The 115,343-nt window shown below is 44.8% G+C and carries 122 protein-coding genes, 2 tRNA genes, 2 pseudogenes and 2 riboswitches (2 of these 128 running past the window's edge); of the genes and pseudogenes, 110 read left to right on the top strand and 16 right to left on the bottom strand.

Annotation, left to right across the window (positions count from 1 at the left end; translation table 11 throughout):
* Positions 1-922, top strand: partial view of a replicative DNA helicase gene (gene dnaB, locus NST40_RS09160; protein ID WP_341120767.1) — the 3' portion only. Its footprint begins 428 nt before the window's first position; the window shows 922 of its 1,350 coding nt (coding positions 429-1,350); its start codon lies off the left edge, out of view; it ends in the stop codon at positions 920-922.
* Positions 923-1,011: 89 nt separating this feature from the next.
* Here dnaB and NST40_RS09165 read toward each other — a convergent pair whose 3' ends face one another.
* Positions 1,012-1,485: a hypothetical protein gene (locus tag NST40_RS09165; protein WP_341120769.1), complete on the bottom strand. Its 474-nt coding sequence runs from the start codon at positions 1,483-1,485 to the stop codon at positions 1,012-1,014.
* Between the two features lie 110 nt (positions 1,486-1,595).
* Here NST40_RS09165 and NST40_RS09170 point away from each other — a divergent pair, with 110 nt between their 5' ends.
* The 5 genes from NST40_RS09170 to NST40_RS09190 all read left to right on the top strand — a co-directional run bounded on the left by NST40_RS09170 (position 1,596) and on the right by NST40_RS09190 (position 3,322).
* Entirely contained in the window at positions 1,596-1,784 is a 189-nt protein-coding gene (locus tag NST40_RS09170) for a hypothetical protein (RefSeq protein WP_341120771.1), read from the top strand.
* Between the two features lie 58 nt (positions 1,785-1,842).
* Complete coding sequence (locus NST40_RS09175) at positions 1,843-2,184, top strand: hypothetical protein (RefSeq protein WP_341120773.1); 342 nt, start codon at positions 1,843-1,845, stop codon at positions 2,182-2,184.
* Between the two features lie 35 nt (positions 2,185-2,219).
* Positions 2,220-2,522, top strand: a complete 303-nt coding sequence (locus tag NST40_RS09180; RefSeq protein WP_341120775.1) for a hypothetical protein — start codon at positions 2,220-2,222, stop codon at positions 2,520-2,522.
* Positions 2,523-2,524: 2 nt separating this feature from the next.
* A complete protein-coding gene (locus NST40_RS09185) occupies positions 2,525-2,734 on the top strand; it encodes a hypothetical protein (protein WP_341120777.1) in 210 nt (69 codons plus the stop codon).
* Between the two features lie 96 nt (positions 2,735-2,830).
* Positions 2,831-3,322: a hypothetical protein gene (locus tag NST40_RS09190; RefSeq protein WP_341120779.1), complete on the top strand. Its 492-nt coding sequence runs from the start codon at positions 2,831-2,833 to the stop codon at positions 3,320-3,322.
* Between the two features lie 234 nt (positions 3,323-3,556).
* Here NST40_RS09190 and NST40_RS09195 read toward each other — a convergent pair whose 3' ends face one another.
* Positions 3,557-4,612, bottom strand: coding sequence for a hypothetical protein (locus tag NST40_RS09195; protein WP_341120781.1), 1,056 nt, complete (start codon positions 4,610-4,612; stop codon positions 3,557-3,559).
* A 462-nt stretch (positions 4,613-5,074) separates the two neighbouring features.
* On the opposite strand from NST40_RS09195, the pseudogene NST40_RS09200 reads away from it, so the two are divergent.
* The 38 genes and pseudogenes from NST40_RS09200 (at position 5,075) to NST40_RS09385 (ending at position 33,961) form a co-directional block, all read left to right on the top strand.
* Positions 5,075-5,621, top strand: a pseudogene (locus tag NST40_RS09200) (site-specific integrase).
* 163 nt (positions 5,622-5,784) lie between these two features.
* Positions 5,785-6,153, top strand: a complete 369-nt coding sequence (locus tag NST40_RS09205; RefSeq protein WP_342410607.1) for an HNH endonuclease — start codon at positions 5,785-5,787, stop codon at positions 6,151-6,153.
* 62 nt (positions 6,154-6,215) lie between these two features.
* A complete protein-coding gene (locus NST40_RS09210) occupies positions 6,216-7,544 on the top strand; it encodes a hypothetical protein (RefSeq protein WP_342410609.1) in 1,329 nt (442 codons plus the stop codon).
* A 524-nt stretch (positions 7,545-8,068) separates the two neighbouring features.
* On the top strand, positions 8,069-8,614 hold the full coding sequence (locus NST40_RS09215) for a site-specific integrase (RefSeq protein ID WP_341120787.1): 546 nt from the start codon (positions 8,069-8,071) through the stop codon (positions 8,612-8,614).
* Between the two features lie 451 nt (positions 8,615-9,065).
* Complete coding sequence (locus NST40_RS09220) at positions 9,066-9,380, top strand: hypothetical protein (protein ID WP_341120789.1); 315 nt, start codon at positions 9,066-9,068, stop codon at positions 9,378-9,380.
* Complete coding sequence (locus NST40_RS09225; protein ID WP_341120791.1) at positions 9,364-9,717, top strand: HNH endonuclease signature motif containing protein; 354 nt, start codon at positions 9,364-9,366, stop codon at positions 9,715-9,717. Before NST40_RS09220 ends, NST40_RS09225 begins: the two co-directional genes overlap by 17 nt.
* On the top strand, positions 9,710-9,853 hold the full coding sequence (locus NST40_RS09230; protein WP_341120793.1) for a hypothetical protein: 144 nt from the start codon (positions 9,710-9,712) through the stop codon (positions 9,851-9,853). The genes NST40_RS09225 and NST40_RS09230 overlap by 8 nt, the downstream gene beginning before the upstream one ends.
* A gap of 110 nt (positions 9,854-9,963) precedes the next feature.
* On the top strand, positions 9,964-10,578 hold the full coding sequence (locus NST40_RS09235) for a terminase (protein ID WP_341109799.1): 615 nt from the start codon (positions 9,964-9,966) through the stop codon (positions 10,576-10,578).
* Positions 10,568-12,160: a terminase TerL endonuclease subunit gene (locus tag NST40_RS09240; RefSeq protein WP_342410610.1), complete on the top strand. Its 1,593-nt coding sequence runs from the start codon at positions 10,568-10,570 to the stop codon at positions 12,158-12,160. The genes NST40_RS09235 and NST40_RS09240 overlap by 11 nt, the downstream gene beginning before the upstream one ends.
* A gap of 48 nt (positions 12,161-12,208) precedes the next feature.
* On the top strand, positions 12,209-13,573 hold the full coding sequence (locus NST40_RS09245) for a phage portal protein (protein ID WP_341109916.1): 1,365 nt from the start codon (positions 12,209-12,211) through the stop codon (positions 13,571-13,573).
* Complete coding sequence (locus NST40_RS09250) at positions 13,524-14,108, top strand: HK97 family phage prohead protease (protein ID WP_341120798.1); 585 nt, start codon at positions 13,524-13,526, stop codon at positions 14,106-14,108. Before NST40_RS09245 ends, NST40_RS09250 begins: the two co-directional genes overlap by 50 nt.
* Positions 14,109-14,154: 46 nt before the next feature.
* Positions 14,155-15,354 carry a phage major capsid protein gene (locus NST40_RS09255; RefSeq protein WP_342410611.1) on the top strand — a complete coding sequence of 400 codons (1,200 nt, stop codon included), beginning with the start codon at positions 14,155-14,157 and terminating at the stop codon, positions 15,352-15,354.
* A gap of 40 nt (positions 15,355-15,394) precedes the next feature.
* Positions 15,395-15,583 (top strand): hypothetical protein, encoded by a 189-nt coding sequence (locus NST40_RS09260; protein ID WP_341109803.1) that lies wholly within the window; start codon positions 15,395-15,397, stop codon positions 15,581-15,583.
* A complete protein-coding gene (locus NST40_RS09265; RefSeq protein WP_342410612.1) occupies positions 15,583-16,131 on the top strand; it encodes a phage gp6-like head-tail connector protein in 549 nt (182 codons plus the stop codon). Before NST40_RS09260 ends, NST40_RS09265 begins: the two co-directional genes overlap by 1 nt.
* A gap of 9 nt (positions 16,132-16,140) precedes the next feature.
* Entirely contained in the window at positions 16,141-16,617 is a 477-nt protein-coding gene (locus NST40_RS09270; RefSeq protein WP_341109805.1) for a hypothetical protein, read from the top strand.
* Between the two features lie 2 nt (positions 16,618-16,619).
* Positions 16,620-16,964, top strand: a complete 345-nt coding sequence (locus NST40_RS09275; protein WP_341086039.1) for a hypothetical protein — start codon at positions 16,620-16,622, stop codon at positions 16,962-16,964.
* Complete coding sequence (locus NST40_RS09280; RefSeq protein ID WP_341120806.1) at positions 16,951-17,442, top strand: hypothetical protein; 492 nt, start codon at positions 16,951-16,953, stop codon at positions 17,440-17,442. Before NST40_RS09275 ends, NST40_RS09280 begins: the two co-directional genes overlap by 14 nt.
* A complete protein-coding gene (locus tag NST40_RS09285) occupies positions 17,439-18,467 on the top strand; it encodes a DUF3383 family protein (protein ID WP_341120808.1) in 1,029 nt (342 codons plus the stop codon). Before NST40_RS09280 ends, NST40_RS09285 begins: the two co-directional genes overlap by 4 nt.
* 11 nt (positions 18,468-18,478) lie before the next feature.
* A complete protein-coding gene (locus NST40_RS09290) occupies positions 18,479-18,877 on the top strand; it encodes a phage protein (protein ID WP_340395296.1) in 399 nt (132 codons plus the stop codon).
* A 28-nt stretch (positions 18,878-18,905) separates the two neighbouring features.
* On the top strand, positions 18,906-19,208 hold the full coding sequence (locus tag NST40_RS09295) for a hypothetical protein (RefSeq protein ID WP_340395297.1): 303 nt from the start codon (positions 18,906-18,908) through the stop codon (positions 19,206-19,208).
* On the top strand, positions 19,183-19,371 hold the full coding sequence (locus NST40_RS09300; protein WP_280787001.1) for a hypothetical protein: 189 nt from the start codon (positions 19,183-19,185) through the stop codon (positions 19,369-19,371). Before NST40_RS09295 ends, NST40_RS09300 begins: the two co-directional genes overlap by 26 nt.
* A 45-nt stretch (positions 19,372-19,416) precedes the next feature.
* On the top strand, positions 19,417-22,143 hold the full coding sequence (locus tag NST40_RS09305; RefSeq protein WP_340395298.1) for a phage tail tape measure protein: 2,727 nt from the start codon (positions 19,417-19,419) through the stop codon (positions 22,141-22,143).
* Entirely contained in the window at positions 22,144-22,689 is a 546-nt protein-coding gene (locus NST40_RS09310; RefSeq protein WP_341086045.1) for a phage baseplate protein, read from the top strand.
* Between the two features lie 11 nt (positions 22,690-22,700).
* Positions 22,701-23,027: a hypothetical protein gene (locus NST40_RS09315; RefSeq protein WP_341120811.1), complete on the top strand. Its 327-nt coding sequence runs from the start codon at positions 22,701-22,703 to the stop codon at positions 23,025-23,027.
* On the top strand, positions 23,017-23,811 hold the full coding sequence (locus tag NST40_RS09320; RefSeq protein ID WP_342410613.1) for a hypothetical protein: 795 nt from the start codon (positions 23,017-23,019) through the stop codon (positions 23,809-23,811). The genes NST40_RS09315 and NST40_RS09320 overlap by 11 nt, the downstream gene beginning before the upstream one ends.
* Positions 23,808-24,221 carry a Gp138 family membrane-puncturing spike protein gene (locus NST40_RS09325; protein WP_341120813.1) on the top strand — a complete coding sequence of 138 codons (414 nt, stop codon included), beginning with the start codon at positions 23,808-23,810 and terminating at the stop codon, positions 24,219-24,221. Before NST40_RS09320 ends, NST40_RS09325 begins: the two co-directional genes overlap by 4 nt.
* The gene (locus NST40_RS09330; protein WP_341120815.1) at positions 24,209-24,574 is read left to right on the top strand and encodes a DUF2634 domain-containing protein; all 366 of its coding nucleotides are present in this window, start codon (positions 24,209-24,211) and stop codon (positions 24,572-24,574) included. The genes NST40_RS09325 and NST40_RS09330 overlap by 13 nt, the downstream gene beginning before the upstream one ends.
* On the top strand, positions 24,564-25,739 hold the full coding sequence (locus NST40_RS09335) for a baseplate J/gp47 family protein (protein ID WP_341109813.1): 1,176 nt from the start codon (positions 24,564-24,566) through the stop codon (positions 25,737-25,739). The genes NST40_RS09330 and NST40_RS09335 overlap by 11 nt, the downstream gene beginning before the upstream one ends.
* Positions 25,732-26,373 (top strand): hypothetical protein, encoded by a 642-nt coding sequence (locus NST40_RS09340; protein ID WP_076316786.1) that lies wholly within the window; start codon positions 25,732-25,734, stop codon positions 26,371-26,373. Before NST40_RS09335 ends, NST40_RS09340 begins: the two co-directional genes overlap by 8 nt.
* An 18-nt stretch (positions 26,374-26,391) precedes the next feature.
* A complete protein-coding gene (locus NST40_RS09345; RefSeq protein ID WP_342410614.1) occupies positions 26,392-30,315 on the top strand; it encodes a pyocin knob domain-containing protein in 3,924 nt (1,307 codons plus the stop codon).
* Positions 30,316-30,328: 13 nt separating this feature from the next.
* The gene (locus NST40_RS09350; protein ID WP_342410615.1) at positions 30,329-30,946 is read left to right on the top strand and encodes a hypothetical protein; all 618 of its coding nucleotides are present in this window, start codon (positions 30,329-30,331) and stop codon (positions 30,944-30,946) included.
* Positions 30,939-31,040 carry a CD1375 family protein gene (locus NST40_RS09355; protein ID WP_340395306.1) on the top strand — a complete coding sequence of 34 codons (102 nt, stop codon included), beginning with the start codon at positions 30,939-30,941 and terminating at the stop codon, positions 31,038-31,040. The genes NST40_RS09350 and NST40_RS09355 overlap by 8 nt, the downstream gene beginning before the upstream one ends.
* A 77-nt stretch (positions 31,041-31,117) precedes the next feature.
* Entirely contained in the window at positions 31,118-31,339 is a 222-nt protein-coding gene (locus NST40_RS09360; RefSeq protein WP_051491604.1) for a BhlA/UviB family holin-like peptide, read from the top strand.
* Between the two features lie 23 nt (positions 31,340-31,362).
* Entirely contained in the window at positions 31,363-31,629 is a 267-nt protein-coding gene (locus tag NST40_RS09365) for a phage holin family protein (protein WP_341120820.1), read from the top strand.
* The gene (locus NST40_RS09370; RefSeq protein WP_076098421.1) at positions 31,629-32,342 is read left to right on the top strand and encodes an N-acetylmuramoyl-L-alanine amidase; all 714 of its coding nucleotides are present in this window, start codon (positions 31,629-31,631) and stop codon (positions 32,340-32,342) included. The genes NST40_RS09365 and NST40_RS09370 overlap by 1 nt, the downstream gene beginning before the upstream one ends.
* A 662-nt stretch (positions 32,343-33,004) precedes the next feature.
* Entirely contained in the window at positions 33,005-33,211 is a 207-nt protein-coding gene (locus NST40_RS09375; RefSeq protein WP_341120822.1) for a transcriptional regulator, read from the top strand.
* 209 nt (positions 33,212-33,420) lie between these two features.
* Complete coding sequence (locus tag NST40_RS09380; RefSeq protein WP_342410616.1) at positions 33,421-33,615, top strand: hypothetical protein; 195 nt, start codon at positions 33,421-33,423, stop codon at positions 33,613-33,615.
* Between the two features lie 10 nt (positions 33,616-33,625).
* A complete protein-coding gene (locus NST40_RS09385) occupies positions 33,626-33,961 on the top strand; it encodes a YolD-like family protein (RefSeq protein WP_341120827.1) in 336 nt (111 codons plus the stop codon).
* 216 nt (positions 33,962-34,177) lie between these two features.
* Here the strand turns inward: NST40_RS09385 and NST40_RS09390 are convergent.
* Positions 34,178-34,360 (bottom strand): annotated as a pseudogene (locus tag NST40_RS09390) (DUF4236 domain-containing protein); the annotation flags it as partial.
* A gap of 306 nt (positions 34,361-34,666) precedes the next feature.
* Here NST40_RS09390 and NST40_RS09395 point away from each other — a divergent pair.
* Complete coding sequence (locus tag NST40_RS09395; RefSeq protein ID WP_076124897.1) at positions 34,667-36,001, top strand: DRTGG domain-containing protein; 1,335 nt, start codon at positions 34,667-34,669, stop codon at positions 35,999-36,001.
* A 134-nt stretch (positions 36,002-36,135) separates the two neighbouring features.
* Here NST40_RS09395 and NST40_RS09400 read toward each other — a convergent pair whose 3' ends face one another.
* From NST40_RS09400 to NST40_RS09410, 3 genes are all read right to left on the bottom strand, one after another.
* Positions 36,136-36,444 (bottom strand): YtpI family protein, encoded by a 309-nt coding sequence (locus NST40_RS09400; protein WP_076218922.1) that lies wholly within the window; start codon positions 36,442-36,444, stop codon positions 36,136-36,138.
* Between the two features lie 83 nt (positions 36,445-36,527).
* Positions 36,528-37,028 carry a DUF4044 domain-containing protein gene (locus NST40_RS09405; RefSeq protein ID WP_038569663.1) on the bottom strand — a complete coding sequence of 167 codons (501 nt, stop codon included), beginning with the start codon at positions 37,026-37,028 and terminating at the stop codon, positions 36,528-36,530.
* A gap of 5 nt (positions 37,029-37,033) precedes the next feature.
* Positions 37,034-37,357: a YtrH family sporulation protein gene (locus NST40_RS09410; protein WP_036678886.1), complete on the bottom strand. Its 324-nt coding sequence runs from the start codon at positions 37,355-37,357 to the stop codon at positions 37,034-37,036.
* 141 nt (positions 37,358-37,498) lie between these two features.
* Here NST40_RS09410 and NST40_RS09415 point away from each other — a divergent pair, with 141 nt between their 5' ends.
* The 6 genes from NST40_RS09415 (at position 37,499) to pyk (ending at position 45,768) form a co-directional block, all read left to right on the top strand.
* Positions 37,499-41,140, top strand: a complete 3,642-nt coding sequence (locus tag NST40_RS09415) for a DNA polymerase III subunit alpha (protein ID WP_076218923.1) — start codon at positions 37,499-37,501, stop codon at positions 41,138-41,140.
* 74 nt (positions 41,141-41,214) lie between these two features.
* The gene (locus NST40_RS09420; protein ID WP_036678892.1) at positions 41,215-41,715 is read left to right on the top strand and encodes a phosphatidylglycerophosphatase A; all 501 of its coding nucleotides are present in this window, start codon (positions 41,215-41,217) and stop codon (positions 41,713-41,715) included.
* Positions 41,716-41,861: 146 nt separating this feature from the next.
* A complete protein-coding gene (locus tag NST40_RS09425) occupies positions 41,862-42,050 on the top strand; it encodes a hypothetical protein (RefSeq protein ID WP_036678895.1) in 189 nt (62 codons plus the stop codon).
* A gap of 72 nt (positions 42,051-42,122) precedes the next feature.
* Positions 42,123-43,016 (top strand): acetyl-CoA carboxylase, carboxyltransferase subunit beta, encoded by an 894-nt coding sequence (gene accD, locus NST40_RS09430; RefSeq protein WP_076124903.1) that lies wholly within the window; start codon positions 42,123-42,125, stop codon positions 43,014-43,016.
* 1 nt (position 43,017) lies between these two features.
* Positions 43,018-44,019: an acetyl-CoA carboxylase carboxyltransferase subunit alpha gene (locus NST40_RS09435; protein WP_076276419.1), complete on the top strand. Its 1,002-nt coding sequence runs from the start codon at positions 43,018-43,020 to the stop codon at positions 44,017-44,019.
* Positions 44,020-44,349: 330 nt separating this feature from the next.
* Positions 44,350-45,768, top strand: coding sequence for a pyruvate kinase (gene pyk, locus NST40_RS09440; protein ID WP_038569666.1), 1,419 nt, complete (start codon positions 44,350-44,352; stop codon positions 45,766-45,768).
* A gap of 186 nt (positions 45,769-45,954) precedes the next feature.
* Here pyk and NST40_RS09445 read toward each other — a convergent pair whose 3' ends face one another.
* The gene (locus NST40_RS09445) at positions 45,955-46,656 is read right to left on the bottom strand and encodes a G1 family glutamic endopeptidase (RefSeq protein ID WP_076124905.1); all 702 of its coding nucleotides are present in this window, start codon (positions 46,654-46,656) and stop codon (positions 45,955-45,957) included.
* Positions 46,657-46,783: 127 nt separating this feature from the next.
* On the opposite strand from NST40_RS09445, the gene NST40_RS09450 reads away from it, so the two are divergent.
* Genes NST40_RS09450 through NST40_RS09460 form a run of 3 tightly spaced genes read left to right on the top strand, consistent with a single transcriptional unit; the run spans position 46,784 to position 48,930 of the window.
* On the top strand, positions 46,784-47,968 hold the full coding sequence (locus NST40_RS09450) for an MFS transporter (RefSeq protein WP_036678905.1): 1,185 nt from the start codon (positions 46,784-46,786) through the stop codon (positions 47,966-47,968).
* Positions 47,969-48,007: 39 nt separating this feature from the next.
* Positions 48,008-48,535 (top strand): thioesterase family protein, encoded by a 528-nt coding sequence (locus NST40_RS09455; RefSeq protein ID WP_038569667.1) that lies wholly within the window; start codon positions 48,008-48,010, stop codon positions 48,533-48,535.
* Complete coding sequence (locus NST40_RS09460) at positions 48,532-48,930, top strand: FxsA family protein (protein WP_076124906.1); 399 nt, start codon at positions 48,532-48,534, stop codon at positions 48,928-48,930. The genes NST40_RS09455 and NST40_RS09460 overlap by 4 nt, the downstream gene beginning before the upstream one ends.
* Positions 48,931-49,018: 88 nt before the next feature.
* Here NST40_RS09460 and ytvI read toward each other — a convergent pair whose 3' ends face one another.
* Positions 49,019-50,134, bottom strand: coding sequence for a sporulation integral membrane protein YtvI (ytvI, locus tag NST40_RS09465; RefSeq protein WP_076124908.1), 1,116 nt, complete (start codon positions 50,132-50,134; stop codon positions 49,019-49,021).
* 397 nt (positions 50,135-50,531) lie between these two features.
* On the opposite strand from ytvI, the gene citZ reads away from it, so the two are divergent.
* From citZ to NST40_RS09490, 5 genes are all read left to right on the top strand, one after another.
* Positions 50,532-51,644: a citrate synthase gene (gene citZ / locus NST40_RS09470; RefSeq protein ID WP_036678915.1), complete on the top strand. Its 1,113-nt coding sequence runs from the start codon at positions 50,532-50,534 to the stop codon at positions 51,642-51,644.
* Between the two features lie 147 nt (positions 51,645-51,791).
* Entirely contained in the window at positions 51,792-53,087 is a 1,296-nt protein-coding gene (icd, locus tag NST40_RS09475) for an NADP-dependent isocitrate dehydrogenase (protein WP_036678918.1), read from the top strand.
* An 80-nt stretch (positions 53,088-53,167) separates the two neighbouring features.
* Complete coding sequence (gene mdh / locus NST40_RS09480) at positions 53,168-54,109, top strand: malate dehydrogenase (RefSeq protein ID WP_076276417.1); 942 nt, start codon at positions 53,168-53,170, stop codon at positions 54,107-54,109.
* A gap of 127 nt (positions 54,110-54,236) precedes the next feature.
* Entirely contained in the window at positions 54,237-54,665 is a 429-nt protein-coding gene (locus NST40_RS09485; RefSeq protein ID WP_036678923.1) for a hypothetical protein, read from the top strand.
* A 186-nt stretch (positions 54,666-54,851) separates the two neighbouring features.
* Positions 54,852-55,991 (top strand): S-layer homology domain-containing protein, encoded by a 1,140-nt coding sequence (locus NST40_RS09490; RefSeq protein ID WP_342410619.1) that lies wholly within the window; start codon positions 54,852-54,854, stop codon positions 55,989-55,991.
* 286 nt (positions 55,992-56,277) lie between these two features.
* Here the strand turns inward: NST40_RS09490 and NST40_RS09495 are convergent, their stop codons facing one another.
* Entirely contained in the window at positions 56,278-57,219 is a 942-nt protein-coding gene (locus tag NST40_RS09495) for an AraC family transcriptional regulator (protein ID WP_076276415.1), read from the bottom strand.
* Positions 57,220-57,413: 194 nt separating this feature from the next.
* Between NST40_RS09495 and NST40_RS09500 the strand changes: the two genes are divergently transcribed.
* The 6 genes from NST40_RS09500 (at position 57,414) to thiH (ending at position 63,755) form a co-directional block, all read left to right on the top strand.
* Positions 57,414-59,525, top strand: a complete 2,112-nt coding sequence (locus tag NST40_RS09500) for a GDSL-type esterase/lipase family protein (RefSeq protein WP_342410620.1) — start codon at positions 57,414-57,416, stop codon at positions 59,523-59,525.
* A 237-nt stretch (positions 59,526-59,762) separates the two neighbouring features.
* Positions 59,763-60,635 carry an SDR family oxidoreductase gene (locus NST40_RS09505; RefSeq protein WP_038569678.1) on the top strand — a complete coding sequence of 291 codons (873 nt, stop codon included), beginning with the start codon at positions 59,763-59,765 and terminating at the stop codon, positions 60,633-60,635.
* Between the two features lie 86 nt (positions 60,636-60,721).
* Positions 60,722-60,823, top strand: a riboswitch (TPP riboswitch).
* A gap of 112 nt (positions 60,824-60,935) precedes the next feature.
* The gene (locus NST40_RS09510; protein WP_081392472.1) at positions 60,936-61,541 is read left to right on the top strand and encodes a thiamine phosphate synthase; all 606 of its coding nucleotides are present in this window, start codon (positions 60,936-60,938) and stop codon (positions 61,539-61,541) included.
* Between the two features lie 38 nt (positions 61,542-61,579).
* Positions 61,580-61,783: a sulfur carrier protein ThiS gene (gene thiS, locus NST40_RS09515; protein ID WP_038569682.1), complete on the top strand. Its 204-nt coding sequence runs from the start codon at positions 61,580-61,582 to the stop codon at positions 61,781-61,783.
* 55 nt (positions 61,784-61,838) lie between these two features.
* Positions 61,839-62,606, top strand: coding sequence for a thiazole synthase (locus NST40_RS09520; protein ID WP_038569684.1), 768 nt, complete (start codon positions 61,839-61,841; stop codon positions 62,604-62,606).
* A 33-nt stretch (positions 62,607-62,639) separates the two neighbouring features.
* On the top strand, positions 62,640-63,755 hold the full coding sequence (thiH, locus tag NST40_RS09525) for a 2-iminoacetate synthase ThiH (RefSeq protein ID WP_076309831.1): 1,116 nt from the start codon (positions 62,640-62,642) through the stop codon (positions 63,753-63,755).
* Between the two features lie 78 nt (positions 63,756-63,833).
* On the opposite strand, the gene yfbR is transcribed toward thiH, so the two are convergent.
* Complete coding sequence (gene yfbR, locus NST40_RS09530; protein WP_139330047.1) at positions 63,834-64,439, bottom strand: 5'-deoxynucleotidase; 606 nt, start codon at positions 64,437-64,439, stop codon at positions 63,834-63,836.
* Positions 64,440-64,541: 102 nt separating this feature from the next.
* On the opposite strand from yfbR, the gene NST40_RS09535 reads away from it, so the two are divergent.
* The 11 genes from NST40_RS09535 (at position 64,542) to NST40_RS09585 (ending at position 76,937) form a co-directional block, all read left to right on the top strand.
* Entirely contained in the window at positions 64,542-66,101 is a 1,560-nt protein-coding gene (locus NST40_RS09535) for a fumarate hydratase (RefSeq protein ID WP_076125145.1), read from the top strand.
* A 158-nt stretch (positions 66,102-66,259) separates the two neighbouring features.
* Complete coding sequence (locus NST40_RS09540) at positions 66,260-66,646, top strand: VOC family protein (RefSeq protein ID WP_076124919.1); 387 nt, start codon at positions 66,260-66,262, stop codon at positions 66,644-66,646.
* Positions 66,647-66,824: 178 nt separating this feature from the next.
* Positions 66,825-68,621, top strand: coding sequence for an ATP-binding protein (locus NST40_RS09545; RefSeq protein WP_076124920.1), 1,797 nt, complete (start codon positions 66,825-66,827; stop codon positions 68,619-68,621).
* 109 nt (positions 68,622-68,730) lie between these two features.
* Positions 68,731-69,459, top strand: a complete 729-nt coding sequence (locus NST40_RS09550; protein ID WP_036678951.1) for a response regulator transcription factor — start codon at positions 68,731-68,733, stop codon at positions 69,457-69,459.
* A gap of 198 nt (positions 69,460-69,657) precedes the next feature.
* Positions 69,658-70,413, top strand: coding sequence for a phosphate ABC transporter ATP-binding protein PstB (gene pstB, locus NST40_RS09555; RefSeq protein WP_036678954.1), 756 nt, complete (start codon positions 69,658-69,660; stop codon positions 70,411-70,413).
* 73 nt (positions 70,414-70,486) lie between these two features.
* Positions 70,487-71,146, top strand: a complete 660-nt coding sequence (phoU, locus tag NST40_RS09560; protein WP_036678957.1) for a phosphate signaling complex protein PhoU — start codon at positions 70,487-70,489, stop codon at positions 71,144-71,146.
* A 188-nt stretch (positions 71,147-71,334) separates the two neighbouring features.
* On the top strand, positions 71,335-74,004 hold the full coding sequence (gene polA / locus NST40_RS09565) for a DNA polymerase I (RefSeq protein ID WP_076276412.1): 2,670 nt from the start codon (positions 71,335-71,337) through the stop codon (positions 74,002-74,004).
* Positions 74,005-74,056: 52 nt separating this feature from the next.
* A complete protein-coding gene (gene mutM, locus NST40_RS09570) occupies positions 74,057-74,893 on the top strand; it encodes a DNA-formamidopyrimidine glycosylase (RefSeq protein ID WP_076124923.1) in 837 nt (278 codons plus the stop codon).
* 131 nt (positions 74,894-75,024) lie between these two features.
* Positions 75,025-75,771 (top strand): manganese efflux pump, encoded by a 747-nt coding sequence (locus tag NST40_RS09575; RefSeq protein ID WP_076124925.1) that lies wholly within the window; start codon positions 75,025-75,027, stop codon positions 75,769-75,771.
* 9 nt (positions 75,772-75,780) lie between these two features.
* On the top strand, positions 75,781-76,377 hold the full coding sequence (coaE, locus tag NST40_RS09580) for a dephospho-CoA kinase (RefSeq protein ID WP_076220141.1): 597 nt from the start codon (positions 75,781-75,783) through the stop codon (positions 76,375-76,377).
* Positions 76,374-76,937, top strand: coding sequence for a lytic transglycosylase domain-containing protein (locus NST40_RS09585; RefSeq protein WP_076124928.1), 564 nt, complete (start codon positions 76,374-76,376; stop codon positions 76,935-76,937). Before coaE ends, NST40_RS09585 begins: the two co-directional genes overlap by 4 nt.
* 84 nt (positions 76,938-77,021) lie before the next feature.
* On the opposite strand, the gene NST40_RS09590 is transcribed toward NST40_RS09585, so the two are convergent.
* Complete coding sequence (locus NST40_RS09590; protein WP_036678974.1) at positions 77,022-77,240, bottom strand: alpha/beta-type small acid-soluble spore protein; 219 nt, start codon at positions 77,238-77,240, stop codon at positions 77,022-77,024.
* A 164-nt stretch (positions 77,241-77,404) separates the two neighbouring features.
* Between NST40_RS09590 and nrdR the strand changes: the two genes are divergently transcribed.
* Entirely contained in the window at positions 77,405-77,881 is a 477-nt protein-coding gene (gene nrdR, locus NST40_RS09595) for a transcriptional regulator NrdR (protein WP_036678976.1), read from the top strand.
* Between the two features lie 445 nt (positions 77,882-78,326).
* Positions 78,327-79,370, top strand: a complete 1,044-nt coding sequence (locus NST40_RS09600; RefSeq protein WP_342410621.1) for a tyrosine-type recombinase/integrase — start codon at positions 78,327-78,329, stop codon at positions 79,368-79,370.
* A 323-nt stretch (positions 79,371-79,693) separates the two neighbouring features.
* A riboswitch (cobalamin riboswitch) is annotated at positions 79,694-79,912 on the bottom strand.
* A 207-nt stretch (positions 79,913-80,119) separates the two neighbouring features.
* On the opposite strand, the gene NST40_RS09605 is transcribed toward NST40_RS09600, so the two are convergent.
* Positions 80,120-80,350, bottom strand: coding sequence for a helix-turn-helix transcriptional regulator (locus NST40_RS09605; protein WP_341001913.1), 231 nt, complete (start codon positions 80,348-80,350; stop codon positions 80,120-80,122).
* A gap of 255 nt (positions 80,351-80,605) precedes the next feature.
* Here NST40_RS09605 and NST40_RS09610 point away from each other — a divergent pair, with 255 nt between their 5' ends.
* From NST40_RS09610 to NST40_RS09680, 15 genes are all read left to right on the top strand, one after another.
* A complete protein-coding gene (locus NST40_RS09610) occupies positions 80,606-80,824 on the top strand; it encodes a hypothetical protein (protein WP_341001914.1) in 219 nt (72 codons plus the stop codon).
* A 3-nt stretch (positions 80,825-80,827) separates the two neighbouring features.
* Positions 80,828-81,115 (top strand): hypothetical protein, encoded by a 288-nt coding sequence (locus NST40_RS09615; RefSeq protein WP_341001915.1) that lies wholly within the window; start codon positions 80,828-80,830, stop codon positions 81,113-81,115.
* A gap of 831 nt (positions 81,116-81,946) precedes the next feature.
* Complete coding sequence (locus NST40_RS09620) at positions 81,947-82,426, top strand: hypothetical protein (RefSeq protein WP_341001916.1); 480 nt, start codon at positions 81,947-81,949, stop codon at positions 82,424-82,426.
* A 13-nt stretch (positions 82,427-82,439) separates the two neighbouring features.
* On the top strand, positions 82,440-83,423 hold the full coding sequence (locus NST40_RS09625; protein WP_341001917.1) for a hypothetical protein: 984 nt from the start codon (positions 82,440-82,442) through the stop codon (positions 83,421-83,423).
* A 78-nt stretch (positions 83,424-83,501) separates the two neighbouring features.
* The gene (locus NST40_RS09630; protein WP_341001918.1) at positions 83,502-83,726 is read left to right on the top strand and encodes a helix-turn-helix transcriptional regulator; all 225 of its coding nucleotides are present in this window, start codon (positions 83,502-83,504) and stop codon (positions 83,724-83,726) included.
* A 59-nt stretch (positions 83,727-83,785) separates the two neighbouring features.
* On the top strand, positions 83,786-84,055 hold the full coding sequence (locus NST40_RS09635) for a hypothetical protein (protein WP_341001919.1): 270 nt from the start codon (positions 83,786-83,788) through the stop codon (positions 84,053-84,055).
* Between the two features lie 177 nt (positions 84,056-84,232).
* Positions 84,233-84,412, top strand: a complete 180-nt coding sequence (locus NST40_RS09640; protein WP_341001920.1) for a hypothetical protein — start codon at positions 84,233-84,235, stop codon at positions 84,410-84,412.
* A 14-nt stretch (positions 84,413-84,426) separates the two neighbouring features.
* The gene (locus tag NST40_RS09645; RefSeq protein ID WP_341001921.1) at positions 84,427-84,882 is read left to right on the top strand and encodes a hypothetical protein; all 456 of its coding nucleotides are present in this window, start codon (positions 84,427-84,429) and stop codon (positions 84,880-84,882) included.
* Positions 84,869-85,477 carry a hypothetical protein gene (locus NST40_RS09650; RefSeq protein WP_341001922.1) on the top strand — a complete coding sequence of 203 codons (609 nt, stop codon included), beginning with the start codon at positions 84,869-84,871 and terminating at the stop codon, positions 85,475-85,477. The genes NST40_RS09645 and NST40_RS09650 overlap by 14 nt, the downstream gene beginning before the upstream one ends.
* A 597-nt stretch (positions 85,478-86,074) precedes the next feature.
* Entirely contained in the window at positions 86,075-86,557 is a 483-nt protein-coding gene (locus NST40_RS09655) for a hypothetical protein (protein ID WP_341001925.1), read from the top strand.
* A gap of 10 nt (positions 86,558-86,567) precedes the next feature.
* Positions 86,568-87,227 (top strand): hypothetical protein, encoded by a 660-nt coding sequence (locus NST40_RS09660; protein WP_341001927.1) that lies wholly within the window; start codon positions 86,568-86,570, stop codon positions 87,225-87,227.
* 65 nt (positions 87,228-87,292) lie between these two features.
* Positions 87,293-87,526 carry a hypothetical protein gene (locus NST40_RS09665; protein WP_341001928.1) on the top strand — a complete coding sequence of 78 codons (234 nt, stop codon included), beginning with the start codon at positions 87,293-87,295 and terminating at the stop codon, positions 87,524-87,526.
* A complete protein-coding gene (locus NST40_RS09670; protein ID WP_342410623.1) occupies positions 87,526-91,317 on the top strand; it encodes a hypothetical protein in 3,792 nt (1,263 codons plus the stop codon). Before NST40_RS09665 ends, NST40_RS09670 begins: the two co-directional genes overlap by 1 nt.
* Positions 91,314-93,356, top strand: a complete 2,043-nt coding sequence (locus tag NST40_RS09675; protein WP_341001931.1) for a phage tail spike protein — start codon at positions 91,314-91,316, stop codon at positions 93,354-93,356. The genes NST40_RS09670 and NST40_RS09675 overlap by 4 nt, the downstream gene beginning before the upstream one ends.
* Positions 93,357-93,424: 68 nt before the next feature.
* Positions 93,425-93,958, top strand: coding sequence for a hypothetical protein (locus tag NST40_RS09680; protein ID WP_341001932.1), 534 nt, complete (start codon positions 93,425-93,427; stop codon positions 93,956-93,958).
* 182 nt (positions 93,959-94,140) lie between these two features.
* Here NST40_RS09680 and NST40_RS09685 read toward each other — a convergent pair whose 3' ends face one another.
* Positions 94,141-94,494: a hypothetical protein gene (locus NST40_RS09685; protein WP_341001933.1), complete on the bottom strand. Its 354-nt coding sequence runs from the start codon at positions 94,492-94,494 to the stop codon at positions 94,141-94,143.
* Positions 94,495-94,642: 148 nt separating this feature from the next.
* Between NST40_RS09685 and NST40_RS09690 the strand changes: the two genes are divergently transcribed.
* From NST40_RS09690 to NST40_RS09700, 3 genes are all read left to right on the top strand, one after another.
* A complete protein-coding gene (locus NST40_RS09690; protein WP_341001934.1) occupies positions 94,643-94,924 on the top strand; it encodes a hypothetical protein in 282 nt (93 codons plus the stop codon).
* 930 nt (positions 94,925-95,854) lie between these two features.
* Positions 95,855-95,930: transfer RNA gene (locus tag NST40_RS09695), tRNA-Ala, on the top strand.
* Between the two features lie 10 nt (positions 95,931-95,940).
* A tRNA-Lys gene (locus NST40_RS09700) sits at positions 95,941-96,013 on the top strand.
* Between the two features lie 354 nt (positions 96,014-96,367).
* Here the strand turns inward: NST40_RS09700 and NST40_RS09705 are convergent.
* On the bottom strand, positions 96,368-96,826 hold the full coding sequence (locus tag NST40_RS09705) for a MarR family transcriptional regulator (protein WP_076191189.1): 459 nt from the start codon (positions 96,824-96,826) through the stop codon (positions 96,368-96,370).
* A gap of 165 nt (positions 96,827-96,991) precedes the next feature.
* Here NST40_RS09705 and NST40_RS09710 point away from each other — a divergent pair, with 165 nt between their 5' ends.
* Positions 96,992-97,870 carry an SDR family NAD(P)-dependent oxidoreductase gene (locus NST40_RS09710; RefSeq protein ID WP_076276411.1) on the top strand — a complete coding sequence of 293 codons (879 nt, stop codon included), beginning with the start codon at positions 96,992-96,994 and terminating at the stop codon, positions 97,868-97,870.
* A 333-nt stretch (positions 97,871-98,203) separates the two neighbouring features.
* Here NST40_RS09710 and NST40_RS09715 read toward each other — a convergent pair whose 3' ends face one another.
* Entirely contained in the window at positions 98,204-98,776 is a 573-nt protein-coding gene (locus NST40_RS09715) for a TetR/AcrR family transcriptional regulator (RefSeq protein WP_076184291.1), read from the bottom strand.
* Positions 98,777-98,968: 192 nt separating this feature from the next.
* Between NST40_RS09715 and NST40_RS09720 the strand changes: the two genes are divergently transcribed.
* The gene (locus tag NST40_RS09720; protein ID WP_076276408.1) at positions 98,969-100,174 is read left to right on the top strand and encodes an MFS transporter; all 1,206 of its coding nucleotides are present in this window, start codon (positions 98,969-98,971) and stop codon (positions 100,172-100,174) included.
* 101 nt (positions 100,175-100,275) lie between these two features.
* Here the strand turns inward: NST40_RS09720 and NST40_RS09725 are convergent, their stop codons facing one another.
* The gene (locus tag NST40_RS09725; protein ID WP_051491055.1) at positions 100,276-100,641 is read right to left on the bottom strand and encodes a VOC family protein; all 366 of its coding nucleotides are present in this window, start codon (positions 100,639-100,641) and stop codon (positions 100,276-100,278) included.
* A 208-nt stretch (positions 100,642-100,849) separates the two neighbouring features.
* Here NST40_RS09725 and NST40_RS09730 point away from each other — a divergent pair, with 208 nt between their 5' ends.
* The 12 genes from NST40_RS09730 to NST40_RS09785 all read left to right on the top strand — a co-directional run.
* Positions 100,850-101,632, top strand: coding sequence for a helix-turn-helix transcriptional regulator (locus NST40_RS09730; protein ID WP_036679206.1), 783 nt, complete (start codon positions 100,850-100,852; stop codon positions 101,630-101,632).
* Between the two features lie 209 nt (positions 101,633-101,841).
* Positions 101,842-103,623 carry a histidine kinase gene (locus NST40_RS09735; protein WP_342410625.1) on the top strand — a complete coding sequence of 594 codons (1,782 nt, stop codon included), beginning with the start codon at positions 101,842-101,844 and terminating at the stop codon, positions 103,621-103,623.
* A gap of 5 nt (positions 103,624-103,628) precedes the next feature.
* Positions 103,629-104,825, top strand: coding sequence for a helix-turn-helix domain-containing protein (locus NST40_RS09740; RefSeq protein ID WP_076219905.1), 1,197 nt, complete (start codon positions 103,629-103,631; stop codon positions 104,823-104,825).
* A 29-nt stretch (positions 104,826-104,854) separates the two neighbouring features.
* Complete coding sequence (locus NST40_RS09745) at positions 104,855-106,132, top strand: ABC transporter substrate-binding protein (protein ID WP_342410626.1); 1,278 nt, start codon at positions 104,855-104,857, stop codon at positions 106,130-106,132.
* A gap of 138 nt (positions 106,133-106,270) precedes the next feature.
* Positions 106,271-107,755: a glycoside hydrolase family 68 protein gene (locus NST40_RS09750; protein WP_076219908.1), complete on the top strand. Its 1,485-nt coding sequence runs from the start codon at positions 106,271-106,273 to the stop codon at positions 107,753-107,755.
* Between the two features lie 103 nt (positions 107,756-107,858).
* Complete coding sequence (locus tag NST40_RS09755; RefSeq protein ID WP_342410893.1) at positions 107,859-109,400, top strand: glycoside hydrolase family 32 protein; 1,542 nt, start codon at positions 107,859-107,861, stop codon at positions 109,398-109,400.
* Positions 109,401-109,599: 199 nt separating this feature from the next.
* Positions 109,600-111,681: a prolyl oligopeptidase family serine peptidase gene (locus NST40_RS09760; RefSeq protein WP_342410627.1), complete on the top strand. Its 2,082-nt coding sequence runs from the start codon at positions 109,600-109,602 to the stop codon at positions 111,679-111,681.
* Between the two features lie 66 nt (positions 111,682-111,747).
* A complete protein-coding gene (locus NST40_RS09765) occupies positions 111,748-112,326 on the top strand; it encodes a TetR/AcrR family transcriptional regulator (protein WP_076184298.1) in 579 nt (192 codons plus the stop codon).
* 90 nt (positions 112,327-112,416) lie between these two features.
* Complete coding sequence (locus tag NST40_RS09770) at positions 112,417-112,878, top strand: FMN-binding protein (RefSeq protein ID WP_342410628.1); 462 nt, start codon at positions 112,417-112,419, stop codon at positions 112,876-112,878.
* Positions 112,879-112,899: 21 nt separating this feature from the next.
* Complete coding sequence (locus NST40_RS09775) at positions 112,900-113,421, top strand: hypothetical protein (protein WP_342410629.1); 522 nt, start codon at positions 112,900-112,902, stop codon at positions 113,419-113,421.
* Positions 113,422-113,564: 143 nt separating this feature from the next.
* Complete coding sequence (locus tag NST40_RS09780; protein ID WP_076107537.1) at positions 113,565-114,209, top strand: hypothetical protein; 645 nt, start codon at positions 113,565-113,567, stop codon at positions 114,207-114,209.
* Between the two features lie 507 nt (positions 114,210-114,716).
* A protein-coding gene (locus NST40_RS09785) for a hypothetical protein (RefSeq protein ID WP_076219168.1) crosses the window boundary here: on the top strand, positions 114,717-115,343 show its 5' portion. It continues 72 nt past the right edge of the window; 627 of the gene's 699 nt are visible here — the first part of the coding sequence; the start codon lies at positions 114,717-114,719; its stop codon lies beyond the right edge, outside the window.

Consider the following 115,343-nt stretch of genomic DNA (forward strand, 5'->3'; position numbering starts at 1 on the left):
GAATGAAGCAGCTGCTCTATCGGATCAAGCTTCCTCAGATGATGATTTCCAACCAATAAAAGAAGTGCTATTCAAGGTAATCGAAACAACAGAGGAACGTTGTGAAAATGTTAAGAACGGCATCACAACGGGGCTTTACACTGGATACACGGATTTAGACGGTATGCTGGCTGGTCTACATAAAGGTGATCTAATTATAGTCGCTGCCCGTCCATCCGTAGGCAAGACCGCATTTGCTCTGAACATAGCACAGAACGTGGCTGTGAAAACCAAGGAAACCGTAGCAGTGTTTAGTTTGGAAATGTCTGCACCGCAGCTAGTGCAGCGCATGGTTAGCGCAGAAGTTAATCTGGATGCTAATACGATGCGGACCGGAGAAATGAAAGCACATGATTGGGACAAAATGGCTGGGGCTGCTTCCATTCTCGGTGATGCTAATATCTTCATTGCCGATCCAGGCGTAATCACTGTTCAGGAGATCCGCACGCGCTGCCGCCGATTGAAGAAGAGTCAAGGTCTCGGGCTGATTGTCATTGATTATCTACAGTTGATTCAAGGCAGGGGGAAAGGCGGTGAAAACCGCCAGCAGGAAGTATCAGAGATTTCACGGACGCTTAAGCAGATTGCCCGTGAACTAGATGTGCCGGTGATTGCACTTTCACAGCTCAGTCGGGGAGTCGAGCAACGCCAGGACAAACGCCCAATGATGAGCGACCTTCGAGAGTCTGGTGCTATTGAGCAGGATGCGGATGTAGTGGCCTTCCTTTACCGGGATGACTACTATCATGCTGATTCAGAGAAAAAGAACATCATCGAAATTATCATTGCCAAACAGCGCAATGGCCCGGTGGGAACTGTGGAACTAATATTCCTCAAGCAATTTAATAAATTCGTAAATTACGAACGGGCGCATGCGTCATGATCTGCCCGAAGTGCTGCAAGGTAGACGCATACTGCGCACTAAAAAGGCACCTAAAAGTGCAGTGCCCAATCATTCATTTCTCTTTAATATTATTTTGCTGGTGTGAAAGTAAAGGTTTCCTTGTATTTTCTATCATGGGATTCGTTGTTTGAAGGTTTTCCGTACCAGCTAATTTCAATTTGAAGCTCCTTTGAATTAATAGAAATAGGGAAATTAGAAAAATCGACTATTTCTCCATGTTTAAAATTTTTGCGATGATCGTCTGAAATGCTTAATCCATATTTTGTTTGGGTATTTGGTTCATCTCTGTAGGAGTTAAACACGACATTTTTTAATCCAACTCCGATATTGGTGATGATAATGTTGTACATTTCACTTTCATTTTCACGAGGTTTTGACATCTTAGAGTCATATTTCTCAACTTTTTTGATTTCAACTTTCCACTGATCAGATTGTTTTGATGTGGGTGTTTTGAAAAGATCATTCGATGCTACAGCAGCATATGGAGAAATTCCAACAGCTATAAAACAAAAAGCAAAAATAATTATTAGTTTTTTCAGCATTGTTGCCTCCCAGTGAAATAATTAAATTTTTGATTAGTATCTCTTTAAGAAGAAAAAATATTCTATTGCACAGTCCGAAGTTACGGCGTATCAGAAAGGATGAATTGGAAATGAAAAAAGAAATGGATGCAAGGCAGATCGGCTTTACTCAAGGCGTAGCTTATGCAGGAGGGCTTGTCAGACGTTTCGGAAGTGATTCAGAGCAGATTCTTAAAGAGTCGGGCATTACTGAGGAAGAATTGAGAAAACATGTGGACGATTATGACTTGGAGAACCTTGGGCTGATTAGTCAAGAATGACGCATATAGCGAAGGAGGAAGGGCATGAAGAAACTTCTAACCAGAAAGGCTAAATGATATGCAAACCGTGATGAAATGGGGAGCAATGTATGGTCAGCTCGATGAAGGAGATAAGATCAATCCTAGCATGATTCAACTTGGCGAATATCTGATTATTCCAGGTGATAAGATCACGAAAATCGGCAATAAAAAGCGTTCTATGTTTGAAATGCTGGATGGATATTATCTTGTATATCAAGGTGTATGTGATGGACATTTAATGTTTACGTCAGAGCCAACCGGATGCAACGGAGATCCATGGTATTACGCTTTCGCTTATATAGACTCAACGACACTTATCGTTGGTGGAGTTAAGGGATGCATGGATATCAATGTTGATGATCTACAACGGATAATTTAATAGTTCGAAGATTTGTTGAAGGAGCGTTGTCCTTTATGAGTGTATTATCATCAATCCATCCGCAGGCTGTTAATATGATAAACATTGCTCTGAACCAGGTAAGCCGCAGAGGTAGAAAAATCGAGCGAATGCAGCTTTATGTATGCCCGCGGTCAGAACTAGCTCAGCATCAGGTTATTCAGACAGCTTTCGGTGACTTGCGGATTCATTTAAATGATTTTGTTCCTAAAGGATATTCTTATGTACTAGAAGATCCAGGCGGAGATAAGAGAGGATTTGCTTGGGTATCAATACCTAAAAATGCGAGGATAACAGAAAATCGGCAAAAGGAGGCGTAGAAGTGATCATCAAAACAGTCAAAAATATTAATTCGCCAGTTGGAAGTATTGTTTCAGGAGTGTCATTCCGGGCGCAGCGTGAAAAGAATGGGTACAGCATAACATTTGGAGAATTCAAAGGTCAGTATATCCCAGCATCATCAGCAATTATACTCAGTGATATTGTTCACGACGAAGATGGGAAAATGCCTCGTGGATCCAGATATGCATAATGGACAAAGAAAAGACCCCTAATCCTTGGCCGGGCGGGGTCAATAAACGGTAAATAATACCTCAAACCCATTATAACACAAAGGGGAATGAGGGGAATGGCATTGGTGTGGGAACAAGGGGAGCTTTTTCCTAAAGCAAGTGATTTAGAGAGTCAACGAACAAAATTTCTTCTAGGCAAATATAAAAGTATGAAACTATTAATGGACGATTATGAGAAAAACACCAAAGCTATGCAGATGATCGGGATTGATGGAGAAGTAGCTCGTCGGATTGATTCTGATGAGTTACATGCGGATAAGACGGTCAATGCTGTTATCTTAATGGATAAACAGCGTTGGGTGTACGAACAGTACCAACTTTTCACGAGTGCTATCCAACGGGCTGTATTATTGATTCAAGACGACGAAGCTAAGCAGGCTATAAGATTTCGTTACGTTGAGGGTCATTCCTTTAAGGAAACAATTTTATTTTTTAAGCATGGGTTGAGTGAGAGTACGATTCGCCGGAAGCTTAGAGAGGGATTTGAAAGTGTGGCCAACACTCTGAAATTAATGGGATTCTTTGAGCAATATAATTTGGAGCTTTGATCGTAAAATTTCTAAAAACTATGAATTTAGTGAAGTGAAGGTTGAAGAGAAATATTATTTTTAGAAGAAATACTCTTGGATAAATTTACATCTGAAATTTCATGAAACGCTATTCCCCTTGGATAGTTCTTATCTAAGGGGAATTCGTTGTGTTTTGCTTGAATTTTTTCATAGAATCTTTCTTACACTAAATGGACCGGGTTCTGTGTTACAAGATGAAGATGACAATATTGTTTAGCTTTCTACTTCTATCTTTGTGTTATCAATTGTCTCATGATCAAATCTTTTCATATATTGATCAAAAGTATCATCTCCAAATTGAACTCTTAATGATATTCTTATCAAACCAGTAGGAGTGTAAAAATGTCCTGCCTTTAAACGAGTTACTTCTCCTTCGTCGTCTTGGTAATATGAAATTCCATTAGCTACTTTGACAAGTTCTTCTTCAGCTCTTTTTTTCTCTCTTAAGAAGACTTCGGGCGCATTATTAGTAATTAATTCTTCAAATTGTTCTATAGTATTGATATCAAAAAAGTTGAGATCATCAATAATTTCTGCATAGTGTTTATCGTTTTCTTCAAACTTAGTTTGGTTCTTAGGTAAGAGAGTTTGAATCAACGAACTTAAAATATCAACATTTAAAATATTTTTCTTCTCTAAATTATCTATATTATTTATATATGTATCTCTTTGCTCTAATAAGCGGTCAAACTCTATATCAACTAATTCTAGAATTGCAGCAATTCTATTCAATGATCTTCTTAGGGGGATGGGTACATGTTCTTCATTTTTATATTGAAGTAAATGAGAGGATGCTGCCCAAATGTGCTGTGATGCAGTTCGTACCTGTACTTCCGCTCTTAAGCCCGCTAATCTTTTTAGAGTAGGTAAAGTAGTCCATTCATTCAGAGGTGTTACTTCAAAATGTATTGATCCGTAGCCAAATTGATTGTCTCCTAACCTCTCTCCAGTATCTTCCCTTCTCATTATTGTGAAATTTTTTTCTATAATATCACATACTTTCAAAATATCTTTTTTATAGAGTAACATTATTCTTAAACCTGCTATATCATTTATATCCCCAACAATTTCAGGAGTTAAATTGTATTTTTGACATTTATCAACTATTGAATTCCATGTTTTAACTCGATATTGTATTGGAGCTACAAGTGAAATATTGTGTTCATTAAAAAGTGCATTAAGTTGAGTAATAAATTCATTACATAAACTATTGTATAACTGTTGCTTTAAATCATAATCATTTTTCAGTGTCTCTAATTCTGCGATCATGTAATTTCCTCCTATTTTACAAATCAACATTTTCTAATAATTAGTCAAAACTAGTATAAAATTATATTAGTGGAGTATTCGTGATTTTATTATACAATCCTGCCAAATAATCAAATATCTTAAATATCCTAACTGCAATATACCTAATCGAATAGTTGTTAATTAAATATGACCGTTACTTGACTGTAGGTTGAACACCATATGACAGGTCTTCCATGATACATTGGTAATGTAGAAATTTGAAGGGGAAAACATAATTATCTGAAGGTCGCTCATAGAGGGTGACTTTTTTTTGTTTTCCTATGGAGAAATAGTAATGAAAAGGATAAAGAGTTTAAAGGAACCACCGATTTCTAAGCAGCTATTTACGTGCAAAGGTTGTATATGGGGAGCATGGAAGGCACCTGTTCAATTCTGTTCTAAGCCTATTGGTTGTGTATGGGCAGGTGGTGGTGAAGTTGAATGAACTTTGTTCAGCCGACGTGACCCGGAAACAATCCAGGACATAAAAGACTATCTCATGGACAAGAACCCTAGAGATTACATAATGTTCCTGATAGGTATTTACACAGGGCTTCGGATCAGCGATATTTTGAGATTACGAGTAAAGGATGTTACCGGCTCTCATATCTCAATTCGTGAAAAGAAGACGAATAAGCAGAAACGAATTCTTATGGCTCCTGAACTCAAGAAAGCGCTGTTGACTTACATCGAAGGCAAGCCGCTGAATGAATTCTTGATTAAGAGTAGGGAAGCTATTAACAGACCTATCACCCGTGAAATGGCCTATAAGGTTATGCGGGACATCGGGGATGAGTTCGGTCTTTCTGACATGAGTTGTCACACGCTGCGGAAAACATTCGGTTATATATTTTATAACGAGACCACAGACAAGGACATTGGCATGTTGATGGATTTCTTTAATCATGCTTCACCAAAGATTACGCTGCGTTATATAGGCATGGCTCAAGACAGCATGGATATGGCCTTGAGACGCCACAAAGCATGATCAGTTACACATATTAAGGACAGGTGAAACTCGTTTTCTGGACAGGCTGAGAGGGCTTATAGAGTATGGGTTTGAGGCGGGTGCATGGGTTTAACACAATGTAAGATATGTGTAATTAGATCGCTCAGGATTTACCAGTTATTCAGCAGCAACGGAGGGGTTAATGTTGGCGGAATCACCACTTAAACCATGCAGTCGTGTGGGCTGTAGGAACCTCACTAGAGAGCGTTATTGTGCCGACCATACACAAGAGAAACATAGCTATGATAGATACCGTGGCACGGCCTCACAGCGCGGATATGACAGTAAATGGCGAAAGGCTAGGCTGGAATTCTTGCGGAAGCATCCGTTGTGTGTGGATTGCCTGAAGGTCGATAAGGTAGAGGCCGCTACGGCGGTTGATCATATTGAGCCGCATAAGGGTGACAAGGAATTGTTCTGGAATCGAAACAACTGGCAGGCGCTCTGCAAGGCTTGTCACGATGCCAAGACAGTGCGTGAGGATGGAGGGTTTGGATTTAATAGGAAATGAATAGAGAAAATTATCCAATGATGTGATAAAATAAATGAATTAATTATGATGGGGGATAAAGCATGTTTGAACAAGAAGATCCAATAGGAAAAAATCCATATTATCATTTTCTTGATTCATTTCTTTTAAATTTATACTCTTTGAAATCATTCGCAAATAACGTAAGACCAGTGCTTGTAAATGAAATTATTCGTAAGAGAAAATTCGGAAAAGTAGAAGAAATGCCTGTTGAGTTGCTTATAGAATTATTACAACAAAGGAAATACGGGTTACTTGAAGATCCCAATTTAGAAGAGCTAGGAATAGAAAATCTCGAAAAAATACTTGATGAAAAACATGGTGTAATATTACTTGATAAATCTCGATTTAAGATTTACGGACCACATAAATCGACCACAAGTAAAGCGATTAATGATTATAGGTCAAGACATAATCAATTAGGTATTTTATATCAGAGTACTCTTATAAGCCTAGTTATATATTTTGAAATGCTTATAGGTACAATTATTAAGCACAGATTAGTAAAACATCCTAAGGCATCAGATATTGACAATAAAGTTCTAACTATTGAAGAAATAAGGAAGTTAGGTTCTTTTGAAAATGCAGAGCAATATTTAATTGAGCAAGATGTAGAAACTTTAATTCGTAAAAAGTATCTCGATTGGATTGATTATTTTAAGACAAATATGAAGTTGAAATTAGATAACATCGCACCGTTAAATGACAAGGTAATAGAAATAATTCAACGAAGAAATTTGTTTGTTCATAATGAAGGAATTGTAAATAATATATATCTGAGTAATATCAACACCCAAGTATTTAGTGAGGGAGCACTAGGGGAGAAACTTTCAATTTCTCTTCAGTATATAGATGAAAGTATAGATACAATTCGACACATTGGTGTTCTTATAGGATTAGAGTATTGGCGTATGATGGAAAAGGAATCCAGCGAACGAATACGCTTTATCAATAATAAGGGTATGGATTTTATGTTAGGAAATGAATGGGAACTTACTAGAGATATATATCGTTTTAACCTTTTTGAAAAATCAATTAATAGTAAGAGTAAAACTGTTGCGCAAATAAATTACTGGCTTAGTATGAAAAGACTTGGGAAATTCAGCGAAATAGAAAAAGAGCTTAAAAGTAGTGATTTTTCAGATAAGACTAGAGAATTCCAAATTTGTTACTATGCAATACTAGGAAACACTGAAGAAATGTTTCGAATAATTCCAAAAGGGCTTGAGTTTAATGAAATTACAATTGATGACTTAATAGATTGGCCTGTTTTTGACGAATATAGAGATGATGAACGATTCTTAGCTCTAGTTGATGTTGAGAAAGAAAACGATGAAGAAAAGATCACAAAGTTAGATGTTATTGAAATTTAGATTTATGTTAATGTGAGTTTGTATTAAGCATCCTATCATTGGATGCTTTTTTTATGCCCCCTAGGGTCAGAAAAAACATTTAGCTTGCTAGAGACCGCATCGGACTCAAGTGCGTAAAAGTATCCCCAAGAAAAGTTTAATGGCTACGGGGTTTTTGCTGGAATTGAAAAGTTTGATCATATTTGCTGAGAACATAAAGGCGTGGGAAACCCCGGACGTTGAACATATTATGACCGTATATTGACCGTAAGTTGAACAACATATGACTGGCTTTCCATGATACATTGGTAATGTAGAAATTTGAAGGGGAAAAACATAATTATCTGAGGGTCGCTCATACCAGGGCGGCCTTTTTGTTTTTCCTATGGAGGAATAGTAATGAAAAGGATAAAGAATTTGAAGGAACCGCCGATTTCTAAGCAGCTATTTATGTGCAAAGGTTGCATATGGGGAGTATGGAAGGCACCTGTTCAATTCTGTTCAAAGCCTATTGGCTGTGTAAGGGCAGACGTTGGTGAGGGCAAATGAACTTTGTCCAGCCCATACGTGATCAAGAGACGATCGACGAGATCAAGGAGTTCCTTAAGGGGCAATCTGATCGGAATCATCTGATGTTTGTTTTTGGCATTAACACTGGACTAAGGATTCAGGACATATTGAAGCTTCGAGTCAGGGATGTTAGTGGTGAACAAATTGTAATGACTGAAATGAAAACTAAGAAACGGAAGTTCATTCAACTCAACCCAACGTTGAAACGGGAGATTAAGAAATATACGGCTGATATGGACAAGGATGATTATTTGTTCCCATCAAGGCAAGGTGGTAAGAACAAGCCAATCAAACGAGACATGGCATATAAGGTAATGCGCAAGGCTGCTGATGAATTTGGATTAGTGGACATAGGCACGCATACGTTGCGGAAGACCTTTGGTTATCACATGTACCAAAAGACCAAGGATATTACGCTTGTTCAAAACCTACTGAACCATTCAGATAAGAGTATCACAATGAGGTACATCGGCATGGATCAGGACATGATGAACAATGCCATGAATCGTTTTGGCCTATGAGTTATTCATAGTTAGCGAGTGTATAACTGATAACAGGGAACGGTTGACAAACCCTTGATCGGCAAGGGAAAGTAGCAACGCCGCGAATTATGCTCTCTAATAAGATATGAGGAACTCGTATTCTATGCAAAGTATGCAATTTTACATGTGTTTTTAATGATTATCTATTAAATAGCAGCAGAAAAATGCCCTATTCTAAAAGGACTTTTTTTGAGTTTCAACGGGAAATCATCAATGCATACTTATGCATAGCGTGATATTTGTTGGAGAAAGGGTGGCATGAATGGATTGGACATCTCTAGGATGCAGTATAGTCGGCATCACTTGTATGTATTTCTTGCTTAGTAGGTCAGGTAAAGCAGCCATAAGAAAGGACTGGCAGGAGGCATTCTATTGTCTTTCTTATAGCGCCATTATCGCACTTATAATTTTTTGAGAGGGTGTTTAGATTATGTTCAGAGTCAGGGCAACGTACAGGAACGGCGATCATGAAATTGAAAGAACTATCGAGGTTGATAATCTTAATGAGCTTACTACCGATGAACGCCATAAAGTGTTTGAATTAGCAACTGGCGCAGTGACCATTACGGAGGATGAAAACGAAGAGGATACGGAAGAACATTCCATTGGTGGCTTACGCGTCAAGGTAGATATGGATACTTCTCAATTTGAAGAAAAGATAGACAGGGTAAGGGAAATATTATCCGCACCGCTCAATGAATTTGTTTCAGTTAAGGTCAGCTCATGCGATGCCGAGAAAGCCTAAACGCCCTTGTGGCAAGGTTGGTTGCAGGGAACTGGTAAGTGTCGGCCAGTACTGCGATAAGCACCGCAAGGAACGTGAACAGCGTCGTGGGACGTCAGCCAGTAGAGGCTATGGGCACAAGTGGAGGAAGGAACGACTGGAGTATTTGGAGCAACATCCGCTATGCGTGATTTGCAAGGCTGCTGGAGTGATAGAGGCTGCGACTGTGGTCGATCATATCATCCCGCATAAGGGCGACGATAAGCTGTTCTGGCGCAGGAGTAACTGGCAACCGTTGTGTGCTTCACACCATAGCGAGAAGACCGCAAGAGAGGACGGTGGGTTCGGTAATGGTTAAACAGATCGATGTTAACAAGGCTGCTCTTGACGTTGTTCAAGTACTGGCGAAGCATGATATTCCAATCTATATGATTGGAGAAGTCTTCCAGACCGCGTTTAAAACGGTGGAGAGCCAGAAGGTCAGCTCACCTTGACCCCGGGGGGGCCTGAAAAAAATTTAAAAATGAAATGGAATAGACCGCATCGGACATTAACGCAAATTTTTTTCGTTTTTTGAAACTTTTTAGAAATTGGAGGTGCCCTCATGGCAGGGAGAAACGCCAAGCCGGTTGCTCTGCACATTGCAGAGGGCAACCCAAATCGTTTGACCAGGGAAGAGATTAAGCAGCGGGAAGAATCCGAGCTAAAGCTTGGGCAAAGTGATTTGAAGAAGTTGAAAAAGCCCAAGTACATTTCTCAGGATAAGATCGCTAATAAGCTTTGGGGCGAGTTGATTAAAGAGTATCAGGAATCAGCTAAACAAGGAGTTGCGTTATTAACCAGTTCTGACGTTGGGACATTTGCATTGTACTGTAAGACGTACAGTGAGTATGAAAACCTTCTTGACCAGTACCAACGCTTGGAGAACATCGTTATTGATGAACACATTCTGGATGAGTACATTGGAGCGGCTGAGGCTGAACAGGAAGTGAATTTAAAGGCGCTTCGATATCTTTCGCAATTAGCTAGTTTAGAGGGGATATTGAAGGTTGAGACTGCGATCAATAAAAAGGTGGATATGCTTCTTAAATTGCAGGACCGCCTATTCCTTAATCCACTGGCTAAAATCAAAAATGTGGCGATGCCAAAGAAAGATGACAAAAAATCCTCCGCAATGGCCCAATTCTTGAATAGAAGAGCTGGCGGCCATGGCACATGATGAGCAACGTGCGCTAGAACCGATTGAGTTTATTCAAATGCTCCATGCAGTTGACGATTTCTATGGTCAACCGTTTATACTGCTTGACTGGCAGTATGACATTCTTCGGAATGTTTATGGTACGGTAACCGAGCGCGGTTATCGGCAATACCAATACGCTTATTTGGAAATCCCAAAGAAGAATGGGAAAACAAGTCTTATCGCGGCCGTTTCTCTTTATCATCTCGTTTGTGATCCACCAGGTGGACAGATTTACTGCTGCGCAGCTGATAAGGAACAGGCCAAGTTGGTTTACAAAGCTGCTGCCGCAATGATCGAGCAGGAACCCGAGTTTGAAGGTATTTTAAAGGTACTGGATAGTTCCAAAGAAATTAGAAACTTGATTACTGGAACCGTCATGAAGGTTCTTTCAGCTGAAGCTTTTACCAAACACGGGATTAATCCTACTGTTGTTATATTCGACGAGCTTCATGCCCAGCCAAACCGCGATTTATGGGATGTTATGACCTTTGGTGCAGGAGCTGCCCGTAAAGAACCACTTTGGTGGGTAATAACTACAGCTGGAGATGATCCAGATAGAGGCTCTATTGGTTGGGAACAGCACGAATATGCAAAACAAATCCGAGATGGTGAGAAAGAGGACCCATCTTGGTATGTGAAAATATACGGAATTCCTGAAGATGGCGAGGATGCGAACGGGAATAAGATTGATATCTTTGATGAAAATCTTTGGTATGAAGTTAATCCAAGCCTGGGTCATACGATTGACATAGAAGCCGTGAGAAAAGAGGCGCTAACCGCTCGAAATAAGGAGTCGGCAGAGCGCCTTTTTCGTTGGCTGCGGCTTAATCAATGGATCTCATTAAAGAAAACAGGTTGGCAACCGCTCACTTTATGGGACAAGACGGGCGGAGAGTGGGATTTATCAGAACTTGATGGTAAACGATGCTATCCAGGGATTGACTTGTCCAGTACAACGGATATTACAGCAGTCTGTTATTTGTTCCCACCACAGGAGGGAGTTCCAGACTGGAGGGTGGTTTTTAACGCTTGGATTCCGGAAGACAACATGAAAGAGCGGGTCAGACGAGACAAAGTTTCCTATGATAGATGGGTCAAACAGGGATATCTCCTTACCACACCAGGTGATGTCGTGGATTATGACTTTGTTGAGACGAGGTTGCTAGCAGCTAACGAACAATATGCTGTTCAGACACTTGGTACGGACCCTTGGAACAGTCGAATGCTTGCCCAAAGACTTATGCGTGGCGGTGTTGATGTGGTCGAAATTCCTCAAGATATGAAACACATGAGTCCTGCCATGAAGATGATTGAACAACTCATGAAGCGTGGGCTTATGAGTCATGAAATCAATCCAGTTGCACGATGGTGTTGGGGAAATATTGTTGTAGCTATGGATGGTAACGAGAATATTAAACCTATGAAGAACAAGTCAAAAGAACGTATTGACCTCATTGTGGCCATGATTAATGCGATGGCAACCGCCATGTTGTTTGAAGAAATTGATTTGGGTGTTGAAGAGTTTGCGGAAGATGATTTCTTGAAGAAATTATGGGGTTAAAACTCCGAGGGAGGGGGGGAATGTGTGAAAACAAATCTATTAACTAGAATATTTGGGGGCGAGCGCGATACAGAGCGGCGAAGTCAAGAAATAAGCATTAATGACAGGGAGTTTTTACGTATACTTGGGCTTGATGTAGCTCCCGGAGAGATAAGTATTAAGGGCTGGAACGCTTTGAAGGTAGATACGGTATATGCCTGTATTAAAATCCTATCCGACTCTCTTTCTAAGTTGCCGTTAAAGGTATATCAAGAGGATGAATACGGCATTACAAAGGCCGCGAAACATTATCTTTTCCGGCTACTAAAGCTGCGTCCTAATCCGTATATGTCGGCATCTGATTTTTGGAAATGTGTAGAAGCAAACCGAGCGATGGGGAATGCCTATGTAAATATTGAATTTGATCAGCGTACGGGTCGGGTAATCGGTCTTTGGCCTATTCCATCTAGCAGAGTAAAGGTTTGGATTGATGATGCGTGCTTGTTGCCGGATGTAAATAACAAATATTTAAGCGGGAGAACCCGTCTTTGGTATGAGGTTGATGTTGGTAATGGTGTTAAAAGGAAGATAATGCCGGATGAAATGCTTCATTTCAAGGGCAGTGTGACACTTGATGGTCTTGTAGGTATCCATACAATGGATTACTTGAAATGCACAGCAGAAAACGCCGCCTCTGCTTCTCAATTCATTAATAATTTCTACAAGCAAGGGTTACAGGTCAAGGGGCTGGTACAGTATACCGGAACATTAGATGATGGCTCCAAAAAAGTATTCAAAGATAATTTCGAGAGCATGACATCTGGCCTAAAGAACAGCCACAGAGTAGCTATGATGCCATACGGGTATCAATTTACACCAATTGCAATTAGTATGGCTGATGCTCAATTTTTGCAGAACACGGAGCTTACTTTCCGCCAAATTGCGAATGCATTCGGCGTCAAAATGCACCAGCTTAACGACTTGGCGAAGGCCACATACAGCAATGTGGAGCAGCAGCAACTTGCTTTCTATAGTGATACACAGCAGCCAATACTCACTACCTATGAACAGGAACTTTCGTACAAGCTATTTACGGATGATGAACTGGACGAAGGGTATTACTCCAAGTTTAATGTAGATGCGATTCTGAGAGCTGACCTTAAAACTCGTTACGAAGCTCACGGAAAGGGGATTGAAAAAGGGTTCATTACCCCAAATGAGGCACGAGCTGCCGAAGATAAGCCACCACTTCCTGGTGGAGATCAACTCCTATTCAACGGTAATGTAATTCCGTTGACAATGGCAGGCCAACAATACGTGAAGGGGGGTGAAGAAACTGAGCCAGAAGAGAACGAACCCAACTCCGACGAAGGAGAACAGAGCAATGCCGGCGACACTGGAGATACGGGAGACGATGGAGGGGGAGACAAGTAAACGAACTATCATCGGTTCAATTAAGTACGATTCAGAGTCCCATGTTATGCAGGATTGGTATGGTGACGAATTCGTAGAGGTTATTGCTCCTGGGGCCTTTGCAGAATTTATGAGAGAGAACAATACCGTTTCTCTTTGGTGTCACCGAACAGATCAGATCCTTGGAAATACTCGTTCTGGAACCTTAAAACTATTTGACGGTCAATCTGAGCTGAGGTTTGAACTTGATCTACCGAATAGCAGTTGGGGAAATGATGCTTATGAGAGCATCGACCGAGGTGATGTTGACGGTGTTTCCTTTGGGTTTAACGTCCGCACAAATGGAGATCGATGGTCAAAAATTGAAAGGGACGGTAAAACACTTTACAAACGAACAGTATTACTTGCGACACTCCCTGAAATCTCAATGACTCCTTTTGCAGCTTACCCCGAGAATGAAGTATCTGTTAGATCCCTTGAAGAATTCAAGGCTGAAGAAAAGCGGGCTGCAGATCAATTTGAAAAAGAAAAAATACTCTTGGAACTGGAACTATAATCCGGTTCCTTTTTGTTTGACCAAAATTTATATGAGGTGATGAACAGTGTCAAAAGAATTGCGTGCGCTATTAGCAAAATTGGATTCAGCGAAAACGGAAGTACGATCATTATTAAACCTTGATAAAACCGCTGATGCAAAAGTGAAGATGGAAGAGGTTCGTTCTCTTCAGGAGAGAATTGACATTCAGAAAGAGCTTGAAGTTGAAGAACGCGGCGGATTAGGTAACGGAGGACGTCACAGAGCCGGAGAGGAAACACCGGATCTTGAATCGCGTGAGGATGTGGAACTCGAGCAAGAATACCAGGGTATTTTCTTACGTGGTCTGCGTCGTAAAGGAATCACAGCGGACATGAGAAGCGTTATTGCTGAATATGAAAAACGTACTGTGCTGAATGAAGGGCAAACTGATCCTGCCATTCCAGACGGTGATTTGTCTATTTTAGTGCCAAAAGATGTTCAGACTCAGATTAACGAAGTGATTCGTAGCTTAGATGATCTTTCACAATACGTCAGCGTAGAGCAAGTGACGGCGCTGTCCGGCAGTCGTGTGTTAGAGGCATACGGGACTATGACTCCGTTTCAAGAGCTTAGTGAATATGATCCAATGGAAAAACACGACTCACCAAAGTTCCGTCCGGTAGAATACAAATTGAAAGATCGAGGCGGTTTCCTTCCCCTTACTAGCAATCTTCTACAAGATAGTGATCAAGCGTTATTGCGATATATCACCCGTTGGATCGGACGGAAGTCTGTTGTTACTCGGAACACCTTAATTACTCAACTTTTGTCTACCTGGACGAAAAAGGCGCTGACCAACGTTGATGCTGTTAAAAAAGTATTGAATGTCGACCTTGACCCGGCGATTAGTGCAACTGCAATTATTTTGACCAACCAGGATGGATATAATTGGCTGGATGAGCAAAAGGACAGTAACGGGCGTTACTTGCTTACAGACGACCTTACACAAGCAGGACGCAAGCTCTTTAAGGGCCGCCCCGTTTCAGTTGTGGCGAACCGTTATTTGCCTAGTGTTGGATCTTCAAGCGTTAAAGCTCCACTTATTATGGGAGATCTTAAGCAGGCCATCGCTCTATTTAGTCGCCAGTTTTATGAGCTTGCTAGCACAACTGAAGGTGGAGACGCTTGGAGACGACGTACCACAGAGTTGCGAACTGTTATCCGCGATGATATCCAGAAATGGGATGCGGAAGCCGCAATTTATGGTGAGTTGACCCTATCCTAAAATCGCAAGCGCTTAGGAATTTGAAAGAGAGGTTATAAGGGTGCAAACCAAAAATTATCAAGATCAAAATGGGAGTCGTTGGGTTGTTGAAGGAACTCTTGAAATTTCGGGAAACGGGAAAATTACTAAGGATGGCCGCGAGGTCGATTTGGAAGCGGGAAAAGTCAGCCGTAAGGAATATGATGCTTTAGCTGCTCGTGTGGCTGCACTAGAAAAGGGTGGTAGCTAATGCTTACCACCCTGGACAAAGCGAGAACGTTGGGGATTGATCCAAGTGGTGAAATCCCCGATAACGAGCTTGCCGCGCTTCTTACCATAGCATCCGTTGCTATTGAAGAGGTCTGCCGCCGGAATTTCAAGCTGCAATCCTATTCTGAACGGGTGAGCGGGATGCGCGGGTCATATCTCAGACTACCTAATTATCCTGTTCACGAAGTGAGGATTTACGAAATGGCGAACCGCCCCTTTGAAGATGTGGAAAGGCTGGAGCATGGAATCTTATTCCGACACTGTGGCTGGCCGGGCGGGGAGCGGGGGTTGACCGTGAACTACACAGCGGGTTATGTCCTGCCAAATGATGCAACAGAGGAGAATCCGGCTACGTTGCCGGAGACACTGGAATATGCTTGCGTGTTACTGGCAAAACACCTTCAGCGTGAACATGGGGTGTCATCAGAGAGGGTTGGGGATATCTCAGTAACCTATTCGGCAGCAGAAGCAGACATGCCTATGGCAGTAAAGTCTTTGATTAATCCCCATATTAGACCAGAATTATGAGGTGAGAGCATGGCAGGATCAAGATCCAGGGCGAGGCGGGTCGGTGTGCAAGTCACCGGCGAAGATAATCTGCGGCAACTAGCCGAGCGACTTCGCCCATTGACTAAGAATAAGATTCGTATTGGTATGCAGGGTGATGCTGAACTGGCTATGATTGCCGGAGTCCACGAATATGGATCTGTGAAAATGAAGATTCCTGCCCGTTCGTTTATCGGGACAGGGAAAAAGAAAGGTCAGGCTCCCATAGGTAAGTTGGTCCGGGCTGGGGTAACAGAGATTGCCCACGGGCGTAAGCGGGTAGACGAATTGTTTTCGGAGATTGGTGAGACGGGACTTGATCGAATGAAGAAAAATTTTGAACGAATTAAGCAGCCGCCCTTATCCGCCCGATATGCTTCAAGAAAGACTGGCTCCCGAAAGTTGCTGCACCGGGAAGACGAGCTGCGCGACTCCCTGATTTATGACATTGTACCGAAGGGAAGGTAATCATGCGGCAATTTAGATTTGCTGGCGTCATTCGAAAATATTTCAGACCTTATACCCTGATCCGAGACAGTGGAGGTGCATGGGTCAAGGGAAAATGGGTTCCAAGTCAACCGGAACGACTAACACGGAGCGGCAGCATCCAGCCTGTGAGCGCTCGATTGAAAGCGACAGAGGGCGGTAACTATACCGAGACAGATCGAATGTTATATACGACTTCGACGCACAGTACTGGTGAACGTATTGACTACATGGGCGTACAGTACACCGTTAATGAATCACCAGATCGAGAGTATTCCGATATCAATCAATATCTGCTGCGGAAGGTGGTCGCCAATGCTCCCGTTTGAGGATATTAGAGTTGCCATTGTTGAGGGTATGGAATCGGCTTCCGGTGGTCTGGTCATTGAAATGAACGGCGGAGGGGATACTCCTTCCGGTGATTTCATGACTTATAGTTTCGTTGGCGGCTTCGCTTCCACTGGAGGACAACCGATCATTACCCAGCAGTTAGGAAAGCAGTACAGGATGGAGACGGTGACATTTACCGTCTCTTTTAATTGTTATGCGGATGACTCAGACATAGCTCTAGTTAACGCCATGAGGGCGAGAGATTGGTTTAAGTCAGATGGACATGATCTGTTAAAGGACAAACTTGACGTGATCGTGATTGAGATTGGAGAGATCCAGAACCGGGACATTAACATTGGTGAAGAGTGGGAACGGCGTCAGGGCTTTGATGTTGAGTTTCGGGCCACGGATGTTGTAGCAACAGACATGTCAGGCTGGATTGATACTGCACCAATACAAAGGAGTGATAAGTTTTGAGTATTAGCGACGTTACTGTAAACATAGCTGTACTGAAGCCAACACCTATTTTGGGTGGGTTTGGCAAACCCTTAATTCTAGGATCCAGTACAGCGGGTAAAGAATTTAAAGATTACTTAGATATAGATGCCGTGAAGACTGATTATGCTGCCAGTACCGAGGAATATAAAGCGGCGGCTGCGCTTTTTGCACAGAAGAACCCGCCAGCAGAAATTGCGATTGTATCTAGGAGAACGGGCGCAACACCTGAGACATTGACAGATATTTTACCAAAACTGTTTTTGAAAGATTGGCATTTTCTCGTTACGACGAGCACGGCTGTATTGGACATTACCACTATAGGTGATGCTATCGAGGCAGATAAATCCAGACAATTTTTCTTCCGTACAAGCGATAAAGCCGATTTGGCTACAATCTTGGCTAAGAAATACACTCGAACCTATGGTGTTTATCATATTGCAGCAGAAGTTGCTAAATATCCAGAAGCATGCTGGATCGGCGCAGCTGGAAGTCTCCCACCTGGCTCGATTACTTGGATGGGATGGACACTAACCGGTATTGCACCACTGGATGTTACAGCGACAGAGTTAGCAGCTATCCACGCACTTGGTGCCAACACATACGTGACCAAAGCGGGAACTAATGTCACCAGTGAATGCAAGTCTGGTAGCGGTGATTATATCGACTTCATTCACTCCCAGGACTACATTGTTTTTAGCATTCAATACGCCGTTCAAGATTTATTCAATCAGGCACAGCACGCATTACAAAAGATCAGTTACAACAATACGGGTATCGCTCAAATTGAGAGTGCCGTTCGGACGGTTCTGCATCGGTCATTTCTAAATGGCATGATTGCTACTGACGATGATAACGTTCCATTGTATAACACGACGTTTCCACCACGTAGTCAAGTTGATCCGGCACAGGTGGCAGCACGCAATTATCCAGATGGAAAGTTTGAATTTGTTCAGGCGGGAGCCATACACAAAACGGCCATTCGTGGCACTATTAAATTTGCATAGGAGGGGTTAGGGTGTCAGAAGCAAAAACATATGATGCAATGGACGTCTCTGTAATTGTTGGAGGCGTCTTTTTAACGGGATTCGGAGAAGACCTAGTAACTGTGGCGAAGGACGAAGAAAACTTTTCAACTAAAGTAGGGGCACAAGGAGATGTGGTCCGAACGAAGGTTAATAACCCACTTGGCACAATTACTGTTACCCTTCAAAGCACCAGCCCACAAGCCGCATATTTGGATGGACTGGCTAACAGCCAGAAGATTGTACCTGTATCAGTTATGTACTCGGGTACGCCAAAGGAAACGAATACTGCAACACAAGCTTATCTGAAAAAACCAGCTGACCGGGAATATGGCGGAGAAGCTGGCGATCGTTCCTATGAGTTTCAATGTCTTGATTTAAGCATGAACTAAAATCCAAAATTGAGAGGGGCCTATATCAATGGCTAATTTTAAACAGAAAGAGTACAAATCTAAATCAGGAAAAAGTTATACCTTCCAGCATCCAGGCGTACGCGCAATATCTAAAATCAATGATGGCTCAAAAAATAAATTTGGAGTGATTCTGGAAGAACGCTTATCTGAAGAAGTACTCAAACATGTTATCGTGGATCCTAAAATGAAAATTGATGATTTCAACGATTACACGGAATATAGTGAAGTTGTTAATGCAGCATACGCCTTTGTGACAGGAAATGATGAAAATGAGGGCGCCGACGATGGCGATCAGCAAGAAGGAAGCTAAGAAACGAGCACGATCTAATTGGAGTCAATGGAGGCTGCTACTCTCCGATATGGGCATTACGTATAATGATCTAAATAGTATGGATGATGATGACATTGCCGAAGCGAACGCAGCTTTAGACCTTCATATTGAACAGACAAACAAAGCAAATAAGAAGAAATAGGAGACGTCCTTTAGGGCGTCTTCTTTTGTTCGGAAAGGAGGAACTATGGCAGGCGGTATAATCGGTTCACTAATGTATGCAGTTGGGTTCAAGTTCAACTCTAAGGGAATAAACGATGCAGATAAAAAGGTTGGTAAACTCACAAAAACTGTGGTCGGACTTGGGGCTGCTGGTGTAGCTGCAATGACTGGAATCGGAATTGCTGGGGTACATGCTGCTTCTAAATTTGAAACGGCTATGAAGCAAGTTCAGGGGGCAACTGGAGCAACCGTGAAACAGATGGAAGCAACTAGAGAGGTTGCTAAAAATCTGTACTCTAACAATTTTGGTGAGGATTGGAACGACTTAGGAACAGCGATTTCAAATGTTCAGCAAGTTACTGGCCAAACAGGAGAAGAACTTGAGAACACCACTCGAAACGCAATTCTACTTCGGGATCAATTCGGATTTGAAATTCCGGAATCCATCAAATCCGCTGATACTATGATGCGACAGTTTGGGATCACCTCCGAAGAGTCATATAACTTACTGGCGCAAGGCGCACAGCGGGGACTTGATAAATCCGGCGAACTGGTGGATTCAGCCAATGAATATGCTAACCAGTTCAAGAGCTTGGGCTTTACGGCTGACGAGATGTTTGACGTTTTTGCCGCTGGCTCTGCCGAAGGTGTCTTTCAAGTTGATAAAGTTGGAGACGCCGTGAAGGAATTTAATATAAGGTCTAAGGATGCCAGTAAGACATCAATGGATGCCTTTACCGCGCTGGGCCTTAACGCTGATGCAATGATGCAGACCTTTGCCAAAGGTGGACCAGACGCGAAACAGGCATTTAGCGATATCGTCTCTATGATATCGGATATCGAGGACCCCGTTGCCCGTAACAATATTGGTGTTGCTTTGATGGGTTCGCAGTTCGAAGACCTTGAGGTTAATGTCATATCGGCAATGGGGGCTGCAACGAGATCCTTTGATAAAACAAAAAAGACGATGGATGAGCTTAATAAAATCAAATTTGAAAAGCCTGGCGAGGCATTTAAAATGTTTGGAAGGCAGGTCGAGGTTGGAATATTAATTCCAATTGGTCAAAAGCTGCTACCTTACTTGAATGCCTTTGGGCAATGGCTATCTGACCATAAGCCGCAGATCGAAGCGGTGGGCAATGCAATCGGTGACGGGCTTGGTGCAGCAATCAATATGGTAAGCGGTTGGATTCAGGCGGCAATGCCATATCTACAACAATTTGGAACACAAGCATTGCAGGTGTTTGGGTACCTGATTGATAAGGGGAAAGAATTGTGGACTTCTATCCAGCCAGTGGCCGTCATGATCGGTGAGACATTGTTAAATGCCGCAGTTCAATTATGGCCACATATCCAGCAAATTGGCTCTTCAATTGCTGATGCAGCTAAAGCATTCTACGATTGGGAAGGATTTGCACCGGTGGTGAGCGGAATTGTCGCGGCACTGGTCACATATAAAACAGTCGTAGGCACGATAACAGTCGCAACCAAGATTGCAGCAGCAGCGACCAAAGCATGGACTGCAATTCAGAAAGCTTTCAGTATAGTCATGGCTGCCAATCCTATTGGCATAATTATCGCCGCCCTAGTGGGTTTAGGCGTGGGGCTGGTAGTCGCTTATAAAAAATCAGATAAGTTCCGGGCGTTTATTGACGGGATGTGGTCTGGGATCAAGACGGCTACCATGGCAGTACTGAATTTTTTCAAAATTACAGTTCCCCAGACCTTCATGACAGCCTTTAACGCAGTGACTGGATTTTTGAAGACTTGGGGAGTAACGATTCTGGTTGTAATTGGTGGTCCAATTGCATGGATCGTTGCTTTGGTCGTTAAATATTGGGATGAAATTAAGGCAGTGACATTTGCAGTGTTCAGTGCAATTGGTAGCTGGTTGTCATCCATATGGAGCAGCATCAGTAGCAATATTTCTGGGGCTGTCAGCGCTGTGTGGAATGCAATTACCGGGGCATGGAACAATGTATTTTCGATAACTAACTCTCTGATGACCAAAGTTTGGAACAAGATCACTGCTATATGGGCGCAGATTGTTGGAAGCATCAAGACAGCCGGAGTCAATGTCTGGACTGCCGTTTCGGATATGTGGGGAAAGGTGACAAGTTTTTTCAATGGGATCAACCTCTTTGATACAGGGAAAAAAATTATTAGTGGTCTGATAGATGGAATTTCGAATATGGCATCGACCTTGATGGAGAAGGTCAAAAGCATAGCGGATGGCATTAAAGATTTCTTTGGTTTTAAAACCTCTGCAAGCGTGTCTGTTTCTACTGAAACTACTGGCATAAAGGCAGTAGACGGAAGCCACGCGAATGGGCTGCCTTACGTTCCGTGGGACGGTTATATCGGTGAATTGCACAAAGGCGAACGCGTTTTAACGGCTAAAGAAAACCAGGCGTATTCCCAGCCGGAAGCAACATTTCCTAAGTTTGACTTCCCAATTTATCAAATGCCGGCTTTTGAATTGCCTGATTTTCAAATAGCTCAGATAAACATTCCTTTCGCGAAGCAGGAACCCGTAGCAGCAAAGCCTGATTACGAGCCACACACACCTGAATCATCCCCAGCACGAATGACAACAAATAATCATCGTGCAGATTTTAAGCCAATCTTTAATATTAAGGTTTCAGGTAATGCCGATGATAAGACCATTTCAAATCTGCGGGAGACGATTCGGCAAGAAATGCAAGATGTATTTGAATCATATATGCGCAGCGTAGGATTGGAAGGTGCGTAAATGGCACTTATTGATGGCAAATACATTACTGTAGAGAATGAATCACCGTCCTTTCCCGTAACTGTGACAGAGCAACCGGTTGAAAAAGGGATCAACTTAATTGATCATGTGCAGGCACAGGCCCGGACGCTATCATTAACGGGAGTTATTGTTGGTACGGATGCAGCGAAGACACGCGCCTATATCATAGCTGCGAAAGACAAAGGCACAATCATTAATTACGTCGGCAGAAATCAATTCAAAGGTCTCATTACTGATTTTTCGACAGGACATGATTACACCACTGCGGATGGATTTACTTTTACGATGGAGCTGCGAGAGATAAAGATTGCAACGTCTTCTTATGTGGAGACGTTGCCACCTCCAATCAAGGCTCAGGTTACTAAGATCGTAAATTCTGGAACTAAGCAAACCCAGGAGAAAAAAACTGCAAAAACGACTACTAAGAAGAAAAGTAATAATACAAGTAAGAAAAAAGTAAAGGAAAAGGAAAAAGAAAAAGTTCAGAAAGTAAAATTTAAAACCGGAAGTAAATGGGCAACATGAGGCGGTGAATTATGGAATTTATCGAGATAGAGAAGGACAACATCCCTTATCGTTTTGACATATCTATCGCTGGTGAAATGTTTGGGTTTGAAGTCCATTACAATGCTGACTATGATTTTTTTACGGTGGATCTTGAAAAGAATGGAGAAGTGCTGGTATATGGGGAAAAGTTAGTTTATGGGCAAACACTCTTTTATGACGTCCAAGATAACCGATTTCCTAGATTACCTATTGTTCCTTGGGATGAATCGGAAATAAGCACAGCAGTAACATGGGAGACGCTTGGTATAAGCGTCTTTTTGTTTGTTATTGATGAGGATGAGGAAGATGACGAGTAAAAATTTTGGCCGTGTCGTGGAGATTATGACTGCTAATATGAAATTCACTCTTGATAAATACACGATGGAAGGGACGGTTCCATTTGACAACGACACTTTACCTAATGAGTCGGAACTGAGGATATGGAACCTGTCACAAACAACGATAAATAACATCAAGCGTAACGCTGTCCTAATGGTGAATGCTGGTTACACCGGAGATGTTGGGCTTATCCTCCATGGTCGAATTTCATCGGTTCGAACCAAATGGGAGGGCGTAGATAAAATAACGACTGTTTATGTCTTGGATAGTGAGGATCTCTCTAAGCGAGAAGTTACAGAGATTGCTTTTGCAAAGGGGACACTAGCCAGTGCGATCATTAAGCAGATGGCGGGGTATATCGGTTTGCCTGTAGCGCAAATGGCACTTAACCAGGACTACAGATATCAAGATGGTTACACAGAAAAGGGAAAAGTCACCGACATCATATCGGAGGTTTGCAAGGACTGTGGAACATCTTGTTATATCAATCAAAGCAAACTCTATATTCGAAATATTCGTAATGGTGCTGATTCTGTTTTTGCCTTGTCTCCAGAAACGGGTTTGATAGGATCTCCAGAATATTTCGAGGACAATGGCATTCAGGGATACAATATTTCCGCACAGCTGCAACAACGAATCACAACGGCTTCTGTTATTAATTTGACTTGCAGGGAATGGTCAGGAAAGCTTCATATTCGTAGTGGAACCCATAAGTTTTCCAATACAGGAGACTTTATCACAGAAACGGAGGCGATTATGTGAGTAGAGCAAATCCAGCAGGAGCACTTTCCCGTTTGCTTGGCGCGTATGCGGGTACACAAGGCGACGATATCAGTGTTGCGATGCCTTGCAAGGTTATTTCCTTCGATGATGCTAAGTTGAATGCTGTTGTGCAGCCATTACTTAAACTGACGAGTGGACAACCCGCACAGATAATGTCTGTCCCGGTCGTAGGGCAAAAGGTCGAATTTGAAATTAATCTTGGTGCTGGGATGCAGAAATTCGAAACAATTATGCGTCCACTATTAAAGGCTGGAGACGTTGTTTATGTTGTTTGTGCTGATGCTGAACTTAAAAATACATTATCCGGTCAAGTGGCAGCCCCGGACACCGAAAGGCGACACAGTCGAATGGATGCTGTAATCGTAGGGGTGTTACCATGCAGTCTATAAAACTAGATATTTCCGGTGATTTGGTGTTTTTAGACGGTGAATTGCAACTAATCTCCGGTCCTGAGGAAATTGCTCAATGTTGCACTTTGGCAGCAGGAACCAATAAAGGCGAGTGGATACTGGATCCAGACATGGGTATTGATTTTAAGCGGATCACTGGAAAAGGGGTTACTGAAGAAGAAATTCGCGACGAATTGACCAGTGGAGTTTTACAAGAACCGCGTATTCAGAGCGTAGATACGGTGACTGTAACCTTTGACAGAAAGAAACGAACAGCTACAGCAGATTTTACGGCTACAGCTGTCAACGGCGATGTAATTACGGTTGAGGGGGTCGAGACCGTTGTTGGATAGCACAGGTTTTAAACGACTACGATTTGATGATCTATTTTCGCAAATGGAGGATAAAGCCAAGGAATCATTTGGAGACACGGTTAACACTTCGGTTCGCTCACCGCTTGGAATTATACTTCGTATTTTTGCTTGGTTTTTAGCTATTATTTGGAGCACCGCAGAGGACGTATACAACAGCGGATATATTCCAACGGCCACCGGCAACAACTTGGATAGGCTGGGTCCGCAAGTTGGTATATCCCGAACGCTTGCCCAATGGGCAGCGGGATCATTGGAAATCACGGGAACTATAGGCTTTACTGTTCCGGCGGGTACCCGTGCGGCGACGAAATCCGGTGTAGTGTTTGAGACAATGGCTGATGTTACACTGACCACTGGTGCCGCCACCGTTGCAATTGAGGCGTTGGAACCGGGAGTATCAGGCAATGTCGCGGCGGGGGCAATATCTGTGGTAGTTAACCCGGTACCGGACATTACTGGTGTGACCAACGTTGTAGCCGTGACGGGGGGCAGGGAAAAGGAGACAGACGCCGAATTTCGCAGTCGCTTTGATTTGTCCGTGGCGGGTGGCGGCGCGGCTTCCGTGGATGCACTTCGGGGAGCGCTGCTAAGAATGCCCACCGTCCGAGCAGCAGCGATCATCGAGAACACAGGTATGACAAAGGATGCTGCCGGACGGCCACCCAAGTCTTTCGAAGCTTATGTGCTGGGCGGGGATGAGCTGGAAATCTCTAAGGCAATCTTTGCAACCAAGTCCGGCGGCGTAGAAGCTCACGGGAGCATCAGTAAGCAAGTTGCCGATTTGGGTGGACAGCTGCACACGGTTAAGTTTTCCCGTGCAAACGAGGTGGGGATCAAAGTATCTGTATCTGTGACCAAAAACGCTCAATACCCGATCGATGGTGATGACCAAATTCGATCAGCCATTATTACGTATATCGGCGGCGAAGATGCCGCAGGGTCCTATTACAACGGCTTAAGCATGGGAGCAACCGTAGTGTATACCCGATTAATCAGTGTTGTATCCAATGTTGAGGGGGTCGAAGATATGATCTTAACAGTGGGCAAGACGAGCGGAGGCCTTGGCAGTTCTAATGTGCCTATTCAGGTTTATGAAGTAGCTCGGGCACGAGCGGCGGATATTATGGTGAACAGTCATGTTTAGTGTTAAGGACATGCTACGACGCTTTGCGGACACCTATAATAAAAATCCGGAAAGCAACTTGGGTAAGATGATAAGCATTTTGCATGGGGAATTGGCAAGAGTCGGTGAGACGCTGGAACGTGTCCGTGAGTGGAAAGACATTGATGCTGCCCAAGGCACGACGCTGGACCGAATAGGCTCCAATGTGGTCCAGCCACGAGGGGCAGCGACTGACGAGGTATACCGAGTACTGCTAAAGTCCAAGATTGCCCGAAATCTATCTAAAACGGACGTTAACACCATTATCCAGGTGCTAGCCCTTGCTTTGGACTGTGATTACTCAGATATCAAAATCCAAGAGAAATTTGCCGATCCACTGGAGCCGGAGCCAGCGGCAATCAACTTGATTCGTGTTCCAGTCCGGCGCTTGAATGAGGTTGGCATGTCCCCATTACAGTTTGCCCGAATCATACAAAAGACGGTTGCAGCAGGCGTCCGAGTGGCTCAAATTGAGCTTGCTGGGACGTTTGCTTTGTCCTCTCAGTATGATGTGCTTGAAACAAGCTCATTAGGACTTTCGGACACGGATATGACTACGGGTGGGGAGTTAGGAACGGTATACGCACCAGGCGATGATTATCCATTACCTATATAGTATTTAGGAGGGAATAAAGTGGCATTTAATGAAAAGCTTCCTGAATGGCAGGAACCAGGTATAGAGCCGCCAGAGAGTAAGCGAAAGACAGGTTGGCAGATCAACGACAAACCTCCAGCCGCATGGCTAAATTGGTATTTTAACAGAGTTTATAAAGTTTTCCAGGAGATCCGCAGCAAGTTTGATACGCATACAGAAGATAACAATATACATGTCACAGCAGCTAAACAAACCGCATGGAATGTCAAAGAAACTCCTGAAGGAGCGCAGACAAAGGCGGACGCAGCTCGTGAAGCAGCAAAGGCAGCTTCGATTCCATTGGCGCAGAAAGGTGCTGCTAGTGGTGTGGCTCTCTTGGAAGCAAACAAACTAATGGTTGCTGATGGAACAGTACTATCTAGTAGAATAACTGAACGTGTTCTTGGGTTTTCCTTTTCAAACAGCGTAGCTAATCAAAGGATTGACTTATTTACAACTGGTGCTTTGTCAGGCTACATTGAGGTGACTGTGACGGCTAGTTGGAATGCAGTGAACGCAGCTGGTAAAATGACGAAGCGTTTTAATGTGGTTGCTGCTGCTGCTACTACCCTAAATTATCAGAGCACGCAATACCCAGAAGTAACGGGTCTTATCAATCAGCACATATCTATATCTGATATTAGTTGGGACGCCACTAACTCTCGTTGGAAAATAAGTATAGAAGCACGACATGCGCCAGGGGCTGCTATTGCCTTTGCTGTATCTGTAAAGCATGCGAGCCCTACTGCGCCACCAACGTGGAATCTGAGTGCTGTTTACAGCGGCGCAGCACCTACTGCACTACCTGTAGCAGTACAGACAATTCCCGACGACACCGTGCTTCAGTCCGGGCAGGAGTTCCAGAAGTACAAGCTCACTGATAACGCAGGTAAGGTCATCCGCCTAGCTCCTAGTACAGACCTGAACACAGTTAACCGTAACGGTCAGTACGATGGTTACCCTCTTATAAACGCACCAGGTAACAACACAGGTGCTTGGTTCTTTATCGAGGTGTTCTCCCACTCACAGAACCCCAATACTATCTTCTTCCAACGTGCTACTACCTTCGCTACTGTACCGAGATCGTACATTCGGGAGTGCTATAACAGCGTGTGGGGAGAGTGGATCGAGGATGAAAACGCCAGTCGCAAGGATATCCCGGGTGGGTACCTTGGCTTAGACTCTGCCAGACTAGTAGCGTACAACGGGGATATTCTTAACGGTAGGTCTGCACGCGTCGTACTGGTACCTGCACCGTTCACGAACGTTAAAAACCAGAGGTTTGACGTTCTCATTACAGGTACTAAAATACACGGGTATATGGACGTGACACTCTCCGCAGGGTGGAGTGGAGGTAATGGCGGCGGAAAGATCACAAAGCGTTTTAACATCATCACGTCCGCAGGTGGCACCATAGACTATCAGGTAACGCAGTATACGGACGTCACAGGAAATCTGCCGAATATGATGGCGATCTCCGATATTGTCTACGACAGTGCCCTCGCTAAATGGAAGTTTACCGTGGAAGCCATCGCCGCAAATGGAAACACTCCTACAGTGAAGATCGAAGCAGGATCGGGTACGGGTGTCCCTATACCGACCTTCTCATTGTCTGCCATCTACGCCGGAGGATTTAGCGACCAACTTCCGAAGCCTGTACAGGTGCTTCCCGACGACGCGGTAATGTTTTCAGGAAGAGAGTTCCAAAAGCACCCGTTAACCTCTAGCATAGGCAGAAACATCCTGCTAAATAACGGTACGGACCTAGACACCATTATTGAGAACGGATTTTACAACGGGTCGAACCTAGTGAACGCACCTACTACCTATACGGATAGATGGTACTACGTAGAAGTGCAGCGGCACACGACAGGAGATTCTTACGTCCTACAACGGGCTACACAACTCGCCGGGAGCATAAGCGGGGAGCGTCACGTTAGATACGAGCGTATCAAAAAAATGACGTGGGGACCTTGGATCGAAATTGAGGGTTCGGATAGAAAGAACGTAGCTAACGGATATGCGGGACTAGACAATAACGGATTTGTAAGTGCGAATAATTTGCCTTACGGGGGAGTTGTAAATTTACTTGGGGACTCAGGTAGATTTATGGGTATTGATGGTGACCCTAGATCTTTACAAATCACCACCTCATTCGCCAATAACTCTTTTTTATCTCCTTGGAATGGGACTACTGTATCTAGTGGGGGAAAGTTCATCCATGACAACACAACTAACGGAGGTACGGCAGGAGCGCTCACGGAAGACGTAACTAGCTTATTAACCGCGATGAGTCTTGGTGGATCAAGGTACGGCACAGAATTTTATATAGCGTCCTATACGATGGGTTCAGGTACAGCGAATGCGGGAAATGTTGCCGGGACATATCTAATGACGGTAAATAGTAACTTCCCTGCAACTGGAGTTGGCAAGGCGTATACTGTATCTTTCTGGGTTAGGGTTAAGACGGGAACAACCATTTCAATACCTAGAGATGGCAGACTATCTAAAAACGGTGTATCAACATCTGCCAACTATATTTCTTTGACTCCTGCTGATGGATGGGTGCATATCGAAAAAACAGTCCACGCAAGCAATGGATACTATAACGCAGCTCCAGGTATAGCTGCGACGGCGGGGTCTGTAGTTCAAATTGCTATGCCTGTAGTCGTAGCGGGTGCAATAGGAGTAGGAGTCCACACTTCGCCTGTTATGGGTTCTTCGTTAGGTTTCGTCCCTTTGCCAGCGACTTCATACACTGCCGCTGATATTTTATTAAAGTTGCTTACAGTGGATGGGGTAGGTAGTGGACTGGATGCGGATTTACATGCTGGAAAAAACATGGGGGAAATCGCAAACGGTACCTTAACCTATGCTGGGTTAACTAAAGGTACAGCTCCAGCGTTAACAGCAAGTATCGCGGGTGGTGTCATAACATCTCTTATAGCTGGAGATCGAATATCTTTTAAAGCACATGCAGCTACAACAGGTCCGGTTACACTCAATGTAAATGGTCTGGGCGCTAAATCTATCAAAAAGCCAAATGGCAATAACCCGCCTTTGGCTCTTGGTGGTGTCTATACGGTTGTATACGATGGAACGGCTTTTATCTTACAGGGTGAAGGGGGTGAATATGGAACAGCTACAGCAGCGGAAGTCTTGGCGGGAAAAACGATAGGCACAGAAAACGGACTGGTGAACGGGACGATGCCAGACAATCGTTCCGTCGCTAAGGATGCGGCGGGCGCAACATTAAGCGTGTATGATTTGTACCTAAATACACCGGAGGGGTACTACAATACCACTTCTTCTATTCGTGTGAGAGAAGATAACTTAGCGGACCCTAGCATTTGGAGAAGTGACAGGACGATGTTCGGGAAACAGGGGACCATGCCCGTTATCACATCTGGCGAAGATCCGGCTCTTAGTGTAGGGAAATGGGGTGATGGTAGCTTAGCGGTGTACCCAAGAGAGGGCTACCGCAAAGGTGGCTCTGGGGCGGGTGAAATAAAAGTAACAACAGCACAACTACGATCTGTAGAGGGCGACTTAGCCCCTGCTAACATTCGTAGCGGCGTTGAAGTATTTGGAGTTACAGGAACACTGGTGGAGCGAATGTACGCAGAAGGCTATGCAGGTTCGGTAGGTGGAGGAGATGGTATATTCCGAGTTAGTGGGTTAGCATTTAGCCCTCGTATTGTGCGATTCACTTATTTTAGAGCATCTACACAAAGTACATTCGTATTCTTTGCTTCTGACATCACTATGTGGTCTTATACCGAGTTTTCGGGGACTAACCCTTATGGGAATGTAGTTTCGTCAGGTGCGATGCTAAGTCCTAACTTATGGGGTAGTAATGCCTTTTGTTCATCCCTTCCGTACAATCCGGATTTAGTTAACATTAGTTGGTCAGCTTGGAGATAAAAAAGGAGGTTTTATGATGGAAATCGGAATGAAAATATACTTTGATAAAGCAACAGGAAACGTGGTAGTAAATACGGGTGAACAGGTAGGTAGGTTGGTAGTGGAGACAACCGAGGATCAGGACTTTGCAACATATAAGGCACTGGCTGAACGGGTCCGCGATACCATTGGTGTAGTAAAGCTCAAATACGGTCAGTTTCGTCGAGAATTTGCGGAGTGTAATGGCTACCGTGTTAATCCAGATACCGAAGATTTAGAGTTTACCTATCCGGGCGAGGTTCCAGCAGAGGTGCTAATTAAACGTATCGAAATGGTAGAGGGAGAAAGTGCTAAGACTGCACAGGAGCTAGAGCAGACCAACATGAAACTCAAGCGGACAGAAACACAACTTGCTGAGTCGTTGGAGAGACTGGGGCAAACTGAAACCCAATTGCAAGAAGCGCAGCTTGCTCTTACAGAAAATTATGAAGAGTTACAGACTGCCAAACAAGAGGCGGTAGAGGCACAATTGGCACTAACTGAGTTGTATGAGCTGGTGCTTGCAGGACAAACCGGAGGTAAACCGGAAACGCCAGAGGATTCGGCAGAACCTTCAGAAACCGTAGAGGGAGGTGAAGAAGATAATGGCTAAAGTATATGCAAGTTTGATACGCAAGGATTTGAAGACACTGGAGCAGGTGCCCGAAACAAAACGTGAGGAAGTAGCAGCACTGCTAAAAGAATAGATAGAAAAAGCTGGCGCCTATAGAGGCGTTTTTATTTTGCCCTCGGATCACCGGGGGCTTTCATTTTGGGGAGATAGATGGGGGGAGGGGCAATCGTGACAGAAATGGATGTACTTAAATATTTTTTAACGCAAGGTCCATTCGCGGTGTTATTCGTTTGGCTGCTGATCTACGTAATGCGCGCGAATAAAGAGAGGGAAGGACGATTGCAGGATCTACTAGGTAAGTTTTCTGAAAAATACGATGTAATCATTGTGGAGTTGCGTGAAATGAAAGAGAGATTTCCACACAGAAACTAATAATATTGAGAGGATGAATTGATATGGAATGGAATGTAGTTGCGAATTTTATTAAACCGGAAATATTATTTATTGTTGCTGTATGTTGGGCGATTGGCTTTTGCTTAAAACAAACTCCGAGAATACCAGATTGGACAATCATTTATCTGGTCACATTGGCCGCGATCATCATTGTATGTCTTACTCTTGGCTTTAATGTAGATAGTTTTGTACAAGGCATCTTGTGCGGAGCTGTGGCTGTATATGGTAATCAGTTGCTTAAGCAGGCAAAAAAGGGGGTTGATGAGTAATGCAAATCTTTCAGAAGGGAAATAAGCACACAAATTGTAGCGGTCGAGGTGGTCATATACCGATTGCTATTGTAAATCATATAAGTGGCGGTACGATGAGTTCTATGGATAGTTGGTTTCAATCTTCTGGTAATTTAGTTAGTAGCGCTCATTTTGGCGTTTCTAAATTGGGGGAGATCCACCAATACGTTGATATAACAAAAATGGCTTGGTGTAACGGAATCACAGTCGATTCAATTCCCAAAGCCAAGGCGGCAATCGTCAAGGAACAAGCACCAACGAATCCTAATAAGTACACTATCAGTATCGAGCATGAGGGTATGGATGGTAGTTTGACAGAGGCGCAGTTTGCTGCCTCCGTATGGCTACATAAATTTATTAGTGATGAAGTAAAAAGGCTCTACGGTAAAGCTATCATCTTGGACGAGAAACATGTGATAGGTCATTTTCAAATTGATCCGGTGCGAAAGCCTTATTGTCCCGGTGCGAAATTTCCATGGAGTCGGTTGTATACTGCTCTAAAAACTAAGGAGGTGGAAGATGTGAGGGTGGATAAGGCTAGCACTGTAGTAAATGGGGAAAAACTGAATGAAGGTAGTTTTCTGATCGAGGGGCGTACTTACGTACCATTGGCAGCCATCGGCAAAGCGTTGGGTGCAGTAGTATCTTTTGATAACGAAACTAAAACGGCTACTATCACTACCAAAAAGTAAATATCTAACGATTAGAGATATGAAAAAAGCCCTACTAACCTTAACAGGTCGGTGGGGCTTTTTTTATTATAAGGATTAACGGCGTCCACTGGCTTTAATTAGTGCTGCAATCGAGAGGACCAATGCAGCAACAATTACTATCCAGGTAATCACGTTCAACATAATTTATTCCTCCTTTAGAGGGGCCGCAGCCCCCCGTTACTTAAAGAAAATCTTAGAAACTGACGGTGACTGTTCAAGATCAAAAAGTTCTTCCTCAGTCACCCAAATTTCATTTGATCCACCAAAACTCCAGAGAACTATAGCTAATCTTGCCATTTCCTTTTTTCCTCCTGTATATGCCCGCCGACTAATTGTATCGTTCAAACCGTTTATGTTATGATTGGGTGGAGAGCAAGGGGTGCAACCCTCACTCTCCGGGAACCTATTTACGTTTGCGTGGTCCGCGGCGTTTTTTGGTTCCTTTCTTTTTGTCCTTTAGCAGCAGCGTTGCGGTAATGAGTTGAATGATTGCTGTAAGGAGCGTAACCCAATCCTTCATGTGCCTTGTTCACCTCCTTTCTTATCTTAATTATATACTGGTACCAGTATATTGTCAACATATTTATATACTGGTAACAGTATATTTTTTGTGGTATCCTATAGCAAAGGGGTGATAACCTATGGAACAGCAAGGTAAGGCATCAACACGAGCAAAGGATAAGTACAACGCCGCAAATTATGATCAAGTGAAACTTTGGGTTAAGAAAGGTGACAGGGAAAAGATTGACGCTGTCGCTAAACAACTTGATAAGAGTCGCAACGCCTTCATTTTGGAAGCGATAGAAGAAAAGATATCAAGAGAATGTACAGAGCCGCCACAGGAGTAGTCCTGAACGGCTCTTTTTTGTCATAAAAAACCATTGATTAAAAAACCAATAAGCACATATAATACAAACAAGTGTTCTTATTTTGGGGGCGTTAATTATGTTAAGCGATACACCGCGTAAGCTTTTATTGATCATTACTCATTACTCACTACTCACGACATTTTGGTCGTCTCCCTTCATTGCCTGAGTTAGAACGATTGAGTGGACGAATGCCAGTTGATATCCGAAATGGGTTGAAAGAGTTGACGGAGGAAAACTACATCGAATGGAATCCAAATACGCCACCTGAAATGGCCTGCATTATCTCTGGTTGGGAAAGAGATAATCCATCACACCGAGATCCAGAAGAGGCACAAAAGGTTAAAAATGTAGCTAGCAGCACTGACTATTGGCTGTATTATTAGGGGGATATGTATGCAGAGAAAAAAACTAGAAGGTAATGGTCTGTGGGAAAGTAGTCGAATGATTATGCCAGAACACAAAATCAGGATACTTGACGATGCCCTAAACGAAGAGACTCGTAAAAAGCCCGAATTAGACCCTCAAGCCTTAACTGAAATCTCAGAGGTATTAGCGCAATCGTTAGAGGATTGTAGTCCGATCACACTTAAATTGTTCGGGGAATATGAAGACAGATCCATCCATGGAATAGTTATGAGGGTTGACCGTCAGCTGGGTCAGATTAAGTTTCGTCATGATGATGATTGGGAATGGATTAAAATAGAGGATGTTGTAGGTGCTAATACATAGTAAATTCCCAAGCGCTTACGAATTTAAAAACCCCGCCTTTTGATTGGCGGGGTTTAGCTATGTAAAGATGATAAGAATCACAATCAATAGAGCAAAGGCAATACCTATAAACTTAAATATAGTAAGATTCTTTTTTCGATTTTCAATTTGTTTTGGTGTCATTTCATCCACATTTAGTGTCGGGTTACTACGACTAGAATGTGACGATTTCCCTCCACCAATTTTTTTAGAGTATGAAAGCCCGGTTCCAGGAAGGGATACTGTAGCCCTTTTCCCACTAGGACCGGCACTAACTCGCGCACCTTTTACACCGGCGCTAATTCCAACGCCCTTTTTACCTACGTTCAACTTTACACCGCCACCAAGATTTATAGACTTTCTAAATCTGAACGATCCCATATTAATCACTCCAACAAGGAAATTTATTCCTATTGTATAATACATTAAGGAATGATGATATATAAGTTATCATTGTTAGTGTTTGCACTCGAAATGTGGGTTGGTTTATTTTTAACGTAGCACATGAAAGAAATAACTAAAAAATCACAATATTAATGAAAGTACGCGAAACTAAACGGCAGTTTATTAATAGTTAAGATAATAAAGAACCGTATATAGTGTATTAATGAAAGGTTGCGCAGGTAAGCGAAAGTATATAATATATAGGTACAGTATAGTACAGATCGGAGCATGGGGGTGTAACAGTTGGAAGGTCAAGGCGATGCGATTACTAAACACGAGCAACTGCTGCAGCATATTGAAGGTCTTAAGGTAGGCACCAAAATATCTGTTCGCAAGCTCGCCAAAGAAATGCTAGTCAGCGAAGGGACTGCTTACCGTGCAGTGAAGGAAGCTGAGAATCTCGGGATAGTCATCACGAAGGAACGGATTGGTACAGTTCGTGTAGAAAAGAAACCTCGGAACATTTCAGAGCAGCTGACGTTTGGCGATGTAGTTGATATTGTTGAAGGGCATGTGCTCGGCGGAGCAAGTGGACTAAATAAACATCTGCATAAATACGTGATCGGGGCGATGAAGGTCGATGCGATGATCCGTTATATAGACGCTGACAGTCTGTTGATTGTAGGTAACCGTGATGATGTTCACTCTCTAGCGCTGGAGCAGGGTGCGGGGGTTTTGGTGACAGGGGGCTTTGGGACGAGCCGTGAAGTGAAGGCCTTGGCAGACGAGCTGGATCTTCCCATTATTTCTTCGAGACATGACACGTTTACCGTCGCTTCAATGATTAACCGTGCTATTTTTGATAGATTGATAAAGAAAAAAATTATGCTGGTAGAGGATATTATCGACAGCAAACCGCGCCTGAATACGTTGAAAATCTCTAGTACCGTCGGCGAGCTACGACAGGTTTCTGAGGAAACTGGAGAGCAGCGCTTTCCCGTTACGGATGAATGGAACCGAGTCATAGGCATTATCGGTCGCCGCGATGTAGAGGAATTGACGGAAGGCCAGATCATTGAAAAAGCGATGATCCGCAGTCCGGTTACGGCTGCACTGCAAACCTCACTAGCCTCCGCGGCCCAGATCATGATGTGGGAAGGCGTGGATTTTCTGCCCATAGTGGACCGTAACCGTAAACTGGTAGGCTCCCTAACCCGTAAAGAAGTGCTGCAAAGCTTACGCGATGTCCGGAATCAACCTCAGCTGGGAGAGACTTTTGATCATCTCATTTGGAATGGTTTTGCGGATGAGCGGGACGAAGAGGGACGGTTGTTCTTCCATGGCTTTATTACGCCGCAGATGGCCACGGATCTTGGGACGATTTCTGAAGGGATATTGTCTACGCTTATGACGCTCTCGGCATTTAAAGCAGCTAAGGACATCACAGGAAATGATTATGTACTAGATAATATGTCCACTTATTTTATCCGACCGGTACAGATCGAACATGCGATCATTGTAATGCCGAGACTGCTCGAAATCAGCCGCCGTACCTGTAAGCTTGAAATTGAGATCAGCCACTCGGATACTCTGGTAGCCAAAGCTGTTCTGATGCTGCAATCCATTGATCATGGCTAAAAAATGGTTTGCTAGCTGGATAGCATACGGTAAATAGGATCGTATACATGCTAAATAGACTGCCCTCATCATTGAAAGAGAGGGGAGTCTATTTTATTCTTTCTATTCCGTCAGAACAGCAGCTAAGCTTTCGACTAGTGTTGTTCCTGGCTGCGACTACGGCTGTAAAAACTATAGCTGCGTAGCCCCGAGAAGATGTTGAACGCACCAATCAGCAGAAAGGCAGCTTCAACAATGATATTAACGGTAGAGCCGCGAAACAAAAACATGGATATTAAGGACAGCGTTACGAGCATAGCACCGAGCATCACATTCATGACGGAGCGTTTCAGCCCTTTATCTTGGGGATTTAAGGCACGGCGGGAGGATATGCTGAACACAGCGGCACCGATTACAAAGATCACCAGCAGGATAAACAATAAATACTTGATAAATAAAACCATGGACAGCCAGCTCCTTTATCGTGTCTTGCAGTAGCCAAGAAGTAATTTCCACGTCTGTCCATTATTGTATCACACGATGGCTGTCAGCTGCGCTTAAAAGGACTGATTTCTACCCAGATTTGCAGGACGCCTTCCATGACGAGCATGGTTCGGATTTTGACAGAGTATTCCTTGTCACGCACAATGTATAGCTTACCATCCAACAGCAGTCTAACCAGTTTGCTGTCTGTATCAATATCGAACATGCTGCGGCCGCGCATCGGTTCCAGATCTGAGCCCATTTGGCTTATGATTAATTTTACAGTTACGGGGTCAAGTGGGGTATCTTCTTTGGATTTGCTTTCCTCCGATCGAATTTTGATTTCTCTGATCACGGTTGAGGTATTATTGTATTTTTTGAGTGTCTGAATATCTTTTTGATATTGCTCGATCTGTACACGCAGATCTTGATTATGCAGCCATAATACGTTATATCCTACATGGTAAATAGCATTGTATATGACAGCTCCTACGACGATCCCTAGCATGAATATAGCGGAGATCTGGGTGAATCTGCGAAAACGACTGAATGGTGGAACTCTCACTGGCGTTACCCCCTGCCGCACACCCATTTTACTAGCTCACTGCCCATATGGGCTCCTAGAAAAGCGAAGGCAAGATACATGATTTGTTTGATGGCGGGGGAGAGGTTGCCTCCGATCATGTTGCTTTCAATGACCCGTAAAGGGTCCATAGTACCTCCTACAGCGGCTGCTAGTGCCCATATTTTAATCCGATCTGCCACATCCAGCATCGTTTGCGTCGGCGGTTGCAGGGATACAACGGCGCCGATTCCGCCGAGCATAGCTCCGCCAAGCACGATGCCGAAGGCGATAAAGAAGTCGAGGATAGCTTTGCTCATAAAAATGCTCATACAGGCCCCTTCCCGGACGAGGCATTTACAAGCTTTGCCTGTCCTTATGCTCTTAATCCATTCTATGGGCGGGTCCCCCTTTAATATGATAAAATAGTTTCATCTTATGTTTGATTTTTGCAGTAGAGAGGAAGTGGGGTTATGAGCCCTTTCGTGCATTTGCATGTGCACAGCGAATACAGTTTACTGGACGGGGCGGCGCGCATTACCGATCTCGTGCGCCGGGCCGGCGAATACGGCATGAAGTCGCTGGCGCTTACGGATCATGGAGTGATGTACGGGGCCATCCCCTTTTATAAAGCGTGTAAAGAGAATGGAATCAAGCCGATTATTGGCTGTGAAGCTTATTTAACCGCGGGTTCACGCCGTGAGCGGGGCAGTCGAAAAGATCAACCGATCTACCACTTGATTCTGCTCGTCAAGAATGAAACCGGCTACAAGAACCTGATGAAGCTGATCTCTATCGGCCATCTGGAAGGCCATCATTATAAACCACGAATTGATATGGAAGTGCTGGCAGCTCATTCAGAGGGGATTATCTGCCTAAGTGCTTGTCTGGGCGGAGAAGTGCCGCAGCATCTGCTGCATGGACGTGATGAGGAGGCGCGCAAGGCTGCGCTGCGATATAAGGCGATTTTTGGCGAAGATTTCTATCTGGAGCTGCAAGACCACGGGATCTCCGAGCAAAAGAGAGTCAATCCCAAGCTGATCGCCCTTGCCGAGGACTGTGAAATTCCACTTGTGGTGACGAATGATGTCCATTATTTAGCGAAGGAAGATGCTGAGGTTCAGGATGTGCTGATCTGCATCGGAACAGGCAAAACGGTGGATGATGAGGAACGTCTCAAGATCGGAACAGATCAGCTGTTTCTAAAAAGCAGCGAGCAAATGGCGGCCTTGTTTCCGCATGTGCCGCAGGCTATCGCCAATACCTTATTGATCGCAGAAAAATGTAATTTGGAGCTGACCTTCGGCAATCATATTCTGCCTGCCTATTCTCCGCTCCCTGAAGGCATGGATTCCGCTGCTTATTTGCGTGAGCTGTGCTGGAAGGGGATGGAGGAACGATATATAGATACACCGCAATGGACTACACCTGAGCAAAGAGAGACGGCTGAGAAGCGTCTGACCTATGAACTGGGCGTTATCGAGAGTATGGGCTTCAGCGATTATTTTCTAATTGTGTGGGATTTTATTGCTTATTGTCATCGTCAGGGAATTGCTACGGGACCCGGACGGGGATCCTCCGCGGGTAGTCTCACCGCATACTCTTTGCGAATAACTGACGTGGACCCATTGAAATATAACTTGCTCTTTGAACGTTTTCTAAATCCAGAACGGATCACCATGCCGGATATTGATATCGATTTTAGTGATGAACGGCGTGATGAGGTTATTGGTTATGTAGTGGAGAAATACGGCAAAGAACATGTGGCGCAAATTATTACTTTCGGAACTATGGCTGCACGGGCTGCCGTACGTGATGTAGGCAGGGTGCTGAACTTGCCTTATAACGAGGTAGACAAAGCTGCCAAGCTTATACCTGGTCAACTAGGGATCAGCCTTGCCAGAGCGCTGGAGAGTACACCAGATCTTAAAGCACTGTATGATAGCAATCCAAAGATAAAAGGGCTGCTGGATATGGCTATGAAGGTGGAGGGCATGCCCCGCCATGCTTCGACACATGCAGCGGGGGTTGTTATCTCGAAGGGTCCGTTGACCGATGCAGTCCCACTTCAGGAAGGTAACGAAAGTACGGCGTTAACCCAATACTCTATGGAGCATTTGGAGAGTGTCGGGCTGTTGAAAATGGATTTTCTGGGTTTGCGCACGTTGTCGATTATCGAACGCTGCATGAATTCGATTAGAGAAATGAGCGGAAGTGTTCCGGATTTCCGTGTCATCCCAGATCATGATCCAGCTACGTATGAAATGCTTGGGGCTGGTGAGACAACAGGGGTCTTCCAGCTGGAGTCGGCGGGCGTTAGACGAGTACTTAAAGATCTGAAGCCTAACGGCTTTGAAGATATTGTATCGGTTCTAGCGCTGTATCGTCCGGGTCCGATGGAATTTATCCCGAAATATATAGCAGGCAAACACGGTGAGATTGAAGTAGAGTATCCACATTCTGATTTGAAGGCTATTTTAGCGGACACCTATGGGATCATTGTGTATCAGGAACAGATCATGCAGATTGCTTCTCTGATGGCGGGCTTCTCGTTAGGAGAAGCGGATCTGCTCCGTCGAGCGGTCTCAAAGAAAAAACGTGAGACGCTGGATAAGGAACGGAGCCATTTTGTTCAAGGCAGCTTGCAGCAGGGGTATAATGAAACGGATGCAAATGCTGTTTATGACATGATCGTGCGCTTTGCTGATTACGGCTTCCCGCGTGCTCATGCCGCGGCTTATGGAGTATTGGCTTTCCAGACAGCCTATCTCAAGGCACATTATCCGGTGCAGTTTATGGCGTCTATGTTGACCGCTGTAATGGGCACTCACCGCAAGGTAGCGGAGTATGTGCTGGACTGCCGCCGCACAGGCATCGGCGTGTTGCCGCCGGATGTGAACGAGAGCGGCGTATTGTTTACTCCGGTTCCTGGTGAAGGAACCGGAACCGGGCATATCCGCTTTGGACTCGCAGCCATTAAGAACGTTGGCACGCTGGCAGTGGAGAACATTATGGCGGTCCGCAAGGAGCGGCCGTTCGACAGTCTGCTAGATTTCTGTCGACGTGTGGACCTGCGGGTCTGTAATAAGCGGGTAGTGGAATCTTTGCTGCAGGCGGGAGCTTTTGACTGTCTGCCAGGTCACCGCGCCCAGCTGCTGGCTATGCTGGACGAGACGGTTGACGCTGCGCTGAAATGGCGCAAGGAGCGGGATGAACTGCAAATCCAGCTGTTCGACGATTTGGTCGAGACACCGAACTGGGAAATCCGCTATCCGGATATCCCTAAGTTCACCATTGGCCAGCAGCTGGAGATGGAACGTGAGCTGCTGGGGTTATATCTTTCGGGCCATCCGCTTGATGATAGCGCGGAACTGCTTGAGGAGCCCGGCATGCAGCGGCTGATGGATCTTGGTGAAGCCGCGGATGAGAGCCAGACGGTTACGGCCGGAATGGTAGTATCCGTTAAGGAAATTACGACGAAGCAAGGAAAATCGATGGCCTTCGTCGAATGGGAAGATCAGATCGAGCGCTGCGAGGTCGTGCTCTTCCCTGAGGTGTGGAAGCGAAGCCGCAGCTTGATTGCCAAGGGCGCGTTGCTGGCCTTGCGCGCTAAGGTGCAGCAGGAAGACGAAGGCTTCAAGCTGCTGGCCGAGGAAGTGGCGCTGCTGTCTGCGGAGGCTCTCCGCGGGCTGTTGCAGCGCCGCAGTGCCGCCGCGTCCCGCTCGTACAGCGCGGGACGCTCGGCCTCGGCAGGAGCGCCGCCACGCGGCGCAGCTCCTGCTTCCCGGACCAGTGGTGCCGCCACTGGTCCGGCTGCCAGGCCAGCAGGCGGCACAACGCCGCCTGTAACACCTGCACAGGCCGCGCCAACAACAGCGGCGACCTCAGGCCAGCGTGTCTTTATCAAGATCACGCCGGCCTCAGAGAATGCAGCGTTGCTGTCGCGCCTGAAAGAGCTGCTGCAGAATCATCCCGGTCCTGCTGCGACGCTTCTGTTCTATGAACAGGATCAGAAGCTCCTAGCTCTTAGCGATAATTATCGAATTAAGCCGTCCGAGGAACTTTTTGCGGCGATCGAGGTTATGCTGGGTGCAGGTACGGTAAGAATAAAATAAGAACAATTCTCCCCTTTTCCGCATACATTAGGAAACCACAGGGCACATCCCTGTACGGAAAGGGGAGTCGCAGCATGTCCTATCAAATGGCAGTAGATCTGTTGGAACGCAGAGGTGTATCACTTTCCTCCATTGCTGAAATCGTATATATTTTACAATCGGTTTATTATCCTGGTTTAACCAAGGATGAATGTCTGTCCAGCGTCAAGTCTGTTTTGGGCAAAAGAGAAGTGCAGTATACTTTAATGACAGGTGTTGCTCTTGATGAATTAGCCGAGAAAAAACTGCTTCCACAGCCGCTGCAGGCGGTAATGGAGGCTGATGAATCCCTCTACGGAGCGGACGAGACTCTGGCGCTTGGTATTACAGGGGTATATGGGATGATCGGACTGACAGGTTTTGGGTATTTGGACAAAATAAAGCTTGGAATCATTGGTGAACTGAACGATGATAAAGGTAGGATTCATGTATTCTTGGATGACCTTGTTGCCGGCATTGCTGCCGCCGCTTCCGCCAGAATTGCTCATCGGCATGAAGGGGCAAAAGTATATCCTTTAGGCACGGACAAGGAATAATTGAGCCCCTTTATTTCGTTTGAACAAGTTCCTCAGTCTTGCTTCCTATGCCCTACTCCTGTTGCGGGAAAAAAGAAAACTGTGTTATCATAATTCCATTATACGGGATACGGCTGGGAATTAAGATTGGGGAGGCCTTGCAGGGCATGTGGACGGTAATATATATCGCGCCGACCGCCAGAGTGGCGGATATGATTAAGAGTAAGCTGACAGAAGAAGGTTTTTTGGTAGAATGCCGTCCAATCAATATGTCCAAGCAGCAGTTTGAGATATTGGTTCCTTCAGGTGAGCTGGAGGAAGTACAGGAAGTCCTTAATCTTATTCTGCATCCCTGAGTTTCTTACAAGACAAAAGTCATGACAGCGGCAAGCTGCATAACGCAAATAAACGGCTGAAGAGGTGCGGGTGTGTTCAAAGATTTATTTCAGAAGAAACGGAAGTACGCGACTATTCCTTCAGAACGTCTGGAGCGGAGCGGCGGGCCTGCGGAAGGCGAACGCCCCAAACGTGAAATCCCTGAAGGATTAATGAGCAAATGTAATAAATGCGGAACGATCCAGTATAGTAAGGAATTAGAGAAGAACCTAAAGGTATGTCCTAATTGTGGTCACCACTTACGCCTAAATGCTGTGGAGCGTATTGCAATGACATTAGACCCTGAGGGCTTTATTGAGTTTGACAGTGAAATGTATTCTATCGACCCGCTGAAATTTCCGGGTTACGCTTCCAAAGTGGAGCAACAGCAGCTGAAATCTGGACAAACTGAAGCCGTAATTACGGGTCAGGGCTCCATTGGTGGCCATCCAGTCATCGTAGCTGTGATGAATTTTGAATTTTTCTCAGGCAGTATGGGCTCTGTAGTAGGGGAGAAGATCACCCGTGCGATAGAAGAGGCCACAGAGCAACAGCTTCCACTCCTTATTTTCTCTACTTCTGGTGGAGCGAGAATGCAGGAGAGTATTCTTAGTCTAATGCAAATGGCGAAGACCAGCGCTGCGCTGGCTCGTTTTAACGAGGTTGGAGGTCTTTACATCTCGATTATTACGGATCCTACTACCGGTGGAGTATCTGCGAGTTTTGCCAGCCTTGGTGATATAATTATTGCAGAGCCTGGAGCGGTATTTGGTTTCGCAGGACGTATAGTCATTGAGCAGACCATTCGCCAGAAGCTTCCGGATGATTTCCAGACCGCTGAATTTAATCTTCAGCATGGGTTGCTTGATATGGTCGTGCACCGCAAAGAAATGCGCGCTACATTGACTAAAATTTTGGAGCTGCATGACGTGAAAGGGGGATTTTAGGTTGGCAGGAGAGTTGCCTTTTGAAATGCCTCTGGTAGAAATGCGCAAGAAGATTGCTGAACTGAAGCAGTTTGGCGAAGAGAAGGGTATTGATTTTACGGACGAGGTAGCTAGGCTGGAAGAACGATACCGTGTGCTCGAGGAAGAGATATATTCTAATATTTCTCCTTCGCAAAAAATGCATTTGGCTAGACATCAAGGACGTCCGACTTCCCTTGATCTTATGGGGCAGATCTTCACAGATTTTATTGAGCTCCACGGTGATCGGATGTTTGGGGATGATCTTGCTATTGTAGGCGGCATCGCTAAACTAAATGGGTTGCCGGTTACAGTTATTGGCCAGCAGCGCGGTAAAGACACCAAAGAAAATATTTTACGATTCTTCGGCAGTGCACACCCTGAGGGCTTCCGTAAAGCGCTGCGTCTGATGCAGCAAGCGGACAAGTTCAAACGTCCCATTATTACCTTCGTGGATACGAAAGGTGCATACCCAGGCAACACAGCCGAGGAAAGAGGTCAATCCGAAGCGATTGCCCGCAATTTACGCGAGATGTCTCAGTTTGGTGTCCCTGTAATCTGTGTGGTCATCGGTGAAGGCGGAAGCGGTGGCGCCCTGGCATTGGCGGTTGGAAATAGAGTGCTCATGCTGGAACATGCCATTTATTCGGCGATATCTCCTAACGGAGCGGCCTCTATTCTGTGGAAGGATGCTTCGAAGGCTGATCAAGCGGCAGAAGCCATGAAGATAACGGCTGCTGATCTGCTTGAGATGGAAGTTATAGAAGAGATCGTACCAGAGCCTAAAGGCGGCGCTCATCGGGATTACGAAGCAACGGCAGCGGCGATTAAGGATGCATTATGGCGGCATCTGCAGGAGCTAACCCAGATGAACTCAGTGGAATTGAAGGATGATCGATACCGTAAATTCCGTAAAATTGGTGAGTTTGCAGAGGCTCAGCAGGAACAAATTCTTATTGAAGAAGAAGTGAAGTCAGAAGTGTAAAAGTGCAAAATCATTTGCACTTTAAGACATATAGCTATACTTAGTGGGTCTTTTGGATATAGTGTAAAATATACAATTTATTGGAATTAAAATAATCTCGATCCACTAACGGGATTATTTTAATTTTTTTTATGTTTACAGAAAATTCGACTTAAAGTTACACCCAAAAGTGCCTACAACATTGATTTTGTGTCTGGTTTGCAGTAATATTCATAAGGGCGTACTTAAAGGCACATGTGACAAAGTTCCTATTTTATTAGTTAGCCTTGTAGTAGATTTTGTAGTTGGAAAAAGTGAGACAGAGAGAACGAAAAAACGGAGGAAAACCTAATGCGGAAAAGTAAAATTGTATGTACGATCGGACCTGCGAGTGAATCGTTGGAGAATATCAAAAAATTGATTTTGGCTGGTATGAATGTGGCCCGTCTGAATTTCTCCCACGGCGATTTCGAAGAGCACGGTGCTCGGATCAATACGATCCGTCAAGCATCTAAGGAACTGAACAAAACAGTTGCTATCCTGCTCGATACTAAAGGACCGGAGATTCGCACAGGCAAGCTGGAAGTAGAACCGATTGAACTTGTTCAGGACGAGTACCTGACACTGACTACGGAAGAGATCCTTGGTAATCAAGATCGTATTTCCATCACGTACAGCGAACTTCCTAACGATGTTCAAGTAGGATCCACAATCCTTATTGATGACGGTCTGATTGGTTTGACAGTTGTCGACATTCAAGGTACAGAAATCAAGACCCGTATTGTAAACGGTGGTACGATTAAGAGCAAGAAAGGCGTTAACGTACCAGGAGTAAACATCTCCTTGCCGGGTATTACGGAAAAAGACACCAACGATATTCTTTTTGGTATCGAACAGGACATCGATTTTATCGCCGCTTCCTTCGTTCGCAAAGCTAGCGACGTTCAGGAAATTCGTGAGCTGCTTGAGAAAAACAACGCTTCTCACATCCAAATCATTTCCAAAATCGAAAACCAACAAGGTGTTGACAACCTTGATGAAATTTTAGAAGCTTCTGACGGCCTGATGGTTGCTCGTGGTGACCTTGGTGTTGAAATCCCAGCTGAAGATGTACCTTTGGCTCAAAAATTGATGATTCAAAAATGTAACGTTGCTGGTAAACCAGTAATCACAGCTACACAAATGTTGGATTCCATGCAACGCAACCCACGTCCTACTCGCGCTGAAGCAAGTGACGTAGCAAACGCTATTTTAGATGGTACAGATGCAATCATGCTTTCCGGAGAAACTGCTGCTGGTAAATATCCAGTAGAATCCGTACTTACAATGTCCCGCATTGCTGAGAAAGCGGAATCCGCTCTGAACCACCATGAAATCTTCATGAAACAACAAACTGCACAAGAAACTACAGTTACAGAAGCAATCAGCCAATCCGTTGCAATTTCTGCTTTGGATCTGAACGCTAAGGCTATCATTTCTTCGACTGTAACAGGTCATACTGCACGCGTTGTTTCCAAATACCGTCCTAAAGCACCAATCATTGCCGTTACAACACAAGAAAGAACTATGCGTCAGTTGTCCCTCGTTTGGGGCGTAACGCCAGTGTTCGGACAAGTTGCATCTTCCACAGATGAGCTGCTGGAAACAGCAATCAAAGGTGGTAAGGATTCCGGTCTGGTTCAAACTGGTGACCTAGTTGTGATTACTGCAGGAATTCCACTTGGACGTTCTGGTTCCACTAACTTGGTAAAAGTAAGCACAATCGAGTAGTTCTCGATTGGCTTCACCTGTTTAGCAGGTTCCATAAAGCTTAATTAAAGGGTTGTCTCAACTGTAGTGAAAATCTACAAGCGAGGCAGCCCTTTTTTTCGTGTTTATCAACATATTCGATTGAAGATTATGTTAAATCCATTTATGCTGTTAGTAACAAATCTTGAATGATAGGTTCGAGTATTTTTATTTGGGGTATGTTCGTTTGACAGTAAAAGAATCCCCACGATGGTTTGGACAAGAAGGAACGGCGATAGTAGCGTTATTTTGCACCATGATTCCTCCCATATTGAGAGTGAGCCTCGGACTTTTGCCATTAATTCGACAGCAATAGAAGCAAGTAGGGGAGACACGCGCCAGCTTTGCAATCGAGCCGTCTACCTCGGGAGCTTCCATAATCCATTCACCAGAGGTTTGTGGTCCGGTATATCGCTGTAATGTTCGAAAAATCCAATTTCGGCTCAAATTGCGGAGCGTAATCGTCCATTTGTTGCGGCCTACCTTCGTGATGTTCGCTTTTATATGGTCTCCAGGGCTCACTGGAAGGGGAATTACCGTTTCGACATCAGGAAGGATTTCCCACCAAGCGTAATACCGGGCACGGCCATTTACGAATTCATGGCCTGTACCCGTTTGGATCAGGCTGCTGTTCTTGAAACCGTCAATACCAATCCAAGCAGAGGAATAGGAAGGTTTAGAGGTTGGTTTTACATATGGAACGATCCATTCACCGGCAATGCGGTTAAAAGCCCCCTTTTTTCCAGTGATCGTATATCCGCTCCAGTTTGTTGAAGACCAGCCGAAGCCGGAGCTTTGAAATTTGTTCGAATTAGATTTGTCTTTTAGACATGGATGATTGACCCGATTAGAATTTTGCTTATCATTCAACTTGTCCACCGCCTTTATAGTACTGCTATATTAAATGCGGTGATTACATAGGAAGTACGGGTGTTCTGCTAAAATATAAGAGAGTGCAATGCTTGATTAAGAAGCTGGAGAGGATTTGTAGCTTAAAATGGAAAAATTATCGAAGCTGCGTGGCTTTTATCTGTTTTTAGGATTGGCCGGCGGTTCATTTGGCTCATATCTAACGCTGCTGCTTGTCCACAATGGACTTGATAGCGGGCAGATAGGTATACTAATGGCAACAGGCACGCTAATTGCGATCACGATTCAGCCAATATGGGGAATTGTCTCGGATCGGTATAATCAGACGCGTTTGGTACTAATCCTAAGTGTGGCGATACCGGCTTTATTAGCCGTCTTTTACCGTTCGGAATATTTTATAGTGTTACTGCTGGTGTATACCCTCTCTACAATCTTTTCCTCGACACAGGCGCCTATAGCCGATTCTTACGCGATTTCAGCGGCGAAGAGGGCTGGGGCTACTTATGGCAGTATAAGGCTTATGATGAGCATTGGAGCGGCTGTGGGAGCCTATTTAGGCGGATTGTATGTATCGTCCTTCTCTGTATCCACGATATGGTTGCCCTTTCTTATGTTTAATCTGATTGCGGTTCTTATTGCATTGACGCTGCCGAAGCAGGCAGAAGAGAATCATATGATGCGGCAATCGTTTTCTCAGGGGGTTAAAAAGCTGCTGGGGAATCGGGTGTTCCTAGCGTTTTTGGGTGGCAGTTTTCTTGTGAACCAGACGATGACTGCTTTTGGAACCTACTTCGTCATTGCGTTTCAGTCGGTTGGAGGTTCAACTCGTTATGCAGGAATTGCGCTTTTCCTCGCATCTGTAACGAACGTGCCCTCCATGCTGTTTGCTTCCAAGGTAATCAAAAAGCTGGGGCGCGAGCGGACGCTGCTCCTTGGCGCACTTATTTATGTCTTGCGGTGGGGTATTCAGGTGGCTTTCCCTTATCCATCCGTAATGATTGGAGTGCAGGTACTGCATGGTCTGTCATTCGGGTTCTTTTATATTGCTGCCGTTGAATATGTATCTCAGATCACCTCTAACGAGATGCAGGCGACTGGGCAAAGTGTTTTTAATATGGTGTTCTCGGGTTTTGCCGGTGTTGTTGGCAATTTATTAAATGGATTCTTGCTCAATCAAGGCGGCGTAGAAGTGATGAACCTGTCTTGTATGTTGAGTTCAATTGCAGGAGCGATGCTGTTATTTTATGTCGCCAGAAGCTCCCGAAGCAAACTATCGACGACAAAGCTATCTTCAGACGGGGCCCGGGCCTAAAGCTCTCCCTGCTGCCTATGCCGAAAGGAGTATTTATAAATGGAATTACAGCAAGACGGCTTGCGAAGCCGGTGGTATGAGTCTACCCTGCGTGTTCGATACCAGGAAAGTGATCAGATGGGCGTAGTGTATCATGCGAATTATTTGAACTGGTTTGAGTCTGGCCGTACGGAGTTGTTACGTCAGCTTGGCTTTACTTATCGTGAGCTTGAGAATCAGGGAGTGCTGCTGCCTGTTACCTCAGCCGATTTGCAATTTAAAAGTCCGGCGCGATATGATGATCTTATCTCCGTGTATGCGCGAATGACTACCTTTTCGGCGTTAAGAGTCGCATTTGAGTATCAGGTGCGGAGGCTCTCGGAAGCAGAAGGTAGGAATTTAGAGGGTTCAGCGGCTACTTTGGGACAATTGCGCTCGATGGACCTCCCCGGGGAACTGCTGGTTACCGGCTCGACAAATCATGTTTGGGTGAATCGAGAATGGAAGCCTGCCAGGCTGGATAGAGCCCTTCCGGAGCTGTTTCACGCGATTAAAGGAGCGCTGCGGGAAGAAAGGGGTTCTGTATGATTAGAAGCAAATGGTTGTGGGCTGCATTATTTATCATTCCTGCCGTGGAATTATTCGGCTTTATCTTTGTAGCAGATCAACTTGGAGCATTCAAAACGCTGCTGCTTATGTTGACGACCTCGGTTATCGGACTATTGATGATGCGTTTCGAAGGGAATAAAGTGCTGCAAGACAGCAGAACACATATGCAGGAGGGACGCGTTCCTGGCCGGACGATGCTGGATGGCCTATGCATTTTTTTCGGTGGCTTACTGCTGATCTTACCTGGCTTCATAACGGATATTGTAGGTTTCTCCTTGGTGTTTCCTTTGACTCGGCCTTTGTATCGTATATTTTTGCTGAAGTGGATTGAGAAAAAGATGAAAAACGGCACCTTCACCTTTTACCGCCGCTAGTCATCATCAAAACAAAAACAGAGCGGGCCCCTGTCATTGATAGGAGCCGCTCTGTTTTGCTATTCCAAGAATTGTAGGGTATTGTTTATTATCTTAGTCTTCCGCTGACAATATAGCTGTGTAATGCGTGAAATACACCTGCTCGGTTAAAGGCTACAAGAATAACTAGAATAACGGGACCGATGATCAGCCCAAGCATACCGAACAGCTGCAAACCTGCAAACATACCGACCAGCATAGCAAGGGGATCAAGCCCAATGCTGCTGGCGAGCACTTTCGGCTCAAGCACTTGGCGGGTTACAAGGATAACGGCATATAGGATAGTAAGTCCGATCCCCAGTGCCAGATTGTCTGTCATGTAAGAGTATAACGCCCAAGGAATCATTACGATTCCAACCCCTAAATAAGGCAACAGATCCACAAAACCAATCATTAAGCCAATAGCGAAAGCAGATTTTACACCCAAGAGCAGCAACCCGATCACGACAATGACCGCTGTAATGGAGATCAGGATTAGCTGAGCCCGGAGATAGCCGAAGAGAGCTTTTCGCAGATCCCGCCAGATACCCGATACCGGCTTTAAGAATGGGGCTGGCAGCCAGCCTGTGAGTTTGGCATTATGTCTTTCCCAGCTAGTACTAATAAAAAAGGCAGCGAGAACGACCACGATAAGAATTGTACCCATACTGGGTAGAGCGGAGATCAGCTTTAAGATCACATTAAAAAATCCGGTCACCACTTGCGTAACTGCGTAACCAACGGTTTCCGTTGTTCTGCTGATATTGCTGTCAATGGTGGCGTGATAGTCAGGATTGTCGCGGTAGAACTGATTTATCTGGTTAATGATATTCTGTATGCTTGCATTCTGGCTCAAGGACAGCAGAAGCTCTCTCCATTGGTCCGTATGAAGATTAAAGGTCTGCAGCAGCACGATCAATTCTTTCACTAGCCTAGTAATCATCGCGGTCAGTACTAGTGCGGTTCCGCCTATGTAAAATAGCAGCGAGAGCGACACCGCCAGCCACGCTGGGAGCTTAAGGCCTTTAAGAATCAACACTAGTGGATGCATGATATAAGCGAGCAACCAAGCGAGCAGGAGGGGGTATAACAGCGGAAGCAATAAATAGATTGCCAGCAGGAGGATAGAGGTAGCCAGAACGACCCACAGGCCGCGCAGCAGTCTTTTTAATGCTAATCGGTCCATACGAAGATCTACACCTCCTTCATTCCTGCGGATGCAGGGGAATAAAAGCTCGTCTTCATATATATTCATAGAACCTATTTAAAGACTAGGAAACAGGATAAATATTGGGCTGAACCGGATGCTATAAACTAAAATCTCAACTGTGAATCAAGGGTTTAGAAGTTTTTTTCTATCTCTGTGATAAAATCATTTGATGCGCTGCAAAGCTTCCACATTGTTCACATAACCGACAAAATCCAGTATGATGAATAAAGATTCGATTACGAAAGTCAGACAACATCCTCGCCGGATATGTCCTTGAACTGCACTCCTTAGATTTTTCAATGCTTTAAATTGTAAATGTTTACATGAAACCGAGAATGCTTTTTATACCTTGTTGGCAAAGGAGAGATATGCTATGACAGCTACCAAAGGCTTGGAAGGTATCGTTGCAACAACTTCATCCATTAGCTCTATTGTGGATGGGGTACTCACTTACCGTGGTTATGATATTGATGATCTCGCAGAAAATGCTACCTTCGAAGAAACAGCTTATTTATTGTGGTTTGGCAGTCTACCAACAACACCAGAGCTGGAAGCGCTCAAACGGGATTTCAGTGCTTTCGCACGGATTCCTGAGCCAGTCATCGAGCAAATGAAGCTCTATCCAAAAGACACCAACACCATGGCAGCATTGCGGACTGCTGTATCAAGCCTTGCTCTCTATGATGAAGCGGCTGACGATATGAGTAGAGAAGCTAACGAGATTAAAGCAGTAAAACTACAGGCACAGCTCCCGACGGTTGTGGCGGCCCTATCGCGTATTCGCAAAGGTCTGGAACCTGTGGCTCCTAAAGAAGGCGTCTCGATTGCCGAGAACTTCCTGTATATGTTATGGGGAAAAGAGCCTGACAGTGTATCTGTTAAAGCGCTTGATACCGCACTTGTGCTTCATGCGGACCATGAGCTGAATGCTTCAACTTTTGCAGGCAGAGTTACGGTTGCAACCTTGTCCGATATTTATTCCGGCGTGACCTCCGCTATCGGCGCACTAAAGGGTCCACTTCACGGTGGGGCGAATGAAGCCGTTATGAAGATGCTTGAAGAGATCGGAAGTTTGGAAGCGGTTGAACCTTATATTCGTAAGAAGCTGGATAACCGCGAGAAGATCATGGGCTTCGGCCATAGAGTATACAAAAATGGTGATCCACGTGCTAAACACCTGATGAAAATGTCACTTGAACTTGGCACAATGAAAAATGATACTACGCTGTATGATATGTCCGTAAATATCGAGGAATTGATTACCGGACAAAAGGGACTTAAACCGAATGTTGATTTCTATTCGGCATCAGTTTATACACAGCTGGGTATTGAACGTGAGCTGTTCACTCCTATCTTTGCAATTAGCCGGACTTCAGGCTGGACTGCACATATTCTGGAGCAATATACAGATAACCGTATTATCCGGCCACGTGCAGAATACACAGGTATGATTGAACAGAAATACGTTCCAGTAGACGAAAGATAGAAGGGCAGCCTTGCGGGCTGCTCCTAAAGTTTAGTAGAATGAACCCTAGAATATATGCAATAATGCATATTCATACGTAGAGAGTTTTGTTCGAGGCTTGTCCATGAGAAATTAAATCCCACAAAACTTTAGGAGGAATACACTCAAATGTTGAAACTAGAAAAATTCGATCTGCCAACAGAAGGCGAACAAATCACAATTAAAGATGGTAAACTGCAGGTTCCTAATCATCCAATCATTCCTTTTATCGAGGGTGACGGCACAGGCCGTGATATTTGGAAGGCTTCCAAACGCGTACTTGATGCAGCAGTAACTAAAGCTTATGGCGGCACAAAGCAAATCGCTTGGTACGAAGTTTTTGCTGGCGAAAAAGCCTTCAATACATATGGCGAATGGCTGCCAAATGATACTTTGGAGGCAATCCGTGAATATTTTGTAGCTATTAAAGGTCCACTTACGACTCCAATCGGAGGCGGTATTCGTTCATTGAATGTAGCTTTGCGTCAAGAGTTGGATTTGTACGTATGTCTGCGTCCAGTTCGTTATTTCGAAGGGGTTCCTTCTCCTGTTAAACGTCCTGAGCTGGTGGATATGGTTATTTTCCGTGAGAATACAGAGGATATTTATGCAGGGATTGAATATCAAGAAGGTTCTGCTGAAGTGAAGAAAGTCATCGAATTCCTGCAAAAAGAGATGGGAGTTAACAAAATCCGTTTCCCTGAAACTTCTGGTATTGGTATCAAACCAGTATCCTCCGAAGGTTCGAAACGTTTAGTACGCGCTGCTATTGAATATGCGATCAAACACGGACGCAAGAGCGTAACGCTTGTGCACAAAGGAAACATCATGAAGTTCACTGAAGGTGCCTTCAAAAACTGGGGTTATGAAGTTGCTGAGCAAGAGTTCGGAGATAAGGTCTTCACTTGGAATCAATACGATGTGATTAAAGAACGTGAAGGTGAAGCTGCTGCCAATGCTGCTCAGAAGGATGCTGAAGCTGCGGGCAAAATTATCATCAAGGATGCCATTGCGGATATCGCATTGCAACAAGTTCTGACTCGTCCGACTGATTTTGATGTTATTGCTACCTTGAACCTGAACGGGGATTACCTGTCTGACGCGCTTGCTGCGCAAATCGGCGGTATCGGTATCGCTCCTGGAGCGAACATTAACTATATTTCTGGACATGCGATTTTTGAAGCCACTCATGGCACCGCACCTAAATATGCAGACAAAGATGTTGTGAACCCTGGTTCCGTGATTCTGTCCGGCGTAATGTTGCTGGAGCATCTGGGTTGGCAGGAAGCAGCAGATCTGATTTATAAAGGTATGGAAACAGCTATTAATAACAAAACCGTGACTTATGACTTTGCCCGCCTGATGGAAGGCGCAACTGAACTGAAATGCTCTGCATTTGCCGACGAGATTATTAATCACCTCTAAGATAGGCTGGCTCAACCAACTGAATATATTGAAGTTTAGCTAATACAAGCTATACCGACACCGTTCTAGGAGGAGAATCCTTGGCAATCAAACGTTATAAAATTACAGTTGTAGGTGCCGGTTTTACTGGGGCTACTACAGCTCTTATGCTTGCTCAAAAGGAGCTTGGTGACGTTGTGCTGCTTGATATCCCACAAATGGAGAACACAACCAAGGGGAAGGCACTAGATATGCTGGAAGCAGGTCCTGTACAGAAATTTGACAGTCAAATTATAGGAACCTCAAGCTATGAAGATGCTGCGGATTCAGATATTGTAATCATCACTGCAGGGATTGCCCGTAAACCTGGAATGAGTCGCGATGATCTCGTGAACACCAATGCAGGTATTGTGAAGTCGGTATGCGAGAACATAAAACGCGTAGCACCAGATTCCATCGTAATCATTCTGAGTAATCCAGTTGACGCTATGACCTATGCGGCATTTAATGCGCTGGGTTTTCCGAAGAGTCGCGTAATTGGACAATCCGGAGTGCTGGATACAGCCCGTTATAACACGTTTATTGCACAAGAGCTGAAGGTATCTGTTGAAGATGTACGTGGTTTCGTATTAGGCGGACACGGCGATGATATGGTACCGCTCGTAAGGTATTCCAGTGTCGGCGGAATTCCAATTGATACATTGATATCTGCAGAGCGTATTGATGAGATTGTGCAACGTACACGTGTAGGTGGCGGAGAGATTGTTAACCTCTTAGGAAATGGTAGTGCTTATTATGCACCAGCGGCTTCTTTAGTTCAGATGGCGGAAGCTATCTTGAAGGACAAAAAACGGATCATTCCGGTTATCGCTTTGCTCGAAGGAGAATATGGCTACGATAACCTGTTCATGGGTGTTCCGGCGTTACTTGGTGCCAATGGTATTGAGAAAATTTTTGAACTCGAGCTTACAGCTGAGGAAAAAGCGGCTTTAGATAAGTCTGCTGAATCCGTGCGTAGCGTAACAGCTGTGCTAACTGTATAGATTGTGACAGAGGTATGAAGAAACCCCCATTTTGTTCACTTAAAATGGGGGTTTCCTTTTCTTCTCAAGCAATAATGGGTATAATTAAATGTAACTATTATCACAGTTAAATCGGAGGAGATATGTTATGGATTGGAACGTGTTGTTTTTCTTACATATGATCGGAACCTTGGCACTTGGCTTCTACCTTGTGCTACCCTTCATCCTAGGACGTGCAGAGAAACTGTCGTCTGGGGCTAAAGAAGGAACGTTAAGTGCAGTAACCGGATTTAATCGTTTTGCGCAGTATGGATTGGTGATCCAACTCCTTACAGGCGGTTATATGATGACCAAAGGTGATTATTCAGTAGCGTGGATGATTATTGTTGTTGTGTTATTGCTAGCGATGTTTGCACTTGGCGGTATTATGAGCAAGCCTTTGCGTCTTGCAGCAGCTGGAATTCGTGAGAACCGCGACGTTAGCGCAGAGACTGGCAAATTGCGCACACTTAGTGCACTGCTTACGGTGTCATTGCTACTAATGGTATTCTTCATGGTGTTTAACGATATAGTTTAATCTATAGCGAATTATACCCGCCTCCGTAATGGAGAGCGGGTTTTTCGTATGTTAATAAAACCTAATTATTTAAAAAATCTCTAATTATATATTTTCAATTATGTAGTGATAGAGTAATATAAATGTGTTTGGATGGATTTTACAATTATTTTATTATTTGAGAGATTGCGGGGAGTTTGAATGGATGTGTATTTAAGAAAGATTGTGAGTGTAAGTCTGGGATTCAGTCTGCTATTCAGTTTGTTAAGCTTGGCATCCGCAGCTACTGGCAACTCGGTCAAAGACTATGAGAGCCACTGGGCGCAGAAGCAGATCGAGAGCTGGTTAGATAAGGGATGGTTAAAGGGCTTCGCAGACGGATCAGTAAAGCCTGACCAAGGCATCACGAGGGCTGAATTTGTCACACTTATAAATCGCTCTTTCGATATTAGGGGGAGTATGCCGGTGAGATTTACTGATGTGCCTACTACGGGTTGGATTTATGAAGAGTTTGCCAAGGCTGCCTCAGCAGGTTACATAAAAGGATATGGAGATAAAGTTCGCCCAAATGATCCGCTTACCCGCCAGGAGGCTGCTGTAATTATCAGTGATCTTCTAAAATTAGAAGATGCTTCAGATCTCTCGGCACTCAATAAGTTCAAAGATCGCGATCAGATAGCAGCATGGAGTGCGAGTAAGGTAGGGGCAATGATTAATAGTGGAATTATGAAAGGTTACCCGAGTGGTAATTTTGCTCCACTACAAGCGATCACCCGTGCTGAGGTGGTAACTATAATAGAGCCATTAACTACCAAGCTGGGTGGTGCAATGGAGATCAATGAGGCTGGGGTTTTTGGTGGCGAAGACCCTACTGCACCGGCTTTTGATGAAGGCGTTACAGTGAATACATATGGGGTTACGCTTAAGAATTTCCTTGTACTCGGAGATTTGCGTATAAATGAAGGCGTTGGTGAAGGTGATGTTTCCTTAGAAAACGTAACTGTAAAAGGAAAAGTTATCGTTAAGGGTGGCGGCGCTAATTCAATTCATTTTAAAGATTCTATTTTGGGGGAAGTTGTTGTTCAGAAAAAAGGCGGAAAAGTAAGTCTTGTAGCTGAAGGAACAACTCAAATTAAAACAGTAACCGTACAATCTGGCGCATTCATTCAACTGGGACAAGGGACTTCTGTGGCTAAACTTATTTTGGATGCAGTCACAAAGGTAACTGGGCAAGGTCAAATCTTAGCTGCAACAGTGAACCAAGGAGGTAAAGGCTCCTCTTTTGAGAAAAAGCCCGATCTCGTAGAAGGTGTTGGGTTACTATCAGGGACAAGCCATTTTAACTGATCAACAGAGGTAGATACATTCGCTTTCAAAATAAATAAGCTTTCGACAGTGGGGCAGTTAACTTTGGATAATGAACCTGCAGTAAACTGAGCGTGTGATTGGTATATGAAACTAACCGAAGATCAATAGAAAGTGCTTTCTGGAGAACTGGTGAATAAGATTATAGAACTTAAGGCGAAGCTGCTTCAACTGAAGTGAAATTAATTCCAAACTAATAAACTATCTGAACTGCACCCCAATTGTTAGACAAGAACTTACAATTGGAGTGCAGTTTTTTATGACCAAATTAGTCTTTCCTGATAGGATTCGTATAAGATTTCGGCCGGTAATTTAACGGAGAAACACCCGTCCATCGTTTGAATTGTCGGCTGAAGTGGCTCTGGGAAGCAAACCCGAGTTGTTCAGAAATCCTCTGTATTTTTAAATCGGTATGAAGCAGCAAATGTTTTGACTTCTTTAATCTTAGGTTAGTTATGTACTGCCTAGGAGATATCTTATATATCTTTGTAAACAACTTATGGCACTGCACCCGACTTAAGCAAAGCTGCTCAGCAATCAAATTAACCGTGAGCTCCGGCAAATGAATATTGGCTGCAATATATTTTTCGATCTGATGAGCAGTTTCCACCTCGTACAAAGAGTTTGCTTGTCGCGCTGTGTTGGAATTCTCCGAATTCGAGAGCTGTACATCAATGAGTTCAGTCAAAATCATCAGGATGATCGCTTGCAAACGAAGCCTTTCTTTTACAAGAATCATTTCTTCAATTTCCTCGGGAAATCCAGTGGAGGCCGTCGTGGCGAGAATATTGTTCTTAATAAATTCATCCAAATGTTCCAGTTGGTGATTTAATCCCGAATGCTGCATTTGCTGGTTATTCCATTTCTGTACAGCTTGAGACTGAAACCAATCACGAAACTTTAAATCGTCAATATCGAAATGAAAGGAGAAGTAGATATAGTTGCTTAGGCCAGAATTAACTACATAATGACGTAAGCCAGGCGGAATAATTAACCAATCTCCTTTACCAAAGGCAATGGAACTTCCTTCTACATATTGATGGGAGTTGCCGTCGTAGCAATACAATAGTTCGAAGATTTTGTGATGATGATCAGGGTATGCCCACCCAGGTTCTGCTACACGATAATGAACACCGATCAGCTGCAGTGTACTTATAATGTTCGGAAAGCTGACTTTGTAAGCGATAGGAGTTCTCCTCCTTAGGATCAATAGGGATGTTCTTAATTATATCAAGGATACCTATACATATGACCATTTTGCAGTGTGAGCCGTTGATCATTCCATGGTTTTCGTTACAAAAGGTCAAAAAAAAGAATGAAATCATCATTTGAATCACTTCAGAGAACAGGGATAATGGAGGGACCTAGGGAAGTATTTCGAGAAACGGAAGGAAGTGTAATGAAGTGAGAAAGCTGTGTAGGAATATACTAATCTTATCTTCTTTACTTATGGCTTCATTGACTCTTACTCACGGTAAAACAGAGGCATCCCTATTAAAAGATGAGGCAGAGAGGCAACCTCCAACCCAAATTGCAAGCGTATACAAGTTTAATTTTACAAACCAAGTTAAAACAGGATATCAATCCGTTAGGTATGATCCTAATCGCGGTGCACAATTGTATGACTCATCTTTAGGTTATGGTTTTGTTCAAGAGACCAACGCTTTACCCGCCAGAGAAGTGCACACCGACTCAATTACATCCGATGGAACAGGTTTTTTCATCACAGAACCTATTTTTTTTGCTGAACCTAAATCTGAGAAAGATAATTATAACAACTACGGAATGGCGTTTCGAATGGATGCTCCCCCTGGAACCTACAACGTATATGTAAAAACGACTTCTGACGCAGAGGATGGGATCGTGTCAGTATCAGGAATGCAGACCAGCCGCTTGTTGAAAAGTGGACATTGGGACGCTGCAAAGCTTGTACCTGTCAAGCATACGGCTGTAGCCAAAGGGAAAGAGTGGACTTATACGTATGTAAACGGCCGTGATCATATAGATATTGAGATCGAACCGAACAAAGTGAACACAGCTGTGGGGATTGAGGAGATCATACTGGAACCGATTTTGCCACAGCATAGAGCAGTTGGTGCTCTTCCGAATTTATTTATACTTGGAGATTCCACGGTCAAGTCCTACACCTTCGACGAAGCACCAATGAGTGGTTGGGGCCAGATTATTGGCAGTATGTTTAATCAACATAAATTGAGTGTAACTAACTATTCCATGGGAGGACGCTCGTTTAAAAATGCCTATACAGAAGGACGACTGAACGACATTTTACTGAATGGCAGCATTGGAGATTATGTGTTTATTCAATTCGGACACAATGATGAGAGCGCAGATGAGTTCAGACGTTACGGCAGAGGTTCGACAGAAGCAATGTATGAAAATTATCTTAAAGAAGTTTATCTCCCTGCGATTCAAGCCCGGGGCATGATACCAGTACTGGTAACCCCAATGTCCAGAATTAAAGGGAATGCAAGTCCGGGATATATCTATGAAAATTCTTTTAAATCAAGAAAGTTTGTAGATATTCTTAAACGGGTCGCAGATGAATCTGGAGTTACACTTATTGACCTTAACTCGGAAAGTCTGAAATATTATAACGAGATCGGTGTAGAAGCAATAACAGCCCTCTTCATGTCTATTGAAGCCGGAGAAACGCCAGGCAAAACAAATGACGGAAGTTACGCTAACGGGCATCCTTCAAAGAAAGTCGATGGGACTCATTTTAAAGAAGCGCTCTCCAAACAATTTTCGCGGATGATTGTTACGGAGCTTGTAGAGAAAGGTGCTACTGGCGATTCTACTGCTGCCTCCATTACTCCTTACCTTAAAGGGAACGTTAAGCATGCGGCACTAACAGGGAACTGGGGTAAGATTTTTCCGGAAATAACGAATGATACGACGACCGGGGAAGCTGCATATTACCGTAATCAAATTGAGAAATTAATCCAGCTGGGAGTAATGGGCAAAGACCGTCAAGGGAATTTTAATCCGGATACGGAGATGACAGTTGCTGAATTCACACGCAGTATTTCTAAGTTAATGAAAGTGGAAAGATCAGATCTTGCCTATTATCCGAAAGGTAAGCTGTCACGTGAAACGATGGGTGCTATACTCTATGACGTTTACCAAATAAAGTTTGCTAATAAACCTAAGTACATGACTGATTATAACGGCACAGCAGTAGTGCCAGGAGCTCCTGGCTATGATTCGAATCTGGAGCCAGGAGCTAGAGGTGCGATGTACTATCCTCTTGTATCCTGGACGCAGCTTGTTGATACAGGGGACATTTCTCCTTATTTAATTTCAAAAGTGAAAAGTGCATATGAATTAGGACTCATTAGATCTGAAGTGGGGATTACCAGAGGCGAAATGGTCAATGGGACAGAACTAGAACCTAAAGCAATAGTGACCCGGGAGAAAGCGGCCAAAGCTCTTTACTTTATGTGGGTGCTGGAACATGAAGTGAATGCAGAAAATCATGTTTCTTCTCTAAAATAGTCAGGGTGAACAATTCAAGGCACAGCAGCGATGCTGTGTCTATTTGTATGCAGTGAATTCCTCTCCACTTACAGCAGTGTATCTCTCGCGGTTGTTTATTTCTACTTTCATTGTGGTAAGTAAGATTCGTAAAGCGATTTAAGAAAATGACAAACCCAGCGTATAAACGTGCATAGTTGTGCCATCCTAAGACGATCAGTTAACTATCAATTTGCTTAACGAGAGGAGATAGGGAAGATGTCAGGCAACAATAAACAAGCTACAAAAACCTTACCCCCACAGGAGCAGCATCATCAGCCAGGGATTGAGAGTGAAATGACGCCGCTGCCCAAATACGAGCCGGCAAATTATAAAGCAGCAGGTAAACTGCAAGACAAGGCGGCGTTAATTACCGGTGGAGACAGCGGAATTGGGCGTGCAGTTGCTGTGCTTTTTGCTAAAGAAGGCGCTGATGTGGTCATTTCATATCTTAATGAACACTCAGATGCAGAGGAAACTAAACGTCAGGTCGAGCAGGAAGGCCGCAAATGTATCCTAATTCCAGGTGATATCGGTGACGAGAAATTCTGTAAGGATCTTATTAAACAGACGGTGGAGGGCTTAGGAAAGCTTGATATTCTCATCAATAACGCGGCAGAGCAACATCCGCAAGCTAAGATCGAGGATATTACTTCCGAGCAGCTTGAGCGTACTTTCCGTACGAATATATTTGCGATGTTCTATTTAACAAAAGCAGCTATGCCTCATTTAAAAGCAGGATCTACAATTATAAATACAACTTCAATTACCGCTTATCGCGGAAGCCCGCAGCTGCTGGACTATTCATCAACTAAAGGAGCTATTCTTAGCTTCACACGATCCTTGTCCACGAATCTGGCAGAGAAGGGCATACGGGTAAACGGTGTTGCACCAGGTCCAATCTGGACACCGCTGATTCCCTCTACCTTTGATGCAAAACAGGTTAGCGAGTTTGGAGGTACACAGCCTATGAAACGGCCTGGACAACCAGAAGAGCTGGCACCAGCCTATGTATATCTGGCCTCTGACGATTCCAGTTATGTGACTGGACAGGTTATTCATGTAAATGGTGGCGAGGTAGTAAACGGTTAGATTAGAACAGCTAATGTGAATAAATGGGTGTATTTCAATAAAAAAATATGTTACTATAACCACGTTAGCATTTTAAAATTGTATATTTATGTCACTAGGGGTGCCGATTGGCTGAGACGGAATGGATTTCCGGACCCTTTGAACCTGATCTGGTTAAGACCAGCGTAGGGAAGTGGAGAACGAATTTCTGTTATCGGGCTATTTGTAGTGCCGTCTATATACAGATTCTGACTGCCTTCCTTACGGGGGCAGTTTTTTTGTTTTTTACTGACCTACAGGGAAGTGAGAGAGGAGATCGTGATGTTGCAAGCTGAGATCCATCTAATATCAGACGGCAAGCTACAGCTGAGACATTTTGTTGAACTAGCTGTCACGGTGCAGACATGGGTCGATTATATTCACCTGAGAGATAAGCAATGTCCTGCATGCGAACTGCTCGCTGCGGCACAGCAGCTGTTGGCTGCCGGTATGCCCGCTACCAAACTGATAATCAACGACCGGATCGATGTAGCCTTGGCAGCTGGTGCCGCGGGGGTTCAGTTGGCTTGGCACAGTCTGAGTCCGGTTACAGCCCGGCGAATTGCACCTCAGCTTCGGCTGGGGAGATCGGTTCATTCTCCGGAAGAAGCGGCGAATGCCTCAGAGCAGGGAGCTGATTATTGCTTGTTTGGTCATGTATTTCCCTCGGATAGCAAGTTAGGGCTGCCCGCACGTGGGTTAGAGCTGCTTGCAGAAACGGTGAAGACCAGCTCTATTCCTGTAATTGCGATTGGCGGAATTAGCCCCGCTAATGCGGCGCAGATCATCAGGAAAGGTGCGGCAGGAGTTGCTGTGATGTCCGGTATTTGTGGAGCGGATGATCCTTATGAGGCCGCCAAAGCTATTCATAAGGCGGTTCATTCATAGCCTGAAGGTAACAGCATGGGCGAAGGGGGTGATTCAGAATGAAGCTGTTGATTAACGGGAAATCCGCAGAGTGTTCTGGTGGTATTCAAACTATAGCTGATTTGATCAGTCTTCCTGAGTGGTCGGGTCGTCTGATGATCATTGAGCTGAATGGAGAAATTGTCAGTAAGGAGAATTATGAAAGTACTGCTCTGAGCGAGGATGATCGTTTGGAACTGGTGCACTTTGTTGGTGGGGGTTGAGATGGAGCGGTATAGAATTTTGAGAAATTTATAAGAACCAAAGGGAGGTAATTTCATGCATGACCCGTTACATATTGGCGGCATCGAATTAACCAGTAGATTATTTATCGGAACCGGAAAATATAGCCGGAATACGCTGATCCCCGAAGTGATTGCTAGCTCTGGTTCTCAGGTGATTACTGTAGCGCTTCGCCGAGTGGACCCGCAAGGTGGAGCAGAAAATATCATGAACCACATTCCCGGTCACATGACTCTTCTGCCTAATACCTCAGGAGCGCGTACAGCGGAAGAGGCAGTCCGTATTGCAAGATTAGCAAGAGCTGCGGGACTGGGGAACTGGGTCAAGATCGAAGTGATCAATGATCAGAAATACCTGCTTCCAGATAATCTGGAGACCATACGAGCTACAGAGATTTTAGCAGCGGAGGGTTTTGTAGTACTGCCTTATATGAGTCCGGACCTTTCGGCTGCTTTACGTCTGAGAGATGCCGGTGCTGCTGCTGTGATGCCGCTTGGTGCGCCGATCGGAACGAATCGCGGCCTGCGCACCAAGGAGCTTGTGCGTATTCTTATTGAAGAAGTGAATTTGCCGATTATTGTAGACGCCGGGATTGGCAAGCCCTCGGAAGCGGCGGAAGCAATGGAGATGGGGGCCGCTGCTGTTCTGCTTAATACGGCTATTGCAACGGCACGTAATCCGCTCGTCATGGCGGAAGCGTTCCGCGAGGCGATATCCGCTGGCCGCAAAGCTTATTTGGCAGGACTCGGTCCTGTAGAAGAAGTTGCTTTTGCTTCGTCACCGTTGACTGGATTTTTGAACTGAATTTGATAGGTCACGAAAGGAGGGAGGATTAGCATGAGCTTTTTTGACACACTGGCCCGCTTGGAGCAGTATCCTTATGAGCAGCTGTGGAAGGAGTTCCGGGAGGATGACGTTAGGCGGGCGCTTGGAAAAGACAAGCTGAACGAAAATGATTTGCTGGCATTGCTCTCTCCGGCAGCAACGCCGCTGCTAGAGGAGATGGCGTTGGCTGCACAGCGACTGACCCGTGCACATTTTGGTTATTCGATGCAGCTGTTCACACCGATGTATCTTGCGGATTTTTGTGTGAATCATTGTACCTACTGCAGCTTCAGCTCCATTTATGATTTTCCGCGCAAAAAGCTGTCCTTGGAGGAGGTTCGCAGGGAGGCTGAGAAGATTGCAGCTACAGGTCTGCGGCATATCCTCATTTTGACTGGTGAATCGCGCCGGGAGAATCCTGTCTCATATATTAAGGATTGCGTAGATGTACTCAGGGAATTTTTTTCCTCTGTCAGTATTGAGATAAATCCTCTATCAACTGCAGAATATAAAGAGCTTCTTCAAGCAGGGGTGGATGGATTAACACTATACCAAGAGGTGTACCACCAGGAGACTTACAGAAAGCTGCATGTTAAAGGGCCTAAAAGAAACTACCGGAATCGCCTGGATGCACCTGAACGCGGCTGTCAGGCAGGTTTTCGTTCTGTGAATATTGGTACGTTGCTCGGGATGTATGATTGGCGGCAAGAGGCATTCCAAAGTGCCATGCATGCCCGCTATTTGCAGGATCGGTATCCAGATTGCGAGATCAGTCTGTCACCTCCACGGTTTCGGCCTTACTTAGGGGAATTTAACCCGGAGTGTGATGTTACCGACCGATCGCTAGTGCAGATTATTTTGGCATACCGGTTATTTTTACCCCGTTCGGGCATTACTTTATCTACACGAGAGCCTGCCTCTCTACGCGATCATTTAATTCATCTAGGAATAACAAAGATGTCAGCCGGGGTCACTACTGAGGTGGGCGGTCACACTAATGCAGGGGGAACTCCGCAATTCGAAATATCCGATAGCCGTAGTGTGCAGGAGATTACGAAAATGCTATATACGAAGGGTTTGCAGCCCATTTTTAAAGACTGGGATATCCTGACCGAATCAACAACGTAACGCTTGTATTATTATTAATCACTAATGGACCCCTGCGAGATTCATGCGGAGGTCCATTTTTTATTGTATAGAGGGTGTTTAGTTTCCGGCAGAGAGCTCATCGAGAGACATTTCGAAACTCGGTGCCATATGAGTCAGAAAATAATCCACTTCCTGCAGGTCAAGCCCACGAAGTTTTGCTGCTGTCTGCTCCTTCGCGGCGGCAAATTCTCGGTTTCCTGCAGCAACTTCCCATACGCATTTCAAATAAGCATCCAGCCGATCAGCGGCTTTCACATAGCTGTGCAGCAGAATGTCTTCCGAATCGGGAGGGCTGTCTTCCGGTCGTATAAGCTGAGTGTAGATGCTTTTCAGCTCTGATGGAATCATTCCAGTTAAGCGATCAGCCGCAACTTTCTCCATTTCCCGGAAGCTGGTGAGCAAGCGAGGATTGTTGTATTTTACCGGCGTGGCGATGTCACCTGTGAACACTTCGCTGGCATCATGGAACAGAGCTAGGGTTGCTGCTCGTTCTGCGTTTAGTGAACGTCCAAAATGAACATTACCGATGGAACAGAGCATATGTGTGAGCAATGCAACATGAAAAGAATGCTCAGCGACGTTCTCCGGTGCGGTGCTGCGCATCAAGCTCCAGCGCTGAATATACTGAAGACGATATAGATAGGCAGAAAAATGGTAGCTCAATTTTAAAGTAACCCCTTTCATGCGGTGCTAGGTATGATATTATTATACTAATTGTATCAAACTTTAGATAACCTGGAACTGCCGAGAGGAGCTTGAATGAAGATGCAGCATTTTGAAGACAGTATTTATAACCTTATCGTAGAAACTTCCACGAATTTGCCGGGAGATGTACGCCGGGCAGTTGCAAAAGGTCGCGCGCTGGAAGACAGGGCTACCCGGTCCGGTCTTGCTTTAACCACGATTGCGCAAAATATCGGAATGGCTGAGCAGCAAGTGTCTCCGATCTGTCAGGATACGGGAATGCCTACATTTATCATTCACACCCCTGTGGGAATCAATCAGATTGAGATGAAAAAAGATATTCATAATGCCATTGTACGAGCGACCAAGAATGGTAAACTTCGTCCCAATTCTGTAGATTCATTAACAGGTGAGAATAGCGGAGATAACTTGGGTGCAGGCACACCAGTCATTCATTTCGAACAATGGGAAGAGGATAAAATAGACGTTAGACTTATTCTGAAGGGTGGAGGCTGCGAGAATAAAAATATTCAATACAGTCTCCCGGCAGAATTAGAAGGACTCGGGAAAGCGGGCCGGGATCTGGACGGAATCCGTAAATGTATTTTACACGCGGTATATCAGGCGCAGGGACAAGGCTGCAGTGCCGGTTTTATTGGCGTGGGTATCGGCGGTGACCGTACGACTGGCTACGAGCTGGCTAAGAAGCAGCTGTTCCGCAAAGTGGAGGATGTTAATCCAATAGAAGACCTTAGTAAGCTGGAAGACTATATTATGGAAAATGCTAACAAGCTTGGAATTGGCACGATGGGCTTTGGTGGTGAAGTATCGCTGCTGGGCTGTAAGGTTGGCGTAATGAATCGTCTGCCAGCTAGCTTTTTCGTATCCGTTGCTTATAACTGTTGGGCCTTCCGCCGCCAAGGGGTGCTGGTTGATCCATCCACAGGCAATATAGAGGATTGGTTGTATGAGAGTGGTACAGGGATATCTGTAGATGATGAAGGGGCACATGAATCTGAAGCAGTAATTGCTGAGGGAGCTAACAGCCCAGCCTCTGAATCGCGGGAAGTACGTCTTACAACGCCGATAAGTGAAGAGGATATCCGTAGTCTGCGTGTTGGAGACGTGGTTATTTTATCCGGTGAAATGCATACAGGCCGTGATGCTTTGCACAAATATTTAATGGATCATGAGTCTCCGGTAGATCTGGAAGGGGCTGTGATTTATCATTGTGGTCCTGTGATGATGAAAGATGAGGAAGGCTGGCATGTAAAAGCTGCGGGCCCAACTACGAGCATTCGTGAAGAGCCTTATCAAGGCGATATTATCAAAAAATTTGGAATCCGTGCAGTCATCGGAAAAGGTGGTATGGGTCCAAAAACGTTAAAAGCGTTACAGGAGCACGGCGGGGTATACCTCAATGCGATTGGTGGAGCCGCCCAGTATTATGCAGAGTGCATTAAGAAGGTCAACGCTGTTGATTTTATGGAATTTGGTATTCCTGAGGCGATGTGGCATCTCGATGTGGAGGGTTTTGCAGCGATTGTGACGATGGATGCTCACGGCAACAGTCTGCATGCGGATGTGGAAAAAGATTCTGCAGCTAAATTGACTCAATTCAAGGAGCCAGTGTTTAAATAAATGGGGTTACAACCGGTGGATAAGTCATGAGGAGGGCAGATTCTCTGAATGGCTTTTCCATGGGTTTTAATCAAATTATAAGGATTTATATGTCCAGACTATAAATGATCTTTAAGGAACGCCGAAGGCGTTTTTACCTGTCTAAAGGAGGACAACGAATGGCACCACATTATATTAGAAATGGGTTTCTTAACGTTACGCCGTATTTTATTGCGGAAGATGCAGACCAATTGATAGATTTTGTTGTGCACTGCTTTGATGCCAAAATTATTGATATGCTGCGAAATGATGAGGGAAGGATTAGGCATGCCGAGGTCAGAATCGGTGATTCCATCATTGAGATATCCGAAGCGAATGAAAAGTATTCACCGGTACAGCTTGCCATTCATCTTTATGTAAGAAATGTTGATGAGACCTACCGCAAGTGCCTGGATGCCGGGGCTTCTATTATTGAAGAACCACTGGATAAATCCTATGGAGAAAGAGGAGCAGGGGTTAGAGACCGTCAGGGTAATCAGTGGTTTCTTGCCACCCGTACAGAATAAACTCATGTGTTTTTACAAAAGTAATACAAAGTAACAGTCCAGAGTTAATCAACTCGGGCTGTTATTTTTATATAATCTACTCTGGGGGGCTTATGTCACGGTCATAGTCGTACTGGTATTTTGAAGAAAATGAAGTTAGGATAAAAGATACAATGATAAAGGGAGAGGCAAATTTCAGATGAAACCGTTTCGCGCTCGTCTTACGTTTATACTTATGGCCTTAATCGGTATTTCCATGATTGGTACTGGATTTACGATGGCTCATCTGTTTAAGAGCTCCCATATAACTGCTCTGGAAGAGAATATGTCCCGGGAAATAAGCTTGCTCTCAGGCACACTGGAATTTGTTGATATGAATTCTTCGAATGCGATCCCGTATTACACTGAACAGGCGGAGCATATTTCTAAACTTTTAGATTCTCGGATAACGTTTATTACAAAGTCGGGTAAAGTAATTGGCGATTCTGAGAAAAACCCCTTGGAAATGGACAACCACTCCAATCGTGAAGAAGAGATAGGGGCTGCGAAAGAGGGAACTGGACGGGCAATCCGTTACAGCGAAACTCTAAAGCATGAGATGTTATATGTGGCTGGAAAGGTAACTTCTGATCAGGGATTTGACGGCTATATTCGGGTCTCAATGGGACTTGATGCTGTAACGCAAGGTCTTAAGCATGCTTGGATGATCATGGCTGCAGGTCTAATCATCTTGTTCTTGTCAGCAACTATTGTGAGCTATAAAGTAGCTTCAAGCATGACTTCCCCGCTGGAGCAAATCACAAGAGTCGCCCGGCGGATTACCGATCTGGATTATGATGCCAGAGTTCATTTGAAGCGTAAAGATGAAGTTGGACAGCTGGCTACAGCGATTAATGCGATGGCAGACAGTCTTCAAGACCAGCTTAAGACGATTCGTGATAATGAGGATCTGCTGCAAAGCGTGCTGGATAATATGACGGGCGGCATCATAATGATCAATGCGGAAGAAGAGATTGCGCTGCTTAATCGAGCTTCAGAGCGAATGCTTGATGTCAGTAACGGTGAAATGGCGGGTCATTCGTACAAAGAGTTAAAACGGCATTATGAGCTAACCCGTCTGCTTGAAGAAGGGGTGTTAAGCCGGGAGCCGATTCATGAAGAACGAAGTATTTATAACCCAAGAGAGCGAATTGTACGGATGGACGCGGTTCCGATGATCCAGGATGGTACGTACAGAGGTATGCTTTTCCTATTGCAAGAGGTTACGGAAATTCGCCGTTTGGAGCGGATGCGTAGTGAATTTGTAGCTAATGTATCGCATGAACTCAAGACTCCGGTTGCAGCGGTCAAAGGGTTTGCCGAGACCTTACTGGGTGGCGGAGTTAAAGATGAGAAGACGGCGAGATCCTTCCTGCAAATTATTTATGATGAGAACGAGCGTTTAAATCGCTTGATTGGAGATATTCTGGAATTATCTAAAATCGAATCTAAACGGGTGCAGCTCGATTGCTCACCGGTTCATATCATTGAATTCTTTGATTCCGTGCTGGGAACCATCAGTAAAGTCGCTGAGAAGAAAAACATTAGTCTTAATGTAGAGGTTCCTGAGGAGCTATTCATTGAGGCGGATGAGGATAAGCTGCGTCAAATCTTTATGAATCTGTTCTCTAATGCGATTAATTACACACATGAAGGCGGAAACGTAAAGGTCTACGTTAAGAGTCTACTGAAACCAGACGGCTCCGAAAATGTTCAATTTACTGTTAGCGATACAGGTATGGGGATTCCTAAAAAAGATCTGCCGCGTATTTTTGAACGTTTTTACCGGGTGGATAAGGCAAGATCCAGAAGCTCCGGCGGAACGGGATTGGGGCTGTCTATTGTGAAGCATTTGGTAGATATGCACCATGGAGTGATTTCAGTTGAAAGTGATTTGGGAATCGGCAGTTCCTTTGTGATTGAATTGCCTTTACTGCAGGAAGAAAAGACCGATTAGATTTTTGTAAATTCACTTTTTCAATTTTACACTAAGTTAACATTACGGTGATATGATGGTTTTGTTGCTGTTTTGTAAAAATCAAACTATATGGAAGACGGGGGAACCTATGGCTCAACGATTGCTTGTCATTGAAGACGAACCGACACTAGCCCGGCTGCTGTCCTATAACTTAACGCAGGAAGGTTACGAGGTGACGGTAGAGGATCATGGAACGGCAGGATATGATCGTGCGACGAGGGAACCTTTTGACTTGATCGTATTGGATCTGATGCTGCCAGGAATGAATGGCATTGACATCCTTGATAAATTGCGTGGACAAGGTATCCGCACACCTATTATCGTATTGACTGCTAAAAATGCTGAAGAAGATGTGGTTAGAGGGCTGAAATCCGGTGCTGATGATTATATAACCAAACCTTTTGGGGTATCCGAATTGCTTGCAAGAGTGAGCGCTGTATTGCGGCGGATTTCCGGTCTTGCTGAGGAGGCTCCACAAGAGACACCTATATCTGCTTCTACGATCATTCTGGGACAACTGGAAATCTATCCTGAGCGGTATGAAGTTTCCTTAGGTGGACATAGCATTAACCTGCGACCTAAAGAGTTCGAGGTATTGTTATATTTGGCTCGTAAACCAGGGGTAGTGCTGACAAGAGATGATCTTATGAACGCTGTATGGGGCTTTGATTATATTGGTGGACAGCGCACCGTTGATGTGCACGTAAGTTCACTTCGTAAAAAGCTTGAGCTAGATCCAGAATCCGTCCATATCGATTCCATTCGAGGTGTAGGTTATAAATTAGTTGTTAACAAAAAGAGAGCTCCGGTCATTTAGCATGACTGGAGTTTTCTTCTTTATCCCGTTCATAAACAAGATTCAGGTGAGATTATACGCCGAATTGTAGGGAATACTATCACGTGGACTAATTCATCTTCACCAATTTTACATTGCGTTAACATTTCTCTCCAACTGTATTTACATTAAAAGCTTATTATGGAGAACGAAGATGATGAGAAGGAGACGTAAATACTAATGAAATCCATCATTGACATAGAGAAACTTGATCTCTACTATGAGTCATTTCACGCACTGAAGAATGTGAATCTGCAAATTCCGGAGAAACAGGTTACTGCTTTTATTGGACCTTCCGGTTGCGGAAAATCCACTCTGTTGCGCACGCTGAATCGTATGAATGATATGATTCCTGGTACACGTATTGAAGGAACTGTAAACATCGGCGGCAAAAATATTTATAGTGACGAGGTAGAGGTAGAAAGCCTGCGTAAGCAGGTGGGCATGGTATTCCAACAGCCCAATCCTTTTCCAAAGTCGATTTACGACAATGTAGCTTATGGTCCTCGCCTGCACGGCATTCGTTCAAAGAGCGAACTGGATGAGATTGTAGAGCAAAGTCTGCGTCATTCCGCGCTGTGGGAGGAAGTTAAAGATTTTCTGAAAAAATCTGCCCTTAGCTTGTCCGGCGGACAGCAGCAACGGCTGTGTATCGCCCGAGCTTTGGCAGTACAGCCGGATATTCTGCTCATGGATGAGGCAACGTCTGCACTTGATCCTGTGTCTACGCTCAAGATAGAGGAGCTTGTACAGGAATTAAGAAGTAAGTATACAATCGTTATGGTTACTCATAACATGCATCAGGCGGCACGTGTATCTGGTCGAACCGTGTTTTTCTTGAATGGTGTAATTGTAGAGGCGGCGGATACAGAGGTGTTGTTCTCTACTCCTAAGGATTCCCGCACCGAAGATTATATTTCTGGACGTTTCGGCTGATACGGGCTACAAGGGCGCTCGTCCTTGGAAATGGCAAGCTGACCATACATTAATGAGGAGGATCGCTCTTACTATGATTCGCAGAAAAGAATTTGATAAAGATTTGGAAGAGCTGCGCAGTCTGCTGCAGCAGATGGGTGAACATGTAATAGATGCTCTTGGTGGAGCAATTGTTGCTTTACAGAATCTTGATACTGTGCGCGCTCAGGAAATCATTAAAGCAGATTTGCAGCTGAATGCCATGGAAGATAAAATCATGGAAATTGGCTCACGGCTAATTATTACACAGCAGCCTGTAGCAAAAGATTTGCGCCGCATTATCGTTGCTTTCAAAATATCTAGCGATTTGGAACGTATGGGTGACTTGGCTATTGATGTTGCGAAAGCAACTATGCGCATCCATGGACAGCAGCTGATCAAGCCGCTTGTAGACATTCCACGTATGGCGGAAATTGTGACGACCATGATTGATGAGGCTATCCAGTCTTATCTGGATGAGAACACGGATCTGGCTTATAGAATGGCACAAGATGATGATCAGGTCGATCAATTATATGGTTCGATGATCAATGAGCTATATAGTTATATGGTGGCAAAACCGGATTCTGTATCCCAAGCTATGTTATTAACGCTGGTAGGCCGTTATATTGAACGGATTGCCGATCATGCGACTAACATTGGTGAGAGTGTTGTTTATCTGGTCACAGGCAGCCGTCCGGACTTGAATCAGTAATTTGCACTTACACAGCTTTTGTTATATCTTTAGTTAAACAAGTAGCCGCCCTTTTAAAAGGGCGGCTACTTGTTGTATATCCTTAACATATCAGCTTATCCCACTGTTTAGGTTGGTAAAGCCGTTTCTACTTGTACAGGGCATATGGTAAGATGTAAGGAGTAAGCATGAAAAAGGCGAGGTGCACTATGGACAAGTTGATACTTATAGATGGAAACAATATTATTTACCGTGCTTTTTTTGCGATGCCCCCGCTGACGAATACAGCAGGGCAACAGACAAATGCGGTGTACGGATTTACAACGATGCTGCTTCGTTTAATCGAAGAACATAAACCGACACATATGATTGTCGCTTTCGATGCAGGGAAAGTTACTTTTCGGCATGAAGGTTATCAAGATTATAAGGGCGGCCGGCAAAAAACACCGCCGGAACTCTCCGAGCAGTTCCCTTTGTTGAAGGAATTGCTGACTAATTTAGGTGTACCGCAGTTTGAAATTGGCAATTATGAGGCTGATGATATTATTGGCACCATTTCACGCCAGGCGGATGAAGCGGGACGGCAGGTTATGATCGTGTCGGGAGACAAGGATATGTTGCAGCTGGCCTCTGAACATACGACCGTTGCCTTAATCCGCAAAGGGGTCACCGAAGTTGAGCTTTATGGGCCGGAACAAATCCGGGAGAAATATGACCTAACCCCTGAGCAGATCATTGATCTTAAAGGGCTGATGGGCGATGCAAGTGATAACATCCCGGGAGTACCCGGCGTAGGTGAGAAGACAGCTTTGAAGTTGCTGCATCAATTTGGATCAGTGGAAGGTGTCTTAGCTGGAACTGGTGAGCTAAAGGGCAAAATGAAAGAGAAACTGGAAACCCATGCGGAAGATGCGGTGATGAGTAAAAAATTAGCGACCATCTATCGTGAAGTACCGCTTGAGCATTCGTGGGAAGACATGGTCTTCAATGGAATTTCAGCGGATACAGCCGGACCAGCGCTTGCCAAGCTGGAATTTAAATCATTGTTGGAACGTTTGTCGCTTAGTGCTTATGCTCCTGTTACCGAGGGTGAGGAGAGTGCAACTGAAGTAGAAGCTGCGGCACTTGATATTACGATCGTAAGTGAAGAAGAACTTAAGGAGCTCAGTGAAGCCCTGGCTGGTATTTCGGCGCTGCATGTGGAATCGTATGGAGATAATCCGCATCGTGCCGAGGTAATCGGAATAGGATTGTCCTCTCTGGAGCGGCATTACTATGTGCCGTTTGAATTACTGCATAAACCGGCCGCTGCGAAGCTGCGTGATTGGCTAGGAGATGAAAAGGCTCCGAAAAGTGGATATGATCTTCACCGCGCTGATTTGGCTCTACACTGGCAGGGAATTGCTTTTGCAGGTGCAGCCCATGATGTGCAGCTGGCGGCTTATTTGCTTGATCCTACGGAGGCTAATCAGAATCTAAATGATCTCACTGCTAAATACGGCTTGCCGCGGCTCTCTCCTGATGAAGAGGTATTTGGTAAAGGTGCCAAATACAAAATCCCTGAGCTTGAAGTTTTAGGAAATCACGTTGCACGAAAGAGTGCAACGGTTCTTGGAATCGCACAGAAGCAACAGCAGGAGCTGGTGGAGACCGCAATGACAGGGCTATTCGAGGATCTGGAAATGCCTTTGTCACGGATTTTGGCGGATATGGAGAAACAGGGGATTGCAGTCAATGCTGGTGATCTTAAAGAGCTTGGAAAAGAATTCGAGGCGCAAATTTCTAAATTGGTCAGTGAAATATACGAGATTTGTGGCACTGAGTTTAATTTGAACTCACCAAAGCAGCTGGGTGAAATCTTGTTTGTAAAGCTAGGTCTGCCTGTCGTCAAGAAGACGAAGACGGGTTATTCCACGGATGCCGAGGTGCTTGAGAAACTGGCGCCATACCACGATGTGGTGCGTTTGATTCTGCAATATCGCACAATTGCAAAGCTGCAATCTACCTACGTAGAGGGGCTGCTTAAAGAAATTTCCCCGAACACAGGGAAGGTGCATACATTCTATCGGCAGACAATTGCCGCTACAGGACGGCTTAGCAGCCAATTCCCGAACTTGCAAAATATCCCGATTCGTCTAGAGGAAGGACGCAAAATCCGCAAGGTATTCGTTCCGTCCGAACCGGGCTGGTCCATCTTAGCAGCCGACTATTCGCAGATCGAACTGCGTGTGCTGGCACATATTTCCGGCGATGAGCGGATGAAGGAAGCCTTTCTGCATGATATGGATATTCACACGAAGACAGCGATGGATGTGTTCGGTGTGACCGCAGAACAGGTGGACAGTAATATGCGCCGTGCCGCAAAAGCCGTTAACTTTGGGATCGTCTACGGGATCAGTGATTACGGTCTCTCGCAGAATCTGAATATTCCGCGTAAGGAAGCCGCGCAATTTATTGAACAGTATTTTGAGGTTTATCAGGGTGTGCGCCGCTATATGGACGATATTGTAGTGGAGGCACGAAAGTATGGTTATGTGACCACATTGCTCGAACGTCGCCGTTATCTGCCGGAGATTAATGCGAAGAACTTTAATCTGCGCTCTTTTGCGGAGCGGACAGCAATGAATACACCTATACAGGGAACAGCAGCGGATATAATCAAGCTGGCGATGGTGCATATGGACAAGGCGTTATTTGATCGTGGGCTTAAGAGCCGTATGCTGCTTCAAGTGCACGATGAGCTTGTATTCGAGGTGCCAGAGGATGAAATGGAGCTTATGAAGACGCTTTTGCCGGAAGTAATGGGTGGAGCCCTAAAGTTATCTGTGCCGCTTAAGGCAGAGGTCAGCTTTGGAAGTAACTGGTACGAGGCGAAATAGACTCCCTTTAAGGTGTGCATATCAGCTATAATGTAGTTGAGGTGAAGACATCATGCCGGAATTACCGGAAGTAGAGACAGTCAAGAGAACACTTAATGAGTTAGTTAATGGAAAGCAGATAGAGAATGTAACCGTCCGGTTGGCGCGGATTATTCAGCGTCCGGATGATATTCAGGCTTTTGCCCACCTGCTGGCAGGTCATAGCATTGTAAAAGTTGAACGAAGAGGAAAGTTTTTGCGTATTGTGTTGGATGGTCTGGTGCTTGTGTCACATTTACGGATGGAGGGCCGTTACGGACTTTTTTCAAATGATGACCCACTGGACAAGCATACACATGTGATTTTTCATTTTACGGATGGAACTGAGCTGCGTTACACGGATGTTCGCCAATTCGGGACAATGCATCTTTTTCAGATGGGAGAAGATCTTCAGCTGCCGCCTTTAAATAAGCTGGGGCAGGAGCCGCTGGAGCCTTCTTTTACACCGGAGAGGTTTAAGCAGATCGTGTCCGGTAAAAGCACCAAAATTAAATCGCTGCTGCTTAATCAGGAATATATCGTCGGCATCGGCAATATTTATGTAGATGAGTCGTTGCACCGTGCGGGTATCCATCCTGAAGACAGCGCCAAAGCACTCACGGACAATCAATTGGACAAGCTGCATCATGCTATTGTAAGCACGCTGGCCGAAGCGGTTAACGCCGGAGGTTCATCTGTTAAGTCATATGTTAATGGCCAAGGTGAGAGCGGTACGTATCAGCAGCAGCTATTGATTTACGGTCGTAAAGATCAGCCGTGTAGTAACTGCGGAACGATGATTGAGAAGACGGTTGTAGGCGGTCGTGGCACGCATTATTGTCCAAATTGCCAGCGTCCGACTGTTCACTGAATTTGTTGAAATAATAAGGTTGGCACCCACTACTTGTCCCGCCCATATACTGTGTGAAGAATGCTTAATAGAGAACGGAAGCTGAAACGATAAAATTTCAGTTTTCCGGTTCTACACAGGAGGGATTGCGGGTGCTCAGCCCATTATTTTCACTGCTATTGCTAGCGTTTGCCTTGAGTTTGGATGGTTTTGGTGTAGGAATTACATATGGGCTGCGTAAAATGAAAATACCACTGCTCTCCGTTCTGATTATCTCGCTCTGTTCGGGGGTAGTTATCTGTGTATCGATGCAGGTTGGGGTTTTGCTTGCCAAGGTAGTGTCTCCGAATGCAGCTTCTATAGTTGGTGCGGTTATACTTGTGCTAATGGGATGCTGGTCGCTTGTTCAGATGCTGATGCAAAAAGAGAAAGATGCAGATGGCGGACGTAAAGCTGAAACGGTAGATAAGGGCTCATTTTCCGAGCAGGCTTGGGCAGAGGTAGCTGCTGATTCTGAAGCGGGTACAGAACCTGTTATGAATGATGAACCGTTGAAATCAGCTGTTTTTTCACTTGAGCTTCGCCGTTTGGGGATTGTAGTACAGATCTTGCGTACCCCGTCTTCTGCGGATATGGATGCCTCAGGAAGCATCTCTTCGATGGAAGCGATGATACTGGGGATTGCGCTCTCTCTGGATGCTTTTGGGGCTGGACTTGGCGCAGCGCTGCTTGGCTTCAATCCGATATGGACATCACTTACAATAGCTTTGTTTAGTGGTACATTTCTATTGCTGGGTATGAAGACTGGACTTAGATTTGCCGGGAACTACTGGATGAAGCATGCTGCCGCATTACCAGCGTTATTATTAATTGCAATGGGAATACTGAAGCTATTATGAGGTGAGTACATGATTATAGGCTTAACCGGAGGAATCGCATCCGGAAAAAGCACAGTGTCTGCACTGCTTGTGAACAAGGGAGCGAGGCTGGTTGATGCCGATGTGATCGCCAGAGAAGTTATGCTTCCCGGGCATGAAGTGTTGGCGGCTGCTGCTAAGCAATTCGGAAAAGAGATCCTTTTTCCGGATGGAACACTGAATAGGGCCAAATTAGGTGAAATCGTCTTTCAAGATCCTGTGGCCCTGCAAACCTTGAACAATTTGACGCATCCTGCTATCCGGCAGGAAATCAAAGACCGTATGTACAGCATGGAGCAGGAAGAGCCGAAGCGGCTTATTATTGTGGATATTCCGCTTCTTTTTGAATCAGGGCTTGAGACCCTGTTCCATGAGATTGTAGTAGTCTACGTTCCCCGTGAAATGCAAATTGCTCGATTAATGGAACGTAATAGGCTCTCTTTAGAAGAAGCAGAAGCGCGATTGAATGCACAGATGGATATTGAGCAGAAACGTAATAAAGCGGACTACATCATCGACAACAGTGGCGATCTTGCGTACACTGAGCAACAGGTTGCTGTGTTTTGGGACAGGCTGGGTTTATCATGAAATGGCTACGTAAAAAAAGAGTACTGCTTCTGCTATTTGTGGGTTTTACGGCAATATTGTTTCTGAGTACTAACTGGATGTCGTGGTTTTATCCCATCCATTTTAAAGATGAGATTCGCAAGCACAGCATCACTTATGAGATAGACCCGTTTCTTGTAACCGCGATTATTCGTGTAGAAACGAACTTTAAAACTGGACGAGAATCCAAAAAAGGCGCACTAGGGCTGATGCAGCTTATGCCGGATACCGCGAAGTGGGCGCTGGAAAAGGCCAAGCTTCCAAACGTATCTATGGAAGAACTCAAGCATGAGCCTTCGGCTAATATTGAACTGGGTACATGGTATCTTTCAACTTTATCCCGTCAGTTCGAAGGTAAACGTACAGCAATTATCGCAGCCTATAATGCTGGGCCCGGAAAAGTTCAACGCTGGTTGGACGAAGGGGTCTGGGATGGGACAGATGCAACCATTAAAGATATTCCCATTGGTGAAACCAGGCATTATGTACAGCGCGTTAATTATTACTATGATCAGTACACGGACATTTACAAAGAATTTTAATTTCTACCGTGTTATGTATAAAAAGAAGTATTAAACGACCTGTAGGTCGTTTAATACTTCTTCAAAAAGCTTATGTTGGTCAGGTTATTTGTATTGACCTGCCAGTTGTTGTTCTGCCAGGGTTACAAGACGTTTAGTGATGTAACCACCGATCGAACCATTTTCATAAGAAGTTTTATTGCCTTGGTAACCATCTGGGGAAAGCGTGATTCCTAGTTCTTGGGCAACTTCGTATTTAAGTTGTTCCAAGGCACCGCGGGAATTTGGAGCTACAAGGTTATTGGAGTTGTTGCTTTGGCTCATTGCTGTTCACCTCCTCTGTTGGTAACTGTATTATGTGCCGGACTTGCCATTATCATTACAAGAAAAAAACGGTGATTTCTGGAAATAATTAAAAAGCCGTTCAAAAGCCGGATTTATAACGTGCCGGGACCCATACCATTATGTAATAGGAAGTGATGAAGCTTATGAAATGCCCTTACTGCGATCACACAAATACTAAAGTGCTGGACTCGCGACCAGCGAATGAAAATAAGTCAATCCGTCGTAGGCGTGAATGTGAGCGTTGCAGCAAACGTTTCACTACTTTTGAAATGATTGAAGAAACGCCACTCATTGTAATTAAAAAAGACGGCAGCCGTGAGGAATTCAGTCGTGATAAAATACTCCGCGGTCTCATCCGTGCTTGTGAGAAACGGCCGGTTTCTGTGGAACGTCTAGAAAAGATCGTGTCCGAGGTTGAGAAATCTTTGCGCGGCATCGCCGTTGCGGAAGTGGAAAGCCAACAGATTGGTGAATTCGTGATGGAGCAGCTCTACCCAGTAGATGAAGTGGCTTACGTTCGTTTTGCGTCCGTATATCGCCAGTTCAAGGATATTAATATGTTCATGAAGGAACTCAAGGGGCTGCTATCCAAGAGTACGGGAGAATTAGAGGGATTATAGGGTTTTGTCCAGTTAGGGCGTTACAGCCAATCCTAGGGTCTGTTAGGAGTGCTTGTACTGGTTTGTTTCCTCTGAGTTTTGAGCGGGGAATTTGAGTGGAAAAATGAATTTTAAAAAAAGTGTTGACATAGAGGGCGATTTTTTATATTATATAGAAGTCGCCTACGACGCTTGAGTTTATCGGAACAACTCAATTACGACCAAACTAAAATTAAAAAATGTGTGATTACATACATCTGAAATTTCAGTTTGGGGCCATAGCTCAGCTGGGAGAGCGCATCGCTGGCAGCGTCCTCGGCAAAATCCCGCAAATTACTCCGTATTTTGTACGGTGACTGTAACGTTGACTGTGCGCTGACATGCGCAGATATACGCTCCAATAAAACGAAGATATGCGTAATACAATCGGCTCTTTTCCGTAATAATACGGGAGGGGTTTTTTAGTTTGAGCGGAGATAAACGTAAGGGTCGTGTAGTTAAGAATGAACGGACATCAGAGCGGTTACGCTATTCACTCGACTACTTATTCGATTACTATTACCAAGCGAAGAAGTCGGAGGGGCGCGCAGTTAACACGCTAAAGACTTACGAGCAGAACTATGGTTACTTCTGCGAGTTCTTGGATATGCGTGGGATAATAAAAGATATCCGCAACATTACCATTGAAACGGGCCGCGAGTACATTATCTGGCTCCGCGATGAGAAACCGAGATTTAGCGAGAAGTGCAACGTTCCAGAGTCGGCGCGGACAGTGGGTCTTTTGCCAAAGTCAATTAATACCCGAGTCAAGAATATGAAAACGATGTTTAAATTTTTGAAGGATGAGGATGTCATTGAGGCGGACCCGTTCGTCTATTTAAAAAATGTTCAAGATATCGGCCGGGACATTGACGTTCTTACGGCAGATGAGTTGAGTCGTCTCATACACGCGCCAAATCAGCGCAAATATAACGAGTTTAGGGATTACGTGGTGTTGAATTTATTAGTTGACGGAATGTTTCGCGTTGACGAGGCGCTATCTCTGAAAAAGACTGATGTTGACCTGACCGCCTGCTACGCTTCGTTACGCCGCGAAATTACGAAGTCTCGTAAGGCGCGCGTTGTTCCGATCACAAAACGGACGGCGAAGTTGTTACAGGATTTAATACGTGAGACTACGGAATTTGACAGCGAGTACATTTTCCTCAATAACTATGGCGATCGACTAGTCCCGAACCATTTCCGCCACCAGCTCAAGAAATACGCAGACAGAGCGGGCATAGAAAAGCGAGTCTATCCGCATTTACTGCGGCACTCAGGGGCTACGCTGTTCCTTGAGGAAGGGGGCGCGCAACATCATTTGCAGGTGATCCTCGGCCACGCAGACAGCCGAATGACTACGCACTATACGCACCTATCGAACAAGAACGTTAAAAAGAATCACGATGAGTTTTCGCCGATCAATGCTGTTATTAGTAAGGCGGAAAGGCCGCGTAAAACCAAACGTTAGCACGCAAATAAACAGCGCCAGTCTTATCGGAATCAATCCGTTAGGGCTGGCGCTTTTTTTTGTTATCGGAGACGTGACGGTCTTTATTAAGACAATAGTGGGGCTTACAATTTTACTAAAGCAATTACAACTCCAAGTATACCAAAAATGATCATTGCCGTGAGTTCAATAACCTTTAATATAATATCTAGCTGCTTTGTTGTCATCCAAAGGTCTCCTTTCAGAAAGACATAAAAAACACTCCCTGTTATGGAGAGTGTTGATTAATCTACTATTTGATTGAAAATCAGCCAGTAGACTACCAACACAAATCAAACCCATAAAGGGTTAATCAATGTGTAGGCAGGTCTCCTGGCTTCCGTAAGATCTCCTAGCGCCTTCCCGAGGGTTCGTTACCTCAGTAGCATATGCAAGGGGATGTGGTCCTTCTAAGTGAAGGCCGTCCGGTTACAGTGGCGGGACCGCAGCGGATTTTCACCGCACTTCCCTATTAAGCTCTAAATCCGATAAAGGATCAAAGCGCCTAAATCACTATATTTTGTTGTCGTAAGACCATCTTAATATGTAAAACTTTGTTAGTCAATGATTATTATTCGTAGGAAGCCAGTAGAGAGCATCACAATTCACAGCAAGCTAACATACACCGCATGATCTGCCTGCGTAAGCCTTTGAATTAGCGCGTCTAGCCCTTCGGGAGTATTAGCGCTAGGGTACGAAGGTAGAACGGCTAATTTGCGGTGATCTTAACACTATTCGGCGCTATCCTTTTCGGCGAGTGCGAAGTCTATCAACAGGCTGATATCCGTAATTTCTAGAGCATGTGCGATTTTCTCTAGCATTTCTAAATTAACTTCTTGGCGGTTAGGGTTGCACAGCTTAGATATCCTTGCTTGTGCTATTCCGGTAAGTCCTGACAGCTCTACTTGTGTGATTCCTCGTTCTTTTAATAGTTCTTTAATTTTAAGTTTAATTTTTAACATAGAAAAGCCCCCTTGACATATTATGACCCTAAGCGTATATTGTGAATATGACCATAAGCGTATATTAACAAACAAAGTATACTACCTATTTACAGAAAAATCCACAACTTTCTGCTTATTTGTTATGCGCAAAAAAGGAGGTAGGGAAAGGTGTATCGAGCCGGCCTACTAATCGAAGGAAGGTTATATGTAAGGACGCGTAGAGGGAATTTGATCGCATTACAATTATTAACTCAAATTTAAGGGGGACTATTTATGAAAAAGATTAAATTTGACGGTTGCGACACAATCGTGATTAAGGACAACTTGGTCGTTATTCTCGATATTGAGGCGGAGTGCACGATAATTACAAAGATCGACGGGGATAGTTGGACAGGAATCCACTTCGAAAGTCCGATCAGCGTTAAAGGGTTACATAAAATATATACCGCCGAAAATGAGTTAGATGTCTTAATTGCGGCATTGGAGGGGTAGCCGATGGATCGCGTAAAAGTAACGAAGTATATAAAGGACCTCGACGTTGTGGGAGTGACGTCAGCCGTAACGTTTGAAGCGCTATTAATCGGAAACTCAACCGCGATAACCGTCGATAACTTCTGCGATAAAACCTACGTAATGGCAGAGCGGATAGAAGAGATAAACGGAGAGTTACGCGTATGTGATGGCCCCGGAAGCCACCTCTACGCTATTAACTTGAACGGGACGTATACGGTGCGGGATATCGCGAGGATGTCCGCAGTTGATTATATGATGGCCTGTATCTAATCGTATATAGCGCCAAATATATACGGTAAGTATCATCCGGTCATCTGGCACCAACAGGCGACCGGGCCTTTGCGGGCTACGGGCAGGTCCGCGAGGGCAAATTCGAAGCGGAATATTTATTTTTAATGCAAAATGTTTACAAACGCTATATATTGGGTTATTTTTATTTAACAAAACGATATGTAGTATATACGGGCGCTACCGGAAGACGGATGCGTCCTTTTTATGCGCTAAAGGTGCGAGAAGGTGCGGAGCCTTTATAGATTAACGAGAATGACGCATGTACCAGTTTGTAGAATTAATGTCCCCATCTCTAGTATAGGCATTTTATTTTCCGCAGATGGTGCGGGAAGCCAAAGTCATTACGAATATATTCGTATAGTGGGTGCGAATCGCTTGAGGACGTCGGCGTTATCTATATGGCGTATGTACGGAATGCGATCGACCCACATTATATTAATTGAAAGTGGGCAAACCGATAGGCGAGCACGTAGAAATAGTTAGGGGGCGATGTGACAGCTTAAAGTAAGCTTAGAAAGCACTAACCCCCAAAGATACTTAAATAACCTCCAAACTTACTTGCGCACACCCCCCAATAAGTCTTGGTGTATTAAGAGTTACTAATAAGATTTATCTACTAAGACTTATATTTCGGCACCTGAAATAGAAAGAGCCTATTTCAGTTACCGGATATGCGTAGATAAATATATAGACAGGTTGGGGGATATATAGGGATTTAGTGCGCAAGAGAAAAAGAAAAACAAAAGGAACAGATTTACCCGCCCCCAAAATCGTTTAGGGGGTTTACTTCACTAAAGAGGAGGAAATGATTTGAGCCAAAAGCCCTTTCAAGCTACCACCTTCGTTCCGTCCGCCCGCGCCTTTCGTACCCTCTACGTCTATCTACCGGGGTTCACGAATAATCACGTTGCCCTTTATGACATTCTTTATCACTACTGGAACGCTTCCGAAGGCTACGCATGGCCGCCACATGCCCTGCTTCAAAAAGAAAGTGGACTTAGCGACCCTACCGTGAGCAGTTGTTTAAAGTTCTTGGAAAAGTACGGACTTATCCGAGTTTTAACTAATCCGTCCGGCCAAAACAAGACGTACGACTTATTCCCTCTGATTGAAGACGAGGCGTTCTTTTGGGCGAGGTTTCCGGAAGCCCTCGAAAACAAGCGGAAGCGTGACGCAGCGATTGACGCACGCGCCGCACGGCCTAACAGAGCGCAGAGACGCGCCAAAGCTGCACGAGAGGTCGCTCTACCCGTTGCCGCCGGAATGGAAGATCTTGCCCAATACCTTTAAGGAGGAAACCATTATGCAAAGCACCGCACACAAGCTGCCCGAGAATCAACGTACACAACTGACCGTGATCACGCCGTATCCTCGCGTAAATGACTTCTCCGCTGTACAAGAGCCGTCCGGTTCCGCCAGTGACGCCTTCCCGAATCGGAAGCGCACGGATTTCCGCAGATACGCAGACCAACCGCTTAAACTCCGTATTCGTTCGGCGGGCCGAATGGCTGCGGCTATTCTAGGGTATCACCACTCGCAGCATGTCGGAGGAGACGGCCGCTTCCTTACGGGTACGGAAAAGCAGCGCCTTGAACGGATGGCTGACTACATGCTCGCGGAGGATCACGCACTCGGCCTAACTATTCTACGCGATCCATACGACAAGCCTCGCGACGTTGACGTTATCATTCCGCCGGGCGAGGGTGCCCTGGCTTTTATGGAAGAACGCGGACTTAGCATTTACTGCCTGGCTGACGCGGAAGCGGTAGCGGACGGCATACGGGTTAAGGTCTGCCGAACGTGCGAGTATCCGTTTGAAGATCGCAGCCCCGGGCGGAACAAGCGAGATTGCGGGGATAGTTGCCGTACGTTCGCGAAGAAACTGTCCGCGAGGCGTGGGCGTTACGGATCGGAGGAATTGATAGGCGAGCGTAGCCGGATGCACCTACCTTATCCGTTCTACAATCCGCAAGAAATGTACGAAATTGAGAATCGTTCGGAGCGCGCTTACGGAGGATATGAAAAGCTTAGCGGGATAGATGCGGCCAAGAAGCGCAAAGAGACACACGGTAAAAAGAATACGGTTCAACTCGTAGATAAAAAGGGAACGGAGGATAACGGATACCTCGACGGGCGGTACGGATGGCAGAGTGATCGGAACGCGTGGAAGGGAAAAACGTCGCCTATATGGTGGGGTCCGGTTGTGTCGTATAACCTGCGTGACCAAGCGTTGACGGAGAGTTTCGTAGACTGCGAATCCTCGTACACTGTCCACATCTCCGCCTAAGAAGGGAGAGGTACACAGTCCCAACTATTCTATTTATTACGTTTGCGTTATCTCTAATAGATTAAGGGGGTTTGTGATATGGACGGAGAGGGTGTCCGTGGTATTCGGATAATGGCCGGCATGACGCAGGCTGCTTTCGCTGATACGTTGGGCGTTAGTCAGGCGCTTGTGTCTGATGTGGAGTGCGGTCGTCGTGCGGTGTCACGAGATTTACGGATAAAAATCGCGCAGGTGTTCGGAACAGGCGACGACGTAATGACGGCTATTCAACGTGCGAAGGAATCCGGTAAGTTAGCGCTCTAGGGCGCTTTTTATTTTGACAAATTACTTTATCGCTTTTAAGCGCGAAAGGGAGATGCAATATGCACATTGTCCACGAATTGAATATCGAAGGTGAAACGGTGAACGAATGCGTCAGCGTATACGATTCGGCCGCGTCAGTTAAGCCGCGCGAGTCATTTCCGCGTTCATATCCGGTGAATCTCTTGCGCGATCCGTTCCAATCCGCAGCGGAATCGTTATCTATTGGCGCAGCAAGGGCGCAGAAACTCGATAAGAATGCGCGCTTAACCTTCTCGTCCAACGTACCGAAGGTCGCGGAGATGTTTGCGGAGGAGTGGGCGCAAGGATGAGTGAACGCCATGAGGATGCGCGGCTTTACTGTTCGTATTATAGACGGGACAGCACCTGCGCGCTGCTGCACGGCATGTCGAAAACGGATAAGCGATGCAAGGTAATGCGCGGAGAGGATTCGATACCATGTCGATATCTAAATAATTTCGTAGCTAGACGATAAGGAGCGATGAACCGTGCGTAATAACGTAGTAATAGTAGACATAACGCCGATCGGTCATAACCGGATCGTGACATTAGCGAACACACAGACGGGACAGCGCCGGACTCTACTTTACGGAGATAGCGTGACTGAACGCTCAATACGGTGGCGAGCGCCTAGTCTTTGGAAGACGGCACGGCCAATAAAAGCATAGGGAGGGGTCGTCATATGTCGCCTTTATTAATCGCGGAGTACCTGCCATTCGAGGGTATTACGCTTTTTTGCGTTGATATCTACGGAGAGGATGGCCAACTTATACAGCCGTTTGTGCTCGCGATATCAGACCCAAGCCTCTGTATATGTGCTATGCGGGACTTTGCGGAAGAACGCCATATTGACACATTCGACGTATGGACGTCTGACCGTACGTTATTCGGCGCGTGCATAGGTGAGCCTGGAATAACCGTATTCGCTAAGCATCCGAGCGATACAGTTACGGCTGCGCGCCGCCACGTCGAGAGTGATCCGGATATATTTCGTGAGATGTACGTGCCGCCGCTGGAGTCCGTCGAAGAGGAAGCGCCGAAGTTACCGCCGTTACCGAAATGGCGCGCGTGGATAGTTGAACAAATTAGAAAGCTGTTAACCAAAATTGAGAGGGCGGATAAGTATGAAATTTACTAAAATTGATGATTTTCAAAGAGAGCAGGATGCAGTATCAGGCAAGCGGGCGGGCATCCAGCAAGCAAGGGACTCAGCATTCGAAAAAGTCCAGGCACTCAAGGCGGAGTACTCCGCAACTATGACGCGTTCGTTTGAAACTGGCGCGGATGTTACGGCTAAGCTTGACAGTTTAAGCGATCAACTCTCGGCAGCAGAGAAGGAATTTCGCCGTAAGGATCTCGCAGTTACAATGAGCGCCGGAGCTAAAGGGAAGATGCCGCCGGACGAGGTTATGCTTGCATGGAATACGGAGTATATGCCGAAATACCGCGCGGAAGTGTTCGACCCGTTGGCCGCTGCGCTTGTAAAGGCTCGAGATGAATATTACCAAGCCTATGCTGCGTGTGCCGCGTCTGTTCAAGCGCTCGATAATGAACGGCAGAGCGTTATTTATACGCTTGATCCTAATTACGGATTAAGTAATCGTTACATTTATAAGCTGAATGGACCGGATTTTTTCAGTAAGACGGCGCGCTACGTTATCAAGTCGGAGGATATTCAAAAGCTCGCAAGCGGTGAAAAGCCGGATAACGCGGGTCTGAAAGGCGGTGCGTAAGTATGAAATTTTCTAAACTTCGCGAGATGGAAAAGCTCTCCAAAGGATACCCGCTGAAAATGGGCCAGTACGTAGCGGCAAAGCGTGAGTACGACGAAACAGTCGCGGTCATGTTTACGAAAGATTTGCGTTCCAATTCGTCGGCAGCCCAAATGAGGGATACGTTAAGGACGCGGAAGCCCATGCAGCCCAAACCGGAGACGCTGACGACATTGCCCGCGCAGCTATTCTGCGCGATCGCTACGAAGCTTACGAGGAAGATAAGACAGCACATACGGATTTACGTACGACAAAGGACCGCCTGCGTGATAAGTTGCAGAGAGGCGAGGCGATGACACCTAGTGATGTACGAAACGCATGGAGGGTCGCGAAGCTTAACTCGACGGTTGCGAACGTTGCATTGTTCTCCCAGGTTAAGTATGAACAGCAAAATCCGTCAGAACGACCGCCGGCGCCCGAAGTCGTAAAGGTAACGGTTGAGGACGTGGAGGCAGCGAGGGCAGCGGCACAAGCCAATCCGTCCGCACAAAACATCGCTCGATTTTCAACTGCGAAACGTGAGTATGCCGCACAAACGGAAGTAGGAGATGCCGAATAATGAAATACTCACTATATATTGCTGCCGCTGCTGATGATAAGCGCGCGGCTTATTCGTACGTTCTTGTTAACTACACAGGAATTATCGCAAAGGGGACGTACTTAACGGTCGGAGAACGCCGTTTTGATGATTCCTTTTGCGGACATGTCGCCTTGCAGCGCTCACTACGGGAAGCAGCACGGCAGGATGGCGTATTAGACGTTACCGTCGTACTTGATGCGGGAGGCTTACAAGAGGTCGGACTTGAGCTTATGGACGTAAGCCCGCCGCTATATCCTGCGTTGTGGAGAAATACGAAACGCGTTATGCAGCGCTTTAGTGAATGCACGCTTGCCGCTATGAAAAAGGACGACGAAATGACGCGAGAAGAGGCTTCGGTATTTGACGAATGTCTTGACGGGCTCGAACAATCGCGTACGTTCGGCGGCCGCCTACGGTTAATTCGGGATTGTCTGCTAGGAAAAAACAACATAATCAGATAGGGGATATGAAATGAAATTACCAGTTAAAGTACAAACGGCAGTCGATGCCTATAAAGATGCGACAGGAAAAGCTCAAGGTCTATCCACTACGCATAGCCAGCGTGCAGAGGAACTGCGGTCGGAGATCGCGGTTAAACGGGCGAAGCTAGACGCTGCGACTGACGCCTCACTAATGGACCCGACGCCCCAGAACGTTGAGAAAGAGAATGCACTACAACGCGAAATCGCCATGCTTACGATGGAAATGTCCGCAGCAGAAGAGCGGTCATTGCGTGTATTCGGAAGATCCTCGGCACAAATGGAAGTGCTAGCGAGGACAGCCGTAGAAACTGCGCGTGTTGAAGCTACCACCTACCATCAAGAACATTACGATAAGAAAATGAGCGCCGTTGAGGAAGCGAAATACGCGTATCTAAAGGCGCTAGTTGATGTTCATACGTTAGGTGAAGAAACTCGGGGGATTTTCCTAACGGCCGCTCAAGAAACGAATCCCCGTTTAGCGGAAGCCGGATATTCTGGACAGATTAGTGGACCGCATATCCCCGAACCGACGCTACATTACCGATCGGGCGTACAAGTCCACGGTATTTCTGAGCCGGAGATTACTCGCGCTTTAAAGTACGGGAAGATCCGGAAGGGTGACGTAGCCCCAGGGCGTGAAATCGAATAACGAAAATATCAACGAGAGCCGGCGCTTAATTGCGTCGGTTCTTTAATTTATAAGGGGGAACGTTAATGGACGAATTGTATCGAATTAGCCTCGCGGCGATCATCGGACAAGCGGAGCGTATCGCGCAAATTAAGGACGCAGAAGGAACGGACGAGGAGAAGCACGAAGCACTCCGGTACTCTATGCGCGGCATACTATTCGCGTTACAGAATATCGGCGTGATTCCGGAAACACTAGACGTAGAGGAAGACATCGCGCTTGACTTGTTAACGCCGATTCTGGCGGAGGTGTTGCGTTAATGACAACTGGTGGAACTAATGTAGGCGAGATACGCGCACGGATTACGCTAGAAATGGCGGAGTTTAGGCGTCAGATGGACGAAGCACGCCGCCGCATTCAAGACCTTGAACGGGACGGCCGTAGAAGTGCAGACGGTATGCGCGATCTATCCTCCGCAATGGCTGGAATCGGTGCTGGCGCTGGACTTGCGAAACTCGTGTCCGAGATGAAGCAAGCGGTCGACGCAGCTACGAAGCTATACAACGCGTTCCAAGGTTTAAACGCGGTTGCTAAGGGATTCGGTATACAGACGAAAGACGCGCAACAGGCCGCGCAGGACTTAGCAAAACGCGGATTCTTGTCTCTCACTGAATCGGTATTGGCGTATAAAACCGCTATGTCGACGGGGTTAGGGTTGGAGGAATCGACGAAGCTTATCAACTCGCTTGCAGATTCCGCAGCGTATAACCGTCAATCCTTCTACACAATGGGTGGCGCAATTCAAGCCTCATTGGACGGGATTAAGAACGGTAACTCAACACTTTCAGATGCGGTAGGCGTTACGAAGAACCTATCCGTGATGCAAGCAGAGTACGCGAGGACGATCGGAACGACAGCGGGTAAATTGTCAGACAGCCAGAAGATTCAGGCCGCGTACAACGGGTTTGTTAATGAAGGCGCGATATTCACCGGAAATGCGGACCAAGCAATGCAAGATTTCACCGGCACACAAGCGCGGTTCACTGCTGCGACTGATGAAGCTACAGTAGCTTTCGGACAAGCATTTACGCCGCTGTTTAAAACCGTACTCGAAACGCTGACGCCGACAATCATTGCGCTGGCTGAATTCACAACCGAGAATAAAGCGCTTGTATCCGCTGCCGCTGCGAGTTCGGTCGGCGTATTAGGGCTCGTTGCAATTCTCGCGACAGTACCGCCGGTGCTTAAGCTTATTGCTACCGGTTTAAAGGCTATGAAGGTGGCGGCCGGACCTATCGGCTGGATTACGCTAGCCGTCGGAGCATTAGCGGGAGGTTTCGCCTACCTAAAGACTGCGCAATCAGAAGCCGCTAATGCTACGAAGGAACTTGCGAAGGCTCAGTCCGATCTTAACGCGGTATTAAATAAGCGGGATATTGATCGCACGTCTGCGGATGTTGAAGAGTTGAAGGCGAAAACGGAGGAGCTAACGCCTGTCCTCGCGGAACGCGCGCGGCTACAAGAGCGGTTAAACGAGCTTCAAGCGGCCCAAAAGGCAGGAACAGCACTTCCGGAAATGTATACGGAACTTCCCGATATTATCGATGCAATCAGCATACTCGACGATAAGCTCGAAGATCTCGGTTACACTGGCGTAGAGAATGCGACGCAGAAGCTCGGAGAAATGAACGCGGTCATAGATAAAGGTGTTATCGCGCTATCCGCTCAGGATAAAGCGGAGTATGCCGCGCTCGCTACGAAGAAACAGACGCTAAAGGAAATGTCCGCAATGGCTGCAGAGTTTAAAACGCTCAACTCTGCGCAGGAGCTCGACGCATCGCAGAAAAGCCGCCTCGTTGATATTACGCAGAAGTTAGTCGAGCAGTATCCGGAATTGAACGCTCAGCAGGGCGAGGATGGAAGAATTCGCGCTAGTAACATCGATGTAATTATCGACCAGATTGCGACGGATAAGCGTTTCACGGACATGGCCGCCGATAACAGCGTAGCGCGTATACGTAATTCCGCTAAAGAAAGTGAAGCGGTAGCAAAATCAATACAGACGCAAATTGATAACTACACGCGGCTAATAAAGGCTATGGCAGCCGTATCCGGGACAAAGGCAGGAACTTTTGAGGAAGATATGGCGGCAAAGGCGGAGGCTGACAAGCGCAAAAAATCGGGCAACGTTATGGACATCGTGACTAATGGCGCGCTGGAGATGATGGTGGGGTCCGGAGCATCTAAAGAACTTGAAAAGCAACGAGACGACGCGCTTAAAGAGCAGCAGAAGTATTCCGACGCAGCTCGTGATCTCGAAAAGCTGGCCGCCGAGGTTGAAACGGGAACCCAAACGTTCACGAAGGATATCATCGCCCCAGATGCCCCGAAAGCGGCGAAGGAGAAGAAGGAAAAGGCGGGTAAAACTCCGGCTGAACTCGCTGCTGAGCTACGCGAGAAGTTATACAACGCTGACCTAAAGACCGTCCAGTTCCAAGCGGATTTCTACGATATGACGGCGGATCAACAGATAGCGAAATACGATGCGCTTAAGAAGAAACACGCTACCTTTTTAAAGGAATCCGTAGACGATGCGCGGACTTTAGCTCTCCAGCTTAAGCGGCTCGGTGAGGACAGCGCTCAGTCACGATATGAATTCTCGACGACCGCGATCGAACAGGAAACACGTCGTATGGAAGACGCAGGCAAGACGGAACGCGAGATCGCTAACCAAAAGCTGTACCTGTGGCAAAACGTTCGTGGACGCTACGAAAAGGATTCCGAGTACTACAAGCAGGCGGATGAGCACGCACGTCAAGCCCGTAAGGACCTCGCGTCAGCTACGGTAAAAGAGACGAAGGATACCTATGATAAACGTGTGGATTTAATCGCGAAAGAAGTACGTAGGCTCGAAGACTCAGGCGCGGCGGAGGCGGATATCACTTCGTACAAAATCGAAGCCTGGACGAAGCTGCGCGCGAAGTATAGTTCGGATACTACGTTCTATGCGCAAGCAGATGAACAACTCTACCAATCGCGGAAGACACTTGTTACGAAGACGATAGACTTAGCGGATAAGTTAGTAGACGCGGAGAAAAAGCGCATTGATTCCGCTAAGAAAACGGAGCTCGCAGCGATTGAGGAACGCAAAAACGCATACGTTAGCGCACAGGATGCGAAGATTCAAGCGATCGAGGATCTCCTGGCGGCTGAAACGCAGGCTAATACAGACGTAGATTACGGTACGGCTCTGGCGGAGAAGAACAAACGTATTGCGGAGTTAGCTTCGGCAGTTGGTCCGGAGGGGATTGCTGAACGCGAGAAGACGATCGAGGAACGAGATAAGATGATTCTCGACCATGACCGCGACCTCCGTAAACGTGAACTGGAATCGCAGAAGACGGCGCTCCAAAAGGACAAGGAAACGCAGCTCACAGCGTATGAATCCGAAAAGAGCGCAGCCGAAGCGCAGTACGATGCGTTAAAAGCTGCATTCGATGCGTATAGTGGCGATATTAAAACGATCGAGGACGGAATTGCTGCATATCGCGTTAGTTCTAGCGGCTCGGCTAATACGCAGATTCTTGCGGAGCTCGATACGTTCGTAGCGCAATATAACGCGAAGATGGCGGCAGTAGCACAAGCGCAGGCAGCCTCGCAGAAGGACGCCGACCTCCAAGAATACAACAGCAACAAAGACGCGTTCACATCGGCTAAGGCTCGCGGAGATAAGGAGGAAATGGCGCGTTTAGCAGCGCGTAATGAATCCCTACGCAAGTTGTATGGAGTGACGTCCGACACTGGCGAGAAGCTGCAGCATTTTAGCGAGGGAGGAATCGTTAAGGGCGCACCTGGCGCGGCTGTACCAATTATCGCCCACTCAAACGAGTTAGTGCTCAACTCCGCCCAACAATCAGCGCTGTTTGATATGGTTGCGCGTCCGCGTATTAGTCCAGCTGCTCCGGTAGCTCCGACTTATATCACGCAGAATATCGACATGGGCGCGGAGAATGTTACGCTGACTGACCGTGCCGACGTAGGTATGTATTATGACGAGAAGGTGCGCGCTGCTTTAAGAATGCAGAACACAGGAGGGAAAATAACTGAATGAACCATTTAACGGTACATGACAAAAATAGAAGGCTCGTCGGACATTTAAGCTCTGCGTATGATGTTACGCGGCTCCGACGTATTAACTCAGACGATGCACTTACGTTCCTCGTCCCGATGACTTCCGTAGACTATATTGACAACATACAAGTTAAAGGCCACGTAATGGACGAACGCGGTCAATATTACGTAATTAACTCGCGTAAACGAATCCGTGACGACCGTAAGTTAACCGCGCAGATATCCTGCCAGCACGTTATGTTCAAGCTCGGAGATGTACGGATGCCTTACGATTCATATATCCGAGAAGCTTACGGCGTACACATTTCGCACCTATTAGATAAGATTAAGGAGGCCTCTCGGGGTCTCTTTTCTTTTGTCGTACATGATACGTTCGACCTTTTCGATGTAAAGGATTGGGGCCGAGGAACAGCGCTCCAAGCATTGAATGATACGGTGAGTTTGTACGGCGTTGAAATTGAACCGGACAATTACGTTATCCATGTTCGGAAGAAAATCGGCGATGCTAATTCCGCCCTACAATACCGCATCGGCAGGAATATCGTATCTTCAGAGTTTCAAGACGACGGTTCTGCGCTTGTTACTCGTATGTTTGCAACAATGAAGGACGATCGGACATGGATCGGTCAACCCGCGTCGATACTTACAGCGGAGGAAAGAGCTCGCTTAGAGTCGATACCTGGCGCTATAGTTGACGGGCTTTTACGAGTCAATTACCTCGTATCGCAATATGCGCCAGTATGGGCGAGCGATGGCCTTCCATATCTAGACGGGGAGATTACGGAACAGAACATAACAGACCCGCTTGAATTACTGACGAAGACTCGCGCATCCCTTGCGAAGATGGAGCAGCCGGTACTTGAGCTTTCGCTACAGGCAGCCGACTTGTACAAGATCGACGCAAATGAACTACGTCCCGGCCTAGGCGACACGGTTACTTGTGTTGATCCGGATATGGGGCTTACACACGTAACTGCGCGCATTATTGAGCTAACGGAATTCCCGTTCGCTAAAGACAAACACGCTCAAATTACGATCGCTAACGTCATGCGACGGGACAGCGCGCAGATCATGGCGGACTTAAATAAGGCGAAACAGGTCATTAACGACGTGACGAGCGGCGGTCGTATCCGCGCAGACGCATTCGAAGAGTTCGCGCGCCTTGCCGTTATCGACGTTAACGCGAGTAAGACGGAAATCAAGTACGATGAGCGCGGTATTATCCTGCAAAGTAAGGCGAATGCGAACGATCTCGTAGCGCTGACCTCAAACGGGATCATCGTATCAACTGACGGAGGTACAACGGCGCGAACGGCTATTACCGCGGCCGGAATCGCAGCGGAACAGGTTATCGGACAATTCGGTAACTTCGTGTCTATGTTGATCGGACAAGGCAATAACGTTGTTCAGATAAATCCGCACGGGATCGCGGCAGGACACGCCGCTTTCGAGAGTGCTCCGTTCCGTGCGTATATGAACGGCCACATAGTTGCTCGCGACATCGAACTAACCGGACGTATAGATAACAGCGAAATGTATTCGTCTGTCATTAACGCGGGGACGATTAACGGGGCGACGATTAACGGCGGAAGCATTAACGCGGGAACGGACATAAACGTTACAAGAGACGCTCGGATCGGAAATAATTTGTTTCTCGGGTTGACTGGTGCGGTGAATGACCGACGGATTGAGTTCGTTAAGGGTGGCGGATACGAGGCTTATATGGGGTTTACGAACAGTACAAGTCAACTTACAGTACGAGCGGGTAACGACCTTCGATTATCTAGCGGACTTTATATGACGTTAGAGGGAATGGTGATAACGCTTAATGGCGATAGCTACGTCGGATCAAGTACGCCGGGCAACCGTATCGTAACCGCCTCAGAACTTGACGATCTATGGGATGCAATCAACAGTAAAGCGAATATCTCACACAGTCACACCCTTACGTTGGCGAATCATAACCATGGTAGTACAACGCTCGTTCCATCGGGCGGCGGGACGTTCACAGTCTCTTAAATTATCTTTCATGTTGCGAATCTCTTGGGTATACTTGGAAGAACACTATACTTAGGGGGTTCGTACATATGAAGAAGAAAATAGTAGGGATAGTAGCGGCGGCGTTGTTACTTGGTGGTTCAATAGGATTCGCAGCGAGCTCGTCGTTAATCGGCGCTAAAGTTACCGGACTGTATACGATAAAGCAAGACGGAAAGAAGATTGCGGACGCTGCTATTATAAACGGATCAGCTTACGTACCAGTGCGCACAATGTCCGAAGCGACCGGAACGGGGCTGACGGTAGAAGGGAAGACGATAATATTGGAGAATAAGGAAACGGAGAAGCCAGCCGCAATACCCGAGACTGATACAACGGTTGAAAAGCCGAAAGAAACGACAAAGGCAAGCGCTAACGCTGATAAACTCCGGGAAAGATTAGCATCGGCAGAATCCCGCGTTCAAGTTCTCAAAGAAGCGATCCAACAGGCGGAAACTACTGTGGCCGACCTAACAAGCGCAGCAGACCAAGAGGCTCGCAAAAACTATATCGCTGATTTGAATAAACGCGTTGAGTTTACCGAAACAGAAATCGCGCAGCTTAAGGCGCAGCTCGGCGAATAAATATACGCTAGTTCAGCGTGAACCATACTACGGCCGCCTCCGGGTGGTCTTATTTGCTTACGGAAGTACTTTAGACACAAAGATAGCGCCTCCCCTTATATTAAGAGACAGCGCTATTAGGGCAGTAAGTACCGAGAACAGTTGAAATAATAAGGTTCGGGATAAGCCGCCAGTTATGTAATCTAAAAAGGAAGATCCATGTGCTCTAATTCCGACAAAATAGCGTCTCTAATGAACTTTTCTAAATCCAGATTAGGGTTTTTGTGAATACTTGCTAATATAGTCGCTTTATGCAAATTAACAACGTATCCTGCAATCTCTAGTCTGTATATATCAGTATTAGGAGTAAGTCTGAGAACATCTTTGTAGTTTGTCACCAGAGTGCTATTGTTGAACAACTCATTCATAGCGTTGATTATTGCCGGATGAACAGCGGCCTCTCTTTCTTGTTTAAGTCTTTTGTTTTTAGCTGCTTCTTCTTTATCAGAATCGTGCTTTTGAACGATTTCCTCAACCTTACTTACGAATTCACTCATACATCTACACCTCCAGTAATGATAGTTAAATTATACCATATGTATAAACTAAAAGGAGGACGAAGTTTTTGAAGAAATTATCCGAATCCGCTGCTCATACACATACCGTGCCTTTGTGCGGTCTATTTCTATTACCGAAGGGGATAGAATGACGTATAAGAAGCGTAAGAAGCGCGCACGTCCACCGCTGGACGAACGGCATTATATAGCGATAGAGTTACTTACGACAGTGCCTACGCCTAACCTCGACGATATAGCGCGGGCCTGTACGATAGATAGGCGTACACTATACCGCTGGCGCTTACGTAAGGACTTCGATAAGGAGATGCGTAGGAAGATGGAAGCGCGGCGTCCACGTATAAAGCGCAGACCGTTGCCTACGACCGTTGACGGAATCGAGCGCCTGTTTATAGATTGCGGATTCATGTAGAGTACGAAATTCGCGCGTGTAACCTTGCGTCGGATTGATTCACAACGAAACGGAAGATAACGTAATCGCGCGTAAACGTAAGCGTGACGGAGATAAGCGGGGATTATACGTAGGATATAACGGGACATAAAGCGTCCCGATTCTATACGTTAAGACGTTATTTCGTACGCGTGGGGGTTGCGGAAACCTTCGGATTATTTCGACTTTTCGCGACTATAGCGCGTTTCACCTGCACGGGGCTCCGGACGGACGGCCCCTCTGAAATTTTCGGGGGTCGCGTAAATCCGGTTCACTCCGCTGCATAAACGCATGTATATACGCAATCGGACTCCGTGTATAAATTGCCAGCGCTAGGAACGTGATAACTGCGCCATTCCTTACGGTTACGCGGTTTGCGGAGTCCGACCACTGGAAATGTATATGCAGCGTATAGGGTGCGTTTATGCAACGGATGGACAAACGTAGGCGGGGCGCGGGTTTGCGGCGATTTAGCGGAGCGGTTAGCAATCAGCGATGCGCTACGGAAAATGTATACCATATACATTACGATTATCCTACGCTTCACCGCGCTAAAATTACCCCAACGGCCTACTTAAAGTAAGCGACATCAGGACGCCGCAAAATCCGCAAATCATTTTTTAACTCGGGGTGTAACATCCGTTAAGGCTACGCTTTTTACGTTAAGCAGCGATGCGCTGAGCGCATATCCGTCTAGGAGACGTACGTGAACGAAGAACGGCGCTACATCAACGTTTCTCAGCAGCATAAAAATAAAATCGCAGATATACGCAAAAAAGACTTGCAGCGATGCGCTCCCGTGTGGTATATTAATTGAGCGGAAAGAAAACGAGCGGATTTGCAGGACGCTAGAAACCGTTGGTACGAGCGGGTTGTACGTTGACTGACCGTCGACTTGACGGAGTAATTCGCGGGGCCATAGCTCAGCTGGGAGAGCGCATCGCTGGCAGCGATGAGGTCAGGGGTTCGATCCCCCTTGGCTCCACCAAACATCATATGGACTCTTAGCTCAGTTGGTAGAGCAGTAGACTCTTAATCTATTTGTCCAGGGTTCGAGCCCCTGAGAGTCCATCCTAAAGAAACGGCAGAAATGCCGTTTCTTTGTTGTTTGGGGAAGAGTGACTTTTTATTTGGTTTTGATCGTGGTATAGTTTGGGTAGATAAAACGTACAATGCAAAGAGAGTCGTGCGGAAACACGACTCCCAGTGCAATAGCCGCTTTTAAGGGCGGCGGCTTCGGAAGTTTAGTCAGGAAATAGACCGCATTCCTTTGCGAGAGGGCGGTCTATTTCTTTTTGAGGTAGTTGAGCAATGCAATAATGAACATGCCGAACATGAACATCAATGACAATTGCTGGCTCCAATTACAGACAATCCATATCTAAAGAAACAGCAAGATGCTGTTTCTTTTTTTGTTCCCATTTATTAATTATCATTAAATCCATTAAACTCCTGAAGCATTTGAATAAAGGTTTCAAGCTGTTGATTATCCCATTGAGCTATGCGCTCATAAAATATGAATTCCTTATCCTGCAGCGCATCAAAGGTTTTTTGTCGTCCAAGTTCAGTGAGTGTAAGAAGGATGGCTCGACGATCATTAGGAGAGTCTTCTCTTCTAACATAACCCAAATTTTCGAGTTGCTTGATGAGACGGCTGACTGAACTACGATCCATAGCCGTTGATTCTGCCAACACAGAGGCGCTTGTTGGTCCATAAGAGTACAGCCAACGGACTATATGGAAAGCAGCAGGCTGTATAGATGAATCGAAAGCGGCAGCAGTTCTGACATTTAGGGCATGCGAAGCGCTAATGAGAGCACTAATTTGTCCACCTAGCTTCAGTTCTAATTGTCCTCTCAACGTGTCTTTACGTTCAGTATTCATTGTTTTAACCACCTACCCTTGTATTTTAAAGTTGTCATACATCTATTTAGTTGACATATGTCAATCATCAACATATAGTTGATATATATCAATTATATGATTTGGACAATACGCTGTCAAAATGAAATTGCCCCTGATGAATTCCTGATATAAAGGAGAATGTAGATGATGACAAAGCCGATTATTGTAATTACTGGAGCTACAAGCGGTTTGGGACAACTCGTTGCACTTGAAATGGCAAAGCAGGGTGCCCATCTTGTTCTAACTGCAAGGAGTAAAACCCGTTCGGAAGTAACTGAAAAAATGATAAAGGAGAGCGTACCAGCAGCCGAAATTAGTTTTTTCTACGGAGATTTATCTTCAATGAGGGATGTCACTAGGTTAGGACAAGAAATATCTAGTGTTTTTCCGAAGATAGACGTGTTAATAAATAACGCAGGGCTTCATGGGTTTGAACAGCGGATAACTGCCGATGGATTCTCAGAAATGATGGCTGTGAACTATTTTGCGCCATGGTTATTGACGCAAACCTTAGAACGTTCTTTGAGAGCAGCAGGAAATGCAAAAATTATAAATGTTGCTTCGGAAGCTTCACGCCGGCATGGAGTACTAAAGTTGCCAGAAGATTTGCTCAATACAGCTTCTTTTACTTCCAGAGGATCTTCTGAGATTTATGGGAAAACCAAACTGCTAAACATTATGTTTACCAGTGAGCTTGCACGCCGCTGGGCGGGAACGGGAATTCGCGTTCATGCATTGAATCCGGGCTTTAACGTTACAGGTCTCGGGCGTGAACTTTGGTTTTCTTCGATGCTTAAGCACTTATTGAATTTCTTTCGTATTGGCGATCCGCGTAAAGGAGCGGAGATCATTATTCGTTTAATGACCGATCCTAAGTATCAAGAGAGCAGTGGGGGATATTTTAACGTTGGGACAGGCAATCCCATTGTACCCGTACAACCGGGAGGAGATAAGGTAATGGAAAATAAATTATGGAACGATACGCAAGACATTTTGCAGCAGAAAGGTTTCTTTGGAAACTGATTTAATTAGTGAAACTAACCTCATGTCCGTTCGAATCACCCATTCATGATCCTGCGGACTGTATAGCTCTTATTTTCTTTATTTAGTGAAATTAGTCGAGTGATCGGACCGTAGCGCACTTATTTCCTCTCCAGTAGCAGTATTTTGCTTTGAAAAAACTAGATAAGTGCGTAGGAGTCCGATAGCTTGGGAAAACGCCCCATAATGAGAAAATAAGAGCACCTCGGTCCGTTGTATCTCAACATTCCGCCAGTCCGACATTTTATAGTACTACGATCAGAAATAGACCGATCCCTTGTGAGAGAGGGCGGTCTATTTTACCGTTACCGTTAGTTACCGTATTCCTTCAAAAGCGTATCTCACCAACTGCTGCACATAAGCATCGTCTATGGGTTGGCCGGTCACCAGCAAGCGGTAGAATATCGGCCCGTAAATAAGATCGGTAACTACTTCAATATCGAGATTATCCTTCAATTCCCCGCGCTGAACGCCCCGTTCCATAAGCAGCCGTGCCTCAAGCCGACGAGGCTGGAAATATCGGGTCCGATAAGCTTCCGCCAAGCCTGAATCCATCTGTCCTTCTCCAATGATCTCCGTAATGATTTTACCCTCTCGACTAATCAGGAACCGGGATAAGTTCGTTGCATGCATGAGAATATCATCGAATACTGAACCTGTGTCAGGTACGGGCAGTCTGTCCGCAGCGGAGGATAGGAATCCATCCATCACCACGGCAGCCTTGTTAGGCCACCATTTATATATCGTAGCTTTGCTGACCTTGGCACGATCCGCTATTTTTTCCACCGTAACTGCTCCAAAACCATTTTCCAATAACAAATCATAGGAAGCGGAAAGAATAGACTTCTCCGTCTCAACATTACGCGGACGTCCTCGTTTACTCTCCATCTGAAATCACCCTTTCGTTAATCTGTCTCCAATCAAAATATAAACTATACGTTCAGTATACTAAAAAAATCCGGGAAAATAAATGACCATCGCCTATTTACAAAACGATACGTTCAGTATATTATTTAAACATGAATTAGTGAACTGAACGTATAGTATTTAAATTATTATGACCATCTGAGGAGGATTCACATGCAAAAAGAACAAGCGGCGAAAGAGAACCACATTTCAAGTTGGATGATGTTTATGTTAGCAGCGGCATGCGGGCTTATCGTGGCCAATCTTTATTATGCTCAAACCCTTGTCGGACCTATCAGTGTCTCGACAGGACTTTCTTCTACAGCCGCAGGCTTGATCGTCACTTTAACTCAAATCGGTTATGTTGTAGGTTTGTTATTTATCGTGCCGCTGAGTGACATTGTTGAGAATCGGCGTCTCACGATAATCACGTTAATGGTTGCAGTCGGTGCATTGCTGGTTGCAGCCTTCGCAGCTAATGCGCCTTTGTTCCTGACAGCATCTTTGTTTATAGGAACCGGTTCTGTGGTAGCTCAAATCCTGGTGCCTTATGCCACCTATTTAGCGTCTGAAGAGCAGCGTGGGCGTGTGGTTGGTAATGTTATGAGTGGACTTTTACTTGGTATTATGTTTGCCCGGCCCGTGGCAAGCTTTATCACCAGCATCTGGGGATGGAAAGCCGTGTTTATTTTTTCAGCGGTCGTTATCACGTTGTTAGCCATTCTTCTGTCGCGATTTCTTCCTGAACGTAAACCTGCACCTTCGGTAAGCTATAGTAAATTAATTGTCTCTTTAGGCACCCTTTTAAAACAAACGCCTATATTGCGCCGACGTGCCTTATATCAAGCTTGTTTATTTGGAGCTTTTAGTCTCTTTTGGACGGTGGTTCCGTTGCGGTTGGCGGATGATTTTGGAATGTCGCAGCAAGGGATCGCATGGTTTGCTTTAGTAGGTGTTGGTGGGGCTGTAGCCGCGCCGATTGCTGGAAGACTGGCAGATAAAGGTTGGAGTAAATGGTTAACCGGGCTGGCCATGATCATTGCCACCTTGTCTTTTTTACTAATTCATCTTTTCCATAGCCACTCAACTTTTGCTCTCATTCTGCTCTTTATTTCCGCGATTACATTGGATATGGCCGTATCCGGAAATCTTGTACTCGGACAGCGTGTGATTTATTCATTGGGAAGTGAAGCGAGGGGACGTCTTAATGGGATCTTTATGGCGATTTTCTTCGTGGGTGGAGCCGTTGGATCATCTTTGGGTAGTTGGGCTTATGCCTATGGGGGATGGACCTTCGCTTCACTCATCGGAGTGATCCTGCCGCTATTGGATTTGGTTTACTTTTTCACTGAAAAAAGATCAACTAAAACTGTTAAATAAAGCCTTGCTTTAAGAGTGGGGGTTAGGCTTACGGCAGAATAGACCGCTACCTTTGGTTAGGGCGGTCTATTTCTTTTTGAGGTAATAACGCTTGATAAACGTTAGTTATGCTCCGCTAACTGCACCTCAAACCCGTCCGGGTCCAGGATATAAAAGAACCGCAGGTGGGGATTGGGTGCGATTGGTCCGCGCGCTACTGGGATACCTTGGCTTTTTAAACTCTCCATCGCTTCATCAAGTGACTCCACTTCGAAACCCACAGAAACGCCACATTCCGGCTTCAAAGCCGGGTCACTTCCCTGAATAAGTTCGATCTTGGGTTGCCCTTCCAGACCTAACATGACGATCTGTTTTCCACTGCTCTCAAATCTACGCTCAATGGGTAGCCCCAGTATCCGGTTATAAAAATGAAGGGAAGCCTCCAGATCGCGGACCCGAAGCGTAATCCAATTCATACTCAATTTCATGGTTTTATAGTCTCCTCTGATGAATATTCTATTTCGTATATTATACGCTATCGTCTTGCCCGGAAACAGGGAGAATGGGAATCAAGAACGTTTAATGAGGATAAAAGCCCGTAAAATCAGCTTTGCAACCAGTGGTTGACAGTATGTAAGGGGAGATAGGTAGTCAATTACAGAACGTTATAATATGATGAGCATGAGGTGATGGCGAATGGACTTTGCAAATAAATTGCAAAGCTATAGGAAACAGAGAGGAATGTCCCAGGAGAACTTGGCCGAGGTGATTGGTGTTTCGCGGCAAGCCGTGTCTAAGTGGGAATCAGGTCAATCCTATCCCGAAATGGATAAGATGATTAGTTTAAGTGAATTATTTCACGTAAGTTTGGATCATCTGGTGAAGGATGCTTCAAGCGATACCAAAGCAGAGCATGTCGCAAGCCCCGTATATGTAGATCTGAATTCCTTATTTCATTATGAGTACAAAAGTAAGAGAACATGCTTTGGAATTCCTCTGGTTCATATCCATATCGGACGGGGGCTATACGTTGCCAAAGGGGTTATTGCCATAGGTAATGTTGCGATTGGTGCGGTATCCATTGGTATTGTTGCTTTGGGCGGATTATGTTTAGGTGCGCTTGCTTTAGGACTCATCAGTTTTGCAGGTCTGGCTCTAGGGCTTTTGTTAGCCGTTGGGGGCATTGCGGCGGGTACAATGGCCGTTGGTGGAATAGCATTGGGGATATTTGCTGTTGGAGGTTTAGCTGTAGGTATGTTCTCCTTGGGTGGTCTCTCTATCGCTTCCCATATTGCAATGGGTGGATATGCAAGCGGGCATATAGCTATAGGGGATACCGTAAAAGGTGCTTATACCTTTATTACTCAAGATAATAATTTCAACGATATCAAGGGGGAGGAGGTAAGAAAGTTAATTCAGCAAGAATATCCACATCTTTGGAAGCCCATTGTGCAGGGAATTATTTCAATCTTCAAATAGCTGATTAATTTGCGGAAATTTCTTTACGGTTGTTTCATATGGATATAATTTGGGTAATAAACGATTGGCGTTTGTCATATATTGATCCGGCAAAAATACTTGTTGCTCAGCAACAAGTATTTTGATTTTGTGTTGGATATTTGTGAAAATATAAAACCTGATATTAGATTTTTTGCTGAAAACCGAAATTTTTACAGAGGAGTATTTATTTGAAAAGCATTCATAAGCGCTTATTATTCTTGCTGCTTGTGTTTATAATTCTACCGTATTTTTTATCCGTGTTGTTGATCTATCGGCAGACGAAAGAGAATGTGGAACGACATGAACTTGAGAACAGCCAAGAGCAAATTCAGCAGGCGTCAGCCGATCTAGAGCAATATTTTGATGAAATCATTAATCTTCCATATATTTTATACCGAAATCCAGACTTATTCAGGGTGTTTGAAGAAGGGTTAGAAGAAGATTTTTATTACAAGCAGCTTGAAATTAATAAGGGTATGACTAACTTCTATCTCATGAGGAGTGAAATTCGTCAGATCCGTTTATTCATAAACGAAGGGAAAAGCTCATTTACAGTTTATAATGCCATGTTAAGTTCCCGTAAAAGGAATCCGGGTTTATTACAGCAAGCTTCCATTCAGAAGCTGATGAGCTCTAATAGCAATGATCTTATTGAAGCTCCGCATCCGATTGAGAACTATAACGACACCTCCATTATGCCTCCTTCGGATAAAACGATGGTCTTGACGGTTCATCACAAAATTGTGGATGTCCTAACACAGGAATTTCTGGGCGTCATCACTATAGATATTGATTTGGACAAGATTGCTCATATCGCTAATCATTTTCTACAGAAAAATAAAGAGAGCGTATGGCTTTCCGATGCGGAAAATCATGTCATTTACGCAAGTGATGAAACATGGATAGGCAAAACCGTTCCCGATGAACTGCAAAGGAAAATAAGTCCAGCACAGGCAGCTGCTAAATCTCCAGAAGGAGATATTGTGTTTACTAGAACATTGCAGGAACCTATAAAAGAGTGGCATTTTGCTAAGGTAACCCCGAGCTCTTTTTTATTTGAAGATGTAAGGAAAACCGCCTATACAAACATCATTGTAGGTGTGGTTGTAGGTGGACTGGGCTTGATTATGATAACAATCATTTCATATGGATTTACACGGCCGATAAAACTGCTTAGTCAAAAAGTCCAGCGTATCGAGGGGAGGAATATGAATGCCCCATTCGACGATATGCGGGAGGACGAAATCGGTATTCTAGAAAGACATATCAAGGAGATGATGAATCGGATCAACCGTCACATTGACCGGGAGTATAAGCTTGAGATTGAGAACAGGAAAAATCAGCATAGGGCGCTAAAGTCGCAGATCAATCCGCACTTTTTATTTAATTCTTTACAATCTATTGCTGCTGTTGCCCTACTCTCTGAATCTCCAAAAGTATATCAACTGATTACCTCTTTATCCAAAATGATGCGGTACTCGATTCGTGTGGATCAGAAGGCGACGGTTCAAAGCGAAGTGGATTATGTACAGGCTTATTTGAATCTTCAAGCGGAACGTTTTCAGACTGATTTTAGCTATTCCATTGATGTACCTAAAGATATTCTTGATATTCCGGTTCCTAGTATGATCTTGCAGCCGCTCGTTGAGAACATTTTTAAGCACTGTTATGACGAGGGCTATGAACAAGCTTACATCCATATTTATGGTGAAATACAAGGTGAATATTTGAATCTAGTCGTAGAAAATAACGGAAACAGCGTGACGGATGATGAACTTGAGGCATTAAAAAATAATCTCTACACACCGGTTAACGAAGGCAATCCTTCATTTGCACATATCGGGTTAAAAAACATTCATGATCGCTTGGTTCTTCATTTCGATCAGACAGCGGGAATCAAACTAGATTCGATGCAGGGACAAGGGTTCACTGTACGGCTAGTAATTCCACTCTACCTAAAGGAGAAGTAACGTTTATGAAAGCTCTTATTGTAGATGATGAGTCTAATGTTAGAAAAATCATCCGTTTTTTGGGACGGTGGGAACAATACGGGATTACCGAAGTGCTGGAAGCCAGAAATGGTCTCGAGGCTAAGGCGTTGATTGAGCAGAAATCTCCAGAAATCATAATGACAGATGTCAAAATGCCCAAAAATAGCGGGATGGAGTTAATCGAGTGGTTGGCTGCTAAAGACTATCCGGGAAAAGTGATTATGATTTCAGGGTTTGACGATTATTGTTTCATGCGTAAAGCGTTTAAGCTGGGATGCTTTGATTATTTGATGAAGCCAATTGAAGAGGAAATGCTGAATGAAACTTTAGAAGGGGCGTTGAGAGCCTGGGAACAAGAAGAGGGAGAACGTCGCAATATGGAGTCCGGATTTTATGAAGAGGTAAAAATGTTTCGCTTAAACAGGGAGATTACTGCTGCTTGTAACGGTGAAGCTTTTGATGCAGGCGAAATTGCCTCGGCTCTCCCACAGGCAGAAGTATACGACTTCACCATGATGTATTTTTACCAATCTCATTATTCGGAGCCATACATTCAGCTTTTGACCGAAGAACTGGCTACACGGGAGTGGGGAAATGCATTTACGCTTCAAAATGATCCTAATGTCTGTGTGATTCTGTCCCTTCATGGACAGTTTTTCCCGATAGAGGAATGGATTACCCAGCATTTTGATATACCTGTTCGTTTGGTTAGTGGTCCCTCCATCCAATCGCTCGCAGAGATATCGTTATCTTTTCAATCTGTACAAAGGTCTATGGCTGAACAAAATTTTAGAGCAATCCATCGTTTGGCGGATTTAGATGATGTTAGGCGTATGAATGATATTGTCGCATTTGTTGATGAGCATTATATGGAAGAGCTAAGTTTGGACAAATTATCCACCCGTTTTTTTCTGAGCCGAGAACATATCTCGCGGAGATTTAAGCAAGAAGTAGGGATGACTCTTACTAATTACGTCATTCATTTACGAATAAATCAAGCGAAACAGTGGTTACTAGAATCGGATGAAAAGATGTACTCGATTGCCTTAAAGCTAGGGTATCAAGATGAGATTTATTTCTCTAAGCTGTTCAAAAAAAACGTCGGTATGACGCCTGCTGAATATCGTAATTCACAGGGAGCAAGAGAAATAGACGCGGAAGTCAGGATAGCCAATACATAAGTTCATTGTTGAATGCATCTGGGGGAATTATGAAAATAAAAAGGGTTCAAATGATTATCGTGGGGTTGATTACGCTAACGCTTTCTTCATGTGGTGCGCATACACGTCCACTGAAGGAAGCGGATTTGAAGGTAGCGGATAAGGCAGTCACTTTGGAGGTACTGAATCCTAAAGTGGAAATCTCTATAGAATTCGAGCAGATGGTTAAGGAATATGAAAAGGAAAACCCGAATATTAACGTAGAAATTCTAACCTTTGGCGGGGGAGCTAACTACCTTGATGAGCTAAAGGCGAGGTTTGCGGCCAATGTTGGTCCGGATATTTTTCCAAATGGCGGTTATGAAGAAGCGAAGGCATGGAGTAGATATCTTGAGGATTTATCAGATCAACCTTGGGTGGAACAGGCTTATGACGAGGCGCTAGAACCGATGAAGATGGACGGGAAAATATACGGGATGCCGATCAATTTTGAAGGCTACGGTTTTATTTATAATAAGGATTTATTCGCAAAGGCTGGGATTACTCCTCTCCCAACAACGTTTACGGAATTAAAAGAGGCGGCGAAAAAGCTGAAGGCTATAGGTGTGACTCCTTTTTCTGTTGGGTATTCCGATCATTGGTTTTTTGTACTCCTGTTGAATATTGCTATTGCACAACAGGAGGACCCGGATGCTTTTATTCAAGGGTTAAACAACGGAACACAATCTTTTCGAGAGAATAAGGAAGTGAAAGATGTCATTCGGATGCTGGATTTGACCGTACAATATGGTAACGAAAATTTTTTGACAACAGATTATAATTCGGAAGTTGAGTTATTTGCAACAGGGAGAACGGCGATTCTAAAACAAGGGAATTGGGTTCAGTCTAAAATTGACCAAATATCGCCGAATATGAATATCGGTTTTTTACCCATGCCTATTAATGATAGTGCCGAAAACAATGCGTTGCCAGTAGGGGTATCTAATAATTGGGCTGTTAATAAAGAATCTTCGCCAGAAAAGAAGAAGGAAGCCAAAAAGTTTTTGAACTGGATGCTTTCCTCGGAAACAGGGAAAAAGTTCATGAAGGATCGCTTTCATTTTATTTCAGCTTTTAAAAATATAGAGACGGACCGTTCGGGAGCGCTTGTAAAAGATCTTATGCGATACGTCGATGAACAGAAAACTTTATCTTGGAATTGGTTCAAATTCCCTCCCAGAGCAAGAGAGGAGTTTGGCTATCTTATGCAAGCTTATGTAGGAGAGCAAATTAATCGGGATCAATTGCTTCAAGAGCTTCAAAAATCGTGGGATACCCATGTGAAGTAATAAAACCAAATCAATATAACCCTGTAAATGCATCAATTTACGACATACTCATAACGTCTACTCTTCATTAGAATTTAAAAGGGGAACAGCACAAAGGAAGATCGAAACCCAAATTTAAAGTATAAGAGGAGTTAGATGATGAATTTCAAGAAAATGATTAAACAAACAACAATCCTAACCTTTACAGCTGCTTTAATGTTAGGTGGAGCTACTCAAACCTTTGCGAAAGGAAATAACAAGCCGAACAAGCCGGAGTACAATGACTATGGTTTCTCTCATATCACTCGCGCTGACATGTTAAAATTACCCAAACAACAAAATAGTAAACAATTCCAAGTCCCAAAATTTGATGCTTCAACGATTGAGAACATTCCTGCAGCCATTAAGTTCGATGAGAATGGAAACAAAATTGAAATGGATGTTTGGGATACTTGGCCGCTGCAAAATGCAGATGGAACTGTAGCCAGTTATAAGGGGTATCAAATTGTTTTTGGTCTGGCGGGCGACCCTAATAATGGATCAGACACATTTATTTATTTGTTCTATAAGAAAGAAGGAGACAACTCTATCAGCAGCTGGAAGAATGCCGGCAGAGTGTTTAAGGATAGTGACAAACTTGTTCCTGATGATTATGTTTTAAACAATCAAGCCGAAGAATGGTCCGGTTCAGCAACCATGACATCTGATGGCAAAGTTCGCTTGTTTTACACTAATCGTCATCCTTGGGATCCAGATCGCGGATTTTACGGGAAACAAACTTTAACTACAGCTCAAATTAATGTCTCTGCCCCGGATGGGGATACCCTTAAGATTGATGGCGTAGAAGATATGAAATCCATCTATGACGGTAATCAAGGTGAAATTTATCAAAGTGTTGATATCACCGGTTTTAGCAAAGGCGATTACGACGATAATCATACCTTAAGAGATCCTCACTATGTGGAGGATAAAGGCCACAAGTATCTTGTATTTGAAGCAAATACAGGGACAACTACGGGTTACCAGGGTGAAGACTCTCTCTTTAACAAAGCTTATTATGGTAATAGCAATGCCTTCTTCCAAGCGGAGAAAAAGAAATTACTAAGCAGTGCTGACAAAACATCTGCGGAAACCGCGAATGGTGCGCTCGGTATCATTGAATTAAATAATGATTATACATTCAAAAAAGAAATGAAGCCGCTACTTGCCTCCAACACCGTGACAGATGAAATTGAACGTGCGAACATATTTAAATTGAATGGCAAGTGGTATCTGTTCACAAGCTCAAGAGGTTCTAAAATGTTCATTGATGGCATTGATGATGAAGACATCTATATGCTCGGGTACGTATCTAATTCTTTAACCGGACCGTATAAACCATTAAATGGTACAGGACTTGTCCTCCATCAAGATCTTAATCCTTATGATATTACCTGGACTTATGCTCACTTTGCGATTCCGCAAGCGAAAGGTAATAATGTAGTCATCACAAGTTACATGACGAATAGAGGTTACTTTGGGGATCATCATTCCACTTTTGCCCCAAGCTTTGTGCTGAATATTAAAGGCTCCAAGACTTCAGTTGTACCGAACAGCATTTTGGAACAAGGGCAATTGACGCTTAAAGGTAACAAACCGTATTAATCATTTACAAAGTAAATGCCAATGTAGTTGGCGTTTACTTTTCTTTTTATAAGCTGAGATTAGCAATGTGAAAAAAGCGAGGTATATTTTGAATAAGAAAAAAATGATAGGAATCACTATATTAATCCTTTGTTTAATTTGTTTTGTGACGATAGTATTAGTAACTTATGACGCTGGAGAGAAGAAGAAGCCGGGGACCGACGTTCCTGATCATAAACCTACCACTCGGGCTAGCTATCATTTCACTGTACCTGAGCATTGGAAAAACGATCCGCAAAAACCCATTTATTTTGATGGTAAATATCATTACTATTATCTCTATAATGCTGATTACCCGGATGGAAATGGTACAGAATGGAGACATGCCACATCAACGGATTTGGTGAGCTGGGCAGATGAAGGCGTTGCGATTCCAAAATATACAACACCCAATGGTGATCCCTGGTCAGGATCTGTTGTTGTTGACGAGAGCAATACAGCAGGTTTTGGCGAAGGGGCTATTGTGGCGATTTTAACACAGCCCTCTGCAGAGGCGGGGAAGCAAGAACAATATTTATGGTTCAGTACGGATCGTGGGCTGACGTTTAAATCTTATAGTGATGATCCTATTTTGCCAAATCCGGGCACAGAAGATTTCAGAGACCCGAAGGTAATATGGGATCAACATTCTCATAAATGGGTGATGACGCTAGCCGAAGGTACGAAAGTGGGCTTTTACGAGTCTGACAATTTAAAAGATTGGCACTACACAAGCGGCTTCGAAACAGAAAATATCGGAATTGTAGAGTGTCCTGACTTCTATATGATGCGGGCGAATGATGGCACTTATAAATGGGTTCTTGGGGTCAGTGCAAATGGTAAGTCGATAGGTAAACCTAACACGTATGCCTACTGGACTGGAGATTTTAATGAGAATGAATTTATCGCGGATCATCATGAACCACAGTGGCTAGATTATGGATTTGATTGGTATGGTGCTGTGACTTTTGAAGAGGGAAAGGACAAGGATCAATACAATCATCGATATGCTTTGGCCTGGATGAATAATTGGGATTACCCTCATGTTACCCCCAATCTTAACGAAGGTTTTAACGGAATGGATTCAATCGTACGTCAAATAAATTTAACACGAGATGAAGAGCAGTCGTATCAGTTAGTATCACAGCCCATCGAAGCATTAGATCAAATGGTAACTTCAACGGATTCCTTGCAACAAATAAAAGTGAACGGCTCGTCAACACTTGATATCACAGGCGAAAATTACCAGCTCGATGCAGATCTATCTTGGTCAGAGATTACCAATGTAGGCTTAAGACTTCGTGAATCCGCAGATAAGACGCGCCACGTGGACGTAGGAGTGTTTGTTGAAGGACAATATTCTTATGTTAACCGAGCCTTCACTGGACAACCTGATGAGAGTGACAGATATCTTGAAAGCAAGGCCCCCTTTGATGTGAACAAGAAAAAAGTGCATCTGAAGATCCTTGTGGATAGAACAAGTATTGAAGTTTTTATAGATGATGGTGAAATTGTATTATCTAATGAAATCTTCCCGGAAATAAATGATCAAGGCATTACCTTGTTTTCTGAAGGTGGCACCGCGATTTTTAATAATGTTGTAATTAAGCATTTTGGCAAAGATTAGACAGAATTTTTCTAATTCTTGCGCAATAAGAGGGCACTCCAACCTATGGATGTCCTCTTTTTTTATTATAAATTCGTATTATTAAACCTAATTCACGAAGGAATACATAATTGTTAAACGCTATCTTGAATTCTAGAATGATGTTATTGGCATTACGTTACTTTTCTTGGTTTCAAAATCATTCTGGGAGGTTGTCCTAATGAAGCGAAGGCCTATTTATGTTGTTCTTATTCTGTTTATTGTATTAGGTTCATGGTTGCTGCTGAATCACCGGGAAAATAACAGCGCCTCGGAGAAGCAAGTGCAGGAAGTGCTGCCTACGAGTATTGTTGATACTAACACAACAATGGCTAACGTTACTGTAAATAACAGAGAAACTCCGGTGCAGTACTTGGATCCCGCATATAAAGTTACAGTGAAACACGATATTTTGTATGCAAGTAAGAAAAACGAGACGGATGCTGAAGAACCGCTGAAGCTCGATTTGTACCAGCCCATTGGAGACGATACCAATCAGAGGCCAGTATTTATTTTTATTCATGGCGGAGGTTATACCGGAGGGGATAAGTCTGATGCAGCAGATTTTTCCGAAGGCCTGGCGAAACGGGGGTATGCTGTTCTCACTATTGATTATAGGCTAAAAAAAGATCCGTTTTTCAATTTTACTCGCACACTTAATGATGCTAATGAGGATATAAATGATGTGATCAAATGGATTAATCAGCATGCGGAGACTTATGGATTGAACAAGGAAAGTATAGTTATTGGCGGAGATTCAGCAGGAGGTCATCTGGCCATGAACTTTGTGAATCTATCCTTAGCAAAAGATCCCTCCCTGGTTAAGTCTGTATTTTCTATTATAGATATTTATGGTGGTGAACTGACAAGAAGTGCTGACAACAAGCTGCCGCCTGTCCTAATTATTCATGGAACGATAGATAAAATGGTGCCGTACCAGCATAGTGTTGACCTAGCCGCTCAATTGAAAGAGAAAGGTATTTACCATAATCTGCTCACGATGGAGGGAGTCGGACATGATTATAAAAATGAAAAATACATCGATGAAATTATGGAGACGACAGCACATTTTCTGTGGAATGTCATGAACAGTTCGGACCTTGCGAGTCTTCCGGAAAATTCGGGGATCACGGTTGCTTCTGGTTCTGCTTTTGATATTAAGCTGCCTGAAGCTTATCGCAGCGCATCGAAGGAGCCGCTTAATATCGATTTGCCAGAGGGATGGCTGCTTAATGGAGAAGAAGAAGGTTCGCTGCGGATACAGGTTCCGGAAAGCTTGGTGCGCGGAAACGATTCGCTGTTCGTCTCTCGGGGTGCAGATCCTACAGCGGCATCAAGCTTCACTATGAATATCAACGTAATCGACCCGCTGGCAGTGTATTACGAGACCTTTTATGAGGAGTCTGCCAAAGAGATAAAAACCCATATGGATGTTACTAATCAATCTACAAGCAATTTCAGCGGTTCAGTGGAAGCTGATTATGAGACGGGACGATCTACCCGAGGTACTTATGCTTCGACTGTGGAAAATCTGGAGCCGGGTAAGAGCGTTCGTCTTGAGATTCCTGAGCTGGCAAGAGGCCAGCGGTCGCTTAAAGTTTTTAATGATATAGGTACCTTATTGCAATCGACAGTTGATTCTTCTAACGTGCTTCTGTTGCCGAAACTCAGTCCGCCTGTCCAAATCGATGGCAACTTGTCGGACTGGGGGAATCAAGCTCCCTTTGATGTGAAGGATGTCAAAATCATGGGCTGGCAAGGAGAGCAGGATCTCAGCGTCAAGGGTTCCTTAGCATGGGATGCCGACAATCTTTACCTTGGGGTAGAAGTTATCGATGATTATCACGCACAGTCAGCATCAGGAGATGCCATCTGGAGTGGGGATAGCATCCAGATTGGAATTGGCATTGCTAACGGGGATGGAACGGTGCATTCTGAGTACCATGAACTCGGTGTGGCTCGCGGAGATACGGGCGAATTACTCAAATGGTGCTGGTTGGCACCAAAGGGGTTTAATTTGGGTGATGCTATAGAATTACAGTATGCCGTGGAACGTAAAGATTCAAAAACCAGTTACGAACTAGCCATTCCCTGGCGTGAACTAAAATCCGACGATGTACAGGTGAAGCCAGGAATGAAGCTGAAATTTTCGTTATTGGTCAATGACAATGATGGTGAGGGGCGTAAGGGCTGGGTGGAATATAACAGCGGCATTGGTTCGGCTAAGGATGTTGATGCTTTTGGTGATCTATTTGTGCATTGACATATTCTGCTGTTAACACTATGATATGAATGAAAAAATAATTATTCATTCACGGAGAGACGAAAAGTGGAAGACAAAAAAACAAAGATATACCAATGTGCGAAAGAGCTATTTAGCAATAAAGGCTTTAAAGACACGAATGTTTCTGGCATTACCACAATGGCTGGAATAGCTGTAGGAAGTTTTTACAACTATTATCCCTCTAAGGAAAAGCTTTTTATGGATATTTTTTTAGAGGAAAACGAAAAGCTCAAAAAAAGCTGTATGCAATCGCTGGATATGAGCCAAAGCCCATTAGCACTAATACGGCAGATGATGGTGCTTAATTTGGAAGGTATGATAGCCAACCCCATTCTTAAGGAATGGTATAACAAAAGTGTTTTCGCAAAAATCGAACAGTTGTACCGGGAAGAAACCAACATTCAGGTAAACGACTTCTTGTATGATAGCTTCCATGAAATCATTAAGCAGTGGCAAGCCGATGGTAAAATGCGCAGCGATATGGATAGTAAAATGATTATGATGATCTTCGGCGCAATGATTAATGTGGAAACCCACAAGGAAGAAATCGGGCTGGAGTATTTTCCACAACTTTTGGACAATATGCTGGAACTAATTATGAAGGGTTTGACAGACTGCCCCTAATACACTTATGGTGCAGTTTTTTTTTTAGTGAAATGAATGAATTATTAAATATTCATTCAAATTTTAAAGCAAAAGGAAGGAGGCAAGCAGGTGAGTAAGAGAAGAGGAAAAAAGCGAAAATTCAATAAATGGATTATTGTTCTCAGCATTCTATGCGGGATTACAGTCATAGGTTGGATAGGTGGTATTCTCTTATCTGCTCCGGGAAGGCATGAAGTTCAGCAGCTTACTATCAACGCCATAAATATACAGAAACTGCGGGAGGGCAGCTATGTGGGGGAATACATTGGCATCAAAGATCATTCCAGAGATACCAAGGTGAAGGCCACAATATCTGCTGGACGGCTGTCAGATATCAAAATACTCAAAGGTGCCTTGGACAAAACAGGGAACCCTGCTGAACTGAAGGGTGGGCTAAGCATTGGTGATTTGTTTGGTCATGTGATTGAATCGCAGTCTCTTCAGGTGGACGTTATCAGCGGGGCAACGCTTACCTCTAAAACACATCTTAAGGCACTCGAAAATGCCCTACTGCAGGCGGAGACGAAATAATTCATTTTAAGGAGAATTTATATGAACATTGCAGTCATTTCGTATTCATTCACAGGTAATAATGAAGCATTAGCAAGGAGTGTGGCGAAAGCGTTGTCGGCTGAATATATACGAATCTCGGAAGCTAAACCCCGAACACTCGGTAGGATTACCTTTGATATGATTTTTGACAGGATACCGTTGGTTCAACCGAAGCCTGAGCAATTAGGAAAATATGATATTATCCTATTTTTTGGACCGGTTTGGATGGGGAAAGTGGCCACACCGCTCCGTGCCTATTTAGAGTACTTGAAGAAAAATCCGCAAAAGTATGGTTACCTTTCAATCAATGGTGGAGCTGACGGTCCAAATCCGAAGGTGCCAGGGGAGCTTAGAAAAAGAACTGGAGCAGACCCTGTTGTATTCATCGAGCAGCATATCGCAGATCTGATATCAGCAGATCACAAGCCTGCACGTAAAGATACCTCAGCTTATAAGTTAAATGAGGGCGATATTAATCAATTAACTGGAAAAATAGTGAAGAAAGTAAGGGATATGATCTAGCTTTTAAGCTCCAGCGAGACGAACAGAGAAACGGCAAAGCTGCCGTTTTTTTGTTTTCTCTGCAATCTGGTAGAAATTGTTCTATTATAAAGTGTTCCTTCAATTCGCTAGATGGTATGATAGGTATGGGAGGGAATTATAAAATGAACAATGAGACGACTAATGAAAATGAAATAACAAATGAGAATGAGGAAGTAAATGATAATACAGAAATGTCTGAAGAGGATATGGCGCAGCTGCTAAAGGCTGTTCACCATAACGGCCTTGTAGCGTTGAGAGTACACTTTAAAGATGTTGAAGGACAAGTATTGAACATGGAAGCCTACGGCCCTGTTTTTGTTTTTCACGTGAAAACTGAATTAGATCAGGTGTATTCTTGCGGATTTTTTCTGCGCGAGTTAATTGCAAGATTCCAGTCGGGTAAGGATCCGGCAGCATGGATGGCCTCATTCTTCGTTGAGCTGATGAAAATTGAGGGAGGCAAAACACTTCCAAAACCACCAGCAAGTGAAGAAGAAGCAAAAGGGATCATTGATAATGTGTTAGTTCCGCTTTGTATTGAGGAAATTACCCAAGAATTTGCTCCAGAAAAAGTGCATGTCGGGCTAGCTTGGAACGAGAAATTGGGACCAGTCTTCGAGGCTGGATTTCCAGCGATCACCGATGGGAATAACGTATGCGCATTCCCGCTTCATCTGTTGCTGACTCATTTGCAATTGAACCGGGATCCATCCGAACTGCTTGTTCAAGGCATGTATAACATCCGCAAAGAACATGGATTGGAGTAAAACAGGCTCTGAGTCCTGACCATCCATAACCCAAAGAAACGGCAGAAATGCCGTTTCTTTTTCTTTTGACATTCAAAGAGTAGATCCTTGCTTGATGAATTCATTCATATCTACTTTGAGCTGATAGCTTTAAGCTGATAACCTGCTGCTTGAAGGTTTCGTTCACATCATCTACGGACTGTATAGCGCTTATCTTTGCTTTTTAGCTCCATTTACCGAACTCGCGGACCGTATAGCCCTTATTGTCTGTTTATTGCCTATAAAAGTAGGAGGATTAGCCAAATAGTTGCATCTCAGTCCGTTAACAGAAGAATTCTTTTGAAAATGAACCAATAACGTCTCCTCGGTCCGATAGGTCTTGGTGTTGCTGGATTATATAAAGAAACTGTAAATACTTTTCAGATAGTTTAGGATAAAATTTCATTTACGGAATACGTTTGCGGACCAAGCTATATGTACAGCACCACTATACTTTTTTAGAAAAATAAACGAAGGCGTGGTAACAAGATGAAATATCTAGTTTCAATACTACTAATTGCTGCAGTGATAGCATCTGGTTGTTCCAATTCCACTCCAATTCCTCATCCAACCTCTAATCAGGAAACTTCTCCTTCTCCTGATCCTTCAGATAACCGCAGAGAAGATACTGTGTTCCTCAACAAAAATATAGGTTGGAAAGCAGTCTATCCTTTTCAAGGAATGTCACGTGAAGATATGGAGCTTTATACAACTAGTGATGGGGGAGAGACTTGGAAGGAGATTGGGGATAGCTTACAAGCAGGAAGTACTCTTCCTAGCGGAGTGAAATCGGGACTTACTTTTGTTAACGAAAAAGAAGGCTGGATTACAACGAATGCGCCTTGGCAGGGAAAAGTTGGTTTATATAAAACAATGGATGGTGGAGTTACCTGGAGTGAACAGACAGTCACAGTGCCGGATGAGTTAGTAAACTCGCAAATCTATGCTTATCCTCCCCTCTTTCTTACGAAGGATCAAGGAATCTTAATTACTCGGCCCGCTGAAAATGAACATACATTGTTATATATAACGATAGACGGGGGACAACATTGGAAATCATTCCTTGACGATCAAGAGGACCAGTATGCTGGTATCGCATGGACGCTCTCAGAGAGT

Origin of the sequence: Paenibacillus sp. FSL R10-2778, assembly GCF_038593035.1 — a bacterium.
Lineage (GTDB): Bacteria > Bacillota > Bacilli > Paenibacillales > Paenibacillaceae > Paenibacillus_AQ > Paenibacillus_AQ odorifer.

Bases quoted from the DNA above. Each gene is read 5' to 3' on its own strand.
- NST40_RS09670 (WP_342410623.1), top strand. From the start codon at position 87,526: ATGACAACTGGTGGAACTAATGTAGGCGAGATACGCGCACGGATTACG.
- NST40_RS09205 (WP_342410607.1), top strand. From the start codon at position 5,785: ATGTTGGCGGAATCACCACTTAAACCATGCAGTCGTGTGGGCTGTAGG.
- NST40_RS09425 (WP_036678895.1), top strand. From the start codon at position 41,862: ATGTGGACGGTAATATATATCGCGCCGACCGCCAGAGTGGCGGATATG.
- NST40_RS09165 (WP_341120769.1), bottom strand. From the start codon at position 1,485: ATGCTGAAAAAACTAATAATTATTTTTGCTTTTTGTTTTATAGCTGTT.
- NST40_RS09240 (WP_342410610.1), top strand. From the start codon at position 10,568: ATGGCACATGATGAGCAACGTGCGCTAGAACCGATTGAGTTTATTCAA.
- NST40_RS09610 (WP_341001914.1), top strand. From the start codon at position 80,606: ATGAAAAAGATTAAATTTGACGGTTGCGACACAATCGTGATTAAGGAC.
- NST40_RS09355 (WP_340395306.1), top strand. From the start codon at position 30,939: ATGGCTAAAGTATATGCAAGTTTGATACGCAAGGATTTGAAGACACTG.
- NST40_RS09650 (WP_341001922.1), top strand. From the start codon at position 84,869: ATGAAATTTACTAAAATTGATGATTTTCAAAGAGAGCAGGATGCAGTA.
- thiH (WP_076309831.1), top strand. From the start codon at position 62,640: ATGAGCTTTTTTGACACACTGGCCCGCTTGGAGCAGTATCCTTATGAG.
- citZ (WP_036678915.1), top strand. From the start codon at position 50,532: ATGACAGCTACCAAAGGCTTGGAAGGTATCGTTGCAACAACTTCATCC.
- NST40_RS09660 (WP_341001927.1), top strand. From the start codon at position 86,568: ATGAAATTACCAGTTAAAGTACAAACGGCAGTCGATGCCTATAAAGAT.
- NST40_RS09420 (WP_036678892.1), top strand. From the start codon at position 41,215: ATGTCCTATCAAATGGCAGTAGATCTGTTGGAACGCAGAGGTGTATCA.
- NST40_RS09630 (WP_341001918.1), top strand. From the start codon at position 83,502: ATGGACGGAGAGGGTGTCCGTGGTATTCGGATAATGGCCGGCATGACG.
- NST40_RS09685 (WP_341001933.1), bottom strand. From the start codon at position 94,494: ATGAGTGAATTCGTAAGTAAGGTTGAGGAAATCGTTCAAAAGCACGAT.
- NST40_RS09680 (WP_341001932.1), top strand. From the start codon at position 93,425: ATGAAGAAGAAAATAGTAGGGATAGTAGCGGCGGCGTTGTTACTTGGT.
- NST40_RS09305 (WP_340395298.1), top strand. From the start codon at position 19,417: ATGGCAGGCGGTATAATCGGTTCACTAATGTATGCAGTTGGGTTCAAG.
- NST40_RS09540 (WP_076124919.1), top strand. From the start codon at position 66,260: ATGGCACCACATTATATTAGAAATGGGTTTCTTAACGTTACGCCGTAT.
- NST40_RS09310 (WP_341086045.1), top strand. From the start codon at position 22,144: ATGGCACTTATTGATGGCAAATACATTACTGTAGAGAATGAATCACCG.
- NST40_RS09740 (WP_076219905.1), top strand. From the start codon at position 103,629: ATGAAAGCTCTTATTGTAGATGATGAGTCTAATGTTAGAAAAATCATC.
- NST40_RS09375 (WP_341120822.1), top strand. From the start codon at position 33,005: ATGGAACAGCAAGGTAAGGCATCAACACGAGCAAAGGATAAGTACAAC.
- NST40_RS09460 (WP_076124906.1), top strand. From the start codon at position 48,532: ATGATTAGAAGCAAATGGTTGTGGGCTGCATTATTTATCATTCCTGCC.
- NST40_RS09710 (WP_076276411.1), top strand. From the start codon at position 96,992: ATGATGACAAAGCCGATTATTGTAATTACTGGAGCTACAAGCGGTTTG.
- NST40_RS09775 (WP_342410629.1), top strand. From the start codon at position 112,900: ATGAACATTGCAGTCATTTCGTATTCATTCACAGGTAATAATGAAGCA.
- NST40_RS09745 (WP_342410626.1), top strand. From the start codon at position 104,855: ATGAAAATAAAAAGGGTTCAAATGATTATCGTGGGGTTGATTACGCTA.
- NST40_RS09510 (WP_081392472.1), top strand. From the start codon at position 60,936: ATGTTGCAAGCTGAGATCCATCTAATATCAGACGGCAAGCTACAGCTG.
- pyk (WP_038569666.1), top strand. From the start codon at position 44,350: ATGCGGAAAAGTAAAATTGTATGTACGATCGGACCTGCGAGTGAATCG.
- NST40_RS09270 (WP_341109805.1), top strand. From the start codon at position 16,141: ATGGCAGGATCAAGATCCAGGGCGAGGCGGGTCGGTGTGCAAGTCACC.
- NST40_RS09265 (WP_342410612.1), top strand. From the start codon at position 15,583: ATGCTTACCACCCTGGACAAAGCGAGAACGTTGGGGATTGATCCAAGT.
- NST40_RS09605 (WP_341001913.1), bottom strand. From the start codon at position 80,350: ATGTTAAAAATTAAACTTAAAATTAAAGAACTATTAAAAGAACGAGGA.
- NST40_RS09250 (WP_341120798.1), top strand. From the start codon at position 13,524: ATGCCGGCGACACTGGAGATACGGGAGACGATGGAGGGGGAGACAAGT.
- NST40_RS09645 (WP_341001921.1), top strand. From the start codon at position 84,427: ATGTCGCCTTTATTAATCGCGGAGTACCTGCCATTCGAGGGTATTACG.
- NST40_RS09545 (WP_076124920.1), top strand. From the start codon at position 66,825: ATGAAACCGTTTCGCGCTCGTCTTACGTTTATACTTATGGCCTTAATC.
- NST40_RS09720 (WP_076276408.1), top strand. From the start codon at position 98,969: ATGCAAAAAGAACAAGCGGCGAAAGAGAACCACATTTCAAGTTGGATG.
- polA (WP_076276412.1), top strand. From the start codon at position 71,335: ATGGACAAGTTGATACTTATAGATGGAAACAATATTATTTACCGTGCT.
- NST40_RS09725 (WP_051491055.1), bottom strand. From the start codon at position 100,641: ATGAAATTGAGTATGAATTGGATTACGCTTCGGGTCCGCGATCTGGAG.
- NST40_RS09615 (WP_341001915.1), top strand. From the start codon at position 80,828: ATGGATCGCGTAAAAGTAACGAAGTATATAAAGGACCTCGACGTTGTG.
- NST40_RS09730 (WP_036679206.1), top strand. From the start codon at position 100,850: ATGGACTTTGCAAATAAATTGCAAAGCTATAGGAAACAGAGAGGAATG.
- NST40_RS09215 (WP_341120787.1), top strand. From the start codon at position 8,069: ATGAACTTTGTCCAGCCCATACGTGATCAAGAGACGATCGACGAGATC.
- NST40_RS09410 (WP_036678886.1), bottom strand. From the start codon at position 37,357: ATGAGCATTTTTATGAGCAAAGCTATCCTCGACTTCTTTATCGCCTTC.
- mutM (WP_076124923.1), top strand. From the start codon at position 74,057: ATGCCGGAATTACCGGAAGTAGAGACAGTCAAGAGAACACTTAATGAG.
- NST40_RS09320 (WP_342410613.1), top strand. From the start codon at position 23,017: ATGACGAGTAAAAATTTTGGCCGTGTCGTGGAGATTATGACTGCTAAT.
- NST40_RS09315 (WP_341120811.1), top strand. From the start codon at position 22,701: ATGGAATTTATCGAGATAGAGAAGGACAACATCCCTTATCGTTTTGAC.
- NST40_RS09535 (WP_076125145.1), top strand. From the start codon at position 64,542: ATGCAGCATTTTGAAGACAGTATTTATAACCTTATCGTAGAAACTTCC.
- NST40_RS09750 (WP_076219908.1), top strand. From the start codon at position 106,271: ATGAATTTCAAGAAAATGATTAAACAAACAACAATCCTAACCTTTACA.
- NST40_RS09665 (WP_341001928.1), top strand. From the start codon at position 87,293: ATGGACGAATTGTATCGAATTAGCCTCGCGGCGATCATCGGACAAGCG.
- NST40_RS09225 (WP_341120791.1), top strand. From the start codon at position 9,364: ATGCCGAGAAAGCCTAAACGCCCTTGTGGCAAGGTTGGTTGCAGGGAA.
- NST40_RS09485 (WP_036678923.1), top strand. From the start codon at position 54,237: ATGGATTGGAACGTGTTGTTTTTCTTACATATGATCGGAACCTTGGCA.
- icd (WP_036678918.1), top strand. From the start codon at position 51,792: ATGTTGAAACTAGAAAAATTCGATCTGCCAACAGAAGGCGAACAAATC.
- coaE (WP_076220141.1), top strand. From the start codon at position 75,781: ATGATTATAGGCTTAACCGGAGGAATCGCATCCGGAAAAAGCACAGTG.
- NST40_RS09780 (WP_076107537.1), top strand. From the start codon at position 113,565: ATGAACAATGAGACGACTAATGAAAATGAAATAACAAATGAGAATGAG.
- NST40_RS09625 (WP_341001917.1), top strand. From the start codon at position 82,440: ATGCAAAGCACCGCACACAAGCTGCCCGAGAATCAACGTACACAACTG.
- NST40_RS09230 (WP_341120793.1), top strand. From the start codon at position 9,710: ATGGTTAAACAGATCGATGTTAACAAGGCTGCTCTTGACGTTGTTCAA.
- NST40_RS09195 (WP_341120781.1), bottom strand. From the start codon at position 4,612: ATGATCGCAGAATTAGAGACACTGAAAAATGATTATGATTTAAAGCAA.
- NST40_RS09280 (WP_341120806.1), top strand. From the start codon at position 16,951: ATGCTCCCGTTTGAGGATATTAGAGTTGCCATTGTTGAGGGTATGGAA.
- NST40_RS09385 (WP_341120827.1), top strand. From the start codon at position 33,626: ATGCAGAGAAAAAAACTAGAAGGTAATGGTCTGTGGGAAAGTAGTCGA.
- NST40_RS09400 (WP_076218922.1), bottom strand. From the start codon at position 36,444: ATGGTTTTATTTATCAAGTATTTATTGTTTATCCTGCTGGTGATCTTT.
- NST40_RS09190 (WP_341120779.1), top strand. From the start codon at position 2,831: ATGGCATTGGTGTGGGAACAAGGGGAGCTTTTTCCTAAAGCAAGTGAT.
- NST40_RS09415 (WP_076218923.1), top strand. From the start codon at position 37,499: ATGAGCCCTTTCGTGCATTTGCATGTGCACAGCGAATACAGTTTACTG.
- pstB (WP_036678954.1), top strand. From the start codon at position 69,658: ATGAAATCCATCATTGACATAGAGAAACTTGATCTCTACTATGAGTCA.
- NST40_RS09705 (WP_076191189.1), bottom strand. From the start codon at position 96,826: ATGAATACTGAACGTAAAGACACGTTGAGAGGACAATTAGAACTGAAG.
- NST40_RS09340 (WP_076316786.1), top strand. From the start codon at position 25,732: ATGTTTAGTGTTAAGGACATGCTACGACGCTTTGCGGACACCTATAAT.
- NST40_RS09550 (WP_036678951.1), top strand. From the start codon at position 68,731: ATGGCTCAACGATTGCTTGTCATTGAAGACGAACCGACACTAGCCCGG.
- NST40_RS09350 (WP_342410615.1), top strand. From the start codon at position 30,329: ATGATGGAAATCGGAATGAAAATATACTTTGATAAAGCAACAGGAAAC.
- NST40_RS09520 (WP_038569684.1), top strand. From the start codon at position 61,839: ATGCATGACCCGTTACATATTGGCGGCATCGAATTAACCAGTAGATTA.
- NST40_RS09715 (WP_076184291.1), bottom strand. From the start codon at position 98,776: ATGGAGAGTAAACGAGGACGTCCGCGTAATGTTGAGACGGAGAAGTCT.
- NST40_RS09295 (WP_340395297.1), top strand. From the start codon at position 18,906: ATGGCTAATTTTAAACAGAAAGAGTACAAATCTAAATCAGGAAAAAGT.
- NST40_RS09175 (WP_341120773.1), top strand. From the start codon at position 1,843: ATGCAAACCGTGATGAAATGGGGAGCAATGTATGGTCAGCTCGATGAA.
- NST40_RS09370 (WP_076098421.1), top strand. From the start codon at position 31,629: ATGCAAATCTTTCAGAAGGGAAATAAGCACACAAATTGTAGCGGTCGA.
- NST40_RS09505 (WP_038569678.1), top strand. From the start codon at position 59,763: ATGTCAGGCAACAATAAACAAGCTACAAAAACCTTACCCCCACAGGAG.
- NST40_RS09675 (WP_341001931.1), top strand. From the start codon at position 91,314: ATGAACCATTTAACGGTACATGACAAAAATAGAAGGCTCGTCGGACAT.
- NST40_RS09360 (WP_051491604.1), top strand. From the start codon at position 31,118: ATGGGGGGAGGGGCAATCGTGACAGAAATGGATGTACTTAAATATTTT.
- phoU (WP_036678957.1), top strand. From the start codon at position 70,487: ATGATTCGCAGAAAAGAATTTGATAAAGATTTGGAAGAGCTGCGCAGT.
- NST40_RS09760 (WP_342410627.1), top strand. From the start codon at position 109,600: ATGAAGCGAAGGCCTATTTATGTTGTTCTTATTCTGTTTATTGTATTA.
- NST40_RS09450 (WP_036678905.1), top strand. From the start codon at position 46,784: ATGGAAAAATTATCGAAGCTGCGTGGCTTTTATCTGTTTTTAGGATTG.
- NST40_RS09300 (WP_280787001.1), top strand. From the start codon at position 19,183: ATGGCGATCAGCAAGAAGGAAGCTAAGAAACGAGCACGATCTAATTGG.
- NST40_RS09365 (WP_341120820.1), top strand. From the start codon at position 31,363: ATGGAATGGAATGTAGTTGCGAATTTTATTAAACCGGAAATATTATTT.
- nrdR (WP_036678976.1), top strand. From the start codon at position 77,405: ATGAAATGCCCTTACTGCGATCACACAAATACTAAAGTGCTGGACTCG.
- ytvI (WP_076124908.1), bottom strand. From the start codon at position 50,134: ATGGACCGATTAGCATTAAAAAGACTGCTGCGCGGCCTGTGGGTCGTT.
- NST40_RS09275 (WP_341086039.1), top strand. From the start codon at position 16,620: ATGCGGCAATTTAGATTTGCTGGCGTCATTCGAAAATATTTCAGACCT.
- NST40_RS09585 (WP_076124928.1), top strand. From the start codon at position 76,374: ATGAAATGGCTACGTAAAAAAAGAGTACTGCTTCTGCTATTTGTGGGT.
- NST40_RS09455 (WP_038569667.1), top strand. From the start codon at position 48,008: ATGGAATTACAGCAAGACGGCTTGCGAAGCCGGTGGTATGAGTCTACC.
- NST40_RS09180 (WP_341120775.1), top strand. From the start codon at position 2,220: ATGAGTGTATTATCATCAATCCATCCGCAGGCTGTTAATATGATAAAC.
- NST40_RS09635 (WP_341001919.1), top strand. From the start codon at position 83,786: ATGCACATTGTCCACGAATTGAATATCGAAGGTGAAACGGTGAACGAA.
- NST40_RS09690 (WP_341001934.1), top strand. From the start codon at position 94,643: ATGACGTATAAGAAGCGTAAGAAGCGCGCACGTCCACCGCTGGACGAA.
- NST40_RS09210 (WP_342410609.1), top strand. From the start codon at position 6,216: ATGTTTGAACAAGAAGATCCAATAGGAAAAAATCCATATTATCATTTT.
- NST40_RS09590 (WP_036678974.1), bottom strand. From the start codon at position 77,240: ATGAGCCAAAGCAACAACTCCAATAACCTTGTAGCTCCAAATTCCCGC.
- NST40_RS09220 (WP_341120789.1), top strand. From the start codon at position 9,066: ATGTTCAGAGTCAGGGCAACGTACAGGAACGGCGATCATGAAATTGAA.
- NST40_RS09655 (WP_341001925.1), top strand. From the start codon at position 86,075: ATGAAATACTCACTATATATTGCTGCCGCTGCTGATGATAAGCGCGCG.
- NST40_RS09755 (WP_342410893.1), top strand. From the start codon at position 107,859: ATGATAGGAATCACTATATTAATCCTTTGTTTAATTTGTTTTGTGACG.
- NST40_RS09380 (WP_342410616.1), top strand. From the start codon at position 33,421: ATGCCAGTTGATATCCGAAATGGGTTGAAAGAGTTGACGGAGGAAAAC.
- NST40_RS09235 (WP_341109799.1), top strand. From the start codon at position 9,964: ATGGCAGGGAGAAACGCCAAGCCGGTTGCTCTGCACATTGCAGAGGGC.
- thiS (WP_038569682.1), top strand. From the start codon at position 61,580: ATGAAGCTGTTGATTAACGGGAAATCCGCAGAGTGTTCTGGTGGTATT.
- NST40_RS09330 (WP_341120815.1), top strand. From the start codon at position 24,209: ATGCAGTCTATAAAACTAGATATTTCCGGTGATTTGGTGTTTTTAGAC.
- NST40_RS09170 (WP_341120771.1), top strand. From the start codon at position 1,596: ATGAAAAAAGAAATGGATGCAAGGCAGATCGGCTTTACTCAAGGCGTA.